Source organism: Extensimonas soli (assembly GCF_029211265.1).
Taxonomy (GTDB): Bacteria; Pseudomonadota; Gammaproteobacteria; order Burkholderiales; family Burkholderiaceae_C; genus Extensimonas; species Extensimonas soli.
Genome location: NZ_JARGEL010000008.1, coordinates 1 through 113,852, shown reverse-complemented (window position 1 = coordinate 113,852; position 113,852 = coordinate 1). Strand labels below are relative to the sequence as shown.

Annotated in this window: 99 protein-coding genes, 2 tRNA genes and 1 pseudogene (1 of these 102 running past the window's edge); 52 read left to right on the top strand and 50 right to left on the bottom strand. The window is 66.2% G+C overall.

Going from position 1 to position 113,852, the window contains the following annotated elements; translation table 11 throughout:
- The 9 genes from PYV55_RS02105 to PYV55_RS02065 form a co-directional block, all read right to left on the bottom strand.
- Positions 1 to 741, bottom strand: partial view of a pyridoxine 5'-phosphate synthase gene (locus PYV55_RS02105; protein WP_275848826.1) — the 5' portion only. It extends 36 nt beyond the left edge of the window; only the first 741 of its 777 coding nucleotides appear in the window; it begins with the start codon at positions 739 to 741; its stop codon lies off the left edge, out of view.
- 75 nt (positions 742 to 816) lie between these two features.
- On the bottom strand, positions 817 to 1,584 hold the full coding sequence (gene recO, locus PYV55_RS02100) for a DNA repair protein RecO (RefSeq protein ID WP_275848824.1): 768 nt from the start codon (positions 1,582 to 1,584) through the stop codon (positions 817 to 819).
- 61 nt (positions 1,585 to 1,645) lie between these two features.
- On the bottom strand, positions 1,646 to 2,788 hold the full coding sequence (era, locus tag PYV55_RS02095; RefSeq protein ID WP_407066750.1) for a GTPase Era: 1,143 nt from the start codon (positions 2,786 to 2,788) through the stop codon (positions 1,646 to 1,648).
- On the bottom strand, positions 2,785 to 3,468 hold the full coding sequence (gene rnc, locus PYV55_RS02090) for a ribonuclease III (RefSeq protein WP_275848822.1): 684 nt from the start codon (positions 3,466 to 3,468) through the stop codon (positions 2,785 to 2,787). The genes era and rnc overlap by 4 nt, the downstream gene beginning before the upstream one ends.
- A gap of 9 nt (positions 3,469 to 3,477) precedes the next feature.
- Complete coding sequence (locus PYV55_RS02085; protein ID WP_275848819.1) at positions 3,478 to 3,855, bottom strand: DUF4845 domain-containing protein; 378 nt, start codon at positions 3,853 to 3,855, stop codon at positions 3,478 to 3,480.
- A 34-nt stretch (positions 3,856 to 3,889) separates the two neighbouring features.
- Positions 3,890 to 4,864: a signal peptidase I gene (lepB, locus tag PYV55_RS02080; protein WP_275848817.1), complete on the bottom strand. Its 975-nt coding sequence runs from the start codon at positions 4,862 to 4,864 to the stop codon at positions 3,890 to 3,892.
- The gene (gene lepA, locus PYV55_RS02075; RefSeq protein WP_275848815.1) at positions 4,864 to 6,672 is read right to left on the bottom strand and encodes a translation elongation factor 4; all 1,809 of its coding nucleotides are present in this window, start codon (positions 6,670 to 6,672) and stop codon (positions 4,864 to 4,866) included. The genes lepB and lepA overlap by 1 nt, the downstream gene beginning before the upstream one ends.
- A gap of 152 nt (positions 6,673 to 6,824) precedes the next feature.
- Positions 6,825 to 8,294: a DegQ family serine endoprotease gene (locus PYV55_RS02070; RefSeq protein ID WP_275848813.1), complete on the bottom strand. Its 1,470-nt coding sequence runs from the start codon at positions 8,292 to 8,294 to the stop codon at positions 6,825 to 6,827.
- 159 nt (positions 8,295 to 8,453) lie between these two features.
- On the bottom strand, positions 8,454 to 9,380 hold the full coding sequence (locus PYV55_RS02065) for a DHH family phosphoesterase (RefSeq protein WP_275848811.1): 927 nt from the start codon (positions 9,378 to 9,380) through the stop codon (positions 8,454 to 8,456).
- A 110-nt stretch (positions 9,381 to 9,490) separates the two neighbouring features.
- On the opposite strand from PYV55_RS02065, the gene PYV55_RS02060 reads away from it, so the two are divergent.
- From PYV55_RS02060 to ureC, 5 genes are all read left to right on the top strand, one after another.
- Positions 9,491 to 9,578: transfer RNA gene (locus tag PYV55_RS02060), tRNA-Ser, on the top strand.
- 378 nt (positions 9,579 to 9,956) lie between these two features.
- A complete protein-coding gene (gene ureA / locus PYV55_RS02055; protein WP_275848809.1) occupies positions 9,957 to 10,259 on the top strand; it encodes an urease subunit gamma in 303 nt (100 codons plus the stop codon).
- A gap of 30 nt (positions 10,260 to 10,289) precedes the next feature.
- Positions 10,290 to 10,475: a hypothetical protein gene (locus PYV55_RS02050; protein ID WP_275848807.1), complete on the top strand. Its 186-nt coding sequence runs from the start codon at positions 10,290 to 10,292 to the stop codon at positions 10,473 to 10,475.
- A 32-nt stretch (positions 10,476 to 10,507) separates the two neighbouring features.
- Positions 10,508 to 10,813: an urease subunit beta gene (locus PYV55_RS02045; RefSeq protein ID WP_114482710.1), complete on the top strand. Its 306-nt coding sequence runs from the start codon at positions 10,508 to 10,510 to the stop codon at positions 10,811 to 10,813.
- Positions 10,814 to 10,905: 92 nt separating this feature from the next.
- A complete protein-coding gene (gene ureC / locus PYV55_RS02040) occupies positions 10,906 to 12,675 on the top strand; it encodes an urease subunit alpha (RefSeq protein WP_275848802.1) in 1,770 nt (589 codons plus the stop codon).
- Between the two features lie 34 nt (positions 12,676 to 12,709).
- Here ureC and PYV55_RS02035 read toward each other — a convergent pair whose 3' ends face one another.
- Entirely contained in the window at positions 12,710 to 12,988 is a 279-nt protein-coding gene (locus PYV55_RS02035) for a Txe/YoeB family addiction module toxin (RefSeq protein WP_275848800.1), read from the bottom strand.
- Positions 12,972 to 13,256 carry a type II toxin-antitoxin system Phd/YefM family antitoxin gene (locus tag PYV55_RS02030; protein WP_275848798.1) on the bottom strand — a complete coding sequence of 95 codons (285 nt, stop codon included), beginning with the start codon at positions 13,254 to 13,256 and terminating at the stop codon, positions 12,972 to 12,974. The genes PYV55_RS02035 and PYV55_RS02030 overlap by 17 nt, the downstream gene beginning before the upstream one ends.
- 120 nt (positions 13,257 to 13,376) lie before the next feature.
- Between PYV55_RS02030 and ureE the strand changes: the two genes are divergently transcribed.
- The 4 genes from ureE (at position 13,377) to PYV55_RS02010 (ending at position 17,254) form a co-directional block, all read left to right on the top strand.
- Positions 13,377 to 13,955 carry an urease accessory protein UreE gene (ureE, locus tag PYV55_RS02025; protein ID WP_275848796.1) on the top strand — a complete coding sequence of 193 codons (579 nt, stop codon included), beginning with the start codon at positions 13,377 to 13,379 and terminating at the stop codon, positions 13,953 to 13,955.
- A complete protein-coding gene (locus PYV55_RS02020; RefSeq protein WP_275848904.1) occupies positions 13,945 to 14,724 on the top strand; it encodes an urease accessory protein UreF in 780 nt (259 codons plus the stop codon). Before ureE ends, PYV55_RS02020 begins: the two co-directional genes overlap by 11 nt.
- Positions 14,721 to 15,398, top strand: coding sequence for an urease accessory protein UreG (gene ureG, locus PYV55_RS02015; RefSeq protein WP_275848794.1), 678 nt, complete (start codon positions 14,721 to 14,723; stop codon positions 15,396 to 15,398). Before PYV55_RS02020 ends, ureG begins: the two co-directional genes overlap by 4 nt.
- Positions 15,399 to 15,547: 149 nt before the next feature.
- Positions 15,548 to 17,254 carry an electron transfer flavoprotein-ubiquinone oxidoreductase gene (locus PYV55_RS02010; protein ID WP_275848792.1) on the top strand — a complete coding sequence of 569 codons (1,707 nt, stop codon included), beginning with the start codon at positions 15,548 to 15,550 and terminating at the stop codon, positions 17,252 to 17,254.
- Between the two features lie 65 nt (positions 17,255 to 17,319).
- Here the strand turns inward: PYV55_RS02010 and ppc are convergent, their stop codons facing one another.
- Positions 17,320 to 20,118 (bottom strand): phosphoenolpyruvate carboxylase, encoded by a 2,799-nt coding sequence (gene ppc / locus PYV55_RS02005; protein WP_275848790.1) that lies wholly within the window; start codon positions 20,116 to 20,118, stop codon positions 17,320 to 17,322.
- A gap of 131 nt (positions 20,119 to 20,249) precedes the next feature.
- Between ppc and hemC the strand changes: the two genes are divergently transcribed.
- From hemC to PYV55_RS01985, 4 genes are read left to right on the top strand one after another with little or no spacing between them, the layout of a single operon-like run.
- A complete protein-coding gene (gene hemC, locus PYV55_RS02000) occupies positions 20,250 to 21,221 on the top strand; it encodes a hydroxymethylbilane synthase (RefSeq protein ID WP_275848788.1) in 972 nt (323 codons plus the stop codon).
- Positions 21,218 to 22,297 (top strand): uroporphyrinogen-III synthase, encoded by a 1,080-nt coding sequence (locus PYV55_RS01995; protein ID WP_345803582.1) that lies wholly within the window; start codon positions 21,218 to 21,220, stop codon positions 22,295 to 22,297. The genes hemC and PYV55_RS01995 overlap by 4 nt, the downstream gene beginning before the upstream one ends.
- 10 nt (positions 22,298 to 22,307) lie before the next feature.
- A complete protein-coding gene (locus PYV55_RS01990) occupies positions 22,308 to 23,567 on the top strand; it encodes a uroporphyrinogen-III C-methyltransferase (protein ID WP_275848786.1) in 1,260 nt (419 codons plus the stop codon).
- Between the two features lie 28 nt (positions 23,568 to 23,595).
- Positions 23,596 to 24,882, top strand: coding sequence for a heme biosynthesis protein HemY (locus PYV55_RS01985; RefSeq protein WP_275848784.1), 1,287 nt, complete (start codon positions 23,596 to 23,598; stop codon positions 24,880 to 24,882).
- A gap of 52 nt (positions 24,883 to 24,934) precedes the next feature.
- Here PYV55_RS01985 and PYV55_RS01980 read toward each other — a convergent pair whose 3' ends face one another.
- The 5 genes and pseudogenes from PYV55_RS01980 to PYV55_RS01960 form a co-directional block, all read right to left on the bottom strand.
- Positions 24,935 to 25,768 (bottom strand): M90 family metallopeptidase, encoded by an 834-nt coding sequence (locus PYV55_RS01980; RefSeq protein ID WP_275848782.1) that lies wholly within the window; start codon positions 25,766 to 25,768, stop codon positions 24,935 to 24,937.
- A 23-nt stretch (positions 25,769 to 25,791) separates the two neighbouring features.
- Complete coding sequence (locus PYV55_RS01975) at positions 25,792 to 26,613, bottom strand: UDP-2,3-diacylglucosamine diphosphatase (protein ID WP_275848781.1); 822 nt, start codon at positions 26,611 to 26,613, stop codon at positions 25,792 to 25,794.
- A gap of 12 nt (positions 26,614 to 26,625) precedes the next feature.
- Positions 26,626 to 27,132: a peptidylprolyl isomerase gene (locus PYV55_RS01970; protein WP_275848779.1), complete on the bottom strand. Its 507-nt coding sequence runs from the start codon at positions 27,130 to 27,132 to the stop codon at positions 26,626 to 26,628.
- A 35-nt stretch (positions 27,133 to 27,167) separates the two neighbouring features.
- Positions 27,168 to 27,752: a peptidylprolyl isomerase gene (locus tag PYV55_RS01965; protein ID WP_275848777.1), complete on the bottom strand. Its 585-nt coding sequence runs from the start codon at positions 27,750 to 27,752 to the stop codon at positions 27,168 to 27,170.
- A 278-nt stretch (positions 27,753 to 28,030) separates the two neighbouring features.
- Positions 28,031 to 28,591 (bottom strand): annotated as a pseudogene (locus tag PYV55_RS01960) (tetratricopeptide repeat protein); the annotation flags it as partial.
- Between the two features lie 211 nt (positions 28,592 to 28,802).
- Between PYV55_RS01960 and cysS the strand changes: the two are divergent.
- The 8 genes from cysS (at position 28,803) to rsxB (ending at position 37,175) form a co-directional block, all read left to right on the top strand.
- Complete coding sequence (gene cysS / locus PYV55_RS01955) at positions 28,803 to 30,200, top strand: cysteine--tRNA ligase (RefSeq protein ID WP_275848775.1); 1,398 nt, start codon at positions 28,803 to 28,805, stop codon at positions 30,198 to 30,200.
- A gap of 131 nt (positions 30,201 to 30,331) precedes the next feature.
- Positions 30,332 to 30,970 (top strand): DNA-3-methyladenine glycosylase family protein, encoded by a 639-nt coding sequence (locus PYV55_RS01950; RefSeq protein ID WP_275848900.1) that lies wholly within the window; start codon positions 30,332 to 30,334, stop codon positions 30,968 to 30,970.
- Positions 30,971 to 31,043: 73 nt separating this feature from the next.
- Positions 31,044 to 32,021, top strand: coding sequence for an acetyl-CoA carboxylase carboxyltransferase subunit alpha (locus PYV55_RS01945; protein WP_275848773.1), 978 nt, complete (start codon positions 31,044 to 31,046; stop codon positions 32,019 to 32,021).
- Between the two features lie 171 nt (positions 32,022 to 32,192).
- Positions 32,193 to 33,173 (top strand): tRNA lysidine(34) synthetase TilS, encoded by a 981-nt coding sequence (gene tilS, locus PYV55_RS01940; protein ID WP_275848771.1) that lies wholly within the window; start codon positions 32,193 to 32,195, stop codon positions 33,171 to 33,173.
- Positions 33,174 to 33,228: 55 nt separating this feature from the next.
- The gene (locus tag PYV55_RS01935) at positions 33,229 to 34,503 is read left to right on the top strand and encodes an aspartate kinase (RefSeq protein WP_275848770.1); all 1,275 of its coding nucleotides are present in this window, start codon (positions 33,229 to 33,231) and stop codon (positions 34,501 to 34,503) included.
- A gap of 67 nt (positions 34,504 to 34,570) precedes the next feature.
- Positions 34,571 to 34,663 (top strand) — tRNA-Ser (locus PYV55_RS01930).
- A gap of 128 nt (positions 34,664 to 34,791) precedes the next feature.
- Positions 34,792 to 36,483 carry a polyhydroxyalkanoate depolymerase gene (locus PYV55_RS01925; RefSeq protein ID WP_275848768.1) on the top strand — a complete coding sequence of 564 codons (1,692 nt, stop codon included), beginning with the start codon at positions 34,792 to 34,794 and terminating at the stop codon, positions 36,481 to 36,483.
- 5 nt (positions 36,484 to 36,488) lie between these two features.
- Positions 36,489 to 37,175: an electron transport complex subunit RsxB gene (rsxB, locus tag PYV55_RS01920; protein ID WP_275848767.1), complete on the top strand. Its 687-nt coding sequence runs from the start codon at positions 36,489 to 36,491 to the stop codon at positions 37,173 to 37,175.
- A 2-nt stretch (positions 37,176 to 37,177) separates the two neighbouring features.
- Here rsxB and PYV55_RS01915 read toward each other — a convergent pair whose 3' ends face one another.
- The 8 genes from PYV55_RS01915 to hrpA form a co-directional block, all read right to left on the bottom strand.
- The gene (locus PYV55_RS01915) at positions 37,178 to 38,803 is read right to left on the bottom strand and encodes a 3-deoxy-D-manno-octulosonic acid transferase (protein WP_275848765.1); all 1,626 of its coding nucleotides are present in this window, start codon (positions 38,801 to 38,803) and stop codon (positions 37,178 to 37,180) included.
- A gap of 60 nt (positions 38,804 to 38,863) precedes the next feature.
- Positions 38,864 to 40,252 (bottom strand): phosphomannomutase/phosphoglucomutase, encoded by a 1,389-nt coding sequence (locus tag PYV55_RS01910; RefSeq protein WP_275848763.1) that lies wholly within the window; start codon positions 40,250 to 40,252, stop codon positions 38,864 to 38,866.
- A gap of 139 nt (positions 40,253 to 40,391) precedes the next feature.
- A complete protein-coding gene (locus PYV55_RS01905; protein ID WP_275848761.1) occupies positions 40,392 to 40,856 on the bottom strand; it encodes a SixA phosphatase family protein in 465 nt (154 codons plus the stop codon).
- A complete protein-coding gene (gene ppk1, locus PYV55_RS01900) occupies positions 40,853 to 43,012 on the bottom strand; it encodes a polyphosphate kinase 1 (RefSeq protein ID WP_275848759.1) in 2,160 nt (719 codons plus the stop codon). The genes PYV55_RS01905 and ppk1 overlap by 4 nt, the downstream gene beginning before the upstream one ends.
- A gap of 172 nt (positions 43,013 to 43,184) precedes the next feature.
- A complete protein-coding gene (locus PYV55_RS01895; RefSeq protein ID WP_275848757.1) occupies positions 43,185 to 44,078 on the bottom strand; it encodes a UDP-2,3-diacylglucosamine diphosphatase in 894 nt (297 codons plus the stop codon).
- Positions 44,078 to 44,914: a GNAT family N-acetyltransferase gene (locus PYV55_RS01890; protein WP_275848756.1), complete on the bottom strand. Its 837-nt coding sequence runs from the start codon at positions 44,912 to 44,914 to the stop codon at positions 44,078 to 44,080. The genes PYV55_RS01895 and PYV55_RS01890 overlap by 1 nt, the downstream gene beginning before the upstream one ends.
- Positions 44,915 to 45,081: 167 nt before the next feature.
- Entirely contained in the window at positions 45,082 to 46,077 is a 996-nt protein-coding gene (gene corA, locus PYV55_RS01885; protein ID WP_275848754.1) for a magnesium/cobalt transporter CorA, read from the bottom strand.
- 635 nt (positions 46,078 to 46,712) lie between these two features.
- Positions 46,713 to 50,753 carry an ATP-dependent RNA helicase HrpA gene (hrpA, locus tag PYV55_RS01880; protein WP_407066751.1) on the bottom strand — a complete coding sequence of 1,347 codons (4,041 nt, stop codon included), beginning with the start codon at positions 50,751 to 50,753 and terminating at the stop codon, positions 46,713 to 46,715.
- A gap of 175 nt (positions 50,754 to 50,928) precedes the next feature.
- Here hrpA and PYV55_RS01875 point away from each other — a divergent pair, with 175 nt between their 5' ends.
- The 3 genes from PYV55_RS01875 to argA are packed head-to-tail and all read left to right on the top strand — an operon-like array spanning position 50,929 to position 53,036.
- Entirely contained in the window at positions 50,929 to 51,255 is a 327-nt protein-coding gene (locus PYV55_RS01875) for a DUF6364 family protein (protein ID WP_275848751.1), read from the top strand.
- Entirely contained in the window at positions 51,252 to 51,665 is a 414-nt protein-coding gene (locus PYV55_RS01870; protein WP_275848749.1) for a PIN domain-containing protein, read from the top strand. Before PYV55_RS01875 ends, PYV55_RS01870 begins: the two co-directional genes overlap by 4 nt.
- Before the next feature lie 24 nt (positions 51,666 to 51,689).
- On the top strand, positions 51,690 to 53,036 hold the full coding sequence (gene argA, locus PYV55_RS01865) for an amino-acid N-acetyltransferase (RefSeq protein ID WP_275848747.1): 1,347 nt from the start codon (positions 51,690 to 51,692) through the stop codon (positions 53,034 to 53,036).
- A 23-nt stretch (positions 53,037 to 53,059) separates the two neighbouring features.
- Here the strand turns inward: argA and PYV55_RS01860 are convergent, their stop codons facing one another.
- From PYV55_RS01860 to moaE, 8 genes are all read right to left on the bottom strand, one after another.
- On the bottom strand, positions 53,060 to 53,578 hold the full coding sequence (locus PYV55_RS01860; protein ID WP_275848745.1) for a disulfide bond formation protein B: 519 nt from the start codon (positions 53,576 to 53,578) through the stop codon (positions 53,060 to 53,062).
- Between the two features lie 44 nt (positions 53,579 to 53,622).
- Positions 53,623 to 54,768, bottom strand: a complete 1,146-nt coding sequence (locus PYV55_RS01855; protein WP_275848743.1) for a sulfate/molybdate ABC transporter ATP-binding protein — start codon at positions 54,766 to 54,768, stop codon at positions 53,623 to 53,625.
- Between the two features lie 7 nt (positions 54,769 to 54,775).
- Positions 54,776 to 55,675, bottom strand: a complete 900-nt coding sequence (gene cysW / locus PYV55_RS01850) for a sulfate ABC transporter permease subunit CysW (RefSeq protein WP_275848741.1) — start codon at positions 55,673 to 55,675, stop codon at positions 54,776 to 54,778.
- A 2-nt stretch (positions 55,676 to 55,677) separates the two neighbouring features.
- A complete protein-coding gene (cysT, locus tag PYV55_RS01845; RefSeq protein WP_275848739.1) occupies positions 55,678 to 56,592 on the bottom strand; it encodes a sulfate ABC transporter permease subunit CysT in 915 nt (304 codons plus the stop codon).
- A 27-nt stretch (positions 56,593 to 56,619) separates the two neighbouring features.
- Complete coding sequence (locus PYV55_RS01840) at positions 56,620 to 57,633, bottom strand: sulfate ABC transporter substrate-binding protein (RefSeq protein WP_275848737.1); 1,014 nt, start codon at positions 57,631 to 57,633, stop codon at positions 56,620 to 56,622.
- A gap of 185 nt (positions 57,634 to 57,818) precedes the next feature.
- Positions 57,819 to 58,337: a GNAT family N-acetyltransferase gene (locus PYV55_RS01835; protein WP_275848735.1), complete on the bottom strand. Its 519-nt coding sequence runs from the start codon at positions 58,335 to 58,337 to the stop codon at positions 57,819 to 57,821.
- Between the two features lie 146 nt (positions 58,338 to 58,483).
- Positions 58,484 to 61,090 carry an ATP-dependent chaperone ClpB gene (gene clpB, locus PYV55_RS01830; RefSeq protein WP_275848733.1) on the bottom strand — a complete coding sequence of 869 codons (2,607 nt, stop codon included), beginning with the start codon at positions 61,088 to 61,090 and terminating at the stop codon, positions 58,484 to 58,486.
- Between the two features lie 102 nt (positions 61,091 to 61,192).
- Positions 61,193 to 61,684: a molybdopterin synthase catalytic subunit MoaE gene (gene moaE, locus PYV55_RS01825; protein WP_275848731.1), complete on the bottom strand. Its 492-nt coding sequence runs from the start codon at positions 61,682 to 61,684 to the stop codon at positions 61,193 to 61,195.
- A 354-nt stretch (positions 61,685 to 62,038) separates the two neighbouring features.
- Here moaE and PYV55_RS01820 point away from each other — a divergent pair, with 354 nt between their 5' ends.
- A complete protein-coding gene (locus tag PYV55_RS01820; protein ID WP_275848729.1) occupies positions 62,039 to 62,293 on the top strand; it encodes a hypothetical protein in 255 nt (84 codons plus the stop codon).
- 34 nt (positions 62,294 to 62,327) lie between these two features.
- On the opposite strand, the gene PYV55_RS01815 is transcribed toward PYV55_RS01820, so the two are convergent.
- Both PYV55_RS01815 and ompR read right to left on the bottom strand, forming a co-directional pair.
- Positions 62,328 to 63,773 (bottom strand): ATP-binding protein, encoded by a 1,446-nt coding sequence (locus PYV55_RS01815; protein WP_275848898.1) that lies wholly within the window; start codon positions 63,771 to 63,773, stop codon positions 62,328 to 62,330.
- An 80-nt stretch (positions 63,774 to 63,853) separates the two neighbouring features.
- A complete protein-coding gene (ompR, locus tag PYV55_RS01810; protein ID WP_275848727.1) occupies positions 63,854 to 64,585 on the bottom strand; it encodes an osmolarity response regulator transcription factor OmpR in 732 nt (243 codons plus the stop codon).
- A gap of 194 nt (positions 64,586 to 64,779) precedes the next feature.
- Between ompR and PYV55_RS01805 the strand changes: the two genes are divergently transcribed.
- The 6 genes from PYV55_RS01805 (at position 64,780) to rpmG (ending at position 71,054) form a co-directional block, all read left to right on the top strand.
- Positions 64,780 to 65,502: an SIMPL domain-containing protein gene (locus PYV55_RS01805; RefSeq protein WP_275848725.1), complete on the top strand. Its 723-nt coding sequence runs from the start codon at positions 64,780 to 64,782 to the stop codon at positions 65,500 to 65,502.
- 130 nt (positions 65,503 to 65,632) lie between these two features.
- On the top strand, positions 65,633 to 66,973 hold the full coding sequence (locus PYV55_RS01800; protein ID WP_275848723.1) for a chloride channel protein: 1,341 nt from the start codon (positions 65,633 to 65,635) through the stop codon (positions 66,971 to 66,973).
- A gap of 143 nt (positions 66,974 to 67,116) precedes the next feature.
- Positions 67,117 to 68,142, top strand: coding sequence for an alpha/beta fold hydrolase (locus tag PYV55_RS01795; protein ID WP_275848721.1), 1,026 nt, complete (start codon positions 67,117 to 67,119; stop codon positions 68,140 to 68,142).
- The gene (locus PYV55_RS01790; RefSeq protein WP_275848719.1) at positions 68,139 to 70,358 is read left to right on the top strand and encodes a RelA/SpoT family protein; all 2,220 of its coding nucleotides are present in this window, start codon (positions 68,139 to 68,141) and stop codon (positions 70,356 to 70,358) included. Before PYV55_RS01795 ends, PYV55_RS01790 begins: the two co-directional genes overlap by 4 nt.
- Before the next feature lie 276 nt (positions 70,359 to 70,634).
- Positions 70,635 to 70,868: a 50S ribosomal protein L28 gene (gene rpmB / locus PYV55_RS01785; RefSeq protein ID WP_114483713.1), complete on the top strand. Its 234-nt coding sequence runs from the start codon at positions 70,635 to 70,637 to the stop codon at positions 70,866 to 70,868.
- A 15-nt stretch (positions 70,869 to 70,883) separates the two neighbouring features.
- Positions 70,884 to 71,054, top strand: coding sequence for a 50S ribosomal protein L33 (gene rpmG / locus PYV55_RS01780; RefSeq protein ID WP_114483712.1), 171 nt, complete (start codon positions 70,884 to 70,886; stop codon positions 71,052 to 71,054).
- Between the two features lie 97 nt (positions 71,055 to 71,151).
- Here rpmG and PYV55_RS01775 read toward each other — a convergent pair whose 3' ends face one another.
- The 4 genes from PYV55_RS01775 to PYV55_RS01760 form a co-directional block, all read right to left on the bottom strand.
- Positions 71,152 to 72,342 carry a DesA family fatty acid desaturase gene (locus PYV55_RS01775; RefSeq protein ID WP_275848716.1) on the bottom strand — a complete coding sequence of 397 codons (1,191 nt, stop codon included), beginning with the start codon at positions 72,340 to 72,342 and terminating at the stop codon, positions 71,152 to 71,154.
- 188 nt (positions 72,343 to 72,530) lie between these two features.
- Complete coding sequence (locus PYV55_RS01770) at positions 72,531 to 73,802, bottom strand: RsmB/NOP family class I SAM-dependent RNA methyltransferase (RefSeq protein WP_275848713.1); 1,272 nt, start codon at positions 73,800 to 73,802, stop codon at positions 72,531 to 72,533.
- An 82-nt stretch (positions 73,803 to 73,884) separates the two neighbouring features.
- A complete protein-coding gene (purN, locus tag PYV55_RS01765; RefSeq protein WP_275848711.1) occupies positions 73,885 to 74,466 on the bottom strand; it encodes a phosphoribosylglycinamide formyltransferase in 582 nt (193 codons plus the stop codon).
- Positions 74,467 to 74,602: 136 nt separating this feature from the next.
- A complete protein-coding gene (locus PYV55_RS01760; protein WP_275848709.1) occupies positions 74,603 to 75,160 on the bottom strand; it encodes an HNH endonuclease in 558 nt (185 codons plus the stop codon).
- Between the two features lie 110 nt (positions 75,161 to 75,270).
- On the opposite strand from PYV55_RS01760, the gene PYV55_RS01755 reads away from it, so the two are divergent.
- The 6 genes from PYV55_RS01755 (at position 75,271) to PYV55_RS01730 (ending at position 82,289) form a co-directional block, all read left to right on the top strand.
- Complete coding sequence (locus PYV55_RS01755) at positions 75,271 to 76,389, top strand: bifunctional riboflavin kinase/FMN adenylyltransferase (protein WP_275848707.1); 1,119 nt, start codon at positions 75,271 to 75,273, stop codon at positions 76,387 to 76,389.
- Between the two features lie 143 nt (positions 76,390 to 76,532).
- A complete protein-coding gene (gene ileS, locus PYV55_RS01750) occupies positions 76,533 to 79,412 on the top strand; it encodes an isoleucine--tRNA ligase (RefSeq protein ID WP_275848705.1) in 2,880 nt (959 codons plus the stop codon).
- Positions 79,412 to 79,939 carry a signal peptidase II gene (gene lspA, locus PYV55_RS01745; RefSeq protein WP_275848703.1) on the top strand — a complete coding sequence of 176 codons (528 nt, stop codon included), beginning with the start codon at positions 79,412 to 79,414 and terminating at the stop codon, positions 79,937 to 79,939. The genes ileS and lspA overlap by 1 nt, the downstream gene beginning before the upstream one ends.
- A gap of 48 nt (positions 79,940 to 79,987) precedes the next feature.
- A complete protein-coding gene (locus PYV55_RS01740; protein ID WP_275848701.1) occupies positions 79,988 to 80,656 on the top strand; it encodes a site-2 protease family protein in 669 nt (222 codons plus the stop codon).
- A 28-nt stretch (positions 80,657 to 80,684) separates the two neighbouring features.
- A complete protein-coding gene (locus PYV55_RS01735; protein WP_275848699.1) occupies positions 80,685 to 81,995 on the top strand; it encodes a tryptophan--tRNA ligase in 1,311 nt (436 codons plus the stop codon).
- Positions 81,996 to 82,097: 102 nt separating this feature from the next.
- Positions 82,098 to 82,289, top strand: a complete 192-nt coding sequence (locus tag PYV55_RS01730) for a hypothetical protein (protein WP_275848697.1) — start codon at positions 82,098 to 82,100, stop codon at positions 82,287 to 82,289.
- On the opposite strand, the gene acnB is transcribed toward PYV55_RS01730, so the two are convergent.
- The 4 genes from acnB to PYV55_RS01710 form a co-directional block, all read right to left on the bottom strand.
- Positions 82,258 to 84,852, bottom strand: coding sequence for a bifunctional aconitate hydratase 2/2-methylisocitrate dehydratase (acnB, locus tag PYV55_RS01725; RefSeq protein WP_275848695.1), 2,595 nt, complete (start codon positions 84,850 to 84,852; stop codon positions 82,258 to 82,260). The two genes, PYV55_RS01730 and acnB, sit on opposite strands and share 32 nt — an antisense overlap.
- Before the next feature lie 78 nt (positions 84,853 to 84,930).
- Positions 84,931 to 85,485, bottom strand: a complete 555-nt coding sequence (locus tag PYV55_RS01720; RefSeq protein ID WP_275848693.1) for a hypothetical protein — start codon at positions 85,483 to 85,485, stop codon at positions 84,931 to 84,933.
- A gap of 32 nt (positions 85,486 to 85,517) precedes the next feature.
- On the bottom strand, positions 85,518 to 86,573 hold the full coding sequence (locus PYV55_RS01715; protein WP_275848895.1) for an HpcH/HpaI aldolase/citrate lyase family protein: 1,056 nt from the start codon (positions 86,571 to 86,573) through the stop codon (positions 85,518 to 85,520).
- A gap of 20 nt (positions 86,574 to 86,593) precedes the next feature.
- Positions 86,594 to 87,580, bottom strand: a complete 987-nt coding sequence (locus PYV55_RS01710) for a malate dehydrogenase (protein WP_275848691.1) — start codon at positions 87,578 to 87,580, stop codon at positions 86,594 to 86,596.
- Between the two features lie 314 nt (positions 87,581 to 87,894).
- Here PYV55_RS01710 and PYV55_RS01705 point away from each other — a divergent pair, with 314 nt between their 5' ends.
- The 7 genes from PYV55_RS01705 to gltA all read left to right on the top strand — a co-directional run bounded on the left by PYV55_RS01705 (position 87,895) and on the right by gltA (position 93,944).
- Positions 87,895 to 88,677 carry a GntR family transcriptional regulator gene (locus PYV55_RS01705; protein ID WP_275848689.1) on the top strand — a complete coding sequence of 261 codons (783 nt, stop codon included), beginning with the start codon at positions 87,895 to 87,897 and terminating at the stop codon, positions 88,675 to 88,677.
- A 148-nt stretch (positions 88,678 to 88,825) separates the two neighbouring features.
- The gene (sdhC, locus tag PYV55_RS01700; RefSeq protein ID WP_275848687.1) at positions 88,826 to 89,260 is read left to right on the top strand and encodes a succinate dehydrogenase, cytochrome b556 subunit; all 435 of its coding nucleotides are present in this window, start codon (positions 88,826 to 88,828) and stop codon (positions 89,258 to 89,260) included.
- 43 nt (positions 89,261 to 89,303) lie between these two features.
- Entirely contained in the window at positions 89,304 to 89,669 is a 366-nt protein-coding gene (gene sdhD, locus PYV55_RS01695; RefSeq protein ID WP_275848685.1) for a succinate dehydrogenase, hydrophobic membrane anchor protein, read from the top strand.
- 22 nt (positions 89,670 to 89,691) lie between these two features.
- Positions 89,692 to 91,500, top strand: coding sequence for a succinate dehydrogenase flavoprotein subunit (gene sdhA, locus PYV55_RS01690; protein WP_275848682.1), 1,809 nt, complete (start codon positions 89,692 to 89,694; stop codon positions 91,498 to 91,500).
- A gap of 27 nt (positions 91,501 to 91,527) precedes the next feature.
- The gene (locus PYV55_RS01685) at positions 91,528 to 92,232 is read left to right on the top strand and encodes a succinate dehydrogenase iron-sulfur subunit (protein WP_275848680.1); all 705 of its coding nucleotides are present in this window, start codon (positions 91,528 to 91,530) and stop codon (positions 92,230 to 92,232) included.
- A gap of 14 nt (positions 92,233 to 92,246) precedes the next feature.
- Complete coding sequence (locus tag PYV55_RS01680) at positions 92,247 to 92,570, top strand: FAD assembly factor SdhE (protein ID WP_275848678.1); 324 nt, start codon at positions 92,247 to 92,249, stop codon at positions 92,568 to 92,570.
- Positions 92,571 to 92,639: 69 nt separating this feature from the next.
- Positions 92,640 to 93,944, top strand: a complete 1,305-nt coding sequence (gltA, locus tag PYV55_RS01675) for a citrate synthase (RefSeq protein ID WP_275848676.1) — start codon at positions 92,640 to 92,642, stop codon at positions 93,942 to 93,944.
- Between the two features lie 77 nt (positions 93,945 to 94,021).
- Here gltA and PYV55_RS01670 read toward each other — a convergent pair whose 3' ends face one another.
- Together PYV55_RS01670 and ettA are read right to left on the bottom strand one after the other, a co-directional pair.
- Positions 94,022 to 96,250, bottom strand: coding sequence for a DUF1631 family protein (locus tag PYV55_RS01670; protein ID WP_275848674.1), 2,229 nt, complete (start codon positions 96,248 to 96,250; stop codon positions 94,022 to 94,024).
- Positions 96,251 to 96,325: 75 nt separating this feature from the next.
- On the bottom strand, positions 96,326 to 97,987 hold the full coding sequence (gene ettA, locus PYV55_RS01665) for an energy-dependent translational throttle protein EttA (protein WP_275848673.1): 1,662 nt from the start codon (positions 97,985 to 97,987) through the stop codon (positions 96,326 to 96,328).
- A 223-nt stretch (positions 97,988 to 98,210) separates the two neighbouring features.
- Between ettA and PYV55_RS01660 the strand changes: the two genes are divergently transcribed.
- Positions 98,211 to 99,914 (top strand): DEAD/DEAH box helicase, encoded by a 1,704-nt coding sequence (locus PYV55_RS01660; RefSeq protein ID WP_275848671.1) that lies wholly within the window; start codon positions 98,211 to 98,213, stop codon positions 99,912 to 99,914.
- Positions 99,915 to 100,161: 247 nt separating this feature from the next.
- Here the strand turns inward: PYV55_RS01660 and PYV55_RS01655 are convergent, their stop codons facing one another.
- A complete protein-coding gene (locus tag PYV55_RS01655) occupies positions 100,162 to 101,103 on the bottom strand; it encodes an alpha/beta fold hydrolase (RefSeq protein ID WP_275848668.1) in 942 nt (313 codons plus the stop codon).
- Positions 101,104 to 101,199: 96 nt separating this feature from the next.
- Between PYV55_RS01655 and PYV55_RS01650 the strand changes: the two genes are divergently transcribed.
- Both PYV55_RS01650 and PYV55_RS01645 read left to right on the top strand, forming a co-directional pair.
- Complete coding sequence (locus PYV55_RS01650) at positions 101,200 to 103,101, top strand: M14 family metallopeptidase (RefSeq protein ID WP_275848667.1); 1,902 nt, start codon at positions 101,200 to 101,202, stop codon at positions 103,099 to 103,101.
- Positions 103,102 to 103,130: 29 nt separating this feature from the next.
- Positions 103,131 to 103,820, top strand: coding sequence for a CBS domain-containing protein (locus tag PYV55_RS01645; RefSeq protein ID WP_275848665.1), 690 nt, complete (start codon positions 103,131 to 103,133; stop codon positions 103,818 to 103,820).
- A 378-nt stretch (positions 103,821 to 104,198) separates the two neighbouring features.
- On the opposite strand, the gene ispH is transcribed toward PYV55_RS01645, so the two are convergent.
- Both ispH and PYV55_RS01635 read right to left on the bottom strand, forming a co-directional pair.
- Positions 104,199 to 105,146, bottom strand: coding sequence for a 4-hydroxy-3-methylbut-2-enyl diphosphate reductase (ispH, locus tag PYV55_RS01640; RefSeq protein WP_275848663.1), 948 nt, complete (start codon positions 105,144 to 105,146; stop codon positions 104,199 to 104,201).
- On the bottom strand, positions 105,146 to 105,619 hold the full coding sequence (locus PYV55_RS01635) for an FKBP-type peptidyl-prolyl cis-trans isomerase (protein WP_114483683.1): 474 nt from the start codon (positions 105,617 to 105,619) through the stop codon (positions 105,146 to 105,148). The genes ispH and PYV55_RS01635 overlap by 1 nt, the downstream gene beginning before the upstream one ends.
- Before the next feature lie 60 nt (positions 105,620 to 105,679).
- On the opposite strand from PYV55_RS01635, the gene radC reads away from it, so the two are divergent.
- Together radC and PYV55_RS01625 are read left to right on the top strand one after the other, a co-directional pair.
- Positions 105,680 to 106,393 (top strand): RadC family protein, encoded by a 714-nt coding sequence (gene radC, locus PYV55_RS01630; RefSeq protein ID WP_275848658.1) that lies wholly within the window; start codon positions 105,680 to 105,682, stop codon positions 106,391 to 106,393.
- A 10-nt stretch (positions 106,394 to 106,403) separates the two neighbouring features.
- Entirely contained in the window at positions 106,404 to 107,090 is a 687-nt protein-coding gene (locus PYV55_RS01625; protein ID WP_275848656.1) for a Smr/MutS family protein, read from the top strand.
- A gap of 218 nt (positions 107,091 to 107,308) precedes the next feature.
- On the opposite strand, the gene PYV55_RS01620 is transcribed toward PYV55_RS01625, so the two are convergent.
- The gene (locus tag PYV55_RS01620; RefSeq protein ID WP_275848653.1) at positions 107,309 to 108,208 is read right to left on the bottom strand and encodes a LysR family transcriptional regulator; all 900 of its coding nucleotides are present in this window, start codon (positions 108,206 to 108,208) and stop codon (positions 107,309 to 107,311) included.
- A gap of 78 nt (positions 108,209 to 108,286) precedes the next feature.
- Here PYV55_RS01620 and PYV55_RS01615 point away from each other — a divergent pair, with 78 nt between their 5' ends.
- Positions 108,287 to 109,465, top strand: coding sequence for a YeiH family protein (locus PYV55_RS01615; protein ID WP_345803581.1), 1,179 nt, complete (start codon positions 108,287 to 108,289; stop codon positions 109,463 to 109,465).
- 235 nt (positions 109,466 to 109,700) lie between these two features.
- Here the strand turns inward: PYV55_RS01615 and PYV55_RS01610 are convergent, their stop codons facing one another.
- Positions 109,701 to 111,779: a bifunctional 2',3'-cyclic-nucleotide 2'-phosphodiesterase/3'-nucleotidase gene (locus PYV55_RS01610; protein WP_275848651.1), complete on the bottom strand. Its 2,079-nt coding sequence runs from the start codon at positions 111,777 to 111,779 to the stop codon at positions 109,701 to 109,703.
- A gap of 410 nt (positions 111,780 to 112,189) precedes the next feature.
- Between PYV55_RS01610 and lysA the strand changes: the two genes are divergently transcribed.
- Together lysA and PYV55_RS01600 are read left to right on the top strand one after the other, a co-directional pair.
- A complete protein-coding gene (gene lysA / locus PYV55_RS01605) occupies positions 112,190 to 113,509 on the top strand; it encodes a diaminopimelate decarboxylase (RefSeq protein ID WP_275848649.1) in 1,320 nt (439 codons plus the stop codon).
- Positions 113,510 to 113,624: 115 nt separating this feature from the next.
- The coding region (locus PYV55_RS01600) for a helix-turn-helix domain-containing protein (RefSeq protein WP_275848647.1) at positions 113,625 to 113,852 on the top strand (228 nt) is incomplete at its 3' end.

The window sequence follows — 113,852 nt, the reverse complement described above, 5'->3', positions numbered from 1 at the left end:
CAGATAGGCCTGCACCGTGGCGCCGTAGCCGAGTTCGAGCGCGTCGGCGATCAGCGCATGCCCTATGGAGACTTCGGCCACGCCGGGCACTGCGCGCAGAAAGTCGCCGAGGTTGTCGCGGTTCAGGTCGTGGCCTGCGTTCACCTGCAGCCCGGCGGCGTGCGCGGCCTCGGCGGCGGCGCGGTAGCGCGCGAGTTGCTGCGCGCGCGCGGCGGGGTCGTTCCAGGCGGCGGCGTAGGGCTCGGTGTAGAGCTCGACGCGGTCGGCGCCCACGGCACGCGCCGCGGCCATGGCCTGCGGCACCGGGTCCATGAACAGGCTCACGCGCACGCCCAGGTCGCGGCACTCGGCCACGAGCGGCGCGAGCCGCGCGGCGTCCTGCGGCAAGCTCCAGCCGTGGTCGCTCGTGAACTGGTCTTCGCTGTCGGGCACGAAGGTGGCCTGGCTGGGGCGCACGCTGCGGATGAAGTCCATCAGGTTCTGCGTGGGGTTGCCCTCGATGTTGAACTCGCGCCCGGGCCAGTCGCGCAGCAGCGCCGCAAGCTCGTACACGTCGTGCGCGCGGATGTGGCGCCCGTCGGGGCGCGGGTGCACGGTGATGCCGTGCGCGCCGGCCTGCAGGCACAGCTGGGCCGCGCGCGTGACGCTCGGGATGCCCAGATGGCGCGTGTTGCGCAGCAGGGCGACTTTGTTGACGTTGACCGACAAGGCGGTGTGCGGCAGTGCGGCGGCAGAAGGCATGGAAGGCAAGTCGAGGGAGCGAAAACGGGTGGACGGAACAGCGAAGGACGGAAAGGGTGACTACGCTCGAAGCGCTCACAGCGCCTGCAAGTCGCGCAGCAGCTGGCGCGTGCGCAGGGGCGGCTGGCCGCAATGGTATTGCAGCAGCGTGCGCAGCTGGACTTTGAGCTCGCCCGCCATGTCGGCGCAGGCGCGCAAGGTGGCGGCAAAGCGCGCGCGCGGCGTAGGTTCGTCGAGCGCGCGCTGCAGCACCAGCCACTGCGCGCCCGCAAGGCTCGCGCGCTCCTGCGCGCCGGCCATACGCAGGCCGCCTTCGGGCACCAGAGCGTAGCGCTCTTGCAGCTGCAGCGGCTGCAGCGTGAGTGTCTGCACGTCCAGGCTGGGCAGCAGGCCGATTTCACGCAGCAGCAGCAGCTCGAAGCTGCGCAGCACCGGTTCGAGCGCCTCGCCTTGCGCCGTGGCAAGCACGGCCACGGTGCCCGCGTAGGCGTCGAACAGCACCGGGTGCGGGTCGGCGCGCGCGAGCAGGCGCAGCAGCAGCTCGTTGAGGTACAGGCCCGCGAGCAGCGCGTCGCCCGTGGGCATCACGTGCCCGCCCTGCCATTCGGCGCCCTTGAGCGTGTGCAAGTCGGCGTCGGCGTTTGCCGCGGGGGTGTAGCTGAGCTGCAGCGGCTGCAGCGGCAGCAGCACGGGGCGAAAGTTGGAGCTGGGCTTTTTGGCGCCCTTGGCCACCAGCGCCACGCGGCCCTGGTGGCGGCAAAAGGCTTCGACGATCAGGCTCGATTCGCTCCAGGCGTAGCTGTGCAGCACGAAGGCCGGTTCATGGCTGATGCGCGTGACCACAACGACTTCAGCGCAGGGAAACGACGAAAAGGCCGTGAAAAAACAAAGCGCCCGGGAGCATTCATTCGTAGCCGAACGAGCGCACGCGCGCCTCGTCGTCGGCCCAGCCCGAACGCACCTTGACCCAGAGTTCGAGGAACACCTTGGCGCCGAGAAGCTTTTCGAGCTCCTGGCGCGCCTCGGTGCCTATGCGCTTGAGGCGCTCGCCCTTTTCGCCAATGACCATGGCCTTGTGGCTCTCGCGCTCGACGACGATGGTCGCGGCGATGCGCAGCATGCGCGCGTGCTGGCGGCTTTGCTCCTCGTCGAACTTGTCGATGAGCACCGTGGAGGTGTAGGGCAGCTCGTCGCCCGTGAAGCGAAACAGCTTTTCGCGCACGATCTCGCCCGCGAGGAACTTTTCGCTGCGGTCGGTGAGTTCGTCTTCGGCGTACCACCAGGACTGCTCTGGCAGGTAGCGCGCGCAGATGCCGAGCAGGCGTTCGATTTCACCCTTGTTCTTGGCCGACATGGGCACGAATTCAGCGAACGGGTGGCGCTCCTGCATGCTGCGCAGCCAGGGCGCGATCTCGGCGCGGCGCTGCACCAAATCGAGCTTGTTGGCCACGAGCAGCACGGGAATGCCGGGCTGCAGCAGCGACAACACCTTGGCGTCGGCCAGCGTGAAGTTGCCCGCCTCGACCACGAACAAAATCAGGTCCACGTCGCCGATCGCGCCGAGCACGGTTTTGTTGAGCGACTTGTTGAGTGCCGTGGCGTGGCGCGTCTGAAAGCCCGGCGTATCCACGAACACGAACTGCGTGCCGCCGCCCTGCCCGTCGGCCAGCGTGCGTATGCCCGTGATGCGGTGGCGCGTGGTCTGCGCCTTGCGGCTGGTGATGCTGACCTTCTGGCCCACGAGCGCGTTGAGCAGCGTGGACTTACCCACGTTGGGCTTGCCGACGATGGCGATCAGGCCGCAGCGCTGGCGGCCTGGGGCGGCATCCGCGGCGCTTTCCAAATGCAACGGCGCGCCCGGCGCTGCGTCCGGCGGCTCCTGCGTGGCGGGCGGGGGCTCGGCGGCATCCTGCGCCTTGCCGTGCAGCGCAGCGGCGAGCATGGCGTCGAGCTCAGCCTGCGTTTGCGCCGGTTTTTCAGGGTCTTTTTGGCTTCTAGCGCCCGCACCATCAGCGTGAGCAGCTATCTTTGATGAAGCATCTTTCATGGTTTTTTCGCTTTCAGCGTCTGCAGCATGGCCGCCGCCGCGGCCTGCTCTGCGGCGCGGCGCGAAGCGCCGCTGCCGCGCGCGCGCAGGTCCAGCGCCGCAATGCGGCATTCCACCTCGAAACTCTGGCGGTGCGCGGCGCCCGCCGTGCCCACCACTTCGTAGAGCGGCACGTTCATTTTGCGGCCCTGCAGCCACTCCTGCAAGGCAGTCTTGGCGTCCTTGGCGGCCGCCTGCATCTGCGGCGTGATCTCCACGCCCTCGTACAGGCGCCGCACCAGCACCTGCGCACGCTCGTAGCCGGCGTCGAGGTACACGGCGCCAATCAGCGCCTCGAGCGCATCGGCCAGGATCGAAGGGCGCCGCAGCCCGCCGGACTTGAGCTCGCCCTCGCCCAGGCGCAGCACCTCGGGCAGGCGCAGGCGCAGCGCGATCTGGTGCAGCGTCTCCTGGCGCACGAGGTTGGCGCGCACGCGCGAGAGGTCGCCCTCGGGCAGGCGCGCCAGGCGCTCGTACAGCAGGCTGGAGACGGCCAGATTGAGCACCGAATCGCCCAGGAACTCGAGGCGCTCGTTGTGGTCGGACGAAAAACTGCGGTGCGTGACCGCGCGCTGCAGCAGGCGCGGGTCGGCAAACACATGCTGCAGGCGCTGCTGCAACTCGGCGAGAGAAGCTTGCACTGCGCTCTGTCACTCCCCTGCCGAGGGTCGGGTTTGCGCTTCGAAGCGGTACACCAGGTACGCCGGCCCAGCTATGTGGATTTCACGCGAATACTTGAACGACACCTTCACCTTGTCATCGACCTTGGTGATTTCGAGGTCCGAGCCCTTGATGGCGTTGATGTCGTCGATCGCAGCGGCCCGGTCGAAGGCCGCGCGCACGCCCGCCACCGTGCCTTCGTTCCTGGCTTTTTCGATCGCCTTCTTGGCCGCCACGTATTCGAGGAAGATGGGCACCGACTGGCTGCCGATGGCAAACGCCACGACGATGAACAGCACCAGCACGATCAAACCAAAAAAAGTGATTCCACGCTGGCGGTACGGGCGCTGGGCGCTATGCAATTTCATACACCTTCCCTTCATGTCAATGTGTGCAAGTCGGTCAATCAAATGCGCCTATGCGCTTGGGGCTGCTGAAGTTCATCCAGATGAGCACGGCCTTGCCCACGATGTTCGCCTCGGGCACGAAGCCCCAGTAGCGCGAATCGAGCGAATTATCGCGGTTGTCACCCATCATGAAGTAATGCCCGGCGGGCACCTTGCAGACCACGCCCTCGATGCTGTAGCGGCAGTTGTCACGGTAGGCAAACTGGCTCGCGCCCTGCACGAAGGCCGGCACCTCGGGGTTGTTGAGCAGGCGGTGCGGGCGCGCGCCCAACTGTTCCTCGAACTGCGGAAAGTAGCGCATCGCATCCGCGTCGAAAAAATCGGGCAGCGGCGCGGTCTTGATGGGCTGACCGTTGATGGTCAGGCGCTTGTTCAGGTACGCCACCTCGTCACCCGGCACACCGACCACGCGCTTGATGTACGCCAGGCTGGGCTTGGGCGGGTAGCGGAACACCATCACGTCGCCGCGCTGCGGCGCCGTGCCCCGCGTGAGGCGCGTGTGCGCCACGGGCAGGCGCACGCCGTAGGTGTATTTGTTGACCAGAATCAGATCGCCCACGAGCAGCGTCGGGATCATCGAGCCCGAGGGAATCTTGAAGGGCTCGAACAAAAACGAGCGCAGCAAAAACACCACCGCGATGACCGGAAACAGCCCCGCCGTCCAGTCGAGCCACCAAGGCTGGCGCAGCAGCTTGCGCTGGGTTTCCTCGACCTCGATATCCACCTTTTCGATGCCCAGGCGGTCGAGCTCGGCACGGCGCTGCGCGGCAGCAGCGGCGACGGCCTGCGCGGCGCGGCGGCGGCGCGGCAGAAAGTAAAAGCGCTCGGCCAGCCAGTACGCCGCCGTGAGCACCGTGGCCAGGAAGAGCAGCAGCTCGAAGTCGCCCTCCAGGGCGCCGAAGTACCAGGCGCCGATGTAGCCGGCAAAGGCCGCGAGCACGAGGGCGGTGAGTGTTTGCATGAACGGCATCAGTCTTCCACCTGCAAAATGGCCAGGAAAGCCTCTTGGGGCACTTCTACCGATCCGATCTGTTTCATGCGTTTCTTGCCTGCTTTTTGTTTCTCGAGAAGCTTGCGCTTGCGCGTGATGTCGCCGCCGTAGCATTTTGCCAGCACGTTCTTGCGCAGCGCCTTGACGGTTTCGCGCGCGATGATGTTCGTGCCAATGGCCGCCTGGATGGCCACGTCGAACTGCTGGCGGCTGATGATCTCGCGCATCTTCGCCACCACGGCGCGCCCGCGGAACTGCGCCTGCGAGCGGTGCACGATGATGGAGAGCGCATCGACGCGCTCGCCGTTGAGCAGGATGTCGACCTTGACCACGTCCGAGGGCCGGTATTCCTTGAACTCGTAGTCCATGCTCGCGTAGCCGCGGCTCACGGATTTGAGCTTGTCGAAGAAGTCGAGCACGATCTCGCCCAGCGGCATCTCGTAGGTCAGCATCACCTGGCGGCCGTGGTAAGCCATGTTGATCTGCACGCCGCGCTTTTGGTTCGCGAGCGTCATCACGGGCCCCACGTAGTCCTGCGGCATGTACAGGTGCACGGTGACGATGGGCTCGCGGATTTCGCGGATCTGGCCCTGCTCGGGCATTTTCGAGGGGTTCTCGACCATGAGGACTTCACCGTCGCCCCGCACCACCTGATAGACCACGCTGGGCGCGGTGGTGATGAGGTCCTGGTCGAACTCGCGCTCGAGGCGCTCCTGCACGATCTCCATGTGCAGCAGGCCCAGAAAACCGCAGCGAAAGCCAAAACCCAGCGCCTGCGACACCTCGGGCTCGTACTGCAGCGCGGCGTCGTTGAGCTGCAGCTTTTCGAGCGCATCGCGCAGCGCGTCGTATTCGGACGCCTCGGTCGGGTACAGGCCCGCGAACACCTGCGGCTTGACCTCTTTGAAGCCCGGCAGCGGCTGCTCGGCCGGGCCGGCGTTGTTGGGCAGCTTTTTTTCGAGCGTGATGGTGTCGCCCACGCGCGCGGCCTTGAGCTCCTTGATGCCCGCGATCACGTAGCCCACCTCACCGGCCTTGAGCGCCTCGCGCGGCTGGTTCGCGGGCGTGAACACGCCCAGGCTGTTCGCCTCGTACACCGCGCCCGTGGCCATGAGCTTGATGCGCTCGCCCTTTTTGAGCTCGCCATCGACCACGCGCACGAGCATCACCACGCCCACGTAGCTGTCGAACCAGCTGTCGATGATCATCGCGCGCAGCGGGCCATCGGGTTTGCCGCGCGGCGGCGGCACCTTGGCGATGATGGCTTCGAGAATCTCGTCTATGCCCATGCCGGTCTTGGCCGAGCACGGAATGGCCTCGGAGGCGTCTATGCCGATCACATCCTCGATCTCTTCCTTGGCGCGCTCGGGGTCGGCCTGCGGCAGGTCCATCTTGTTGAGCACGGGCAGCACTTCCACGCCCAAGTCGAGCGCGGTGTAGCAGTTGGCCACGGTCTGCGCCTCCACACCCTGCGAGGCATCGACGACCAGCAGCGCGCCCTCGCAGGCCGAGAGCGAGCGGCTCACCTCATAGGAAAAGTCCACATGGCCGGGCGTGTCGATCAGGTTCAGCTGATAGAGCTGCCCGTCGCGCGCCTGGTATTGCAGCGCCGCGGTCTGCGCCTTGATGGTGATGCCGCGCTCTTTTTCGATGTCCATCGAATCGAGCACCTGCTCGCTCATCTCGCGCTCGGACAGGCCGCCGCAGCGCGAAATCAGCCGGTCGGCCAGCGTCGATTTGCCGTGGTCTATGTGCGCGATGATGGAAAAATTGCGAATGTGGTTCATCGAGAAATGCAAGAAAAAAGGCGCGTCCGGTGCGGCGCGCCCTGAACTGCCCCTTTTTATGAGAGGCGCCGCATTTTAGGCCAGCAGCGCCCCAGCCCGACACCCCAGCCCGGCAATCTACGGCCCAAAGGCGCCGGCCCGGTGCTCCTGACTCACTTCGCCGGGCGGATCAAGGTGTATTGCACCCACTCGCCGCGGCGGAACAGCACGTTCAGCGGCTTGCCTTTGTCGGCACGCGCGAGCGCAGCCTCGAAGTCCTTCACGCTCGCAATCTCGACGTTGGCGAGCGCCAGGATGATGTCGCCCTCGCGCAAGCCCGCGCGCGCCGCCGGGCCCACGGCCTGGGTCACGAGCACGCCGCCACGCAGCTTGAGTTCCTTTTTCTGCGCCTCGGTCAGCGGTCGTACCGCAAGGCCCAGTTGCTGCGCCGCGGACGAAGGCTTGTCTTCGCGCTCGCCCGCCTTGGCCACGGGCTCGTCGGGCTCGACCTCGGCCACGAGCACGGACAAGTCCCTGGTCTTGCCGCGGCGGAACACTGTGATCGTGCTGCGCGTGCCCGGCTTGGTGCTGCCCACGAGGCGCGGCAGGTCGCTGACTTTATCGATCACCTTGCCATCGAAGCGCGTGATGATGTCGCCCGGCTCCATACCGGCCTTGTCCGCGGGCGAGCCTGCTTCCACACCCGTGACCAGCGCACCCATGGGCTTGCCCAAACCTATCGACTCGGCCACGTCCTTGGACACCGGCCCGATCTGCACGCCAATGCGTCCGCGGATCACGCGCCCCGTGGCGCGCAGCTGCTCGCTCACGCGCATGGCCTCGTCGATCGGGATGGCAAACGAAATGCCCATGTAGCCGCCCGAGCGCGAATAAATCTGGCTGTTGATGCCCACGACCTCGCCGCGCATGTTGATGAGCGGCCCGCCCGAATTGCCGGGATTGATGGCCACGTCGGTCTGGATGAAGGGCACATAGTCGCCCGTGTCGCGCTGCTTGGCGCTCACGATGCCGGCGGTGACCGAGTTTTCGAGCCCGAAGGGCGAGCCGATCGCGATCACCCACTCGCCGACCTTGATACGGCCCACGTCACCGATCTTCACCGCCGGCAGGCCCGTGGCGTTGATCTTGACCAGGGCGACGTCGGTGCGCTTGTCGCTGCCGATGATCCTGGCCTTGAACTCGCGCTTGTCGGTCAGCGTGACGATGACCTCGTCCGCGCCCTCGACCACGTGCGCGTTCGTCATCACGTAGCCGTCCGAAGTCAGGATGAAGCCCGAGCCCAGGCCCACGGGCTGTTCTTCCTGCGGCTGCGGGCGCTGCGGCTTTTGCTGGCGCGGCGCGTTCGGGACCGGAAAGCCGAAGCGGCGCAAAAATTCGAGCATGTCCTCGTCCATGCCCTCCATGGCCACGTTCGACCCCGGCGACACCCGCTCCAAGGTGCGGATGTTGACCACCGACGGGCCTACCTGCTCGACCAGATCGGTGAAGTCCGGCAAGGCGCGCACTGCCGCCCCCGGCTGCGCCTGCGCCGCGTTCACCGGCACGAACAAACCGGCGCCAGCGCCAGCGAACACGGCCACCAGGGCCAGGGCGGAAAACTTTTTCCAAAGTGTCGGGAACATCGTGAACCTTCTTTCTTGTGTCCTCGGTAGGCGATTGGACGAACGAAAAACCATTGAGGCTAATGAGAGCGGTATCCAGCGCAGAGGTTCCGCCCTGGCGCGTGACGAGGCAACCCACCAAGCGCTGCGCCAACCCATTTCGGTGACGCAGCGCTGATTTCAACCCGTAATGGACTTGGCCTCGAAACGCCCGCTGAGCAACTCCGGCAGCCGCTCCACGCCCATGCGAAAGCCGCAAGCCTGCGCGTGGCCGCCGCCGCCCATGCTCTCGGCCAGCGGGATGCAGTCGAAGTTGCGCTGCGAACGCAAGCCCACCTTCACGCCCTTGTCGCCCGCGCTCCACAGCAGCGCAAAAGTCTGCGAGCGCGCCGACAGCATGTCGCCCACGAGGCTGTGGAACATGCCGGGCGCGTTCACCATCAGCCCCGCGATGCCGTTGAACACCAGCGGCTGCGCGCCCTCGGCCAGGTCGGCTGCGAGCTTGCGGAATTTTTCGTCCATGGCAGCACCGCGCGCCGTGAAGGCCGCGATCTGCTCGGGCGTAAACGCGGCAATCTCCTGCCAGCGTGCAAAGTCCTGCGGCTCGAGGTCGAGCGCCGCAAGAAAGGCCGCGCTCTCGGGAAACTCCCACTTCCAGATGTCGCGATCCTCGATGTAGCGCACCAGCGCCGGCACGGGCACCTGTGGCTGGAAAAACTCCCACGCCAGGCGTGCGCCGGACTTGTGCAGATCAAAATGCAGCACGCCGCAGCGGCACACATAGCCGCGCAGCTGCTCGGCGGCGCTCTTGTGGTGGTCGAGCAAGACAAGCCGCGCCGCGCGCTCCTCGATCGCCGCGATCAGCTCAGGCGCAAACGCAAAATCGAGCACATAGACGGCGCGCCCCTCGAGAGGCGGCAAGTCCTGCACCGAGCGCACATCCCCATGATCGAGCCCCAGAAACTCGGCCCGCGCGCCATAAAACCGCCAGGCCGCAAGCGCCGCCGCAAAGCCATCGGGGCAGCGCCGCCCGTGGTAGATGATCAAGGGCCGCGGATCGTTCACATCCGGGGAGACGGGCAATTGCAAAACGGCAGTGTTGTTCATGGCACCGATTGTCGGGCAGATCGGCTGTCCCTGCGGCCTGCCCACCCACCCGGGCACAGTAGAATCGCCGCCTCACTCACTCCATGGGCGAGTGGCCGATGGAACAGCAAGGAAGCGTGGCAGAGTGGTCGATTGCACCGGTCTTGAAAACCGGCAACGGGCAACCGTTCGTGAGTTCGAATCTCACCGCTTCCGCCAGAAAAGCACTCCGCTATCTGGCCCCGTGCGTTCAAGGGACGGCGGATGAACGACGCCGCACACTTGATCGTGTTTCTCCATCCCGCAAACACCCTGGACTCTGCACCAAATTTGGGCATATCCAAGCACTTGCCCACCAAAAATCACCGCCGCAGTGCATCCACCGGGCAATGCCTGCGTATCCCGCATCGGCATGAAGCGCAACCGCATCGTCGCGTCTGCGGCTCCGAGCAACGCAAAAGGCCGCGGCATCAAAACCATGCTCGCCCCACACTCCGGCGACCCTTCGCAACTGTGCCGGGCACGCCGCTTGCTGGAATTGCAACAGAACGACACCTGCCCCACCGGTATTGGCCTCGCAGGCCGCGAACCTCGACCATGGAACTCACCCCGCGCGAAAAAGACAAGCTGCTGCTCTTCACCGCCGCCTTGCTGGCCGAGCGGCGCAAGGCGCGTGGCCTCAAACTCAACTACCCCGAGGCCGTGGCCTACATCAGCGCCGCCGTGATGGAAGGTGCGCGCGACGGCAAGACCGTGGCCCAGCTCATGAGCGAGGGCCGCGGCCTGCTGACGCGCGCGGACGTCATGGACGGCATCGCCGAGATGATCCCCGACATCCAGGTCGAAGCCACCTTCCCTGACGGCACCAAGCTCGTCACGGTGCACCAGCCCATCCTCTGAAGCCTCGCCAGCCCACCTCGAAAGACCGCCATGTCTTTGCACAAAACTCCCAAATCGATAGCTGCTTGCGCTGCTCTGGCAAGCGCTGGGGCCGCTTTTGCCCATGAAGGCCACGGCCTGTTCGGCCCCCATTGGCACGCCACCGACGTGTGGGGCTTCGTGGCGCTGGCACTCGTGGTCGGTGCGGCGCTGTGGTGGCACCGTGGGGGCAAGTGAGCCCGCAAGTGAACCCGGACGCAGGAGCGCACATGATCCCCGGCGAAATCCTCCCCGCCCCTGGCGAACACGTGCTCAACCCCGGCCGGCGCACATGCACCGTGGTGGTGCGCAACGCGGGCGACCGGCCCATCCAGGTGGGCTCGCACTACCACTTTGCCGAAACCAACGCCGCGCTGCAGTTCGACCGCGCCGCCGCGCGCGGCATGCGGCTGAACATCGCGAGCGGCACGGCGGTGCGCTTCGAGCCGGGCCAGCAGCGCACCGTGGAGCTCGTCGAATACGCGGGCGCGCGTCAGGTGTATGGCTTTCGCGGCCTGGTGCAAGGGGCGCTGTGAGCGCCCACAATTTCAAGCCAAATCAGCACTTTGCCAAGAATAGACAAGCACAAGCAGCTATCAAAACATAAGCACATTACGGAGCAAACCCCATGGCCACCCTGGAGCGACGCGCGTATGCCGAGATGTTCGGCCCCACCGTGGGCGACCGCCTGCGCCTGGCCGACACCGACCTGATCGTCGAAGTCGAGGCCGACTACACGCTGCGCGCGGGCGGCTACGGCGAAGAGGTCAAGTTCGGCGGCGGCAAGACCATCCGCGACGGCATGGCGCAAAGCCAGCGCACACGCGCCGGCGCGGGCCGCGGCCCCGAGGCCGGCGGCGCCGTGGACACGGTGCTGACCAACGCGCTCATCCTCGACCACTGGGGCATCGTCAAGGCCGACATCGGCCTGCGCGGCGGGCGCATCGCGGCCATAGGCAAGGCCGGCAACCCCGACGTGCAGCCGGGCGTGGACATCGTCATCGGCCCGGGCACCGAAATCATCGCCTGCGAGGGCTGCATCGTCACCGCGGGCGGCATGGACAGCCACATCCACTTCATCTGCCCGCAGCAGGTCGAAGAGGCGCTCGCCAGCGGCATCACCACCATGGTGGGCGGCGGCACGGGCCCGGCCACGGGCACTTTTGCCACCACCTGCACGCCCGGCCCCTGGCACATCGAGCGCATGCTGCAGGCAGCCGACGCCCTGCCGATGAACCTGGGCTTTCTGGGCAAAGGCAACGCGAGCCTGCCCGGCGCGCTGCGCGAGCAGATCGATGCAGGCGCGATCGGCTTGAAGCTGCACGAAGACTGGGGCACCACGCCCGCGGCCATAGACTGCTGCCTGGGCGTGGCCGAGGAAACCGACACGCAAGTCGCGATCCACACCGACACGCTCAACGAAAGCGGCTTTGTCGAAGACACCGTGGCCGCGTTCAAGGGCCGCACCATCCACACCTTTCACACCGAAGGCGCGGGCGGCGGCCACGCGCCCGACATCCTGAAAGTGGTGGGCGAGGCCAACGTGCTGCCCTCCTCGACCAACCCCACGCGCCCCTACACCGTGAACACGCTCGACGAGCACGTGGACATGCTCATGGTCTGCCACCACCTCGACCCGGCCATCGCCGAAGACCTGGCCTTTGCCGAGAGCCGCATTCGCAAGGAAACCATCGCCGCCGAGGACATCCTGCACGACCTGGGCGCCATCAGCATGATGAGCAGCGACAGCCAGGCCATGGGCCGCGTGGGCGAAGTCATCCTGCGCACCTGGCAGACCGCGCACAAGATGAAGCAGCAGCGCGGCTGGCTCGCGCCGCCGCCCGAGCGCGCCGAGCCCGTCGAACGCGATGCACGCAACGACAACTTCCGCGTCAAGCGCTATCTCGCCAAATACACCATCAACCCGGCGCTCGCGCACGGCATGGCGCACGAAGTCGGCTCCGTCGAAGCCGGCAAATGGGCCGACCTGGTGGTCTGGAAGCCCATCTTCTTCGGCGTCAAGCCCGCGCTCGTGCTCAAGGGCGGCAGCATCGCCATGGCCGCCATGGGCGACCCCAACGCCTCCATCCCCACGCCGCAGCCCGTGCACTACCGCCCCATGTTCGGCGCCTTGGGCGGCGCGCTCGCGCGCAGCTCGCTCACCTTCGTCTCGCAGGCCGCGCTCGCCGCCGGCATAGGCGCACGCTACGGCCTTGCCAAGCCGCTCGTGGCCGTGCGCGGCATCCGCGGGCTGCGCAAGGCGCACATGGTGCACAACGCCTGCACCCCACGCATGGAGGTCGATGCCCAAACCTACGCCGTGCGCGCCGACGGCCAGCTACTCACCTGCGAGCCCGCGCACAGCCTGCCGCTGGCGCAGCGGTATTTTTTGTTTTGAGCTGCCGCGCCTCCAGGCACGCGCACGCCAAGCATCAATAGTGGTAGCGCCCTTGCAGAAATTCGATCCTGTCGGCCTTCACCAGATACACGCAGCGGTGCTCCTGCGTGATGCGGCGCGACCAGACGTCCGAACCCAGGTACTTCAAAGGTTCTGGCTTGCCTATGCCCGCGAAAGGATCGCGCAGCGTGGCTTTGACGAGCTCCAGCAAGCGCTTGGCGGTGCGGCGCTCCGTGGTGACCCAATAGCTGAGGTCTTCGAGGAACTCGGGCTGAAATACCGCGACACGCTCCGGCTCAGTTTTGGAGGCCAAACTGCTGCTCCAAGGCTTGCACGCTCGTCGGCGCCACGTCACCCGCGCGTGCCCGCGCGAGGGCATCGAGCAGGCGTTGCGCGTTTTTGGGCGAACGCAGCAGATGCGCCGTCTCCATCAGGCTTTGCAACTCGTCTGCGGCAATCATCGCCACGGCATCGCCCGAACGGCGGCGCACCAGCACGATTTCGCGGTCTTGCAGCGCGCGATCCATCAGCGCCTTGAACTGCCCACGGGCCTGGCTGTAAGTGGTTTCTATGGTCATCATGCCCCCTTTTTTACGTACAGCTTCATTGTACGCAATTGGCATGGTATGCGGACTATGATCCAAGCTGCACAGCCGCATCGACGGGCCGTCGTCCCAACTCACTGCACTGCTCCACCCACCATGCTCACCGTCTCCCGCCTGCTCCCCCAAGGCCAAGGCCTGGCCCCCGTGCTGCTGCGCCGCGCTGCGAGCGTCGCGCTCGACTGGGGCGTGCGCCAGAAAAGCCGCTTTGCCGCGACCGACTCTGCGGGCCGCGCGCTCGCGGTGTTTTTGCCACGCGGCAGCGTGGTGCGCGGCGGCGACGTGCTGGTGGCCGAAGATGGCTCGCTCGTGCGCGTGCTGGCCGCGCCGCAGCCGGTGTTGCGCATCACGCCCTGCCCTGCGCACGGCACACCTTTCGACCTGCTGCGCGCCGCCTACCACCTGGGCAACCGCCACGTGCCCATCGAACTGCGGCCCGACTACCTGCAGATCGAGCCCGACCCGGTGCTGGCCGACATGCTGCGCGCCATGCACCTGATCGTGCAAGAGCGCAGCGAAGCCTTCGAGCCTGAAGCCGGCGCTTATGGCCACGGCGCCGCGCACGCTGCGGGGCACGCCCATTCCCACGACCACGCGCATGGCCATGACCACGCCCATTCCCACGGCCACGGCCAGAATCACGGCGCAGCCCACGCCAACGACGGCCATGCACACTGAGCCTGTCCCGTCGCCCACCCCGCCGCACCTCCAGCCACATACCCCGCGCCGGCTGCGCCAGCGCCCCGCCCCTTTGCCGGCCGCGAGCCTGCTGCAGCTGATCTGGCTGGCCTCGCCCGGGCTGCCCGTAGGCGGCTTTTCGTATTCGGAGGGCCTCGAGAGCGCCGTCGAGCACGGCCTGCTGCCTGACGAGGCCGCCGTGGGCGACTGGCTGCTCGACCAGCTGCACCTGGGCCAGGCGCGCGGCGACCTGGCCGTGCTCGCGCGCGCCGTGGGCGCGTGGCGGCGCGGCGACCTGGCGCAGGTGCGCGCCCTCAACGACTGGGTGCTGCACACGCGGGAAAGCAGCGAGCTGCGCCTGCAAACCGAGCAGATGGGCCGCTCGCTCAGCGAATGGCTGCGCAACCAGCACCCGACCGAGACCACGCCGCCGCACATTACAGAACAAATAGCCGCACTGGCCCAGCTGCCGCCCAGCTACCCCGTGGCCTTTGCGCTGGCCGCGGCGCGCACGCAGGCGCCGGTGCGCGAGATTCTGTGCGCCTACGCCTTCGGCTGGGCCGAGAACATGGTGCAGGCCGCGCTCAAGTCCATGCCGCTGGGGCAAAGCGCGGGCCAGCGCGTCCTGGCGCGCCTGGCCGCCGCGATCCCCGACGCCGCAGCCCACGCCGCCGCGCTGCCCGACGGCGCACGCCAGGCCTTCACACCCATGCTCGCCATCCTCTCGGCGCAGCATGAAACCCAGTATTCACGCCTTTTCCGCTCATGACCGCACTGCACCACATCCCCGGCCGCACCAAAAAACTCCCGCCGCTGCGCATCGGCATAGGCGGCCCCGTGGGCTCGGGCAAGACCACGCTGCTCGAAATGCTGTGCAAAGCCATGCGCACGCGCTACGAGCTCGTGGCCATCACCAACGACATCTACACCAAGGAAGACCAGCGCCTGCTCACCGCGAGCGGCGCGCTGCCGCCCGAGCGCATCCTGGGCGTGGAAACCGGCGGCTGCCCGCACACCGCGATCCGCGAAGACGCCTCGATCAACCTCGAAGCCATAGACCGCATGCTCGGCACCTTTCCCGATGCCGACGTGGTCTTCGTCGAAAGCGGCGGCGACAACCTCGCGGCCACCTTCAGCCCCGAGCTCTCCGACCTCACGATCTACGTGATCGACGTCGCCGCGGGCGAGAAAATCCCGCGCAAAGGCGGCCCCGGCATCACCAAGAGCGACCTGCTCGTGATCAACAAAACCGACCTGGCCCCGCATGTGGGCGCGAGCCTGGCCGTGATGCAGGCCGACACCGAGCGCATGCGCCGCAGCGCGCAGGGGCTCAAGCCCTACGTCTTCACCAACCTCAAAACCCTCGCGGGGCTGGCCGAGGTGGTGGCCTTCATCGAAACCCAGGGGCTGCTGCTGCCCAAGGCTGCGGGCCTTGCGACGTAAAAGATGGCACACACACGCAGCAAACTAACCAAACGTTTGTTCAGCACATGGCCGCTGGGCATACAATGGCGGCCTTTTCTGCCTCCCCCCTTTCCCTTGGCGCACCTGCGCGCCTGGTTTTGCAACCCTTTCAACGCCCCGCAAAACAAATGACGAACGAAGAAATCCTCGCCCAGTATGGCCCGCGCGAAGCCATGGAATACGACGTGGTGATCGTGGGCGGTGGCCCGGCGGGCCTGTCCACAGCGATCCGCCTCAAGCAGCTGGCCGCCGAAAAAGGCACCGACGTCTCGGTGGTCGTGCTTGAAAAGGGCTCCGAGCCCGGCGCACACATCCTCTCGGGCGCGATCATGGACCCGCGGGCCCTGACCGAGCTGTTCCCCAACTGGAAAGAACTGGGCGCACCGCTGAACCAGCCCGTGACCGACGACGCCTACGTCTTTCTGGGCGAAAAGTCCTCGTTTCGCGTGCCCAACATGTTCCTGCCGCCGTTTGCGCACAACCACGGCAACTACATCATCAGCCTGGGCAACGTCACGCGCTGGCTCGCGCAGCAGGCCGAAGGGCTGGGCGTGGAGATCTTCCCGGGTTTTGCGGCAGCTGAAGTGCTCTATACCGAAGACGGCAAAGTCAAAGGCGTGGCCACGGGCAACATGGGCATAGGCAAGGACGGCGAGCCCACGCCCGACTTCCAGCTCGGCATGGAACTGCACGCCAAATACACCATCTTCGCCGAAGGCGCGCGCGGCCACCTGGGCAAACAGCTGATCGCACGCTATGCGCTCGACGCGGGCTGCGACCCGCAGAGCTTCGGCATAGGCATCAAGGAGCTGTGGGAAATCGACCCCGCCCGCCACAAGCCGGGCTTCGTCATGCACACCGCGGGCTGGCCCATGGACAGCAAAACATACGGCGGCGCTTTCCTCTACCACATGGAGGACAACAAGGTCGCGCTGGGCTTCGTCACGGGCCTGGGCTACACCAACCCTTACCTGAGCCCGTTCGAGGAATTCCAGCGCTGGAAGACGCACCCCAACATCCGCTGGTACCTCGAAGGCGACGAATCCAAAGGCATCCAGCCCGGCAAGCGCCTGAGCTACGGCGCGCGCGCCATCAACGCAAGCGGCATCAATTCGCTGCCCAAGACGGTCTTCCCGGGTGGCGCGCTGGTGGGTTGCGACGCGGGCTACCTCAACGTCAGCCGCATCAAGGGCAGCCACGCCGCAATCAAGACCGGCATGCTCGCGGCCGAAGCAGCCTACGACGCCCTCGTGGCCGGCCGCCAGCACGACGAACTCACGGCCTACCCCAAGGCCTTCGACGAAAGCTGGCTGCACACCGAGCTCAACAAAGACCGCAACTTCAAGAACTGGTTCAAGCACGGCCTGACCACGGCCACGCTGATGAACGGCTTCGAGCAGTTCGTGCTGCGCGGCCACATTCCCTGGACGCTGCACCGTGAAAAGCCCGACCACGCCTACCTCAAGCCCGCGGCCGAGTGCACTCCCATCGAGTACCCCAAGCCGGACGGCAAGCTCACCTTCGACCGACTCTCCAGCGTGTTCCTGAGCAACACCAACCACGCGGAGAACCAGCCCTCGCACCTCACGCTCAAAGACCCGAGCGTGCCCGTGGACATCAACCTGACCAAATATGCCGGCCCCGAGAGCCGCTACTGCCCGGCCGGCGTGTACGAATTTGTGCCCGACGAGTCCAAGGGCGCCAACGCCCAGCGCCTGCAGATCAACGCGCAAAACTGCGTGCACTGCAAGACCTGCGACATCAAGGACCCGACGCAGAACATCGTCTGGGTCACGCCCGAAGGCGGCGGCGGGCCGAACTACACAGACATGTAAAAAGGATAGCTGCTTACGCTTGCTGGGCCTGCACTGCAGGCCCTTTTTATTGGAAAAAGCTGGGCTCAACCCGTATTGCGCAAGCCCGCCGCAATGCCGTTGATGGACAAATGAATGCCGGTGTGCACGCGCTCGTCGCCGGGCTCGGCGCGCCAGCGGCGCAGCAGCTCGGCCTGCAGGTGGTTCAACGGGTCGATGTAGGGGAAGCGGTAGCGGATCGAACGCGCGAGCGCGCTGTTGTGCGCGAGGCGCTGCCTGTCGCCCGTGATGCGGTACAGCGCGTCGGTGGTGCGCTGCCATTCGGCCTCGATGGCGCTGAACACGCGCGCGCGCAGTGCCGGGTCGGCGACGAGCTCGCTGTAGAGCGCGCCCAGCGCGAGGTCGCTCTTGGCCAGCACCATGTCCATGTTCGACAGCAGGGTGCGGAAAAAGGGCCAGTGGCGGACCATTTTGCGCAGCAGCGCAAGCTGCGTTTTCGGGTCTTTGCCTTCTTGCTCGATGAAGGCCTGCACGCCCGAACCAAAGCCGTACCAGCCCGGCAGCGTGATGCGGCACTGGCCCCAGCTGAAGGTCCAGGGGATCGCGCGCAGGTCTTCGATGCGCTGCGAGGGCTTGCGCGAGGCCGGGCGCGAGCCGATGTTGAGCTCGGCAATCTCGCGGATCGGCGTGGCGTGGAAAAAATACTCGGCAAAGCCCGGCGTCTCATAGACCAGCGCGCGGTACGCGGCAAAACTGGCCGCCGAGAGCTGCTCTGCCGCGGCATGGAAGGCGGGCGTCGCGGGCTTGGTGGGTTGCAGCAGCGTGGCTTCGAGCGTGGCGGCGACCAGGGTTTCGAGGTTGCGGCGCCCGATTTCGGGGTTGGAATATTTGGAGGCGATCACCTCGCCCTGCTCGGTCAGGCGGATCTGCCCGCGCACCGTGCCCGGCGGCTGCGCAAGGATGGCCTCGTAGCTCGGCCCGCCGCCGCGCCCCACGGTACCACCGCGCCCGTGGAACATGCGCAGGCGGATGCGGTAGGACTGCGCAAGCTGGTCGAACAGCTCCACGAGCGCGGTTTCGGCGCGGTACAGCTCCCAATTGCTCGTGAAGATGCCACCGTCCTTGTTGCTGTCGGAGTAGCCGAGCATGACGTCCTGCTCGCCCTGCGCGCCGCCGCTGCGCTGCACCATGGCGGCGATGCCGGGCAGGGCGTAAAACTCGCGCATGATGGGCACGGCGTTGCGCAGGTCGGCAATGGTCTCGAACAAGGGCACGACGATGAGCTCATTGCGCGCCGCGTCGTCCAGGGTGCCGTGCAGCAGGCCGACCTCTTTTTCGAGCAGCAGCACTTCGAGCAGGTCGCTCACCGCTTCGGTGTGGCTGATGATGTAGTGGCGTATGGCCTCGGGGCCGTGGCGGGCGCGCAGCTGGCGCGCGGTCTCGAAGATCGCGAGTTCGCTGCGCGTGCTGGCCGAATACGCAGCATCGGGCACGCGCAGCGGGCGCGCGTCGTTCAGCAGGCGCATCAGCAGCGCACGTTTGGCGTCCTCGGCCAGCGCGGCGTAGGCCGGCTCCAGGCGCGCCACGGCAAGCAGCTCGGCCACCACGGCCTCGTGCTGGTCGGAGCTTTGGCGCAAATCGACCGTGGCTAGGTGAAAGCCGAACACCTGCACGGCGCGCATCAGAGGGTGCAGACGCTCGCGCGCGAGGTCGGCGCCATGGTGCGCGCGCAGCGAGGCTTCCAGCACACGCAGGTCAGCCAGCAGTTCCTCGGCGCTCGCGTAGGGGTTTTGCGGCGCGACGGCGTGGCGCGCGGCCTCGCCGCCGGTCAGCTCCTTGAGCGTGGCGGCAAGGCGCGCATAGATGCCGGTGAGCGCGCGCCGGTAGGGCTCGTCCTGGCGGTGCTCGCTGGTGTCGGGCGAGCGCGCGGCCAGCGCGGCCATTTCGGGCGTGATGTGCACCAGGCGCGCCGACATGGACAGCTCGGCGCCCAGAAAGTGCACTTCGCGCAGATAGTGGCGCAGCGCCATGTCGGCCTGGCGGCGCAGCGCATGCTGCAGGGTGTCGGCGTTGACGTTGGGGTTGCCGTCGCGGTCGCCGCCTATCCACTGACCCATGCGCAAAAAGCTGTGCACCGGCAGCTCGCCCAGCGCGTCCTCGAGCATGGCGTAGATCTTGGGGATTTCGCGCAGAAAGGTCGATTCATAGTACGAAAGCGCGTTTTCGATCTCGTCGGCCACGGTAAGGTGGCTGAAGCGCAGCAGGCGCGTCTGCCACAGCTGCGCCACGCGCGCGCGCAGCTGGGCCTCGTTGGCTGCGAGTTCGCGCGGCGTGAGCGCGTCCTTGGCGCTGTTGTAGAGCTGGGCGCGCGCGAGGATGTCGTCGCGCTGGTTCAGCAGCTGGGCAATGCTGCGCTCGGCGTCGAGGATGCTCTTGCGCTGCACCTCGGTCGGGTGCGCCGTGAGCACCGGTGAGACATAGCTGTGCGCCAGCGTTTCAACGATGGTCTGCGGCGCGATGCCGGCCCAGCGCAGGCGCGCGAGCGCCACTTCGACGCTGCCCTCCTGCGTCTCGCCCGCGCGCTCGTGCACGGCGCGGCGGCGGATATGGTGGCGGTCTTCGGCGAGGTTCGCCAAATGGCTGAAGTAAGTGAAGGCGCGGATCACGCTCACGGTCTGGTCGCCGGTGAGCGATTTGAGCAGGGTTTTGAGCGCCTGGTCGGCCGCCTGGTCGGCATCGCGCCGAAAGGCCACGGAGAGCTTGCGCACCTGCTCGACGAGCTCGAACGCGGCCACGCCCTCTTGCTCGCGGATTACGTCGCCCAAAATGCGCCCGAGCAGGCGGATGTCCTGGATCAGTGGAAAGTCTTTGTCGGTTTTTTTCACGGAAAATGCCTTTGCAGCGGTAGCCAAAATGGCGCTTTGCGCACCCTGTTGCCACGGTGGCGCATGCTAGCATCCGCCGCTCTTTTTTTGCTTGCGGCAAGACCGTCTTCACTTTTGCCTTCGCGCGCACGATGACCCCGACCGAATCCCCCTCCTCCTCTCTTGTGATCGCCACGCGCGAAAGCCGCCTCGCGCTGTGGCAGGCCGAGCACGTGCAGGCGCTCTTGCAGGCGCGCGGGCACCGCGTGCACCTGCTGGGCATGACCACGCAGGGCGACCAGATCCTCGACCGCAGCCTGAGCAAGGTCGGCGGCAAGGGGCTGTTTGTCAAAGAGCTCGAGGTGGCGCTCGAACAGGGCCGCGCGCAGATCGCCGTGCATTCGCTCAAGGACGTGCCCATGGACTTGCCCGAGGGCTTTGCGCTGGCCTGCGTGCTCGAGCGCGAAGACCCACGCGACGCCTTCGTCTCGCCGCGCTACGCGAACCTGGACGAACTGCCCGCGGGCGCGGTGCTCGGCACCTCGAGCCTGCGCCGCCAGGTGCTGCTGCAGGCGCTGCGACCCGACCTGCGCATCACGCCGCTGCGCGGCAACCTCGACACGCGGCTGCGCAAGCTCGACGAAGGGCAGTACGACGCCATCGTGCTCGCGGCCGCGGGCCTCAAGCGCCTGGGCCTGGGCGCGCGCCTACGCAGCACCTTTGCGCCCGAGGCGATGCTGCCCGCCGCGGGACAGGGCGCGCTGGGCATCGAAGTGCGCAGCGATCGCGCCGACCTGATCGCCGCGCTCGCACCGCTCGCGCACACGCCCACCTGGCTCGCCGTGAGCGCCGAGCGCGCAGTGAGCCGTGCGCTCGGCGGCAGCTGCTCCATGCCGCTGGCCGCGCATGCGCGCTGGACGGAAGGCCGCCTGCAGCTCGACGCCGCCTGGGGTGACCCCGAAGGCCGCACGCCGCTGGTGCGCGCGAGCGCCTGCGCCGCGGTGCAGAGCCATGCCGAAGCCGAGGTGCTGGGCACGCAGGTCGCCGCGAGCCTGCGCGCTCGCGGGGCGGTGGGGGGCGTGGCAGGGTTCGATGTGGCCGGCCTGCCGGGCAACGCGGCATGACGGCACAAGCGCAGGGCCTGGCAGCCTGTCGGACTTTGGGCGTCGAAAGCGAGAATGCGCCCCAGCGTGACCAGTTTTTGCCGGATTCGCCGCCCCATAGCGGGACTATGGGGCAAGAAGACGGTAAAAAATGGGCCGCTGCGGCGCATTCGCAGCCGACGATTCCAAAGTCCGACAGGCTGCTAGGCGTGCAAGTCATCGTCACCCGCCCTGCTCTCGAGGCCGCACGCTGGGTGCAGCAGCTTGGCGCGCGGGGCATCAGCGCCGCCGCCCTGCCCCTGATCGACATTGCCCCCTGCGCGGATGCCGCGAGCCAGGCCGCATTGCAGCAGGCGCGCGCGCAACTCGCGCACTACCAGGCGGTGATGTTCGTGAGCGTGCCCGCCGTGCGCCATTTTTTGATGCAAAAAGAGGCTTTAGCGCCCTATCTGCCTGCGCTGATAGCTATATCTACAAGAGCATGGGCGCCCGGCCCGGGTACGGCGCGCGCGCTGCAGCAGGCGGGCTGGCCCGCGGCGCGGCTGGACGCCCCACCCGCCGAGGCCGCGCAGTTCGACTCCGAGGCGCTATGGCAGCGCGTGGCGCCCCAGGTGCAGCCGGGCGCGCGCGTGCTCGTCGTGCGCGGACGCGCTATGGATACGGATGCAGGCAGTGCCGACGCAGCCGCGGGGCGCAAAGGCCAGGGCCGGGACTGGCTCGCGCAGCAAGTCGAAGCGGAGGGTGGCATGGTCGAAACCGTGGTCGCCTACGAGCGCGCCGCGCCCCTTTGGGGCCCCGAACAGCGGCGCCTCGCCCACGCGGCCGTAGCGGCGCGCAGCTGGTGGCTGCTCAGCAGTTCCTTGGCCGTGCGCCATCTGCGGCAGGCCCTCCCCGACCTGCCGCTCGCGCAGGCGCGCGCACTCGCCACGCACCCGCGCATCGCCGCCGCCGCGCGCGCCGCAGGCTTCGGGCTGGTGTGCGACTGCCGCCCTACGGTGGAAGACGTGGCGGCCGCGCTCGGAGCCTGTCGGACTTTGGGCAGCGATGGCGAAAACGTGTCACAGCCGACGACTCCCAAGCCCGACGGGCCTCGATAGAATCGGCTTCATGAGCTCCGTGCCCAACTCCGGTCAATCCAGCGGCAACCCTGCCGTGGCCGCCGCGCCTGCCGATCTCGGCGCCGCCACGCCACCCGCCGCCGCACCCGCCGCCGCAGCGCCTGCGCAGCAACCCTTCCAGTCCCCGCCCTCCCCTCTTCCTCCACCCACACCGCCCGTGCCGCCCTCCCCTGCGCCCGCGCCGCAATCTCCGTGGACGGCCCAGCCCGTGCACGCGCCGGCCCCGGCCGCCCCGCGCTCTGGGCTACAGGTCTATCTGCTGGTTGCGGCTGCGGCCCTGGCGGTCGCCGCCCTGGTCAGCAGTGTGCTGCTGTGGCAAAAGCTCGGCGGCATCCAGGAGCAGCTGGCGCGCCAGTCGGCCGATTCGAGCACCCAGGCGGTCGAAGCCCGTACCCTTGCGCGCCAGGCCGAAGAACTGGCGCGCGATGCCAGCACGCGCCTGAGCGTGGTCGAAGCCCGCGTGAACGAATCGGCGCTGCAGCGCAGCCAGCTCGAAGAACTCATGCAAAGCCTGTCGCGTTCGCGCGACGAAAACCTGGTGGTCGATATAGACGCCGCCCTCCGCCTCGCGCAGCAGCAAGCGCAGCTCACCGGCAGTCTGGAGCCGCTTGTGGCCGCGCTCAAAAGCGCCCAGCAGCGCATAGAGCGCGCCGCCCAACCGCGGCTGGCGCCGATCCAGCGCGCCATCACACGCGATCTGGACCGGCTCGCGCGCGCGAACGTCACCGACACCGCCGGCCTGTTCGCCCGCCTTGACGAACTCGTGCGTCTGGTGGACGACCTGCCCGTGCACAACGAAGTCGCGCTGGCTGAGAACACGCGCCGCCTGGCCCACACGGGGCAAACCGCAAAGCCCGCGGATGCGGACGCGCCATCCTGGTGGCACGCGGGCGTGCAAAACCTGTGGCAAACCGTGCGCGACGAAACCCGCCAGCTCGTGCGTGTGCGCCGCATAGACCAGCCCGAGGCCATGCTGCTCGCGCCCGACCAGGCGTTTTTCCTGCGCGAAAACCTCAAGCTCAAGCTGCTCAATGCGCGCCTGGGCCTGTTCGCGCGCCAGTACGACGCCGCGCGCGCCGACCTCGCGGCAGCAAGCGCGGCACTCAACAAATACTTCAACCCCACGTCACGCCGCACGCAAAACGCCGCCACGCTGCTGCAGCAGGCACAGGCGAGCATCAAGGCTGCCGAGCTGCCGCGCGTGGATGACACGCTGGCCGCGCTGGCCACGGCCGCAGCCGGGCGCTGAGAGGCTGAGAACGATGAAGGGCTAGCCCATGCGCGCTGCACTGTGGTTTCTGATTCTTTTCGGCATGGCCGCGGCTGCGGCCCTTTTTGCGGGCAACAACCAGGGCAGCGTCACGCTGTTCTGGCCACCGTACCGCATCGACCTGTCGCTGAACCTCGTGCTGCTGCTGCTCGTGCTCGGCTTCGTTCTGCTCTATGCGGCACTGCGCGCACTCGCGGCCCTGCTGGAACTGCCGCGCGAGGCGCGCCGCTGGCGCTTGCGCCAAAAAGAGCGCGCCATGCACGGCGCCTTGCTCGACGGGCTGGCCCATTTGCTGGCCGGGCGCTTCGTGCGCGCGCGCCGCGCTGCCGAGGCAGCGTTGCAGCAAGAGCAGGCGCTGCAAGCCGGCGGTGAAGCCGTGGCCCATGCCGTCGCGCTGCGCACGCTCGCGCACGTGGTCGCAGCCGAGGGTTCGCACGCCCTGCAAGACCGCGCCACGCGCGAAACGCATCTGCATGCCGCCCTCGCCAGCGCCCCCGCGCAAGGCCCCGTGCGCGTGCAGGAGCTGCGCGAAGGCGTGCAACTGCGCGCCACGCGCTGGACGCTGGACGACCGCGACCCCGCCGGTGCGCTGGAACAGCTCGCGGCGCTGCCGCACGGCGCGGCGCGGCGCACACTGGCGCTGCGCATCAAACTCAAGGCGGCACGCCTCGCGGGCCGTGCCGCCGATGCGCTTGAGACGGCGCGCCTGCTGGCCAAACACCGCGCGTTCTCGGCCACCGCGGCGCAAGGCATTCTGCGCAGTCTGGCCACCAATCTGCTCGACGGTGCCCACGACGCCGCCCAGCTGCAGCAGCTCTGGGCTTCGCTCGAGCCCGCCGAGCGCAGCATGCCCGAGCTTGCCATCCACGCCGCGCAGCGCCTGGCCGCCCTGGGCGGGGAGCCCGCGCAGGTTCGTGCCTGGCTGCTACCGGCATGGGAGCGTTTGGTGGAGCTGCCGCACGCCTTGCCCGACGCCCAAGCCCTCAAGCTCGTGCGCACGCTCGAAGCCAGCCTGGACAGCCTGGACGCTGCCTGGCTCGCGCGCATCGAGGCCGCGCAGCAGGCCAACCCGCGCGACAGCCGCCTGCAGTACCTCGCCGGCGTCGCCTGCCTGCGCCGCGGCCTCTGGGGCAAGGCCCAGCAACTGCTCACCCAGGCCGTGACGCAGCTGCACGACGCCAGCCTGCGCGCCAGCGCCTGGTGCCATCTGGCCACGCTGGCCGAGCAGCGCGGCGACGCCGAGGCCGCGGCGCAGGCCTGGAAGAGCGCGGCCTTGCAAGCTGACACCGCATAGCCCGCGCAGGCCTGCTGCGCATCCTGTTTTGGGTGCTTTCATCTCCCGTCGTTCAAAGACGACCGGGTTCAAAAAACGCCGCCAGCAAAGGCACGAGCGTCGCAAACTCCTGCGCGAAGCGCGTGCGGTTCACGAAATACGCCTCGCAGGCCACGGCAAAGAATTCCGCAGGGCCGATGGCTGCGTAGGCGTCCAGCCACGGCCGGTCGGCGCCGAAGCGTTCGGCCAGGATCACGCGCTCACGAAAATGCTCGTAGGCTGGCGCCCACGCTGAGTGCCAGCACGCGCGTGCGGCCTTCGTGCTGGGCGCGCCCATGAAGCCCTTGGGCAGCGGCGGGCAGCCGTCGGCCGCGCCGTCGCGCATGTCGAGCTTGTGTGCGAATTCGTGGATCACCACGTTCGTGCCCTGCGCCGCGCTGTGCGCGCCGGCGGCCACGTCGGGCCAGCTCAGCATCACGGGGCCGCGCTCCATGGCCTCGCCGGTCAGCACTTCGCGGTAGCGGTGCACCACGCCCGCCTCATCCATCGCTTCGCGCCGCGCCACGGCCGGGCCGGGGTGCAGCACGATGCCCACGAAGTCATTCCACCAGCGCAGCGCCTGCGCGGGCGGCCCCCAATGCAGCAAAAGCACACAGGCTTGCGCGGCCACGTGCAGTGCCATGGCGTCGGTCACCTGCAAGCCGTGCGCGCCGTGGAACTCTTTTTGCTGCAAAAACAGCGAGCTCAGGGTGCGCAGCTTGTCCTGATCCTCGGGCGCCAAGGCGGCCAGGAAAGGATAGGTGCGCAGCGTCTGCTGCCACAGCGCCGGATCGATTTCCGGCACACCACGCCAGCGTGCAAGCAGCGCCTGCGCGCCGCGCCGCCAAGCCTGCCAGAACGTCGCCATGGCTGCGGATCGGGGCTTTTTGTTCAGCCTTGCGACGATGCTTCGCGTGTCAGATCGTGCCGCACGAAGCCTTGGGCGTCGAGGCGCAGCACCTCGGCGCGCGGCGGCGATGCGGCCATGTCCCAGTCGCTGAGCACCACGCGCCGGCCCTCAGGCGCGAGCGCATGTTCGCCCGGGCGGTGCGTGTGGCCGTGCAGCAGCCACTGCGCCTGCGCGGCGTGCAGCCAGGCGCGCGCGGCGGCGTCATCGACGTCGGCATACGCGGCGCCTGATTGTTTGCGCGCGCTGCTTTGTGCGCGCATGCCGCGCGCCTGCGCCCGGCGCGCAGGCAAAGGCTGGGCCAGAAAGCGCTGCTGCCATTCGGGCGCACGCGCCAGGGCGCGAAAGCGCTGGTAGTCCACGTCGTCCATGCAGAGCTGGTCGCCGTGGCTCAGCAAGATGCGCTGCCCGGCGAACACCAGCACCGTGGGGTCGGCCAGCAGCGCGAGGCCGCAGGCGCGCGCAAACCCGGCGCCCGCCAGAAAGTCGCGGTTGCCCACCATGAAGTACACGGGCAGGCGCTGCGCCGTTGCGCGCAAGATGGCGCAGCACTCGGCCTCGAAACTGCTGGCGCCGGGCGCCGGGGCCGGATCAGCGGCGTCCTCGATCGCATCGTCGCCGACCCAGACTTCGAACAAGTCACCCAGGATAAACAGCGCGCTCGCCTGCGTGCGCTGCATGTAGTCGCGCCAGACGGCAAACGTGGCGCGATCCTGCGCCTGCAGGTGCAGGTCGGAGATGAAGTCGAGCGTGCGCCAGCCCGCAGGAGCGACGAGTTCCTCGAAACGCGGCAAGGCAGGCTGCATGGCAGCAAAGAATCAGAGCGCGACCGCCTTTTCGATCACCACGTCGGTCTTGGGCACGTCGTCGTGGAAGCCCTTGCGGCCCGTGGACACGGCCTTGATCTTGTCCACCACCTCGCTACCGCCGACCACCTTGCCAAACACGGCATAGCCCCAGCCCTGCGCGGTCGGCGCGGTGAAGTTCAGGAAACCGTTGTCGGCCACGTTGATGAAAAACTGCGCCGTGGCCGAGTGCGGGTCGCTGGTGCGCGCCATGGCGATGGTGTAGGTGTCGTTCTTCAGGCCGTTGTTGGCCTCGTTGTCGATCGGCGCATCGGTGCCCTTTTGCTGCATGCCGGGCTCGAAGCCGCCGCCCTGGATCATGAAGCCCGGGATCACGCGGTGGAAGATGGTGTTGTCGTAGTGGCCTTTTTGCACGTAGGACAAAAAGTTGGCCACGGACTTGGGCGCCTTGTCGGCGTCGAGTTCGAGCGTGATGGTGCCGTAGCCGGCGATGTGCAGTTCGACGCGGGGATTGCTCATGGTGGGTGCTTTCTCTGAAAAAACAGGAGGGGAAGTTACTTGACTTCGGTGGCGGAAAGAATGGTCACGGGCGTGAGCGGCACGTTCTGGTGCATACCGCGGTTGCCCGTGGGCACGGCCTTGATTTTGTCCACCACGTCCATGCCGCGCACCACCTTGCCGAACACGGCGTAGCCGTAACCATCGGGTTGCGGGGCGTCGAGCATGGGGTTGTTCTTGACGTTGATAAAGAACTGCGCGGTCGCCGAATGAGGATCACTGGTGCGCGCCATGGCCACGGTGTAAGCCTCATTTTTCAGGCCGTTGCCGGCCTCCAGCACGATGGGCGCGCGCGTGGGTTTTTGCTGCATGTCGGGCGTAAAGCCGCCACCTTGGATCATGAAGCCGTCGATCACGCGGTGGAAGATCGTGCCGTCGTAGTGCCGCTCACGCACGTATTGCAAAAAATTCTCCACCGTGCGCGGCGCTTTGGCGGGGTTCAATTCGAGCACGATCTCGCCCATGCTGGTGGTGAGCTGGACGCGCGGCGCGGTTTGCGCCAGCGCCGCAGGAACTCCTGAAACAAGAGCTGCTAGCGCAATGCCAGCAAGGGTAGAAAGGGTTTTTCTTTTGGAAAACATGGAAAACTCGTGAAGGAGATGCCGCAGCTTGCCAGTGTAGTGTTTGATGCTTGATGCGACAAATAAAACCGATGGTTTTTTGGTCTGGGCAAGGCGCAAACCGCAGCGATACCGGGTGGTATCGCGAGGATTTGCAACGCGGCCCGGGCCGAAAAGACGCGGTTTTATGTCGCATATAGCGTCGAACACTACACTAGTTTGCGCACAGGCGCCTCAGTAGAGACCGCGTTGGGTATCGCACACCGATGCAACATGCACAAAAAGGCTTACTTGCGCGGTGCCGAGGCTGGGGTGCGGGTGGTGGTTGCCGGCCGCTGAAACAGCTCGCGCAGCAAGGCCAGCTTGGGCTTGACCGTGGCGTTGTTCGGGTCGAGCTGCAAAGCCTTGGCGTAGGACTGCTGGGCCAGGCGTGCATAGATGTCACCCAGGTTCTCGTGCGCCGTGGCGTAGGAGGGGTTGTTGCGCACCGCCATCTCGAGCGCGACGCGCGCCTTGTCGAACTGGTTTTGCTGCGCATAGAGCACGGCCAGGTTGTTGTAGGGCTCGGGCAGCTCGGGGTAGTCCTGCGTGAGTTGGGTGAAGGTGGTGATCGCCTCTTCGGTTTTGCCCGCATCAGACTGGGCCACGCCGCGCAAAAAGCGCAGCTGCGGATCGCGAGGGTTGGCGGCAAGGCGTTGCTCGATCTGCGTGAGCGCCTCAGTCGGTTTGCCCGCCTTGAGCAATTGGGTGATGGCGGCGTAGTCCCCGACGACCTGCGCCTGCGCCATTGCGCCAGCCAGTAATGCCGTCAGGGCCAGCAGGCGCAACAGCCATGAGAAAGTGTGATGGGCAGGCTTCATGAGCGAAGAAGATAGGGCCTTATACTGCCGCGGATTGTAGCGAAAGGGGTTGTCATGGCCATGCTGCGCTATCGTCGCGCCGGGCAGCTCTTTGGCCCTGGCCGTGGCCTGCTTCTCGGTGGTTTTTTGCCCGCAGCGAAGCGCAGTGGCCGAGCGCCCGACGGCCAGCCCTCATAGATAGCCCCCTGTGCGGCTTTTTTCCTGAATTTTCATGACCTTGCGTATCTACAACACGCTTTCGCGTGCCTTGGAGGAGTTTTCCCCGCTCGAGCCCGGCCATGTGCGCATGTACGTGTGCGGCATGACGATTTACGACCTCTGCCACATCGGCCACGCGCGCATGATGATGGCTTTCGACGTGGTGCAGCGCTGGCTCAAGGCGAGCGGCTGGCGCGTGAGCTACGTGCGCAACATCACCGACATCGACGACAAAATCATCCGCCGCGCGCTCGAGCGCGGCATCAGCATCCGCGCGCTGACCGACGAGATGACCTCCGCCATGCACGCCGACACGGCCGCGCTGGGCATGGAGCCGCCCACCCTGGAGCCGCGCGCCACCGACTACATTCCGCAGATGCTCTCCCTGATAGGCACGCTCGAGCACAAGGGGCTGGCCTACCGCGCGCGCAGCGGCGACGTGAACTATGCCGTGCGCAAATTCCCCGGCTACGGCAAGCTCTCGGGCAAGTCGCTCGACGAATTGCGCGCCGGCGAGCGCGTGGCCGTGAGCGACGACAAGCAAGACCCGCTGGACTTCGTGCTTTGGAAGTCCGCCAAGCCCGAGGAACCGCCCGAAGCCCGGTGGGACAGCCCCTTCGGGCCTGGACGCCCAGGCTGGCACATCGAGTGCTCGGCCATGAGTTGCGCGACGCTGGGCGAGACCTTCGACATCCACGGCGGCGGCGCCGACCTGCAGTTTCCGCACCACGAAAACGAAATCGCCCAGAGCGAAGGCGCCACGGGCAAGCCGCCCGCGCGCTTTTGGGTGCACAACGGCTTCGTGCGCGTGGACAACGAAAAAATGAGCAAATCGCTCGGCAACTTCTTCACCATCCGCGAGGTGCTGCAGCGCTACGACGCCGAAACCGTGCGCTTTTTCCTTGTGCGCACACACTACCGCAGCGCGCTCAACTACAGCGACGCGCACCTGGACGACGCGCGCCAGGCGCTCAAGCGGCTTTATACGGCGCTGAGTTTGGTGGCGCCCAACGCGCTTGCCCAGCCCACCGCGCCCGCGCAGATCGACTGGGCCGACCCCTGGGCGGCGCGCTTCAAGGCCGCAATGAACGAGGACTTCGGCACGCCCGAGGCCGTGGCCGTGCTGTTCGAGCTCGCGAGCGAAGTGAACCGGACGCGCTCGGCCGCGCTCGCGGGGCTGCTGCGGGCGCTGGGCGGCTGCCTGGGGCTTCTGCAGGGCGACCCCGAGGCCTTCTTGCGCGCTGGCGCGGGCCTCGACGAGGCCGCCATCGCGGCGCAGATCGCCGCGCGCGCCGCCGCGAAACAAGCCAAAAACTTCGCCGAAGCCGACCGCATCCGCGCCGAGCTGCTGGCCCAGGGCATCGCGCTCAAAGACTCGCCCACGGGCACGACCTGGGAGGCCGTGCGCTGAGAGGCTGCAAGCATTTCGGCCGCGGCCGAATAACTTTCAGCCTCAAATGCCTTTTTATATGAAATATGCCCTCAGCGCCCGTGGAATGTGCCATGACAGCTTCTGAAAACGCAGCAAACGAGCCTGCCGCCATGCCATTCACGCCCGCATCCACCACGCCCCATTACTGGGCGGATGCGTGCAAGCACCTCATGCGCAAAGACCGGGTCATGAAGCGCCTGATCCCGCCATTCGGCGACGCGCGGCTCGCCTCGCGCGGCGACGCCTTTTGCACGCTCGCGCGCAGCATCGTCGGCCAGCAGATCTCGGTCAAGGCCGCGCAGTCGGTGTGGGAACGCTTTGCCGCGCTGCCCGAGCGCATGGCGCCGGCGCAGGTGCTCCGCCTCAAGGTGGACGACATGCGCGCGGCGGGCCTGTCGGCGCGCAAGGTCGATTACCTGGTCGATCTGGCGCTGCACTTCGAGCAAGGGCAGCTGCGCGTCAAGGACTGGGCGGCCATGGAGGACGACGCCATCATTGCCGAACTCATGGCAATCCGCGGCATAGGCCGCTGGACGGCCGAGATGTTCCTGATCTTTCACCTCATGCGCCCCAACGTGCTGCCGCTCGACGACGTGGGCCTGCTCAAGGGCATCAGCCGCAGCTACTTTTCCGGCGAGCCCGTGAGCCGCAGCGACGCGCGCGAGGTGGCCGAGGCCTGGAAACCCTGGTGCAGCGTGGCGACTTGGTATATTTGGCGCTCGCTCGACCCGCTGCCCGTGGTGTATTGACCTGTCCATCCCGCAGCCTGGCGGCGCGGGACATTCGCATGCCAAGACGGCACGCGCCCCTAGGAGAACGACGTTGGCCAAAAAAACCTTTCTCGACTTCGAGCAACCCATTGCCGAACTCGAAACCAAAATCGAAGAGCTGCGCTACGTGCAAAACGAGAGCGCCGTCGATATCTCGGAAGAAATCGAACAGCTCAGCAAAAAAAGCCAGCAGCTCACCAAAGACATCTACAGCCACCTCTCGCCCTGGCAGATCACCAAGATCGCGCGCCACCCCGAGCGCCCCTACACGCTGGACTACGTGCGCGACATCTTCACCGACTTCGTCGAACTGCACGGCGATCGCCACTACGCTGACGACCAGTCCATCGTCGGCGGCCTGGCACGCTTCAACGGCCATGCCTGCGTGGTGCTGGGCCACCAGAAAGGGCGCGACACCAAGGAACGCACGCTGCGCAACTTTGGCATGAGCAAGCCCGAGGGCTACCGCAAGGCGCTGCGCCTCATGAAAACGGCGGAAAAATTCCACCTGCCCGTGTTCACCTTCGTGGACACGCCCGGCGCCTACCCCGGCATAGACGCCGAAGAGCGCGGCCAGTCCGAAGCCATAGGGCGCAACATCTTCGAGATGGCGCAACTCGAAGTGCCCATCATCAGCACCATCATCGGTGAAGGCGGCTCGGGCGGCGCGCTCGCGATCGGCGTGGGCGACCAGGTGCTGATGCTGCAATACGCGATCTACTCGGTCATCAGCCCCGAGGGCTGCGCCTCCATCCTCTGGAAAACCAACGAAAAAGCCCAGGAAGCCGCCGAAGCCCTGGGCATCACGGCGCACCGCCTCAAGGCGCTCGGGCTCATCGACAAGATCGTCAGCGAACCCGTGGGCGGCGCGCACCGCGACCCCAAGCAAATGTCGGCCTTTCTCAAGCGCGCGCTCGGCGACGCCTACCGCCAATTGGCCGACCTCAAGCCCAGGGAACTGGTCGAGCGCCGCTACGAGCGCCTCAAGAGCTACGGCCGCTTCAACGACACCAAGGCCGAAAGCGCATGACCCGCGGGGGTGTTGCGCCGTGCAATGCCCATGCCGACGATGGGCGCACAGCACGCGCAGGCGCAGACCGCCGGGCGCTGCGCGGGCCAGTGGCGCCCTCACTCGTTCACTGATGTACCTGCCACGCGGCGACTTTGCGCGTGCTCCGGGTTTCGCGGCCTGTTTTTCACCATGACGCAATCCTTCGACGCCGCCATGCGGGCTTTTGCCCCGCCGCTGCCGCTGGCCGTGGGCCTGAGCGGCGGTGCCGATTCGAGCGCGCTGCTGCTGGCCTGCGCGCGCCGCTGGCCGGGGCAGGTGCAGGCGATCCACGTGCACCACGGCCTGCAAGCGGCGGCGGACGACTTCGAGCACCACTGCATCGCGCTGTGCGCGCGCCTCGCCGTGCCGCTGCACCTGCAGCGCATCGACGCGCGGCCCGCGCCCGGCGCCAGCCCCGAAGACGCCGCCCGCCGCGCAAGATACCAGGCTTTTGAGGCTGTAGCCAAGGAAACTCAACGGCATGCAGCTATTCAATCAATAGCATTGGCGCAGCATGCCGACGACCAGGTCGAAACCCTGCTGCTCGCGCTCTCGCGCGGCGCGGGCGTCGCCGGGCTCGCGGCCATGCCCGCGCACTGGCAGCGCGGCGGCCTTCAGTGGTACCGACCGCTGCTGCGCGTGGCCGGCGCCGACCTGCGCGCCTGGCTGCGCGCGCAGGGCGAGGGCTGGATCGAAGACCCGAGCAACGCCGACGAGCGCTACACGCGCAACCGCATCCGCGCGCGCGTGCTGCCCGCGCTCGAGGCGGCCTTCCCGGCGTTTCGCGACATCTTCGCGCGTTCGGCCGCGCACGCCGCGCAGGCCAGCGCCTTGCTGCATGAGCTGGCCCGGCAAGACCTTGCGCTCGTGGGCACGCCGCCGCAGATCGCCGCACTGCAAACGCTGGGGCCCGAACGCCAGGCCAACGTGCTGCGCCACTGGCTGCGCAGCGCACACCACACCACGCCCAGCGCCGCCCAGCTGCAAGAGCTGCAGCGCCAGATCGCCGCGTGCCAAACGCGCGGCCAGCGCATCCACATCAAGGTCGGGCGCGGCTTCGTGGTGCGCGCGGATGCCAGGCTCGATTGGTACAATCCTGCGCTTTTTCCGCCACCCGCCGGCGCAAGCTGAGCCTCGTGCGGTAGTAGTTTTTGCGGCGGTTTTTCGGGCTTTTTTTCTTATCCCCATGGCATTGATCGTTCACAAATACGGCGGCACCTCGATGGGCTCGACCGAGCGCATCCGCAACGTCGCCAAGCGCGTGGCCAAATGGGCGCGCGCGGGCTACCAGATGGTGGTCGTCCCGAGCGCCATGAGCGGCGAAACCAACCGCCTGCTCGGCCTGGCCAAAGAACTCGCGCCTGCGCGCGTCATGCCGGCTTACCAGCGCGAGCTCGACATGCTCGCCGCCACCGGCGAACAGGCCTCGTCCGCACTGCTTGCAATCGCGCTGCAGGCCGAGGGCATGGACGCCGTCAGCTACGCGGGCTGGCAGGTGCCCATCCGCACCGACAGCGCCTTCACCAAGGCACGCATCGAATCGATCGACGACCAGCGCGTGCGCGCCGACCTGGCCGCGGGCAAGGTGGTCATCATCACGGGCTTTCAGGGCATGGACAACGATGGCAACATCACCACGCTGGGCCGCGGCGGCTCCGACACCTCGGCCGTGGCCGTGGCCGCGGCGCTCAAAGCCGACGAATGCCTGATCTACACCGACGTCGATGGCGTCTACACCACCGACCCGCGCGTGGTGCCCGAGGCGCGGCGCCTGCGCAGCATCAGCTTCGAGGAAATGCTCGAAATGGCAAGCCTGGGCTCCAAGGTGCTGCAAATCCGTTCGGTCGAGTTCGCAGGCAAATACAAGGTGCCCATCCGCGTGCTCTCAAGCTTCACGCCCTGGGACATCCCCATCGAAGAAGAAGCCCGCTCGGGCACGCTGATCACTTTTGAGGAAGACGAAAACATGGAACAAGCCCTGGTATCCGGCATCGCTTTCAACCGCGACGAGGCCAAGATCTCCGTGATCGGCGTGCCCGACAAGCCCGGCATCGCCTACCAGATCCTCGGCGCCGTGGCGGACGCAAACATCGAAGTGGACATGATCATCCAGAACGTGAGCAAGGACGGCAAAACCGACTTCAGCTTCACCGTGCACCGCAACGACTATGCGCGCACCGTCGATCTGCTCAAGGAAAAGGTGCTGCCCAAGCTGGGCGCAGAGGCCGTCACAGGCGACACCAAAATCTGCAAGGTGAGCATCGTCGGCATAGGCATGCGCAGCCACGTGGGCGTGGCGAGCAAGATGTTCCGCACACTGAGCGAAGAAGGCATCAACATCCAGATGATCTCCACCTCCGAGATCAAGACCTCGGTCGTGATCGACGAGAAATACATGGAACTCGCCGTGCGCGCCCTGCACCGCGCCTTCGACCTCGACCAGGAACCGGCCGCGGCATGAAACTGCTGAAAATCATCGAAAATATGCCGCCACCGCGCCTGATCTAAGGCATAATCACCGACTCATTGGAAACGTGACCGAGTGGCCGAAGGTGCTCCCCTGCTAAGGGAGTATGGGGTGTAGAGCCCCATCGAGGGTTCGAATCCCTCCGTTTCCGCCAAAACCAAAATACCCCAAAAACGCGCCTTCGGGCGCGTTTTTTGCTTCTGGCTTGCAAAAATTTCCCTGCACAACAAGCCGCGTGCTGGTATATTTTGCTGCACTGCAACATAACTGGATGGCCCAGACATGCTCTACCACCTGTACGAAACCCAACGCTCTCTCATGGAGCCCTTTGCCGACTTTTCGCTGGCAGCCTCCAAGCTGCTCAGCAACCCCATGTGGCCCCTGAGCGAGAACCCCCTCGCGCAGCGCATGGCCGCGGGCTTTGATCTGTTTTACCGTCTCGGCAAGGACTATGAAAAGCCCGAGTTCGGCATCCCCATGGTCGATGTCGATGGCGTGAACGTGGCGATCGCCGAGCGCGTGGAGATCGACAAGCCTTTTTGCGAGCTGCGTCGCTTCAAGCGCTTTTCCGATGACCCGGCCACGCTTGCCAAGCTCAAGAACCAGCCCGCAGTGCTGATCGTCGCGCCCTTGTCGGGCCACTACGCGACGCTGCTGCGCGACACCGTGCGCACCATGCTCAAAGACCACAAGGTCTATATCACCGACTGGAAGAACGCGCGCCTCGTGCCCTTGTCGCAGGGCGAATTCCACCTCGACGATTACGTCAATTACGTGCAGGAGTTCATCCGCCACCTGCAGAGCATCTACGGCAACTGCCACGTGATGAGCGTGTGCCAGCCCACCGTGCCGGTGCTCGCGGCCGTGTCGCTGATGGCGAGCCGCGGCGAAAAAACGCCGCTGAGCATGACCATGATGGGCGGCCCCATCGATGCGCGGCGCTCGCCCACGGCAGTCAACAGCCTGGCCACCACGCGCAGCTTTGATTGGTTCGAGAACAACGTGATCTACCGTGTGCCCGAGACCTTTCCGGGCGCGGGGCGGCGCGTGTATCCGGGCTTTTTGCAGCACGCGGGCTTTGTGGCCATGAACCCCGACAGGCACGCAAGCAGCCATTACGACTACTTTCTCGACCTCATCAAGGGTGACGATGCGAGCGCCGAGTCGCACCGCCAGTTCTACGACGAATACAACGCCGTGCTTGACATGGATGCGGACTTTTACCTCGACACCATCCACACGGTGTTCCAGGAGTTCAAACTGGTGCGCGGCACCTGGAAGGTGCGTTCGCCCTCGGACGAACTCGAGCCCGTGCGCCCGCAAGACATCAAGAGCACGGCCCTGTTCACCGTAGAAGGCGAACTCGACGACATTTCCGGCTCGGGCCAGACGCGCGCCGCGCACGACTTGTGCACCGGCATCGTGCAGAAAGAACAATTCCACTACGACGTGCCGGGCGCCGGACATTACGGCATTTTCAGCGGCCGGCGCTGGCGCGAAATGGTGTACCCCCGGGTGCGTGACTTCATCCGCGCACACCAGCCAGCGCCCCAGACGGCGACGGCGATACCACTGCCCAGTGCGCAGCCTGTCGCGGTAGCAGAAAAAAATACCGTGAAAACGGAAGAAAAGACCGTCTCTGCTGCAGCAAAAGCTGCGCAAAAAGTAGCGACAAAAGCTGCGGCAACCGCCACGCAACCTGCTTCCGCACCCACCACGGCTGCCGACACCAAGGCCACGGCAGCGCCACGGGCCTCCGCCAGCAGCAAAAAGGTGGCGGCGAAGTCCACTGTTCGCAGCGCAGCGCCTTCTTTGGCCACGGCACAAGCGCCTACACCCGCCGTCGCCACGCACTGGGTGGATGCCACCCCCACGCCGGCGCAGGCCGAAGGCGCAGCGGATGCCGGAGGGACTACAACGCCCTCGCCCTCCTCCGCTCCTGCCACCGCCCCATCGTCCGTTTCCTCCTCTTGATTGGAATGGATACCGCGGCCGCCGAAGCTGCGCAACGCATCGCCGCGCTGCTGCCGCAAACGCAATGCACACGCTGCGGCTACCCGGATTGCGCAGCCTACGCGCAGGCCATTGCCGTTGGCGAGGCGGCCATCAACCGCTGCCCGCCCGGCGGTGCCGAGGGCGTGGTGCGGCTTGCGGCGGCAACGGGGCAGCCGGTGCTGCCGCTCGATCCGGAGTGTGGCCAGGAAACGGCGCGCAGCGTGGTTTTCATCGACGAGAGCGCCTGCATAGGCTGCACCCTGTGCCTCAAGGTCTGCCCCACCGACGCCATCGTGGGCACGAACAAGCGCATGCACACCGTGATCGAGGCGCATTGCACGGGCTGCGAACTCTGCCTGCCTGCATGCCCCGTCGATTGCATGCACCTCGAAAATGCCAGCGGCACGGCCACCGGATGGGCTGCATGGTCGCCGGCGCAGGCAGACGCTGCACGCGCGCGTTATGCCCGGCGCCAGCGCAGGCTGGTGCAGGAAACGGCGTCCTCGGCGCCGCCTACACGGCCCACCAGCCCTGCGGCCAGCACGCCAGGCCACCCAACGGCGGATTCTGCGCAAGCAGATGCGTCCTCCGCGCCCTCCCCTACCCAATTACGCCAGGCGGCCATTGCCGCGGCCCTGGAGCGCGCTCGGCAAAGGCGCGTGGGCAGCTGACGTCACGCCACCTTGCTGCCCACGCTCCGTTGTGCTGGTGTGCTGCACGCCAACAAAGCGGTCACAGCCTGCGCCGTGGCCTCGGCCGCGCCGCGGTGGGTTTGCGCGAATGCCTGCGCCTGCGCACGCGCCTGCGCCAGCCGCACGCCGTCGAGCGCGAGTACGCAGGCCGCCCGCACGCCCTGGCGCAGGTCCGCCACGCGCAGCGCGGCACCGGTTTCGCAGGCGCGTTGCGCGGCTTCGGCAAAGTTGAAGGTATGGGGCCCGAGCACCACGGGGCAGCCGCAGGCTGCGGCCTCGATCAGATTCTGGCCGCCGAGCGGTGCAAAGCTGCCGCCGAGCAGCGCCACGTCCGCCAGCGCGTAGTAAGCCTGCATCTCGCCCAGCGAATCGCCGAGCCACACGTCTGCGGGCGCGGGCGCCTCCGCCCAGGAACTGCGCCGCGCGACGCGCAAGCCCGCACCCTCGAGCAGCGCAGCCACCTCGTCGAAGCGCTGCGGGTGGCGCGGCACGATCAGCCATTGCACCTGCGCAGCGGGGTCTGAGGGCATCGCAGTTACTTCTGAAGTGATAGCTGCTTGCGCTTGATGCGCCTTGGCTAGCAACCTGTCGGACTTTGGAATCGTCGGCTGCGAATGCGCCCCAGCGGCCCATTTTTTACCGTCTTCTTGCCCCATAGTCCCGCTATGGGGCGGCGAATCCGGCAAAAACTGGTCACGCTGGGGCGCATTCTCGCTATCGACGCCTAAAGTCCGACAGGCTGCTAGAGGCGTTTTTCGTTCTAAAACCTGAGCGATGGCCTGCAGCCACATCGCCTCCTCCCCCTCGCGGCTGCTCGCAAGCATGACAACCGGGCGCGGACTGTGCGCGCGCCAGGATTGGCCGAGCGCGCGCTGCGCGGCGTCGGGGCGCACGTCGAACTTGAGGTTGCCGAACACCGCCTGCACGGGCGCGCCCAGGCTGCGCAGGCGCTGCGCGTCGTCCTCGGTCTGCGCCCACACGGCCGTGAGGCTGCGGTAGGCGGGCACGGCCAGGGCCGTGACGCGCCGCGCACTGCGCCAAGATTTGGCGTTGAGCCGCGCGTTCGCGAGCACGAGCGGGACGCCCTGCGCCTTGCAGCCTGCGACCAGATTCGGCCAGACCTCGGTTTCCATGAGGATGCCGAGCGCGGGGCGAAAGGTGCGCAAAAAGCGCTCCACGGCAGCGCGTGTGTCCCAAGGCTGCCAGACCTGCACGTCGCCGGGCTGCAGCAGCTTGGTGCCTTCGGCGCGGCCCGTCGCGGTGCTGTGCGTGAGCAGCAGTCGCATGCCCGGCAGGCGCGCACGCAGGGCCGCGATCAGGATGGCCGCAGCGCGCGTTTCGCCCAGCGACACGGCATGCACCCAAATCCAGGGTGCGTCGGCCTGCGCGTGATCAGCGTGATGGGCATGTGGCAGCTGACGCACGATCTCTGGCGCATAGCGCCCGAAACGCTCGCCCACGGCCTGCGCGTAGCCGGGCTCGGCGCGTGCGCGCAGGCGCAGCTTGCGCCGCAGCAGCGGCTGGGCAAGCCAGGTCAGCACTCCATAAAGGCGCAGCGCGAGCCAGGCAATCACGGGGGGTGGCATGTGTGCGAGAACGATTTCCATCGCCTGCGCGCTTGCGCGCTTGCGCTGCTGCAACGATTCAACCCAAGGCGTGCGCTGCGCTCAATGCGCCGCGGCGCCGATCTGCGCATCAGGCTTGACGCGGCGCAGCAGCGCGAGCATCTCGGCCTCGATGCGCGCGAGCGCCTCGGGCGTGTGGCCTTCAAAGCGCAGCACCAGCACCGGCGTGGTGTTGCTCGCGCGGATCAGGCCGAAGCCGTCGGGCCAGTCCACACGCAGGCCGTCTATGGTGTTGATCTGCGCGGGCGGGCCGAAATACTGCGGCGCCAGCGCCTGCAGCTCGGCCGTGACGTGGTGCGGCTCGCCCTCGGCGCAGGCGACGTTGAGCTCGGGGGTGGAGTGGCTTGTGGGCAGCGCGTCGAGCACGGCACTGGGGTCGGCACTGCGGCTCAAAATTTCGAGCAGGCGGCAGCCCGCGTAGGTGCCATCGTCGAAGCCGTACCAGCGCTCTTTGAAGAAAATGTGGCCGCTCATCTCGCCGCCCAGGGGTGAGCCGATCTCGCGCATCTTGGCCTTGATGAGCGAATGGCCGGTCTTGAACATCACGGGCACGCCGCCTGCGGCCGCGATCGCGGGGGCGAGGCGCTGCGTGCACTTGACGTCGAACACGATGGCGCCGCCCGGCACACGCTGCAGCACGTCCTTGGCAAACAGCATGATCTGGCGGTCGGGGAAGATATTGTTGCCGTCCTTGGTGACGATGCCCAGCCGGTCGCCGTCGCCGTCGAAAGCCAGCCCCAGTTCGGCGTCGCTCGTTTTGAGCGCGGCGATGAGGTCGCGCAGGTTTTCGGGCTTGCTCGGGTCGGGGTGGTGGTTCGGGAAGCTGCCATCGACTTCGGAAAAGAGCTCCACCACGTCGCAGCCCAGCGCGCGGAAAATCCCCGGCGCCGAGGCGCCCGCCACGCCATTGCCGCAATCGACGACGATCTTCATGCGCCGTGCAAGGCGCACGTCGCCGACGATGCGCGCGGTGTAGGCCGGCAGCACGTCAACCTGCCGCACCGCGCCGCCGGGCACGAGTTGCCAGGTCTCGGACTCCATGGCACGGCGCAGCGCCTGGATGTCCTCGCCGTAGATCGCGCGGCCGCCGAGCACCATCTTGAAGCCGTTGTGGTCGCGCGGGTTGTGGCTGCCCGTGACCTGGATGCCACTCGTGCACAGCGTGGCCGCGGCAAAGTACAGCATGGGCGTGGTCACCATGCCCACGTCTATCACTTCCAGCCCCACGTCGACCAGGCCCGCAATCAGCGCCGCCGCGAGCGCCGGCCCCGACAGGCGCCCGTCGCGCCCCACGGCCACCGTGCCCTCTCCTTGTGCGCGCACCGCCATGCCGAAGGCGCGCCCGAGGCCGCGCGCGGTGTTTTCGTCGAGGGTGGTGGGCACGATGCCGCGGATGTCGTAGGCTTTGAAGATCGCGGGATTCACTTGCACGGGCGGGCCTTTCGTTCCGATGAAGTCAGGAAAACCAGAGGGAGCAGGATTGAGCGGCATTGTAGGCGGCGCCCCTCTACCGCCGTACCCAGGCGCAGCGCGGCACCAGCGCCACCTTCCTACGCCGCATGGGGCAAGATCAAAGGAATTCGGGCGACTGCACCGTGAGCAATACGGTCTCGCCACGCTCTTGCCGCTGCCGATGGCGCAGCCACCACACGGCCCCCTTGCGCACCGAACATTCACCCGCGCGCAGGCCCATGACCTCAGCAATGACCTCGCCCAATGTGGGTTGGTGGCCGACGATCAGCACCGCGCCGCGCGCCTCGGGCCAGCGCGCGAGCTCGAGCACGTCTTGCGCGCTCGCACCGGGCAGCAGCTCGGCGCGCAGCTTGAACTTGCGCCCCAGCGCCTGCGCGGTCTGCTCGGTGCGCCGCGCGGGGCTTGCAAACACGCGCAAGCCCTGCGGCAGCTGCCGGTCGAGCCAGGCGCCCATGCGCTCGGCCTGCTTCTCGCCGCGCGGCGTGAGGGCGCGTGCCACGTCTTCCATGCCGTCGGCGGCATCTTCGGCCTCGGCGTGCCGCCAGAGAATCAAGTCCATCATGCTTCTTCCGATTTTGTAGCGCCGTAACGCGCCATGAGGGCATTTTGCGCACCTTTGCCGGTGCGCGGAAGCAGCGGACGCGCGTAGTGGCCGTCGGCCTGCAGCGTCCAGGCGTCGCGGTCGTCGTACAGGTACGCAACCAGGCATTCGTCGATGATCTGCTGGCGCAGCGCCGGGTCGGTTACGGGCCAGGCAAGCTCCACGCGGCGCAGCATGTTGCGGTTCATCCAGTCGGCGCTCGAGAGGTACAAGTCCTCCTGCGCGCCGGCGCGGAAATAGAACACGCGGCTGTGCTCCAAAAAACGTCCGATGATGGAGCGCACGCGGATGTTGTCGCTCACGCCCGGCACCTGCGCGGGCAGCATGCAGGCACCGCGCACGATCAGGTCTATGCGTGCGCCCTGCTGGCCGGCGCGCAGCAGCGCATGGATCAAGGCCTCGTCGGTGAGCGCGTTGGTCTTGACGACGATGCGCGCGTCCTCGCCCCGGCTCGCCGCCTGGCCTACACGCTCGATGAAAGCCAACAGGCGCCGGTGCAGCTGGAAAGGCGCCAGGATGAGCTTGCGCAGACGCGGCGGCCGGTTTTGGCTGGCCAGGTGGCTGAACACGCCGTCCATCTCTGCGGTCAGCTGCGTGTCGGCCGTGAAGTAGCCCAGGTCGGTATAAAGCCGCGCGGTGCGGGCGTTGTAATTGCCCGAGGACAGGTGGCCATAGCGGCGCAGCTGGCGGCCCTCGCGGCGCGTGACGAGCAGCATCTTGGCGTGCGTCTTGAGCCCGACCACGCCATACACCACCTGCGCACCTATGGATTCGAGCGCCTCGGCCCAGTTGATGTTGGCCTCTTCGTCGAAACGCGCTTTGAGCTCCACCACCGCCATGACCTCCTTGCCGCGGCGCACGGCCTCGCCGAGCAGGCGCATGAGTTCGGAGTCGCGCCCGCCGGTACGGTAAATGGTCTGCTTGATCGCGAGCACCTGCGGGTCTTCGACCGCCTCGCGCAGGAAGGCGAGTACGCCGTCAAAGCTCTCGAAAGGCTGGTGGATCAGCACGTCGCGCGCGCGCAATTGCTCGAAGATCGATGCGCCTGCGACAAGCTGGCGCGGCCACACGGGGTTCCATGGCGCAAACAGCAGCGCCGGGTCGTTGACCAGATCGACAAGCTGCGTGAGCCGCACCAGGTTCACGGGCCCGTGCACGCGGTACAGCGCGGGCTCTGGCAGGTCGAACTGGCGCAGCAAAAAGTCCGAAAGAAACTTCGAGCAGCCCGCCGACACCTCGAGCCGCACCGCCTCACCGTAATGCCGCTGCTGCAGCCCCTGGCGCAGGGCCGTGCGCAGGTTGCGCACGTCTTCTTCGTCGAGCGCAAGGTCGGAGTGGCGCGTGACGCGAAACTGCGAAAACTCCGTCACTTCGCGCCCCGGGAAAAGATCCGCCAAGTGCGCGCGCACGATGCTCGAGATGCTCGCGAACAGCAGCTGCTTGGGGTTGTCACCAGGGATGCGCACGATGCGCGGCAGCGCGCGCGGAACCTTGACGATGGCGACTTCGTTTTCACGCCCGAAAGCGTCGCGCCCCTTGAGGCGCACGATGAAGTTCAACGATTTGTTGGCCACCTGCGGAAACGGGTGCGCCGGATCGAGCCCCACGGGCACCAGCAGCGGGCGCACCTCGCGCCGGAAATACGCACTCACCCAGCGTTTGTGCGCCACGCTGCGCTCGCTGTGCGCAAGGAGGCGGATGCCATGCGCCGCGAACGCCGGCACCAGCACCTGGTTGTAGAGCGCATACTGGCGCGCCACTAGGTCATGCACCTTGGCCGCGAGCGCCTCGAACGAGGCCACGGTGTAGAGCCCCTCGGTTTCACCGTGCTTGACGGCGTTGACATGCGGCTCCGCGCGCACCTCGAAAAATTCGTCGAGGTTGGATGAGACGATGCACAGATAACGCAAACGCTCGAGCAGAGGCACGTCGTCGCGCACGGCCCAATCGAGCACGCGCTCGTTGAAGGCGAGGATGCTGTGGTCGCGGTCGAGCAAGGTGAGGGGCTGCACCGCCATGGTCGCGGTAGCGCGGGGCGCATGCGCTTTCGCGGTCTTTGCAGTGGGCGCGGGCGAATCCTCCAGCTCTGCAGAACGACCGCCCTGTGCGTCGTCCATGGGTTGCGCGAGAGCGGGATTTGCCTTCGGGTGCGTCATAGCGAGGATGAAAAGCCCAAACCGGTCATTATCGAACATCATCATGACGTTCATATGACTATTTCATAGGATTTATTAATCTGTCACTTGGGCTGCTTTTTTATCCCACCGCTGTGCGACGGTGCACTGCGCATCACGCCTGCACAGGCGCCGCAACGGCCTTGCCTGCGCCGGTGACGAGGCGCCGCACCGGCCATTGCAGCAATTCGAGCCGCCCGTCCACATGCTCGACCAAGGCCATGTGGCTCTCCACCCAGTCGCCATCATTGCAATACAGAATGCCGTCGATCTCGCGCATTTCGGCGCGGTGGATGTGGCCGCAGACCACGCCCTGATGCCCACGCCGGCGCGCCTCGGTGGCCACTGCGACCTCGAAGTCGGTCACGTAATTCAGGGCTTTTTTGACTTTGCCTTTGAGGTAGGCCGACAGTGACCAGTATGGCAGCCCCAGACGCGCGCGCAGCGTGTTCAGGTGGCGGTTGAGTTTGAGGGTGAATTCATAGAGGTTGTCGCCCAAGTAGGCGAGCCACTTGGCGCACTGGATGACGCCGTCGAAATAATCGCCATGCGTGATCCAGAGCCGGCGGCCGTCGGCCGTCAGGTGCACGGCGTCTTCCACCACCTCGATGCCGCCAAATGAGTGCTCGACGAAGGCGCGCGCAAATTCGTCATGGTTGCCAGGCACGAAGACCACGCGGCAGCCCTTGCGCGCGCGGCGCAACAGCTTTTGCACCACATCGTTGTGCGCCTGCGGCCAAAACCATCTGCGCCGCAATTGCCAGCCATCGACGATGTCGCCTATGAGGTAGAGGTAATCGCTCGAATGGTGGCGCAGAAAATCGAGCAAGGCATGCGCCTGGCAGCCCGGCGTCCCCAGGTGCAGGTCGGAGATGAACACGGCGCGGTAGTGCTGCGGCGGCGCAGACTCTGCGGGCGCATCGTCCTCACTTCGCGCGCCAGCGGCTTCGTTCGTCGAGTAGGCCATGCCGGCGCTCCAGGCATCGAGGGCGTCGAACGCAGCGCGCATCAGGCGCCCAGGAAGTGCTTGCGGTAGCGCTGGGGCAAGTCAGCCAGGCGCATCATCAGCGGCAGGTCGGCGGTGTTGAAGTCCGGGTCCCATGCAGGCGCGCCGAGCACGCGCGTGCCCATGCGCAGGTAGCCTTTGATGAGTGCGGGCGGATCGACCTGCAGGCTGGAGTCGAGCTGCTCCACGGGCAGCGGCAGCCGCGGGCGGACCTGGTATTCGATGGGCGCAAGATGCGTTTGGCGCAATTGCGCCCAGATGCTCGCGGCCACGTCGCCGCCGGCCACGCCGTTGTGCATCATGGGGATGCTGCCGCAACCGATCATGGTGTCGAGCCGGTTGCGCACCATGAAGTCGCCGAGCGCGCCCCACAGTGCCATGATCACACCGCCCTGGCGAAAATCGGGGTGTACGCAGCTGCGGCCCAGTTCCACCATGCGCTCGCGCAGGCTGCGCAGGCGCGTCAGGTCGAACTCGGTGTCGCTGTAGGTGCTGCCCACGCGACGCGCCTGCGCCGGGGTCAAAACGCGGTAGGTGCCTATGACTTCCTGCGAGTCCTGCGCGCGCACCAGCAGGTGTTCGCAATAGTCGTCGAACAGGTCGATGTCGTGCTCGGGCACGGGCGTGGTCAGGCGTGCACCCATTTCACGCACGAACACCTCGTACCTCAGCCGCTGCGCCGCGCGGACTTCATCGAGGTGCCGCGCCCACGCCACTTCAATCCCTTTGCCCGCAGACGCAGGCTGCGCCGCACCATCCCCATGGCCCGGGCGGTGAAGTGACCCCCTGGGCAAGGAAATCGGTGACAGGGGCAGCGTGGGGCTGGGCAACTCGTTCATGGACAACTCTCCTTGGGATGGCGGTGATCGGACCGAAAACCAACTTCGAAACAGGGATGTTGTTTTCGTGATCATTCTAGTGTGGTTGCCGCGAATGACGCAACGGTGTCAGCGTGATGGCAGTTGCATGACATATGCCACGCGCACACCCCCCGGAACTGACATTTTCATAACCAGCCCGCGCGCTTGAAGCGCCAGTAGAGGACACCCGCAGCGGTGGCGATCAGGCCCAGTGCGAAGGGATAGCCCCAGGCCCACTTGAGCTCGGGCATGTGCTCGAAATTCATGCCCCAGATGCCGGCCAGCGCCGTCGAGACGGCGAAAATCGCCGCCCACGCGGCCAGGCGCTTGGTCACCTCGGATTCGTCGATCGTGACCAGCGAAAGGTTGACCTGCATCGCCATGCCTATGGTGTCGCGGATCGTGTCGATCGCGCCGTTCATGCGCGCCAGGTGGTCGTGGATGTCGCGGAAATACGCCTGGGTGCTCAGGCACACCTCGGGCACGCGCCCGCCGTGCAGTTTGCCCGCGGCTTCGAGCAGCGGCGCCACGGCATGGCGCAGCACACTCGCGCGGCGCTTGAGCGCATACAGCCGCTGGACGTTCGAGCGCGCCGCGCCGCCTTCGAAAATTTGCGACTCGATTTCCTCGAGATCGGTTTCGATTTGCTCCAGGATGGGAAAGTACCTGTCCACCACCGCGTCCATCAGCGCGTACAGCACAAAGCCAGCGCCATGCCGCAGCAGCTGCGGCTCGTGCTCGCAGCGTGCGCGCACCCCGAGAAAGTTCTGGCTGCTGCGGTTGCGCACCGAGAGCACGAAGTTCGCACCGACGAAGATCGCCACCTCGCCGATCGCTATGTCTTCCGTAGCTTTATCGACAGCCATGGTGCCGCCAGGCTGTATTTCAAGCAAATGCATGATGACGAACACCATGGCGTCGTATTCTTCTATTTTGGGTCGCTGGTGGCCGTGCAGCGCATCCTCCACGGCAAGCTCGTGCAGGCCGAACTCGTGCTGCATCTGGCGCAATTCCTGCTCGGTGGCGTCGCGCAAGGCGACCCACACGAAGCAGCCGGGGCGATCGAGATGGTGCCGGATTTCCTGCACCGGGATGTCGGCGAGCTTCTTTCCTTCCTGATAGACGACGCAGTTGATCAGCACGGGCATTCCTTGTTCGTATGCAACCCAGCAGCCTGTCGGACTTTGGGCGTCGAAAGCGAGAAGGTGCCCCAGCGAGGCCAGTTTTTGCCGGATTCGCCGCCCCATAGCGGGACTATGGGGCAAGAAGACGGTAAAAAATGGACCGCTGCGGCACATTCGCAGCCGACGATTCCAAAGTCCGACAGGCTGCCAGGGGATCGAGTATGCATGGCCCCGCTGCAGCGCCCAGCCGGGACGGGACGAGCGCCGGATACTGCGCGAGTAACTTTTCCATTGCTAGTGCAGTGTTCGACGCTATCTGCGACATAAAACCGCGTCTTTTCGGCCTGGGCCGCGTTGCAAATCCTCGCGATACCGCCCGGTATCGCTGCGGTTTGCGCCTTGCCCAGACCCAAAATCCATCGGTTTTATTTGTCGCATCAAGCATCAAACACTACACTAGTGCAGTGTTCGACGCTATCTGCGACATAAAACCGCGTCTTTTCGGCCTGGGCCGCGTTGCAAATCCTCGCGATACCGCCCGGTATCGCTGCGGTTTGCGCCTTACCCAGACCAAAAATCCATCGGTTTTATTTGTTGCATCAAGCATCAAACACTGCACTAGTGCGCACCGGAATCGGCACGCAAAGCACCGACTACACCGCCCCGCTCACCTGCGCCCAGAGCTTTTCGAGCCGCTTGAGGCTCACGGGCTGGGGGGTGCGCAGCTCTTGCGCGAAAAAGCTCACGCGCAGCTCCTCGAGCATCCAGCGCAGCTCCTGCATGCGCACGTCGGCGCGGCCCTTGCGCTCGGCGAGCAGGCGCCAGTAGCGCTGCTCGTGCGGGCGCAGCTCGGCGAGCTTGGCGGTGTCGCGCGCGGGGTCGGTGCGCACCTTGTCCAGGCGCAGCACGATGGCCTTGAGGTAGCGCGGAAAGTGCGCAAGCTGCGCCCAGGGCGTGGCGGCGAGGAAGTTTTTGGGCAGCAGGCGCTGCAATTGCTGCTGCGCGTCCTGCACCGCCTCGGGGGCGTTTTTCGTGTCCTTGAGCTTGCGCAGCGCGTGCGCGTAGTCGAGCAGGATCGCGCCCGCGAGCCGCGCGACTTCGTTGGCGATCAGCGTGAGGCGCGCGCGGCCTTCTTCGAGGCGGCGCGCGAAGGCCGCGGCATCGGTGGGCAGCGGTTCGAGCAGGAAGGCGCGCTCGAGCGCCAACTCGATGATCTGCGCGCGCAACTCTTCCTGCGTGCCCAGCGGCATGTAGGCGACGGCCATTTTTTGCAGCTCGGGGATGTTCTTCTCGAGGTACTTGAGCGCGTCGCGCAGCTGCAGCGCAAACAGGCGCCGCAGGCCCGCGCGGTGTTTGGTTGCGGCGAGTTCGGGCTCGTCGAAGACCTCTATGGTCACGGCATCGCCCGCGTCGATCAGCGCCGGAAAGCCGATCAGGGTCTGCGCGCCCTGGCGGATTTCCATGAGCTCGGGCAGCGCGCCGAAAGTCCACGCGGTGTAGCGCTCGCCGGCGCGCGGGCTTGCGCCGGAGCTTGGCGCAGCGGTGGAAGCCGCGGCATCGTCTGGGGCACCGGCGGATGGATGCGCAGCGGCCGGCGCGGCGGATACTCCTTTTTTGCTAGCTGCTTGTGCTTGATGTACCTTGGCTAGAGGCCGATTTTTCTCTGAATTTCCAGGCTCGGGCGCAGACTCGGGCTCTGGCGTCGCACGCCGCAGCGCCGCGAGCGCCTGGAACGCGCCGCGCGCCTGCGCGCCCCACTCGGCCTTGAGCGCGCCGAGGTTGCGCCCCTGGCCGAGCTGGCGCCCGTGCTCGTCGATCACGCGAAAGTTCATGAACAGGTGCGGCGCGAGCATGTCGAGCTTGAAGTCGGCACGCTGCACGTCGAGCGAAGTCTGGGCGCGCACCTCGCGCAGCAGCGCTTCGATCAGGCTGCCCTGGCCGAAGCGCTCAGGCGTGCCGAGCAAGGCCGCCAGGCGCGCGGCCGATTCGGGCAGCGGCACGAAGCGCGAGCGCGGACGCTGCGGCAGGCTTTTAAGCAGGGCCTGGATCTTGTCCTTGAGCATGCCGGGCACGAGCCACTCGCAGCGCTCCTCGCTCACCTGGTTGAGCACGAACAGCGGCACGGTGACGGTGACGCCGTCGCGCGGATCGCCGGGCGCGTGCAGGTAGCTGGCCGTGCAATCGACGCCGCCCAGGCGCACGCTGCGCGGAAAGGCATTGCCCGTGATGCCCGCGGCCTCGTGGCGCATGAGCTCCTCGCGCGTGAGCTGGAGCAAATCGGGCTGCGTGCGGCTCGCCGCGCGCCACCAGGCTTCGAAGTCGGCGCCGCTGCAGATGTCGGGCGGGATGTGCTGGTCGTAAAAGGCGTAGATCAGCTCCTCATCGACGAGCACGTCCTGGCGGCGCGCCTTGTGTTCGAGCTCCTGCACCTGGGCGATCAGCTTGCGGTTCGCGGCCAGAAAAGGCAGGCGCGCATCCCACTCGCCCGCGACCAGCGCTTCGCGGATGAAAATCTCGCGCGCGGCGTGCGGATCGGCCTTGCCGAAGTTCACGCGCCGGCCGCTGTAGACGACGATGCCGTAGAGCGTGGCGCGCTCGAAGGCGACGACCTCGGCGCGCTTTTTCTCCCAGTGCGGGTCGAGCAGCTGCTTCTTGAGCAAGTGGCTGCCGAGCTGTTCGAGCCACTGCGGCTCGATCGCCGCGATGCCGCGGCCATACAGGCGCGTGGTTTCGACCAGCTCGGCCGCAACGATCCAGCGCCCCGGTTTTTTCGACAGGTGCGCGCCCGGGTGGCGGTAGAACTTGATGCCGCGCGCGCCCAGGTACCAGTCGTCCTCGTCGCTCTTGACGCCCACGTTGCCCAGCAAGCCGCTGAGCAACGCGCAGTGGATTTGCTCGTAGCTCGCGGGCTGGGTGTTGAGGTGCCAGCCGTGCTCGGTGACCACGGTGAGCAGCTGGCTGTGGATGTCGCGCCACTCGCGCAGGCGGCGCACGCTGATGAAGTTCTGGCGCAGCAGCGCCTCGTACTGGCGGTGGCTGAGTTTGTGCGTGGGGTGCGGGGCGGCTTCTGCCGGCGCGGGCGCAGTGGAAGCAGCAGCGGTCAGCGAACGCTGCGCCACGGGTAGCGCGGCGTGCGCACCCCTGCCCTGGCGCGCTGCGGCGGCCTTTTGGCTTGCTTGCGCGCGCGCCGAGGGCAGCGTGGGCACGCTGCCGCCGCGCGCCTCGTGGATCCAGCGCCAGAGCTTGAGGTAGCTGCTGAACTCGCTCTTGTCGTCGTCGAACTTGGCGTGTGCCTGATCGGCCTGCTGCTGCGCGGCCAGCGGGCGGTCGCGCACGTCCTGCACGGACAGCGCCGCGGCGATCACGAGCACCTCGTCGAGCGCCAGGCGCGCGCGCGCCTCCACGATCATGCGGCCCACACGCGGATCGAGCGGCAGGCGCGCAAGCTGCTCCCCCATGGGCGTGAGCACGCCCGAGTCATCGACCGCGCCGAGCTCGGCGAGCAACTGATAGCCGTCGGCGATCGCGCGGCCCGAGGGTGCGTCGATGAAGGGGAACTGCGCCACCTCGCCCAGGTGCAGCGCGGCCATGCGCAAGATCACGCCCGCGAGCGAGCTGCGCAGGATTTCAGGGTCGGTAAAGCGCGGGCGGCTCTGAAAATCGGCCTCGTCATAGAGCCGCAGACAAATGCCGTTGGCCACGCGGCCGCAGCGCCCGGCGCGCTGGTTGGCCGCGGCCTGGCTGATGGGCTCGATCAGCAGTTGCTCCACCTTGCTTCTGAAGCTGTAGCGCTTCACGCGCGCCGTACCTGCGTCAATCACGTATCGGATGCCTGGAACGGTGAGCGAGGTCTCGGCCACGTTGGTCGCGAGCACGATGCGCCGCTGGCTGTGGCTGGCAAAAATCATTTGCTGCTCGGCCTGCGACAGGCGCGCGAACAGCGGCAGCACCTCGGCGTTGCGCAGCAGCGGCTGGTGCGCGAGGTGCTTGCGCAGGTGGTCTGCGGCCTCGCGGATTTCGCGCTCGCCCGGCAAAAAGACAAGGATGTCGCCGGGCGCGTTGCCGGCCCAGAGCTCATCGACACCGTCGGCAATCGCGTCGTTGAAGCCATAGTCGCGGCTGTCCTCGAACGGGCGCCAGCGCTGTTCCACCGGATAGGTGCGCCCCGACACTTCGATCACCGGCGCGGGCCCTTGGGCCGAGGCAAAGTGCCGTGCAAAGCGCTCGGCGTCTATGGTGGCCGAGGTCACCACCACCTTGAGGTCGGGCCGGCGCGGCAAAATTTGGCGCAGGTAGCCAAGCAAAAAGTCGATGTTCAGGCTGCGCTCGTGCGCCTCGTCGATGATGATGGTGTCATAGGCCTGCAAGAGCGGGTCGGACTGCGTCTCGGCCAGCAAAATGCCGTCGGTCATCAGCTTGACCGAAGCGTCCCTGGAGAGCCGGTCGTGAAAGCGCACCTTGTAGCCCACGACCTCGCCCAGCGGCGTGTGCAGCTCTTCGGCGATGCGCTGCGCCACGCTGCTCGCGGCGATGCGGCGCGGCTGCGTGTGCCCTATGAGCCGCCCGCGCTGCCCCGGCGCGGCGTTGCACTTGCCGCGCCCCAGTGCCAGCGCCATCTTGGGCAGTTGCGTGGTTTTGCCCGAACCCGTCTCGCCGCACACGATGATGACCTGGTGCGCCTGCATGGCGGCCATGATCTCGTCGCGGCGCGCCGATACGGGGAGGGACTCGGGGAATTCGATCTGCAGCGCCGGCCGGCTGGCGCTGGGGGAGGATGGAGAGTGCACGGGCGCGATTATACGAAAAGCATACGAATTCACGTGCTACACTGCTTCACGTGTTCGTGTGTTTTGTGCGGGGTTGACTACCATGGCCAATCTGACCATCTCTTTGGAAGAATCCATCATCAAAATGGCCCGCGTGCGTGCCATCCAAGAGGGCACCTCGGTGAGCGCCAAGGTGCGCGAATTCCTCGCCGAGTACGCGCTGGGCAACGACCGGCAAAGCGCTGCGGCGACGGCCTTCATCGAAGCGGCACGACGCAGCCAAGCCAACAGCGAAGGGGTGCGCTGGACGCGCGCAGACGCGCACGAGCGGCCTTATCCCGATTCCGCCACATCCGCCAACACAGCTTCGGCCACATCTTTGGTCACATCCGACACCGCCAGCGCATCCGGCGACGCGGTGACACCGTGATCTGCTTCATAGACACCAACGTACTCGTCTATGCCGTGGACGCGAGCGACCGCGTGCGCCAGGAGGCTGCGCTTGCGCGCATCGCGCAGGCCTGCGCACGCGACACGGTCGTGCTCAGCACGCAGGTGCTGCAGGAGTTCTACCAGATCACCACGCGCAAGCTGCGCCCGCCCCTGCCCGCCGCCGAAGCCTTGCAACAGCTCGAGCGCCTGAGCGCTTTTTACGTCATGGGCAGCACGGCGCAAAGCGTGCTCGCGGCCGCGCAGCTCGCCGAGCGCTACCAGCTGCAATGGTGGGACGCGCTGATCCTCGAATCCGCGCTGCGCGCCAACGCCGACCTGCTGCTGACCGAGGACGGCCAGCACGGGCAACGCTTTGGCAAGCTCGTGGTGGAAAATCCCTTTCTCTGATCCACCCCTCTTTTTCCACCGCGCATGTCCGCCGTCTTCAACTTCACCTTCGTGCCCTGGTTTCGCTCGGTCGCGCCCTACATCCACAAGTTCCGCCACCAGACCTTCGTGATCGGGCTCACGGGCGAGGCCATTGCCGCGGGCAAGCTGCAAAGCATCGTGCAGGACTTGGCGCTGATCCAGGCCATGGGCGTGAAGATCGTGCTCGTGCACGGCTTTCGCCCGCAGGTCAACGAGCAGCTGCACGCCAAGGGGCACGCAGCCAAATATTCGCACGGCATACGCATCACCGACTCCATCGCGCTCGACTGCGCGCAAGAAGCTGCGGGCCAGCTGCGCTACGAGATCGAGGCCGCGTTCAGCCAGGGTCTGCCCAACACCCCCATGGCGGGCGCAACGGTGCGCGTGCTCTCGGGCAACTTCATCACCGCGCGGCCCGTGGGCATCGTCGATGGCGTGGACTTCCAACACTCGGGCGTGGTGCGCAAGGTCGATGTGGCGGGCATCACGCGCACGCTGGACATGGGCGCGCTCGTGCTGCTGTCGCCGTTTGGCTTTTCACCCACGGGCGAAGCCTTCAATCTGGCGATGGAAGAGGTGGCCACCAGCGTGGCCGTCGCGCTGCAGGCCGACAAGCTGATTTTCCTCAGCGAAATCCCCGGCATCCGCATGCACCCCGAAGCACCCGCGAGCGAGGACAACCCCATAGACACCGAGCTCTCGCTGGCCGACGCCCAAGCGCTGCTCGCGCGCCTGCCGCGGGCGCTGCTGCCCACCGACACCGGCTTTTATCTGCAGCACTGCGCCAAGGCCTGCAAGGGCGGTGTGGCGCGCAGCCACATCATCCCGTTTGCCGTCGATGGCTCGCTGCTGCTCGAGATTTACGTGCACGACGGCATTGGCACCATGGTGGTCGATGAAAAGCTCGAAGAGTTGCGCGAGGCCACGCCCGACGACGTGGGCGGCATCCTGCAGCTGATCGAGCCCTTCGAAAAAGACGGCACCCTGGTCAAGCGCAGCCGCACCACCATCGAGCGCGACATAGACCACTACACCATCATCGAGCACGACGGCGTGATCTTCGGCTGCGCCGCGCTCCACCCCTACCCCGAGGCCAAAACGGGCGAGATGGCCGCGCTCACCGTCTCGCCGCAAAGCCAGAGCCAGGGCGACGGCGAAAAGCTGCTCAAGCGCATAGAGCAGCGCGCCCGCGCCATGGGGCTGGAAAGCATCTTCGTGCTCACCACGCGCACCATGCACTGGTTCCTCAAGCGCGGCTTTCAGCCCGTGGACCCGGACTGGCTGCCCGAGGCGCGCAAGCGCAAATACAACTGGGACCGGCGCAGCCAGGTGCTCGTGAAAAAACTCTGAATCCGCAAAAGACCCGTTGCCGATCAGCGGCGTCCCACGCGCCAACGACCCACGCGCACGAGCACGGCGAGCAAAGCCACGCCCAGCCCGACAAAGCCCACGAAGGCCCAGTTCGCGAGCGAGCCGCCGAGCAAGGTCCAGTCAACCGCCGTGCAGTCGCCCGAGCCGCGGAAGATCATCGGCAAAGCGCGGCTCAGCGGGTAGTTTTCGATCATGCCGTAGAAGTCGCGCCCGCAGCTCACGACTTCGGGCGGGTACCACTGCAGCCAGCTCTGGCGCGCCGCCACGAAAGCCCCGAAGCCCGCCGCGAGCAGGCCCAGCGCGGCCCATACAAATATCCAGCCTTTTTGGCCTCTAGCGCTTGCTACACCTGCGCAAACAGCTACCAATATCAAAGCATAGCGCTGCACGATGCACATCGGGCAGGGCGTGAGCCCCACGCCGTATTGCAGGTACAGCCCAAAGCCCAGCATGGCCACGCACACCGCCGCCAGCAGCGCGAGCATGCGGCGCGGCGCGGCGTCTATCAAGTTCCAAAACATATGCGTCCTTGTTGCGCGGGCCGCTGCTGACACCACGAAAGGAATCAAATACCCGCGGCCTCGTCGAGAAACACCCGGGCGCGGCGCGGCGTGAGCACCAGCGTTTCGCCCGCGCGCAAGCCCATGTCGTGGAACTGCTGCGCGGGGATGTGCGCCTCGATCACACGCTGCGGCTGCGCCCCGGGGGGCGTATTGTGCCCCTCCGGCGCTGGTTGGATGCCATCGCTGGGCACGAGTTCCAGCCGCGCAATCGGGCCGACGACGATGGCGCGTTCGAGCTGCGCCACGATGCCGCTCGTGCGGCCCGCGTCCGCTGGCCCGGCACCGGGCGCGTAGCGCTGCACGTCGAACTCGTGCGGGCGCACGTAGGCGTAGGCCCTGGCGTTGTCGGCCTGCGCGTGCTCGGGCACTTCGATCTGCATGCCCTGCAGGTGCGCCAGGCCCTCGTGCGCGCGGCCGTGGAACAGGTTCACGTCGCCCAAAAAGCCGTACACGAAGGGGCTGGCCGGGTGCTCCCACACCTGCTGCGGCGAGCCGCTTTGCTCGATGCGGCCGCGGTGGATGACGACCACGCGGTCGGCCACTTCGAGCGCCTCTTCCTGGTCGTGCGTGACGAAGATGCTGGTCACGTGCAGCTCGTCGTGCAATCGGCGCAGCCAGCGGCGCAGTTCCTTGCGCACCTTGGCGTCGAGCGCGCCGAAGGGCTCGTCGAGCAGCAGCACCTGCGGCTCCACGGCCAGCGCACGCGCCAGGGCGATGCGCTGGCGCTGCCCGCCCGAGAGCTGCGCGGGATGCCGGTCGGCCAGCCAGTCGAGCTGCACGAGCTGCAGCAAGTCCATCACCTTGGCGCGGATCTGCGCCTCGCTCGGGCGCTCGCGGCGCGGCTTCATGCGCAGGCCGAAGGCCACGTTCTCGAACACCGTCATGTGGCGAAACAGCGCGTAGTGCTGGAACACGAAGCCCACCTTGCGCTCGCGCACGTGCACGTCGGTGCTGTCCTGCCCGGCAAACGCGATGCTGCCCGCGTCGGGCGTCTCCAGCCCCGCGATGATGCGCAGCAGCGTGGTCTTGCCGCAGCCCGAGGGGCCGAGCAGTGCAATGAGTTCGCCCGAGGCGATGTCCAGGCTCACGTCGCGCAGCGCCTGAAAGTCGCCGAAACGTTTGCTGATGTTGCGGATTTCGATGCTCATGGGAAATCTAAGTGTTGGGCCGCTCGGGCGGCAGGGCCGCCGCCTCGCGCAGCGCGCGTTCATTGCGGTGCTCGGCCCAGGTCTTGATGACCAAGGTCACCAGGGCCAGCAGCGCGAGCAGCGAGGCCGCGGCAAACGCCGCCACCGACTGGTATTCGTTGTAGAGAATCTCCACATGCAGCGGAATCGTGTTGGTCTGCCCGCGGATATGCCCCGAGACCACCGACACCGCGCCAAACTCGCCCATGGCGCGCGCGTTGCACAGAATCACGCCGTACAGCAGCCCCCAGCGGATGTTGGGCAGCGTCACATGCCAGAAGGTCTGCCAGCCCGAGGCGCCGAGCACGATCGCGGCCTGCTCCTCGTCGCTGCCCTGCGCCTGCATCAGCGGGATCAGCTCGCGCGCAATGAACGGAAAGGTCACGAACACCGTGGCCAGCACGATGCCCGGCACGGCAAAAACGACCTTGATGTCGTGCGCTGCGAGCCACGGCCCGAACCAGCCCTGCGCGCCGTAGAGCAGCACATAGGTCAGCCCCGCCACCACGGGCGAGACGGAAAACGGCAAGTCCACCAGCGTGGTCAAAAACGCCTTGCCGCGGAATTCGTACTTGGCAATACACCAGGCCGCGGCCACACCAAACACCAGATTCAGCGGCACGGCGATGGCCGCGGTGAGCAGCGTCAGGCGTATCGCCGCCCAGGCGTCGGGCTCGCGCAGGCTCGCCAGGTAGGCGTTCAGGCCCTGGCGCAGCGCCTCGGTGAACACGGCGGCCAGCGGCAGCAGCAAAAACAGCAGCATGAAGCCGAGCGCGAGCGCCGTCAGCGCCCAGCGTACCCAGGGCACCTCGGTGGTGCCGCTTTGGGCGCGCGCCACAGTGCGCGCGGAAACCACAGACGGATTCATCCCTACACCCCCGCCCGGCGGCGCTGCCATGCCTGCAGCGCGTTGATGAACAGCAGCAGCACGAACGAGATCAGCAGCATCACCACGGCCACCGCGGTCGCGCCGGCGTAGTCGTATTGCTCGAGCTTGCCGATGATGACGAGCGGCGTGATCTCGGACACCATGGGCATGTTGCCCGCAATGAAGATCACCGAGCCATACTCGCCCACGGCGCGCGCAAACGCCATGGCAAAGCCCGTGAGCAGCGCCGGCGCGATGGTGGGCAAGATCACCTTGCAGAACGTCTGCCAGCGCGACGCGCCCAGGCAGGCGGCGGCCTCTTCGAGCTCCTTTTCCATGTCCTGCAGCACCGGCTGCACCGTGCGCACCACGAAAGGCAGGCCGATGAAGATCAGCGCCACCACGATGCCCGCCGGCCGAAACGCGAGCACGATGCCCAGAGGCTCCAGGTACTGCCCCACCCAGCCATTGCCCGCAAGCAGCGCCGTGAGCGCGATACCAGCGACGGCCGTGGGCAGCGCAAATGGCAGATCGACGAGCGCATCGACGATCTTCTTGCCCGGAAAAGCGTAGCGCACCAGCACCCAGGCGATCAGCAGGCCGAACACCAGGTTCACGAGCGCGGCGATCAGCGCGGCGCCAAAGGTCAGCCGGTACGAGGCGAGCACGCGCGGCGCGCTCACGGCGAGCCAGAACTGCTCCCAGCTCAGCGTGAAAGACTTGGTCACCAGCGCCGCGAGCGGCAGCAGCACGATCGCGCTCAAATAAAACAGCGTGTAGCCCAGCGTCAGGCCAAAGCCCGGCAGCACACGCCGGGGCCGACGGCGCGCGGCGCGGGCTGGGGGCGTGGCGGGCAGCACCCCGGAGCGAGCTTCAGACCCAGCCTCGGGCGCCAGCGTGGAATGCGCAGCAAGCATGTGCAAACGGCGATGCGTGCAGGCGGCTCAGCGCGCGCCCGGCGTGTAGAGCTTGTCGAACTGGCCACCGTCGTTGAAGTGCACTTTCTGCGCCTCCGTGAGGCTGCCGAAATACTTGGCGACGGTGAACTGGCGGATGGGCTTGAAGGTGGCCGCGTATTTTTTGAGCACGGCTTCCGAGCGCGGGCGGATCGCGTGCCTGGCCGCGATCTCTTGCGCCTCGTCCGAATACAGATAGTCCAGATACGCCTTGGCCAGCGCCGCCGTACCCTTCTTGGCCACGGTGCGCTCGACCACCGCAACCGGGTTCTCGGCCACGATGCTGACCGACGGATACACCGCATCGACCTTGCCCGCGCCGAATTCGCGGTCTATGGACACCACCTCGGACTCGAACGTGATCAGCACGTCACCGATGTTGCGCTGCAAAAAGATCGCCGTGGCGTCGCGCCCGCCCTTGGCGAGCACGGGCACGTTCTTGAACAGCTTGCCCACGAACTCGGCCGCCTGCGCCTCGCTGCCGCCCTTTTCGCGCACCGCGCCCCAGGCCGCGAGGTAGGCGTAGCGGCCATTACCGCCCGTCTTGGGGTTGACCACGATCACCTGCACGCCGGGCTTGACGAGGTCTTCCCAGTCCTTGATGCCCTTGGGGTTGCCGTTGCGCACCAGAAACAGCATGGTCGAAGCCGTGGGCGCGGCGTTGTGCGGAAACCTTTGCGCCCAGTCCTTGGCGACGACGCCCTGGCTGGCCAGAAACTCCACGTCGGTGGTCGTGTTCATGGTCACCACGTCGGCCGCCAGCCCGTCGGCCACGGCACGCGCCTGCGCACTCGAGCCGCCGTGCGACTGGTCGATCTTCACGTCCTGGCCCGTGGTCTTTTTGTAATGCGCGACGAACGCAGCGTTGTAGTCCTTGTAAAACTCGCGCGCCACGTCGTAAGACACGTTGAGCAGGCTTTGCTGCGCGGCCGCGAGCGTGCTGGCGGCCAGCGCAGCGCTGGCCAGAATGATTCTGAGGGTTCTGAAACGAAGCGAAATCATGTCTGCGGTACCTGATGGAATGGGCAATCAGGCGCATTGTCCGCAGCACTCGTTCAAACACAAACGAATATATTTTTGTTAATAAATCGCCAGAAAGGCATAAAGAAGGGGCGGCAGCAATAGGTAGCCGCTTTTTGGACGTCAGCCGTCCGCCATCATCCCGCGTCCCAATGAACAATCCGGGTTCAATGCAGCGCGCGCTTGAGGCGGATTTCCTCGATGCGCACGCCGCCCACGAGCGAGGTCTTGGCCGTCGCCAGTTCGCGCTTGAAGCCCGCGGTTTCATGAAAGCGCAGGGCACGCTCGTTGCACAGGGGAATCCACACCGTGGCAGTGGTGCAGCCCTCTTCGAGCAGACCGTCGCGCGCCGCGTCCCACAAGGCCAGGCCTACGCCCTGTTGCCAATGGCTGGGCGCGGCGTAAATGGCCCAGATCTCGCCCGTGGTCGGGCGCGACTTGGGGTCGCGCGAGCGGTCGTAGCCGACGAAGCCGACGACTTTGTCGCCCTCGAGCGCCACCATGACCTGCGGCTCGCAGTATTCGATGGCTTCGCGCCAATAGGCCTGGCGCTCTTCGGGCTTCAGGGCACGCAGATAGTCCTCCGGCAGCAGGCCCCGGTAGGCCTCCTGCACGGCAAAGGTGTGGACTTGGGCGATGGCTTTGGCGTCGCGCAGCGTGGCAGGACGGACCTCGATGTTGGGCATGCAAAAAACGGCAAAGTGACAAAAGGCCGGCATTGTGCGCGCAATCGGGCCAGCCTGGCAAAAAAAGCGTAAAAAAAGCTGCCAGCGCTTGTATGTCAAGCGCTGGCAGCTATCATTTTAATTAGCTTGCGGACTTGGCTCTGCACTTACTCCTGCGCGCTGGCAGCGAACTGGAACACGCCCGGCTCGCGCACCGGATCGACCGTGACGCGGATGTTGCTCTTGGGCGCAAAGCGCCCTTCGAGCAGCAGCTTGGACAAGGGGTTTTCGATGCGCTGCTGGATCGCGCGCTTGAGCGGCCGCGCACCGAACACCGGGTCGAAGCCCACCTTGGCAAGCTCTGCCAGCGCGGCGTCGGTGACCTCGAGTTCGAGCTCCATCCTGGCCAGGCGCTCGGTAAGCACCTTGAGCTGGATCTTCGCAATGGCACCGATCTGGCTCGCATCCAGGCCGTGAAACACCACGATTTCGTCGATGCGGTTCAGGAACTCGGGGCGGAAGTGGTTCTTCAGCTCGTCGAACACCGCATCCTTGACTTCATCGTAAGGCCGGCCCGCCATGCTTTGGATCATGGGGCTGCCGATGTTGCTGGTCATGATGATCACGGTGTTCTTGAAGTCCACCGTGCGCCCCTGGCCATCGGTCAGGCGCCCGTCGTCGAGCACCTGCAGCAGCACATTGAACACGTCGGGGTGGGCCTTTTCCACCTCGTCGAGCAAGACCACGCTGTAGGGCTTGCGGCGCACGGCCTCGGTCAGGTAGCCGCCCTCCTCGTAGCCCACGTAGCCCGGCGGCGCGCCGATCAGGCGTGCGACCGAGTGCTTTTCCATGAACTCGCTCATGTCGATGCGGATCAGGTGCTCTTCGCTGTCGAACAAAAAGCCCGCGAGCGCCTTGCACAGCTCGGTCTTGCCCACGCCCGTGGGGCCGAGGAACAGGAAGCTGCCCGTGGGCCGGTTCGGGTCAGAAAGGCCCGAGCGCGAGCGCCGGATGGCGTTGGCCACGGCGGAAATCGCCTCGTCCTGGCCGACCACGCGCTCGTGCAGGTGCTCTTCCATGTGCAGCAGCTTTTCGCGCTCGCCCTGCATCATCTTGGACACCGGGATGCCCGTCATGCGGCTCACCACCTCGGCGATTTCTTCGGCGCCGACCTGGGTGCGCAGCAGGCGATGGGGTGCAGGCGCGCCGTCCTTGCCCGCCTCCTTGGCCTGGGCTTCCTTGAGCTGCTTTTCCAGCTCGGGCAGCTTGCCGTATTGCAGCTCGGCCACCTTGTTGAAGTCGCCCTTGCGCTTGAATTCCTCGATCTGCAACTTGGCCTGCTCGATCTGCTCGCGCACCTGCTGGCTGCCCTGGGCCTGCGCCTTTTCGGCCATCCAGATGGCTTCGAGGTCGGCAATCTCTTTTTTCAGCTTGGCGATTTCTTCTTCGATCAGGGCCAGGCGTTTTTGCGAGGCCTCGTCCTTTTCTTTCTTGACGGCTTCGCGCTCGATCTGCAGCTGGATCAGGCGGCGGTCGAGCTTGTCGATCTCTTCGGGCTTGGAGTCGATCTCCATCTTGATCTTGGCCGCGGCCTCGTCGATCAGGTCTATGGCCTTGTCGGGCAGGAATCGGTCGGTGATGTAGCGGTGCGAGAGCTCGGCCGCAGCCACGATGGCCGGATCGGTGATGTCCACGCCATGGTGCAGCTCGTACTTTTCCTGCAGACCGCGCAGGATGGCAATGGTGGCCTCCACGCTGGGCTCGCCCACCAGGATCTTTTGAAAACGGCGCTCGAGTGCGGCGTCTTTTTCGATGTATTTGCGGTACTCGTCGAGCGTGGTCGCGCCTATGCAGTGCAGTTCGCCGCGCGCCAGCGCGGGCTTGAGCATGTTGCCCGCGTCCATTGCGCCTTCGGCCTTGCCGGCGCCGACCATGGTGTGCAGCTCGTCGATGAAGACGATGGTCTTGCCCTCGTCCTTGGCCAGTTCATTGAGCACGTTTTTCAGACGCTCTTCGAACTCGCCGCGGTACTTGGCGCCGGCCAGCAGCGCCGCCATGTCGAGCGAAAGCACGCGCTTGTCGCGCAGCGACTCGGGCACCTCGCCCGCGACGATGCGCTGCGCCAGCCCTTCGACGATGGCCGTCTTGCCCACGCCGGGCTCGCCGATCAGCACCGGGTTGTTCTTGGTGCGCCGCTGCAGCACCTGGATGGCACGGCGGATTTCGTCGTCGCGGCCTATCACCGGGTCGAGCTTGCCCTGGCGCGCGCGCTCGGTCAGGTCTATGCAGTATTTCTTGAGCGCCTCGCGCTGGCCTTCGGCCTCGGGGCTGTCCACCTTCTGACCGCCGCGCACGGCTGTTATCGCGGCCTCGAGGCTCTTGCGCGTGAGGCCGTTTTCCTGAGCGATGCGCCCGGCCTCGCCCTTGCTGTCGGCAACGGCGAGCAAAAACAGCTCGCTCGCAATGTATTCGTCACCGCGCTTGATGGCTTCTTTTTCCGTGGCCTGCAGCACGCGCGCAAGTTCCTGCCCTACCTGCACTTGCTCCTGGCCCTGCACCTGGGGCAGACGCTTGACGGCGGCTTCGGCCGCAGTGAGCAGGCCCTGCACGTTGACGCCCGCGCGCTGCAGCAGCGCGCGCGGCCCGTCTTCCTGGCGCAGCATGGCCACGAGCACGTGCGCCGGCTCGATATAGGCGTGGTCGTTGCCGAGCGCCAGCGACTGGGCGTCGCTCAGGGCCTCCTGGAATTTGGTCGTAAGTTTGTCGCTCCGCATGGGTTATTACCTCCGTTGGGATCGCAACTGAGGGGCGTGCGCACCATTTCAAGGCAGGCCCACGCAAATGCGGTTAACCTGCATCAAAACCCAAGGGGCGGCTCATTCAGCCGCGTTGCGCGCCGCGATGCCCCAGCGCGCGAGCGCTGCGTCGTCGCTCACACGCGCATCCACCCAGCGCGCGCCCTGCGGCGTCTGCTCTTTTTTCCAGAACGGCGCCTGCGTCTTGAGGTAGTCCATGAGAAATTCGCAGGCTTGAAAGCTGGCCCCGCGGTGCGCCGCCGTCACGGCCACGAGCACGATCTGCGCGCAAGGCTGCAGCAGACCCACGCGGTGGATCACACGCACGGCGTAGATCGGAAAGCGCGCAAAAGCCTCATCCACCATGGTCTGGATGGCCTTTTCCGTCATGCCCGGGTAGTGCTCTAGCTCCAGGCTGGCCACGGCGTCGCCGTCGTTGTGGTCACGCACCAGACCAACAAAGCTGCACAGCGCACCCACGCGACGGTCTTGCGCGCGCAGGGCGGCCAGTTCGGCGCCCAGGTCGAAGTCGGCCGTCTGGATGGAAATGGAGGAGGCGGAGGAGGCGTTCATGGCATGCGTACCGGTGCTGCAGATTGAAGCCTATTTCAGTAGGGAACATGCCCCGCGCCATGGCCTTGCGCGATGCCTGGCTAGGCGCAGGGGGCGACGTGGAGCGGTGCTCCATGAGCCACCTGCAACACCGCCAGGGGCGCGCAAGGCCATGGCCCTGCGGGTTGCGGTCAGGGGCGGCGTCTGCAGCGTTGCCGCGCTTGTCCAGGCATGTAGCATGGACAGCGCGCTGCGCCTTGCATCCATCCGCCCCTGACCGCAACGCGGGGCATGTTACCTACTGAAATAGGCTCTTAGTAGCATTGCCCTGCACTGTATCGCTGTCTCTCTGCCCGCCACCCACCGGATACCCTCATGGCCAGCCGCACCATCACCACCGCCCACTACAAGCTCTACCCCTCGCCGCGCAACGAAAGCCACACGGTGTTCGCGCACGAATCGTTCGTGCCCTACCCGTATGCGCTGATCGACCTGCCGAGCTTCGACCTCGCGGGCAAAAGCAGCCTGTTTGCCGCCTGCCGCCTGGCCGATATGAAGATGGGGCAACTGGTGACTTTCGAACTCGAACAGGACTTGCACAGGTTCGAAAGCCGCTTTGTGCCGGACTGAATCGCAAGGTCTCGCTGAACGCAGCCGAAACTGCCTACGCCGCCGTGCGTTGGCGTTTGACCGAGGGGCGCTGCAGGCGCGGCTGCGGGTCTTCGCCCGGCGGCAGGCTGGCCACGCGCCGCAGGGTGATCTGCGCCTCCAAACCGCCCGAACGCGCATTGACCAGGCTCAGCGTGCCGCCCATGCGGCGCACGGTCTTGTCCACGATCGAAAGGCCCAGCCCCGCCCCCGCGGCAGCCGTGCGCGCCGCGTCGCCGCGGAAAAACGGCTTGGTCAGACTCGCGAGCTGCTCGGGCGGAACGCCCGGGCCGTGGTCGCGCAGCTTGAGCAGCACCCACTCGTCGCGCGCCCTGGCGGCGATGTCCACCCGCGTGATTTCAGTGCCCTGCGTTTTGCCGTAGCGGCGCGCGTTCTCGAGCAGGTTGGAGATCACGCGCGCGAGCTCGACCTCGTCGGCCTGCACGTTCAGGTCTTCGGGCACGGACATGCGGATCTGCAAGGCCTGGTGGTTTTGCAGCGCATACACGCACGAGGACACCACGCCGTGCAGATTCACCGGCGTGAGCGTGGCGTGGTCGGGGCGCGCATAGTCGAGGAACTTGTCTATGGTCGCATCGAGCTGCACGATGTCGGCCACCATGTGTGCGCGCGCCACCTCGTCGGCCACGCTCATCTCGGTTTCGAGCCGCAGGCGCGCGAGCGGCGTGCGCAGGTCGTGCGAAATGCCCGCGAGCATCACGGCGCGGTCCTGCTCGAGCTTGGCCAGGCGCTCGGCCATGCGGTTGAAGCCGATGTTGACCTCGCGCACCTCACTGGTGGTGACGTCTTCGTCGAGGTGGCTGGCCGCGAAATCGCCCTCGCGCACGCGGCTGGTCGCGTGGGACAGCTGCTTGAGCGGGCGGTTGATGAGCCGCGCGATCACCGCGGCGCCGGCAAGCGAGAGCATGCCCACCATCGCAAGCCACATCAGCCAGGTGCGCCCACCTGCGGGACTGAAGCGTGCCTGGTCCATGCGCAGCCAGTTCGGATCGCCATTGATGTTGAAGCCCACCCACAGGCCCGGCTCGCCGTTCACGTCCTGGGCCACGACGGTGTCGGGGCCCAGGCGGCGCGCGAGCTCCTGCGTCAGCCGTCGCGCGAGCGCGGAGCCGGCCAGCGGCTCGTAGCGGTCGCTGGGCTCGCGCGGCATGATGCGCACGCCCTCCTGCTCGGCCATGGTCTTGATCAGCGACACGCGCGCAATCGGGTCGGCGTGTACCAGCGCCGCGCGGCTCAGGTTGACCAGCGAGGCCGCCTGCTGCGCCATCTGCAGCGTGCGCGGCTCGAATTCGAGCACGCGCAGGATCTGCAGCCACGCGAGGATGCTGCCCGCTAGCAGCAAGGCGAGCAGAATGAACGTGCGCCAGAAAAGGTTCAGCCCCAGGTTTGCGCGCGTCTTGCCCTTGGCGCTGGCCTCTGGCGATTCCAGCGGCGCCGGCATCGTAAGCTCCGCAGCCACTTCCTCGACGTTGACCTGCGACTCCCGGAAGGCCGAATGCGCGCCCGTTTGCGGCATGGGCATCAGCTCGCCCCATCCGGCACGAACACGTAGCCCACACCCCACACGGTCTGGATGTAGCGCGGCGACGCGGCGTCAGCCTCGATCAGCTTGCGCAGGCGCGAAATCTGCACGTCCAGACTGCGGTCGAAAGGCTCGAACTCACGCCCGCGCGCGAGCAGCGCCAGCTTTTCGCGCGACAGCGGCTGGCGCGGATGCCGCACCAACGCCTTGAGCATGGCGAATTCGCCTGTGGTCAGGGGCAGTTCCTCGTCGTTGCGAAGCAGCACGCGCGTGCCCAGATCGAAGGTGAAGGGACCGAAATTCACGACCTCGTTCTCGCCCGAGGGCGCGCCGGGCGCCTCGGGTACGGGACGGCGGCGCAGCACGGCATGGATGCGTGCGAGCAGCTCGCGCGGGTTGAAGGGTTTGCCGAGGTAATCGTCCGCCCCCACCTCGAGGCCGACGATGCGATCCACGTCCTCGCCCTTGGCCGTGAGCATGATGATGGGCGTGCGGTCGTTCGCGGCGCGCAGGCGGCGGCAGATCGACAGGCCGTCCTCACCCGGCATCATGAGGTCGAGCACGATGAGATCGACCGCTTCGCGCAGCAAAATGCGGTTCAGCGCCTTGCCGTCCTCGGCCAGCATGACTTCAAAGCCTTCCTGCGTAAGGTAGCGGCGCAGCAGATCGCGGATGCGCGCATCGTCGTCCACCACCAGAATCTTGTCGGTGCGGTTGCTCGTGGTATTCATCATGACTCCCGGTCGAATTTGTAACAACGGCGATTCTGACCAGCTTGCAGCGCAAAATTTCCGTTTTTGCGCCGGACCTGACGCACTGTTACAAGTCTTGCCGCGCCGTACCGTGCGTTTTCTGCGCCTTCACGCGCCGTCTGCATGCAGGTGCCTATCCTCTGCCAATCCCCTACTGCTCAGGAGTTCCTGCCATGCCAAGGATGATAAAAATCATAGCTGCCTACGCTTTATATACGGCCTCTGCAGCCATTTTTGCCCAAAATCTTCCCGCCCCCCAACCGGCGCCCGCCGCGAACCTGCTGCAGCTCTCGACCAGCGCCACGGTGGAGGTGGCGCAGGACTGGCTGACGCTGACCCTGTCCACCACCAAAGAGGCCGCAGATGCGCCCAGCGTGCAGGCGCAGCTCACGCAGGCGCTGGATGCCGCGCTCGCACAGGCGCGCCGCCAGGCCCAGCCCGGCCAGATGGAAGTGCGCACAGGGCCCTTCGGCCTGTCCCCGCGCTACGGCAAGGACGGCAAGATCAACGGCTGGCAGGGCCGCGCCGAACTGGTGCTCGCGGGGCGCGACTTTGCGCGCATCACGGGCACGGCCGGCCAGATCCAGACCTTGAGCGTCAGCGCCGTGGGTTTCTCGCTCGCGCCCGAATCGCGCACCAAGGCCGAAAACGCAGCGCAGGCCCAGGCCGTCACCCGCTTCCAGGAGCGCGCCGCCACGCTCGCGCAAGCCTTCGGCTTTGGCGGCTACACGCTGCGCAGCGTGGCCGTGCACACCAGCGGGCAATACCCCGCCCCGCAGCCACGCATGCTCGCCATGGCGACCAAGACGGCCCCGCTCGAAGACGCCGCCGTACCCGTGGAAGCCGGCAAAGCCCAGGTGAGCGCGCAGGTGTCGGGAGAAGTGCAGATGCGCTGAAGGCGAAAATGTGCCCTGGCATGCGCCGGCCGGCATTGCGAAAATCCCGCGGTTTACAAGAAGCCATCACGCCTTCGCTCCACGGCTATCCTCTCTGGCGATGGCGCCCAACACCCCTCGCTCCAACCCCATGCAACAAGACCCCCTGATCGCCAAGGCCCTGAAGTCCGAATTGCAAGACCAAAATCTCTGGAAAACCCGCATCGTCGTACTTGTTTTTGGAGCTTTTTCAGGCCTCACCGTGGTGGCGCTCACCTGGCTGGGCGAGCGCGCCTCGAACCTGTTCGAGCACGCACGCGCAATGGCGTTCTGGCTCCCCTTGCTCTGGACGCCGGCCTGGACGGCGCTGATTGTCTGGATGACACGCCGCTGGGCTCCGGGTGCTGCGGGCTCCGGCATTCCCCAGGTCATGGCAGCACTCCATCCAGGCGTGACCGGCACACCGTGGAAGTCCCTTTACGTGTCGTTTCGACTCAGCGTGGCCAAGATCGCGTTGACCGCTTTGGGGCTACTGGGTGGTCTTTCACAAGGGCGGGAAGGTCCTTCGGTGCAGATCGGAGCCGGGATCATGCATTCAGCCCGCCATTGGTTACCGCCCAAAGCCGCCGTTTCGCCGCACGGCTTGTTGATCGCGGGAGGGGCGGCAGGCATCGCCGCGGCATTCAACACGCCGCTGGGTGGCATCATGTTTGCCATCGAAGAGCTGTCCCGCCGCCCGGAACAACGCAATAACGGCCTCCTCATGGCGGCCATCATTCTTGCCGGCATCATGGGCATATCGGCATATGGCAATGCCACCTACTTCGGCATCATTCGCGTCGCAGCGGTGGGCTGGTCCTTATGGTGGCCGGCGGTACTGGTGGCCGTGGTCTGCGGACTGGCGGGAGGGCTGTTTTCGCGCCTGCTCATCCGCTCGCTTTCCGAGCGCTCGCCCGACCGACTGACCCAATTGCGCCAGCAATACCCCATCCGGTTCGCAGCCGCATGTGGATTGGCCGTAGCCGTCATGGGACTCATCTCCGACGGCGCTGTCTTTGGCTCAGGCTATGCATACAACCGTGCTTTGCTGGAAGGAGGAACGGACACCAATCCTTTGTATGCCCTGTTGAAATTTCTCGCCACCTGGCTCACGGCCTGGTCTGGAGCGCCAGGCGGTATTTTTGCCCCTGCGCTGTCGATCGGCGGTGCGCTGGGGCACGACATAGCCCTGCTGACAGGCCATGTGGACACGCCCACACTCATCGCGTTGGGAATGGCCGCCTTTCTCTCTGCCGTGACGCAGGCACCCATGACGTCCTTCATCATCGTGATGGAGATGGTGGACGGCCACAGCCTCGTGCTGAGCCTCATGGCCTGTAGCCTGCTCGCTTCCGGCATATCGCGCCTGATCAGCCGACCTCTTTATCCGGGTCTGGCCGAACTCCAACTGCGACGTCTACCCACGCCGGTGGAGCCAACGGCGTTGCATTGATTCACCCAGGAGACGAACCAGCAGGGGCAAACCTCATGGATTCACCGACATCAAGATCGAAAATACACCTTGGCGTCCCTGACGGCCGACAGGCTGATGGCATGATTTCCGTTCATCACTTCACAACGCAAACTTCCTCTGCCATGACCGAACCCCGCTTGAACTACGTCCTTTGCCCAGGTGCGGCTTCGCCTCGCAGCCCCCTGGTCGCCCCCGATGCGCCGGCGGCCGGGCCCGGGCAGCACCGCATGGCCTATTGGGAATGGAACGGACAACAGAGCGACAGCGGCAACCCTGCGCCCCCGCACGTGGTGCTGTGCGTGCACGGCCTCTCGCGCCAGGGGCGCGACTTCGACGCGCTGGCGCGCGCCTTGGGCCGGCACGCGCGTGTGGTCTGCCCCGACATGCCCGGACGCGGACGCAGCGACTGGCTTGCCGACCCCATGGCCTATGCCGTGCCGCAATACGCGGCCGACATCCTCGCCCTGCTCGCGCAGCTGCAGCGCGAGGCCCCCATCCAGACGCTCGACTGGGTCGGCACCAGCATGGGCGGCTTGATCGGCATGGCCGTGTGCGGCCAGCCCGGACTTTGCATCCCCGACGACCCGAACGCCACTGGCCAGGCCGTGGGCAGCCACTGGCCACTCGCCGTGCCCGTGCGCCGGCTCGTGCTCAACGACATCGGCCCCCGCATCGACACGCTCGGGCTGCAACGCATCGGCGAATATGTGGGCCAGCCCGTGCGCTACGACACCCTGGAGCAAGCCGCCGAAGCGCTGCGCTCGACCTTGAGCGGCCCGCACCGCCACGAAGACTGGCTCGCGCTGACGCGCCACATGCTGCGCCCCGCGCCCGAGGGCGGGCTGATGCTGCACTACGACCCCGACATCGCCCAAGCCTTTCGCGCCACGCCGCCGGGTGCCGCAGAGCAGGGCGAGGCGCTGATGTGGCAGCTCTACGACCGCATCCGCGCACACACGCTGCTGCTGCGCGGGCTTGAATCCGACATCCTCTCGGCCGAAACGGCGCAGGCCATGGCGCAGCGCGGGCCGCGCGCACACGTCGTCGAATTTCCGGGCGTGGGCCACGCGCCCACGCTGATGACACCCGAGCAGATCGGGCCCGTGGTCGATTTTTTGCTTGCACCCAAGCAACACTCTGCCGGATGAAGTCACAAGCCTCGGGCGCAGTCGCGCCCACTTTCCCGCAAGCTTCTGCGCAACTGCCGCACTTGCTTGCAGCCACGCGGCACACGCTGGCCGAACAGGTCGGCGCGCTCGAACGTGCGCGCTTGTTTGCCGAGCCGCTGCTGGCCGGCGAGACGCTGGACTCGGGCGAGAACACGCTCGCGCACGCCGACGCGATGGCCGAAATCCTCAAAGCCATGGGCGGCTCCGAGGCCATGCAGGCCGCGAGCTACCTGGTCTATGCCTGCGACCACCTCACCAAACCCGAAGAGATCATCGCCAAAGCCTTCGGCGCCGACTTCGCCAGGCTCGCCGTCGAGACCACCAAGCTCATGCGCGTGCAGCGCCAGGCGCGCGGCGCGCAACAGCTCGACGACCCCGCCCTGCAGGCCGAAAACGTGCGCAAGATGCTGCTCGCCTTCTCGCGTGATCTGCGCGTGGTGATGCTGCGCCTGGCTTCGCGCCTGCAAACGCTGCGCTTTCACGCGGCCAGCAAGCGTCCGGTCTCGCCGAACCTGGCGCGCGAATCATTGCAGGTGTTTGCACCGCTCGCGAACCGCCTGGGCATCTGGCAGATCAAGTGGGAGCTCGAAGACCTGTCGTTTCGCTTCCTCGAGCCCGACACCTACAAACAGGTGGCGCGCCTGCTCGACGAAAAGCGCGCCGAGCGCGAACTCGCCATGGAGCAGCTGCGCGCGCAGCTCGAAGCCGACCTGCGCGCGCACAGCATCAGCGCCACGGTGCAGGGGCGCCCCAAACACATCTACAGCATCGTCAAAAAAATGCGCGGCAAGTCGCTCGACTTCGACCAGGTGTTCGACATCCGCGCGCTGCGCGTGATCGTTCCCAGCGTGAAGGACTGCTACGCCGCGCTCTCGCGGGTGCACGAGCGCTTCGCGCCCATCGTCGAGCAGTTCGACGACTACATCGCGCGCCCCAAGCCCAACGGCTACCAGTCGCTGCACACCGTGGTGCGCGATGCCAGCGGCAAGCCCATCGAAATCCAGCTCCGCACCCAGGCCATGCACGAACACGCCGAACACGGCGTGGCCGCGCACTGGGCCTACAAAGAGGCTGGCAGCAAGGGCTACGCAGGCGTGTCCGCCGACAGCGAATACGATGCCAAGATCGCCGTGCTGCGCCAGCTGCTGGCCTGGCAGAGCGACCTCGTCGGCGAAGCGCGGCACAGCAGCCTGTTCGAAGACCGCATCTACGTGCTCACGCCCGACGCCGCCGTGATCGAGCTGCCGCAGGGCGCCACGCCCGTCGATTTCGCCTACGCGGTGCACACCAGCCTGGGCCACCGCTGCCGCGGCGCGCGCGCGGACGGCGTCATGGTGCCGCTCAACACGCCGCTGCACAACGGCCAGACGGTCGAAATCATCGCCGCCAAGGACGAGGAGCGCCCCTCGCGCGACTGGCTCAACGCCGAGCTTGGCTACCTCACGAGCCCGCGCGCACGCGCCAAGGTACGCGCCTGGTTCAACGCCCAGGCCATGCACGAAACCATCGCGCGCGGGCGCGAAGCCGTCGAAAAGCTGCTGCAGCGCGAAGGCAAGACGGCCCTCAAGCTCGACGAGCTCGCCACCCAATTGGGCTTCAAATCGGCCGATGCGCTCTTCGAGGTCGTGGGCAAGGACGAATACTCGCTGCGCAACATCGAAAACCTGCTGCGCCCGCCGCCAGCGCCCGAAGCCGCGCCGCAAGACCTGCCGGTCTTCAAAAAGGCGCGTGCCAGCGCCTCGGCGCACCGCAGCGGCGTGCTCGTGGTCGGCGTCGATTCGCTCATGACGCAGCTCGCCAAATGCTGCAAACCCGCGCCGCCCGACGCCATTGGCGGCTTCGTCACGCGCGGCAAGGGCGTGAGCGTGCACCGCGCCGACTGCAGCAATTTCCGCGAACTGGCCGCGCGCAACCCCGAGCGCGTGATCGAGGTCGAATGGGGCACACCCAAGGCGGCTGCTCCCGTCTATCCGGTCGATGTCGCGATCGAAGCCGCCGACCGCCAGGGCCTGCTGCGCGACATCTCGGACGTGTTCGCACGCGAAAAGACCAACGTCATCGGCGTGCAAACCCAATCCGTCAAGGGCACGGCCTGGATGACCTTCACGGTCGAAGTCAGCGACGCCGGCCGCCTCAGCAAGGTGCTGGGCATCGTCGCGAGCGTGGCCGGCGTGCGCTGGGCACGGCGGCGCTGACACTGCCAGCGTGCGGCGTTTCGGCGCACAGCACAACAGCACAGACACCCCCCGAAAAAATTCCCAGAAAAAGACCGCCCAAAAAGCCCGATCTGGCTATAATCGCGGGCTTTGCCGCACTTGGCAGCAGTTGCAATGCTGCTTTACTGTGCAAGGCAAAAACGGGTTACCGCCACCCTTTCTGGCGAGGTGAGGCCGCAGGCACAGCAAGAAAGCGCGATGGCGCCTTTATTCTTGGCAGCTGCAGGCGGCCGTGATCAATATCGGAGTGTCCTCATGGCACGCGTTTGCGACGTAACGGGCAAGAAGCCCATGGTGGGAAACAACGTTTCCCACGCCAACAACAAAACCAAGCGCCGGTTCCTGCCGAACCTGCAATACCGCCGTTTCTGGGTCGAGAGCGAAAACCGCTGGGTGCGCCTGCGCATCACCAACGCGGCCTTGCGCCTGATCGACAAGAAGGGCATCGATGCCGTGCTTGCAGACCTGCGTGCACGCGGCCAGGCTTAAGAAGGAGAACGCACCATGGCAAGCAAAGGCGGACGCGACAAAATCAAGCTGGAATCCACTGCGGGTACCGGCCACTTCTACACCACGACCAAAAACAAAAAGACCACGCCCGACAAAATGGTGATCATGAAATTTGATCCCAAGGCGCGCAAGCACGTCGAATACAAGGAAACCAAGCTGAAGTAAGCCGCTGCAAAGCCGCTTTTTCAGTCGCTCGAAAATCCGCCCGGCGCCAAGGTGCCGGGCGGATTTTTTTATGCGACAGATATGGATATGCGGCGCCTCAGGCACGCACGGCACGCAGGCGCAGCGCAAAGTCGCGCAACGCGGCGATGCCGCTGTCTTCGGCGCGGCGGCACCAGGCTTGCAACTCGGCCGTGAGCTGCGCGCGCGTGTGCGTGGTGCTGAGCCACAGCTGGCGCAGCTCCTCGCGCATGGTGAGCATTTGGTCGAGCGCCGGGTGCGCGGCGCGCGCCTTGGCAAGCTGCGGCAGTGCCGCGGCGGGCAGCTTCTCGATGTCGCGGTGCAGCCAGCGGCGCACCGTGCGCAGCGAAGCGTCGGGCTGCAGGCGCTCGAACTCGCGGCGCATGCTGCGGGCGTAGCGCGCCATGACCTCGTAGCGGTGCGCAATCAGCGCCTCCAGCGTCTGTTCGTCGGCCACGGGGCGCACGGCGCCAAAACGCAGCCGCGGCGGTACCTTTTTCACCGTGGCCCAGCCGAGTCTTTGCAGCAGCCGGATGTAAAACCAGCCCAGATCGAACTCGTACGGCTTGACCGCGAACTTGGCCGCCGTCGGGTAGGTGTGGTGGTTGTTGTGCAGCTCCTCGCCGCCGATCACCAGGCCCCAGGGCACCAGATTGGTGCTTGCGTCGGACGACTCGAAGTTGCGATAGCCCCAAAAGTGGCCCACGCCGTTGACCACGCCCGCCGCCCAGAACGGAATCCACACCATCTGCACGGCCCACACTGCCGCACCGATGGCGCCAAAGAGCGCCAGATCGAGCAGCAGCATCAGCCCCACGCCCTGCCAGGTGTAGCGGCTGTAGAGGTGGCGCTCGATCCAGTCGTCGGGCGTGCCGTGGCCGAACTTGCGCAGGGTTTCCTCATTTTTGGCCTCGGCGCGGTAGAGCTCGGCGCCGCGCCAGAGCACGGCATCGAGCCCGCGCGTTTGCGGGCTGTGCGGATCGTCGGGCGTTTCGCACTTGGCGTGGTGCTTGCGGTGGATCGCCACCCACTGCCGGGTGACCATGCCCGTGCCCAGCCAAAGCCAAAAACGGAAGAAATGCGCGGGAATCGGGTGCAGATCCAGCGCGCGGTGCGCCTGCGCGCGGTGCAAAAACACGGTGACGGCGACGATGGTCACATGCGTGGTCGCCAGCGTGTAAAAAACGATTTGCCACCAGGAAAGATGCCACAGGCCGTGGCCCAGCCAGTCAATGGCTGCGCTGAACGCAGCCCCATCCACAAAAGACATAACACTCCAAAACAAACATGGCCCCGCGGCATCCTCCGCTCACGCAGAGGCAAACCGCGCCCGCGCCGCATCTACGCGGCGCGAGGGCTTGGATTGTAGAGAGGTGCTGGCTATGCGCCATGCGTGAAAACCATGGCGACAGCGCTGGCCCCGCGCGCGCTCACGCACGGCCGTCTCTCTTTGCGCGCTCACTGGCGCGTCCACACCGCAGCAAAAAAACCATCGGTCTGGTGCTTGTGCGGCCACAGGCGCAGGTAGGCCGAATCCGTGGCGCCGCCGCTGCACAGCGCCCTGCCCTGCGCCAGCTTGAGCTGCTCGAGCAACTCGCCCGTTTCGAGCGGCACAAATTCGGGCTGCGCGGCGCCGAAAGCCTCGGCGATGGCCTCGTTTTCCTCGCGCAGCAGGCTGCAGGTCGCATAGACCAGGCGTCCGCCGGGCTTGAGCAGCCGCGCCGCGCTCGCGAGGATCGCGGCCTGCTTGTGCGTGAGCTCCTGCACGCTCTGCGGCGACTGGCGCCACTTCAAATCCGGATTGCGCCGCAGCGTGCCCAGGCCCGAGCATGGCGCATCGACAAGCACGCGGTCGATCTTGCCCGCCAGGCGTTTGACGCGCTCGTCGCGCTCGTGCGCGATCGCCACCGGGTGCACGTTGGACAGCCCGCTGCGCGCGAGCCGCGGCTTGAGTGCTTCGAGTCGGTGCGCTGACACGTCGAAGGCATAGAGCCGCCCGGTGTTGCGCATGGCCGCGCCCAGCGCGAGCGTCTTGCCGCCCGCGCCCGCACAAAAATCGACCACCATCTCGCCGCGGCGCGCGTCCAGCAGCAGCGCGAGCAATTGCGATCCTTCGTCCTGCACCTCGAAGGCGCCACGCTCGAACGCCGGCAGCCGCGCGAGCACGGGCTTGCCCTGCACGCGCAAGCCCCAGGGAGAATACGGCGTAACTACCGATTCAATAGCTGCTCGTGCAAGCTCCGCCTGCACTTGTTCGCGTTTTTCCTTCAAAACGTTGACGCGCAAGTCGAGTGGCGCGGTCTGCAGCAGGCTCTGCGCCAACGGCCAAAACTCGGCGCCGAGCTGCGCCTTGAGCGGCTGCGCAATCCATTCGGGCAGGTTGTGGCGGTGCGGTTCGAGCAAATCTGCGGGATCGACCCCATTGCAGGCTTCGAGCCAGCTTTTTTCCTGCATGCCCAAGGCGCTGTAGAGAAAGTCGCGCGGGCCATGGAAGCCCAAAATCGCCAGGCGCCGCTCCTTGGGGCCCGAGCCCGAGCGCGCCAGGTATTCGAACAGCAGCTTTTTGCGCAGCACGGCATAGACGGTCTCGGCCAGCGTCGCGCGCTCGCGCGGGCCCAGGTTGCGGTGCTCGCGAAAAAAGCGCGACACCACGGCATCGGCCGGGTGCTCGAACGTCAGGGTGCGGCGCACGAGCTCGGCGCAGGTGTCCAGCAAGGCTTTGGGGTGCATAAGGCAGTTGGGCTCACCCTTTTGGGCAGCAAAAAATAGGAGTCAAATCGGGCTTGAGCGCTCATTTAACAAGCGCAAGCAGCTACTTTTTCGAAAGCAACTGCGCAATCGCGCGCGGGTAGATCAGGTGCTCTTGCGAGAGCACGCGCGCGCGCAGCGCCGCAGCGTCGTCACCCGGCAAAATGGGCACCACGGCCTGCTCAAGGATAGGGCCGGTGTCGAGTTCGGCCGTGACCAGGTGCACGGTGGCGCCGGCAAACTTGCAGCCCGCGGCAATGGCGCGCTCGTGCGTGTGCAGGCCGCTGAAGGCCGGCAGCAGCGAGGGGTGGATGTTCACGAGCCGCCCGGCGTAGTGCGCGACGAAGCCCGGCGTCAGAATGCGCATGAAGCCCGCGAGCAGCACGAGCACGGGCTCGTAGCGGTCGATGCGCTCCATGAGCGCGGCATCGAAGTCCTCACGGCGCGCAAAGCCCTGGTGCGCCAGCGCATCGGTGGCCAGCCCTTGCGCGCGCGCCCAGGCCAGGCCTGGCGCCTCGGGCTGGTTGCTGAGCACCGCTGCCACGCGCGCACCCAGGCGCTGCTCCCAGCGCTCTTGCTGCGCCGCGCGCACGATGGCCTGCATGTTCGAGCCCGCGCCCGAGATCAGGATCACGATATTTTTCATGGGGGCGGGATTATCTCAGGCTCGGCACGACAGGCGCCGAGTGCCATGGACGCCGAAACTGAGGCCCAAATGACCGTCAGCCGTCCGCCAACGCCCACGTAGGCGCGCAGCGCCGCCTCGTGGACAATCTGGGGGTTCAAGCCAGCAGCCGCGACGACCTGGGCACGTGGGCGAGCAAGAACTCCATCTGGTCGGCCAGGATACGCCGGTTGCGCAGGATGAAGTCCTCCCACAGACTGGGCACGTAGGGGGCGTACAGCAGCGGCATGTGTGCCTGCTCGGGCGTGCGTGCGCCTTTGCGGTGATTGCAGGCGCGGCAGGCCGTGACCACGTTCATCCAGTGGTCGCGCCCGCGCTGCGCAAGCGGCACGATGTGCTCGCGCGTGAGGTCTTCTTCGTCGCAGTGACCGCCGCAGTAGGCGCAGACGTTGCGGTCGCGCGCGAACAGTTTGGTGTTGGTCAGGCTGGACTTGAGGTTGAAGGGGTTGATGCCGGGCACGCCCTTGGTGCCTATGATGCTGTTGACGGCGATGACCGACTGCGCTCCCGTGACCGCGTTGTGCCCGCCGCGAAACAGCGCCACCTGCGCGCCGGACTCCCAGCGCACTTCGTCTGCGGCATAGTGCAGCACCGCCTGTTCGAGCGAAATCCACGCCTGGGGTAAACCCTGGGCCGAGAGCTTCAGTACCTTCACGAGACGCCTCCTGGATACGGCTTGGGCACAATATACTCCGATTTGATGACAAATTGCCCCTTTGCGCTTTGTCCGCGAGCGCAGGCAGCTACCAAAACCATAACAAACTAATGAAAATCTTTCGTGGTTTCCACCACCCCGACATCGCGCCGGCCTGTGCACTGACCATTGGCAACTTCGACGGCGTGCACCGCGGCCACCAGGCCATGCTGGCGCTGCTCCACAGCGAAGCCGCGCACCGCGGCATCCCGAGCTGTGTGCTCACGTTCGAGCCGCACCCGCGCGACTACTTTGCGGCGGCGCAACGCAAGCCCGACGTCGCCCCCGCGCGCATTGGCACGCTGCGCGACAAGCTCACCGAGCTCGCGCGCTGCGGCGTGCAGCAAACCGTGGTGCTGCCCTTCGACGCGCGCCTGGCCGCGCAGTCGCCGCAAGACTTCATCGACCAGGTGCTGCTGCGCGGCCTGGGGGCGCGCTACGTGCTCGTGGGCGACGACTTTCGCTTCGGCGCGCGGCGCGCGGGCGACTACGCCATGCTCGAAGCCGCGGGCCAGGCGCAGGGCTTCGAGGTCGCGCGCATGAACAGCTACGAGGTGCCCATGCCCGCCGACCTGCTCGCGCCACAAAGCCCTAACGCCGCCGTGCCCGCGCGGCACAGCCTGCGCGTGTCGAGCTCCGCCGTGCGCGCCGCGCTCGTGCAGGGCCGCATGGCAGACGCGGCACGCCTGCTCGGGCGCCCCTACAGCATCAGCGGGCACGTGGTGCACGGGCGCAAGCTCGGCCGCGCGCTCGGCGCGAGCGCAGACGGAGCGGGCGACGGCTTTCGTACGCTCAACCTGCGCTTTACGCACTGGAAGCCCGCCGCGAGCGGCATCTTCGCCGTGCGCGTGCGCGGCCTTGCCGATACGCCGCTGCCCGGCGTGGCCAACCTTGGCGTGCGCCCCTCGCTCGACCCGGCCGACGTGAACGGCGGGCGCGTGCTGCTCGAAACCCATTGCCTCAGCTGGCCGCCCCACCTGGGGCCCGAAGATGCCTACGGTAAAATCATCTGCGTGGAACTGCTACACAAATTGCACGACGAACGCAAGTACGACAGCCTGGCCGCGCTTACCGCAGGCATTGCGCAAGACTGCGCCGACGCACGCGCCTTCTTCGCCGCGGCCCGGGCTGATCTTGCCGGCACCTCCCACGCCGAAACCCGCCGCCAGACTACGCGCGACCGAATTTGAGGGCGCACGTCGCACACTGCGCGCTGCGCCGCCCTGCCGCTGGCCTCCATGTGCGCGCCGCGCTCGTAGCGTTTTTTCTGCTCCCCTTTCCCCCATCCCGATCGCCGGCCCTCCACGGCCTGCCCCGCTTCCCAAGGCCCCTCATGTCCAAGCCTGCCAAGCCCTCCACGCCCACCGACCCCACGAGCGCCAAGCCAGATTACCGCAGCACGCTGAATCTGCCCGACACCCCCTTCCCGATGCGCGGCGACCTGCCCAAGCGCGAGCCGGCCTGGGCCAAGGAGTGGGAAGAAAAGCGCCTGTACCGCAAGCTGCGCAACGCGCGCCTGGGCGCGCCCAAGTTCGTGTTGCACGACGGCCCGCCCTATGCCAACGGCCAGATCCACATCGGCCACGCGGTCAACAAAATCCTCAAGGACATGATCGTCAAGGCGCGCCAGCTCAAGGGCTTGGACGCGCAATACATCCCCGGCTGGGACTGCCATGGCCTGCCGATCGAAAACGCGATCGAAAAGCTCCACGGCCGCAATCTGCCACGCGACGCCATGCAGGCCAAGAGCCGCGCTTTTGCCACCGAGCAGATCGCGCTGCAAATGGCCGACTTCAAGCGCCTGGGCGTGCTCGGCCAGTGGGACCATCCCTACAAAACCATGGACTTCGTCAACGAGGCAGCCGAAATCCGCGCGTTCAAGCGCGTGATGGAGCGCGGCTTCGTCTATCGCGGCTTGAAGCCCGTCTATTGGTGCTTCGACTGCGGCTCGTCGCTGGCCGAGTTCGAAATCGAATACCAGGACAAAAAGAGCACCACGCTGGACGTGGGCTTTGAATGCGCCGAGCCCGACAAGCTCGCCGCGGCGTTCGGCGTCCCTGCGCTCACGCAACCCGCCTATGCCGTGATCTGGACCACCACGGCCTGGACCATCCCCGCGAACCAGGCGCTCAACCTCAACCCCGAACTCGAGTACGCCCTGGTGCAGACCGAGCGCGGCCTGCTCGTGCTCGCGGCGAGCCTGGTCGAACAGTGCCTTGCGCGCTACCAACTCAGCGGCCAGGTGCTGGCCACGGTGCGCGGCGAAAAGCTCGGCCTGATCCAGTTCAAGCACCCGCTGTACGACGTCGATGCCGGCTACCAGCGCCTCTCGCCGGTCTACCTGGCCGACTACGCCACCGCCGAAGACGGCACCGGCATCGTGCACTCGGCGCCGGCCTACGGTGTGGAAGACTTCAACAGCTGCATCGCGCACGGCATGAAGTACGAGGACATCCTCAACCCCGTGCAGGGCAACGGCAGCTACGCGGCCGACTTCGCGCTCTTTGGCGGCCTCAACATCTGGAAGGCCGTGCCCGTCATCATCGACACGCTGCGCAGCGCCGGGCGCCTGTTTGCCACGCACGAAATCACGCACAGCTACCCGCATTGCTGGCGCCACAAGACGCCCGTGATCTACCGCGCCGCCGCGCAGTGGTTCGTGCGCATGGACGAAGGCCAAGGCATCTTCACCAAGGACAAGGCGCCGCAAACGCTGCGCCAGATGGCGCTCGCGGCGATCGAGCAAACGGGCTTTTACCCCGAAAACGGCAAGGCGCGCCTGCGCGACATGATCGCCAACCGGCCTGACTGGTGCATTTCGCGCCAGCGCAGCTGGGGCGTGCCGCTGCCTTTCCTGCTCGACGTCGACAGCGCCGAGCCGCACCCGCGCACGCCCCAGATCATCGACCTCGCAGCAGATGTGGTCGAAGACGGCGGCATCGAAGCCTGGAGCAAGCTCAGCGTCGCCGACATCCTGCAGCGCATAGGCGACAAGAGCGACCCCGCGCGCTGGAGCAAGAGCAACGACATTCTCGAAGTCTGGTTCGACTCGGGCACCACGCACACCACGGTGCTCAAAGTCTCGCACCCCGGCGCGGGCCACGAAAACGGCCCCGAGGCCGACCTTTATCTCGAAGGGCACGACCAGCACCGCGGCTGGTTCCACTCGTCGCTGCTCACGGCCTGCGCGATGTATGGGCGCGCGCCCTACCTCGGCCTGCTCACGCACGGTTTCACCGTCGATGGCCAGGGCCGCAAGATGAGCAAGAGCCTGGGCAACATCGTCGCGCCGCAGACCATCAGCGAAAAGCTCGGCGCCGAAATCATCCGCCTGTGGTGCGCGGCCACAGACTACTCGGGCGACCTGGGCATAGACGACAAAATCCTCGCGCGCGTGGTCGACGCCTACCGCCGCATCCGCAACACGCTGCGCTTTTTGCTAGCGAACGTGAGCGATTTCGATCCCGCCACCGACGCCGTTCCCGATGAAGAGCTGCTCGAGATCGACCGCTATGCACTTGCGCGCGCCGCCGAGCTGCAGGCCGACTTCCTTGCGCACTACGAAAAATACGAATTCCACCCCGTCGTCGCCAAGCTGCAGGTGTATTGCAGCGAAGACCTGGGCGCGTTCTACCTCGACGTGCTCAAAGACCGCCTCTACACCACCGCGCCCAAGAGCCACGCGCGGCGCAGCGCGCAGACGGCGCTGCACCAGATCACGCACGCCATGCTGCGCTGGATGGCACCGTTTTTGAGCTTCACGGCCGAAGAGGCCTGGAAGGTGTTTGGCGCTTCGGAGTCGATCTTCCTCGAAACTTATAGCAGCTTGTGCACGCCAGATGGCGCTTTGCTCGCAAAATGGGCACGCATCCGCGCGATCCGCGACCTCGTGAACAAAGAGATCGAGGCCCTGCGCACTGCGGGCCAGGTCGGTTCCTCGCTGCAGGCTACGCTGCGCCTCACAGCCGCAGCGGACGACCACGCGCTGCTCGCGAGCCTGGGCGACGACTTGAAGTTCGTCTTCATCACCTCGGCCGCCGAACTGGTACGCGGCGAGGCTTTGCACATCGAAGTGCGCCCGAGCACGGACGCCAAATGCGAACGCTGCTGGCACTACCGCGCCGACGTGGGACATGATCCAGACCATCCCACGCTGTGCGGCCGCTGCACGAACAACCTCTTCGGCGCGGGCGAGCCGCGCAAGGTGGCCTGATGGCGCGGGGCAAAACCGCCGTGCCGCGCCGCCCAGCCGGCGCTGGAACTGCCGGTGCCAGCCTGTGGGTCTGGCTGGGCTGGGCGCTGGTCGTGCTGCTTGCCGACCAGTTCACCAAGACGCTGATCCTCGGCTACTACCACCTGGGTCACGCCACGCCAGTCACAGGCTTTTTCAACATCGTGCGGGCACACAACACGGGCGCGGCCTTTTCGTTTCTGGCCGCAGCGGGTGGCTGGCAGCGTTGGTTCTTCACCGCGCTGGGCGTGGCCGCCGCGGTGTTCATCGTCTGGCAGCTGCGCGCGCATGCGGGGCAGAAGCTGTTTTGCTTCGCGCTCGCAAGCATCCTGGGTGGCGCCGTGGGCAATGTGCTCGACCGCCTCGTGCACGGCTACGTGGTCGATTTTCTCGACTTCCACTGGCACGGCTGGCACTTTCCGGCGTTCAACGTCGCAGACTCCGCGATCACCGTGGGCGCGGCCTGCCTGATCCTCGACGAGCTGCTGCGCGTGCGCCGCGCACGCTGAAGTGGCAGCGCTGCGCCTTCTGAGAACCTGTTCTGAGACAATCCGCGCGTGAACGACGCCAACCTCATCCAAACCATCCTGATCTACGTCCTGCCGGTGCTGTTTGCCATCACCGTGCACGAGGCGGCGCACGGCTATGCCGCACGCCACTTCGGTGACAACACCGCCGCCATGATGGGGCGGCTCACGCTCAACCCGCTCAAGCACATCGACCCGGTCGGCACCGTGCTGATGCCGCTGCTGCTGTATTTCGCGACCTCGGGCGCTTTTCTGTTCGGCTACGCCAAACCCGTGCCCGTGCAGTTCGACCGCCTGCGCAACCCCAAGCGCGACATGGTGTGGGTAGCGCTCGCCGGGCCGGCGTCCAACTTTTTGCAGGCGCTGCTGTGGGCGCTGCTTCTGATCGTGCTCGCGCTGCTGGGCATTGACGAGCGCTTTTTCGTCCAGATGGCGCGCGCCGGCGTGCTGGTCAACCTCGTGATGTGGGCCTTCAACCTGTTTCCGCTGCCGCCGCTCGACGGCGGACGCATTCTCGTGGGGCTGCTGCCCTGGAAGCAGGCGCAGGCCGTCTCGCGTATCGAGCCCTATGGCTTTTTCATCGTCATGGCGCTCGTGATCGCAGGCGTGGTGAGCAGCTTCTGGCTGCGCCCGCTCATGGCCCTGGGCTACTGGATCATCAACCTGCTGCTCAGCCCGCTGGCCTTGCTGATGCGCTGACGCGCTGGTTTTTCGCTACATCGATCGCATGACGACACGTTTTCTCACCGGCATCACCACCACGGGCACGCCCCATCTAGGCAACTACGTCGGCTCCATCCGCCCTGCCGTCGCGGCGAGCCGCGAGCCTGGCGTGCAGAGTTTTTACTTTTTGGCCGACTACCACGCGCTCATCAAGTGCGAAGACCCGACGCGCATCCAGCGCTCCACGCTCGAAATCGCCGCGAGCTGGCTCGCCGCGGGGCTGGACCCGGCGCAGGTCTTTTTCTACCGCCAGTCCGACATCCCCGAAATTCCTGAACTCACCTGGCTGCTCACCTGCGTGACCGGCAAGGGACTGCTGAACCGCGCCCACGCCTACAAGGCCGCGCAGGACAAAAACGCCGCCGCAGGCCGCGACGCGGACGATGGCGTGAGCGCGGGCCTGTTCATGTACCCCGTGCTCATGGCTGCCGACATCCTGATGTTCAAGGCGCACAAGGTGCCCGTGGGGCGCGACCAAGTGCAGCACATCGAGATGGCGCGCGACATGGCGGCGAGCTTCAACCACTTGTATGGCGAGCATTTCGTGTTGCCCGAAGCCCAGATCGAGGAGCACGTGGCCACGCTGCCTGGCCTCGACGGGCGCAAGATGAGCAAGAGCTACGACAACACCATCCCGCTGTTTGCGCCGCGCGAGCAGCTGCGCAAGCTCGTCGCCAGCATCCTGACCGACTCGCGCACACCTGGCGAACCCAAGGAGGTCGAAGGCTCGGCGCTGTTCCAGATTTACCAGGCATTTGCGAGCCCAGCGGAAACCGAGGCCCTGCGCCAAGCCTACGCCCAGGGCGTCGCCTGGGGTGAAGTCAAGCAACTGGTGTTCGAGCACATAGACCAGACCCTCACGCCGCTGCGCGCGCGCTACGAGGCGCTGATCCAGGACCCAGCGCACATCGAAAACACGCTGCGCGCCGGCGCCGAACGCGCGCGCACGATCGCCACGCCCTTTTTGCGCGAACTGCGCCACGCCGTGGGGCTGCGCAGTCTCGCGCAAGGCCCGGCCAAACAGACCGAAAAGCCCGCCAAACCCGGCAAAAGCGCCCTGCCCTCTTTCAAACAATACCGCGAAGCCGACGGCCAGTTCTACTTCAAGCTCGTCTCGCCCCAAGGCCGGCTGTTGCTGCAAAGCACAGCCTTCGAGAGTCCACGCGCCGCCGGCCAGGCGATCGCCCAGCTGCAGCAGCAAGGCGCGCAGACGCTGCACGCACTCGCCGCGCAGCTCGCGCCCGTGGAAGGCGTAACCGAGGCCGAAGTGGCTGCGGCGCTGCAGGCACTGCAGGAAGCGGCACCGCAGACGTGAGACCGCCGGGCCTGCCAAGCGGCAGGCCTGAAAGTGAAAGCACCGCCCAAACAAAAAGCCCGCCGAAGCGGGCTTTTTGTTGGGCTGGGAGCCTGTCGGACTTTGGGCGTCGAAAGCGAGAAGGTGCCCCAGCGAGGCCAGTTTTTGCCGGATTCGCCGCCCCATAGTGGTGCTATGGGGCAAGAAGCCGGTAAAAAATGGGCCGCTGCGGCGCATTCGCAGCCGACGCTTCCTAAGTCCGACAGGCTCCTAAGCAAGCGCGTCAGACGCTCACCGTCTCGGCGGCTTGCTTGAACTCCTCGATCTGGTCGAAGTTCATGTAGCGATAGACCTCGCCGGCCTTCTGGTTGATCACGCCCATTTCGGCGTGGTATTCCTCCACGGTGGGCAAGCGGCCCAGACGCGAGGCGATGGCCGCCAGTTCCGCCGAGGCGAGGAACACGTTGGTGTTCTTGCCCAGACGGTTCGGGAAGTTGCGCGTGCTCGTGGACACCACCGTCGCGCCCTCGTGCACCTGGGCCTGGTTGCCCATGCACAGGCTGCAGCCGGGCATTTCGGTGCGCGCACCGGCCGTGCCGAAGGTCGCGTAATAGCCTTCCTTGATGAGCTCGTTCTGGTCCATCTTGGTCGGCGGCGCGACCCACAGCTTGACCGGAATATCGCGCTGACCGCCCAGCAGCTTGGCTGCCGCGCGGAAGTGGCCGATGTTGGTCATGCACGAGCCGATGAAGGCCTCGTCGATCTTGGTGCCCGCCACTTCGGACAGCACCTTGGCGTCGTCCGGGTCGTTCGGGCAGCAGAGGATAGGCTCTTTGATGTCGGCAAGGTCGATCTCGATCACGGCAGCGTACTCGGCATCGGCGTCGGCCTCGAGCAGCTGCGGCTTGGCCAGCCACTCTTCCATCTTCTTGATGCGGCGCGCGATCGTGCGTGCATCCTGGTAGCCGTCGGCGATCATGTTCTTGAGCAGCACGATGTTCGACTTCAGGTACTCGATGATGGGCTCTTGGTGAAGCTTGATCGTGCAGCCCGCGGCCGAGCGCTCGGCCGAGGCGTCGGAGAGCTCGAACGCCTGCTCGACCTTGAGGTCGGGCAGGCCCTCGATTTCGAGGATGCGGCCCGAGAAAAAGTTTTTCTTGCCCTTCTTCTCCACGGTCAGCAGCCCCTGCTTGATCGCATACAGCGGAATTGCATGCACCAGGTCGCGCAACGTGATGCCGGGCTGCATCTGGCCCTTGAAGCGCACGAGCACCGACTCGGGCATGTCGAGCGGCATCACGCCCGTGGCCGCGGCAAAGGCCACGAGCCCCGAGCCGGCCGGGAAACTGATGCCGATCGGAAAGCGCGTGTGCGAATCGCCGCCCGTGCCCACGGTATCGGGCAGCAGCATGCGGTTGAGCCAGGAGTGGATCACGCCGTCACCGGGGCGCAGCGCCACGCCGCCGCGGCTGCTGATGAAGGTGGGCAGTTCGCGGTGCATTTTCACATCGACGGGCTTGGGGTAGGCCGCGGTGTGGCAGAACGACTGCATGACCAGGTCGGCGCTGAAGCCCAGGCAGGCCAGGTCTTTGAGTTCGTCGCGCGTCATCGGGCCCGTGGTGTCCTGGCTGCCGACGGTGGTCATTTTGGGCTCGCAGTAGGTGCCGGGGCGGATGCCCTGGCCTTCGGGCAGGCCGCAGGCGCGGCCCACCATTTTCTGCGCCAGCGTGAAGCCCTTGCCCGTATCCTTGGGCGCTTTGGGCAGGCGGAACACCGTGGAGGCCGGCAGGCCCAAAAATTCGCGCGCCTTGCCCGTGAGGCCGCGGCCAATGATCAGGTTGATGCGGCCGCCCGCACGGACTTCGTCGAGCAGCACTTCGCTCTTGAGCTCGAAGGTGGCGATGACTTCGCCGTTTTTCTCGATCTTGCCCGCGTAGGGGTAGATGTCGATGACGTCGCCGAACTCGATCTTGCCGACGTCCACCTCGATCGGCAGCGAGCCCGAGTCTTCCTGCGTGTTGAAGAAGATCGGCGCGATCTTGCCGCCCAGCGTCACGCCGCCGAAGCGCTTGTTGGGCACGTAAGGAATGTCGTGCCCCGTGTGCCAGATCACGCTGTTGGTGGCCGACTTGCGGCTCGAGCCCGTGCCGACCACGTCGCCCACGTAGGCCACGAGGTGGCCTTTTTGCTTGAGCTGCTCGATCACGCCGATCGGGCCGCGCTTGCCGTCTTCCTCGGGCTCAAACGGCGCATCGGGGCGCTTGTTCTTGAGCATGGCGAGCGCGTGCAGCGGAATGTCGGGGCGGCTCCAGGCGTCGGGCGCGGGCGAGAGGTCGTCGGTGTTGGTCTCGCCGGGCACCTTGAACGCGGTCACGGTGATCTTTTGCGGCACTTCGGGGCGCGCGAGGAACCATTCGGCATCGGCCCAGCTTTGCACCACGGCCTTGGCGTGTGCGTTGCCGGCTTGCACCTTTTCGGCCATGTCATGGAAGGCGTCGAACATCAGCAGCGTGTGCTTGAGGGCCGCGGCCGCGATCGGCGCGACCTCGGCGTCGTCGAGCAGATCGATCAAGGGCTTGACGTTGTAGCCGCCCACCATGGTGCCGAGCAGCTCGGTCGCCTTGGCCTTGCTGAGCAAGCCCACCTGAATATCGCCATGCGCCACGGCGGCGAGGAACGAGGCCTTGACCTTGGCGGCATCGTCCACCCCCGGCGGTATACGGTGCGTGAGCAGATCGAGCAAAAATTGCGGGTCTTCGCCTGCGGGCGGGTTTTTGATGAGCTCGATCAGCTCCGCAGTCTGCTGCGCGGTCAGCGGCAGCGGCGGGATGCCCTGAGCGGCACGTTCGGCCACATGGTCACGGTAGGCTTTCAACATTTTTTTCTCTTGTGGTTGCAATTTGAAATGGCACAGCCGCGAGGGCCTCACCCCCACGGACCACGCCCGCTGGAACAATCAATTGCGCGAATCCAGCAGACTCGGCGGCGGGTTTTTCTTCAGGGCTTCGGCCACGGCCACTTGCTGGGAGCTCATGCATTCGTCAGCCATGCGCTGGCCGATTTTCTGGTTCATGAGCATGGACTTGTTGGGGATCTGCAACCAGACGGCGCCGGCCTTGTGGTCTTCGAGGCGAATGGCACCGGTGGCCGAAACGACGGGCGCCATGTGGTATTTGAAGCCCCTGCCCTCGACGTGGAAGTAACCGGGCGCCGCGCCGTCGGCGGACACCGTCACATACGCGCCGAGTTCGCAAGGCATACGCCCGACGTACACCTTGTCGGCAATGGCCAACTCTTCGGGCGTGAGCGCTTTTTCTGCCGCATCAAAGCCGCTGGCCACCTGTTTGGCCGCGCTGTGCAGCTGCTCGCGGCTGGTCATGGGTTTGGCCTTGGCGGTCGAGGCCTTGGCCACGGTTTTGTGTGCGGGTTTGGCCGGCGCCGCATCAGAATTTGCAGCAACTGCAAAGGCGGGAACCATGGCGACCAGCACGGAAGCGAACAAGGATTTCATGAAAACTCCTGCAGGAGAAGGGAAAAGCAAAGTCAGGGGGCATCCGCTGAAGCGGAAAGGGTAAACCAAGCGCGCACGGCCTCGGGTAAGAAAAACCCTGTGCGGTGTGCACGTTCTAGCACCTGCCAATAGTACCGATAGCTGGCACGATCGTGCAGCACCCCATCCATGTTGATGGGAGCCCAATCAGCGCCAGCAGCTGCTGCAATGATTTTTGCAGCATGATCGACATCGTCCTGCGTGGGCGCGAACGCTTCGAGGATGGGGCGGATCTGCGCCGGGTGGATGCTCCACATGCGCGTGTAGCCCAGCTCGCGCGCGGCGCGCGTGGCGGCGGCTTTCATGGCTGCCATGTCGCTGAACTCGGTGACTACGCAATGCGCGGGCACCTTGCCGTAAGCGTGGCAGGCCGCAGCTATTTCGAGCTTGGCACGCAACACCAGCGGGTGCGAAAACTGCCCTGCGGAGGTCATGGCCTCGGCCGGAATCGCCCCGCCGTGCGCCGAGACGAAGTCCATCAGGCCAAAGCTCAGGCTCTGCACGCGCGGGTGCGCCGCGATCTCGAACGCCTGGTACACGGCCCGCGGCGATTCGATCAGCACGTGCAGGGGCAAATGCCCCGCCGACGCCCGCTGCAGCGCCTTTTCTGCCACAAGCACGTCGTCGATCGACTCCACCTTGGGAATCATGAGGTGGCACAGCCTGTGCCCGGCCTCGCCGGCGATCGTGGCCACGTCGTTTGCAAACGCGGGGTGATCGACAGGATGCACGCGCGCCACGACGCGGGCTTGCGGCGCAGCGTCGCGCGCGAGCGCCGCCACGAGCCTGGCGTGGGCCGCCTCGGCCCCTACGGGGGCGCCATCCTCGCAGTCGAGCGTGACGTCGAAAACGCAGGTGCCGAATTCCTGCGTCATCTCGGCCTGCAGCTGCAGGCTTTTGCGCATGCGCGCCTCGACGCCGCTGTAGTGGTCGCAAGCCGGCAAGAAACCGGTCTGCGCCTGCGCACCCAGGAGCACGTCACGCGGGTGGCCTCCCGCATTGCCGCGCATTGCCACGGAAGTCGGTGCGGATTCCTGGGCCGGGTGCATCGCCATACTGCCTTTTTGCTTTACAGCAGATGCTTCACGCCGTCTTGTTCGGACAGCAGCTCTGCCAGGGTGATGTTGATGCGCTCTTGCGAGAAGGCGTCGATCGCGAGCCCCTCGACCACCTTGTATTCCCCATTGGCACAGGTCACGGGGAAGCCGAACATCACGTCTTTGGGAATGCCGTACAGCCCATTCGAAGGAATGCCCATGGTCACCCACTTGCCGTTCGTACCCAGCGCCCAGTCGCGCATGTGGTCTATGGCGGCATTGGCTGCCGAAGCCGCCGAAGACAGGCCCCGGGCCTCGATGATGGCAGCGCCGCGCTTGCCCACCGTGGGCAGGAACACATTGGCGTTCCAATCCTGGTCATTGATCATCTGGGCCACGCTCTGCCCCTGGATGGTGGCGAAGCGGTAGTCCGCGTACATGGTGGGCGAATGGTTGCCCCAGACGATCATTTTTTCGATCTCTGCGACCGGCTTGCCCGTCTTGGCGGCGATCTGGCTCAGGGCGCGGTTATGGTCCAGGCGCAGCATGGCCGTGAAATTCTGGCGCGGCAGGTCGGGCGCGCTTTTCATGGCGATGTAGGCATTGGTGTTTGCGGGGTTGCCCACCACCAGCACCTTGACGTTGCGGCTCGCCACGGCATTGAGCGCCTTGCCCTGCTCGATGAAGATGGCGCCGTTCACGGCCAGCAACTCGGCCCGCTCCATGCCAGGGCCGCGCGGCCGCGAACCCACCAGCAGCGCATAGTCGGCATCCTTGAAAGCCGTCATGGGGTTGCTGTGCGCCTCCATGCCTGCGAGCAGCGGGAAGGCGCAGTCTTCGAGTTCCATCATCACGCCCTTGAGCGCTTTTTGCGGCCCGTCGGCAGGCACCTCGAGCAGCTGCAGGATGACGGGCTGGTCTTTGCCCAGCATTTCGCCGGAGGCGATACGAAACAGCAGGGCATAGCCAATCTGGCCGGCCGCACCGGTGACAGCTACACGTACGGGCTTCTTGCTCATGGTGAAAACTCCAGGAAGTGAGGAAATAGGTCAGCGATTGCACGAGGCCAGGCAGATCGCACAGCGCCGCGGGGTTTGCTGCCCCACACGCTTTGCGCAGCTCTTTCGGAGATGGTGCAGTCGAAGCAAGCACCGACGCCCGCAATGCACGACCCCGCGGCCCGCGCCATGCAAACAGGGCGAAAGTTTACCGCCGAACGCGACGCATGGTCAATTTGTCTTATGTCTTATATAAGATATGATTGCACCAAGGCGTAATCTTCAGGGGGCGCGGATGTTCTCGCGCACCTTGCCGCCTTGCTCCACCTCCAGCCATGTCCTCGTTGCCCCATTCTGCCGATACCTCCGCGACGGCTGCAACTGCAGCCGCTACGCCGGCGTTCAGCCCGCTGTACCAGCAGATCAAGGGGCTGATATTGCAGGGTCTGCAGCAGGGCGAGTGGAAGCCGGGCGAAGCGATCCCGAGCGAGGTCGAGCTTGCCGCGCGCTTTCGCGTGAGCCAGGGCACGGTGCGCAAGGCCATCGATGAACTCGCGGCCGAAAACCTCCTCGTGCGCCGCCAGGGCAAAGGCACCTTCGTTGCCACGCATGCGGAGCAGCAGGTGCAATACCGCTTTTTGAAGCTGCGCCCCGACATGGGCGACGCCCGCACCGAAGGCCCGGCGCAGCGCACGATTCTGGACTGCCGCCGCACGCGCGCCAGCGCCGAGGTGGCACGCGCCTTGGCACTGCGCAGCGGCGACGCCGTCGTGCAGGCGCGGCGGATTCTGTCTTTCGCAGGCACGCCCACCATCCTCGAAGACATCTGGCTGCCGGGCCAGGCCTTCAAAGGCCTCACCGCCGAACAGCTGGCCAGCTATCAAGGGCCGACCTACGCCATGCTGGAACTGGAATTCGGTGTGCGCATGGTGCGCGCAGAAGAAAAAATCCGCGCCGTGCTGCCAGATGCCGAGCAGGCCGAGCTACTGCAGGTGAGCACCGGCACGCCGCTGCTCAGCGTGGAGCGCATTTCCTACACCTACAACGACCTCCCCATGGAATTGCGCCGCGGCCTATATCGCACCGACACACACCACTATCACAATACCTTGAGCTGAAGCAGGCACCCCATGTTGACGATACATCCGAGTGCGGACATCAAATTTTGGCGCATGCAGCGGGGCCAGGCAGCGGCCTTGCAATAGAATTTTGCGTTGTCTGCACCATTCCTCCCACAAAGCAACATCCTCGAAGAAAGCACCAGACATGACACAAATCGCCAAGAAGCGGCCCGAATTCCGCAACATCAACGCACTTTCGGACCTGCCCTCTTACCGCCTTCCCGCCGCGGGCTGGGTCTCCATCCTGCACCGTGTCAGCGGCCTCCTCATGCTGTTGCTGCTGCCCTTCATTCTCTGGATGTTCGATACCTCCGTGTCGTCCGAAATCTCCTTCGAAAGATTCAAGGCCGCCTTCCACGGCGGTCTGGGATTTTTCCCGGGCTGGTTCATCAAACTCGTGGCGCTGGCATTGATCTGGGCCTATCTGCACCACTTTACCGCGGGCCTGCGCCATCTCTGGATGGACATCAGCCACGATGCCGTGAGCAAAGAATTCGGCAAGACTTCCGCCATGGCCACCCTGGTGATCAGCATCGCCTTGACACTGGTGCTCGGTGCCAAGCTGTTTGGCATGTATTAACGCAGTGGCTGCACCGTTCGTTCTAGGAAGAAAGGAAAACCCCATGTCCACCAATTACGGCTCCAAACGCACCGTCGTCGGCGCCCACTACGGCCTGCGCGACTGGCTCAGCCAGCGCGCGACGGCGGCGCTGATGGCCTTGTTCACCATCGTCGTGCTGGCCCAGCTGCTTTTTGCCCAAGGCCCGATCGGCTACGACCTGTGGGCTGGCATCTTTGCCCATCAGTGGATGAGGGTGTTGACTTTTGCTGTCATCGTCGGCCTGGCCTGGCACGCCTGGGTTGGCGTGCGCGACATTTTCATGGATTACATCAAGCCCGTTGGCGTGCGCTTGGTGTTGCAGGTTCTTGCCATCGTCTGGCTGGTCGGTTGTGCCGGCTGGGGCATGCAGATTCTGTGGCGTCTTTGATTCCCGCGACTGAAGGCTAACAATGAGCTATACCAACGCTACCATCTCCAAGCGCAAATTTGACGTCGTCATCATCGGTGCCGGCGGCTCCGGCATGCGCGCCGCCCTCGAACTCTCCCGCGCGGGGCTCAACGTGGCCTCGCTCTCCAAAGTCTTCCCCACGCGCAGCCACACCGTGGCCGCCCAGGGCGGCGTTTCGGCCTCGCTCGGCAATATGAGCGAAGACAACTGGCACTACCATTTCTACGACACCGTCAAAGGCTCCGACTGGCTCGGCGACCAGGACGCGATCGAATTCATGTGCCGCGAAGCGCCCAACGTGGTGATCGAGCTGGAACACTTTGGCATGCCGTTCGACCGCAACCCCGACGGCACCATCTACCAGCGCCCCTTTGGCGGCCACACGGCCAACTACGGCGAAAAACCGGTGCAGCGCGCCTGCGCCGCCGCCGACCGTACCGGCCACGCCATGCTGCACACGCTGTACCAGCAAAACGTCAAGGCCAAAACCAACTTCTTCGTCGAGTGGATGGCGCTCGACCTGATCCGCGACGCCGACGGTGACGTGGTGGGCGTGACCGCCCTCGAGATGGAAACGGGCGACCTGTACCTCCTCGAAGCCAAAACCGTATTGCTGGCCACTGGAGGGGCCGGGCGTATTTTTGCGGCCTCGACCAATGCCTTCATCAACACCGGCGACGGTTTGGGCATGGCGGCGCGCGCCGGCATCCCGCTGCAAGACATGGAATTCTGGCAATTCCACCCCACCGGCGTCGCCGGCGCGGGCGTGCTCCTGACCGAAGGCTGCCGCGGCGAAGGCGCCATCTTGCTCAACAGCAACGGCGAGCGTTTCATGGAACGTTACGCCCCCACGCTCAAAGACCTGGCCCCGCGCGATTTCGTCTCGCGCTGCATGGACCAGGAAATCAAGGAAGGCCGCGGCTGCGGCCCGAACAAGGACTACGTGCTGCTCAAACTCGACCACCTCGGGGCCGAAACCATCCACAAGCGCCTGCCCTCGGTGTACGAAATTGGCATCAACTTCGCCAATGTGGACATCACCAAGGAACCTATCCCCGTGGTGCCCACCATCCACTACCAAATGGGCGGCATCCCCACCAACATCCACGGCCAGGTCGTGACGCAAGCCAATGGCGTACACAACGCCGTCGTGAACGGTCTGTATGCGGTGGGCGAATGCTCGTGCGTGAGTGTGCATGGCGCCAACCGCCTGGGCACCAATTCGCTGCTAGACCTGCTGGTCTTCGGCAAGTCTGCGGGCAAACACATCGTCGAATTCGTCGCGCAACACAAGGAACACAAGCCCTTGCCCAAAGATGCGGCGGAGCGCACGCTCGCGCGTCTGAACCAGCTCGAAGCATCGACCGATGGCATTTATGCGCAAGACTTGGCCAACGACATCCGCGCCGCCATGCAGCAGCACGCCGGGGTATTTCGCACGCAGGCCAGCATGGACGAAGGCGTGAAAAAAATCGCCGCCATCCGCGCCAGGGTCGGCAGCGTTACGCTCAAGGACAAGTCCAAGGTCTTCAACACCGCACGAATTGAAGCGCTCGAGGTGGACAACCTGATCGAAGTCGCGCAAGCCACCATGGTGTCCGCCGCCGCGCGCAAGGAATGCCGCGGTGCCCACACCGTGGACGACTACGAACACCCCGCAGACCACGCCGAATTTCCGCTGGGCCGCAACGACAAGGAATGGCTCAAGCACACGCTGTGGTACAGCGAAGGCAACCGGCTCGACTACAAGCCCGTGAACCTCAAGCCGCTCACGGTGGAAAGCATCCCGCCCAAAGTCCGGACGTTCTGAAGCGACTGCACATCCAAGAGAACAACCATGCAAAAACGCACATTCAAAATCTACCGCTACGACCCGGACAAGGACGCCAAGCCCTACATGCAGACGGTCGAGATCGAGCTCGATGGCCACGAGCGCATGCTGCTCGACGCCTTGCTCAAGCTCAAGGCGCAAGACCCCAGCCTGTCGTTTCGCCGCTCCTGCCGCGAAGGCGTCTGCGGCTCGGACGCCATGAACATCAATGGCAAGAACGGCCTCGCATGCTTGACCAACATGAACTCGCTGCAGGGCACCATCGTGCTCAAGCCGCTGCCTGGCTTGCCCGTGATACGCGACCTGATCGTGGACATGACGCAGTTCTTCAAGCAGTACCACTCGATCAAGCCCTACCTGGTCAACGAATCCCTTGCACCTGAAAAGGAGCGCCTGCAATCGCCCGAGGAGCGCGAGGAACTCAACGGCCTGTACGAGTGCATCCTGTGCGCAAGCTGCTCCACGAGCTGCCCGAGCTTCTGGTGGAACCCCGACAAATTCGTCGGGCCGGCCGGCTTGCTGCAGGCCTACCGCTTCATTGCCGACAGCCGCGACGAAGCCACGGGCGAGCGCCTGGACAACCTCGAAGACCCTTACCGCCTGTTCCGCTGCCACACCATCATGAACTGCGTGGACGTGTGCCCCAAGCACCTGAACCCCACACGCGCCATCGGCAAGATCAAGGAATTGATGGTGCGCCGCGCCATCTGACGCTGCCGACTTCCATGGGCGAATCCCCTTCCGCAGCCGATGCGTTGCTGAACGAACGCGAATTGAGCAAGCTGCACTGGCGTTGCCGGCGCGGCCTGCTCGAAAACGATCTGTTCATCTCGCGCTTCTTTGCCCGCTTCGAATCCGAACTGACGCAATCCCACGCCAGGGGCCTGCTCGCCCTGATGGACCTGGCCGACAACGACCTGCTGGACTTGCTGCTGCGCCGCCGCGAGCCCGCTGAGACACTCGATACACCCGAGGTTCGCACGGTTCTTGCAATGCTGCGCCAGGGTACAGCTGCCGCAGCCCCAGACACAGCAAACCAGCCCCAGTGACGTGCATTGGCCACGCCACGCGCTTGCCTCCTTTTTCAGCACACTGCCCTACATCCCAAGGAAATGACCATGAAACTAGCCGACTACAAAGCAACCCTGTCGTTCAGTAATGGCAGCCCCAACGTAGATTTGCCGGTCTATCAGGGCAGCATTGGCCCCGATGTCATCGACATCCGCAAGCTGTACGCGCAAACGGGCATGTTCACCTACGACCCAGGCTTCCTGTCCACGGCGTCGTGCCAGTCTGCCATCACCTATATCGACGGCGACAAGGGCGAACTGCTGTATCGTGGCTACCCGATCGAGCAGTTGGCTACCCAGTGCGACTACCTCGACACCTGCTACCTTTTGCTCAACGGCGAATTGCCCAGCGAATCGCAGCGCGATCAGTTCCACAAGCTCGTGATCAGCCACACCATGATCAACGAGCAGATGCAGTTCTTTTTGCGCGGGTTTCGCCGTGACGCGCACCCCATGGCCGTACTCACCGGCCTGGTCGGCGCCATGTCGGCCTTCTACCACGACAGCACGGACATCAACAACCCCGAACACCGCGCCATTTCCGCGATCCGCCTGATCGCCAAAATGCCCACCCTGGTTGCCATGGCCTACAAGTACGGCAAGGGTGAACCCTATATGTACCCGCGCAACGACCTCAGCTACGCGGGCAACTTCCTGCGCATGATGTTCGGCACGCCGTGCGAGGACTACCACGTCAACCCGGTGATCGAACGTGCCATGGACCGGATTTTCATCCTGCACGCCGACCACGAGCAAAACGCATCCACCTCCACCGTGCGTCTGTGCGGCTCTTCGGGCACGAATCCGTTTGCCGCCATTGCCGCGGGCGTGGCCTGCCTCTGGGGTCCTTCGCACGGTGGCGCCAACGAAGCCTGCCTGAACATGCTCGAAGACATCCAGGCAATGGGCGGCGTGGCCAAGGTCGGCGAGTTCATGGAAAAGGTCAAAGACAAGAACTCCGGCGTCAAGCTCATGGGTTTCGGGCACCGCGTCTATAAAAACTACGACCCGCGCGCCAAGCTCATGCAGGAAACCTGCAACGAGGTCTTGTCTGAACTGGGGCTGGAAAACGACCCGCTGTTCAAGCTGGCCAAGCAGCTCGAGAAAATTGCCCTCGAAGACGACTATTTCGTGCAGCGCAAGCTCTATCCGAACGTGGACTTCTACTCCGGCATCGTGCAACGCGCCATCGGCATCCCAGTCAATCTGTTCACGGGGATTTTCGCGCTGGCCCGCACGGTGGGCTGGATTGCCCAGCTCAACGAGATGATCGGCGACCCCGAATACAAAATCGGCCGCCCGCGCCAGCTCTATACCGGCGCGCCGCGCCGCGACGTGCCGGCAGGCAAATAAAAAACGCTTCAGGGCGCACGGCCTGCCGGCGCGCCTCGCGAAAGCACCTGCGCCGGTGGGTTTTCGACCTGCCCGGTCTATACCAGGCGCAGGTTCCCTTGCGCCAGCAGCTTTTCGCGCATGCGCAGGGTCATCGATTGGGTGCTCCCATCGGCGCCCGTAAAGAGGAACAGCGTGGCATTCGGGCTGATCCAGGTCAGCTGGGTGCGCACCGTTCGGCCCTGGCTCGTCAGTTCCACCCAGGTACCGAGCACGAATTTTGGCTGCTGCTGGGTCTGCTCGGTGTTGGCTGTCGCCCCTTGCTCTGGCCCTGCCGGAGAATCCATCGACGGCTCCTGCGCCACCTCGACCGCGGCGGTCTCCTGCGTTGCAGCAGCAGAGGGGTGTGCGGCAGGAACTGCGGGTGGAGCCAGCCCGGCCTGATGCAATTCGGTGAGCCGCTGCAAAAAGCTTTGCGCTTTATCGCGTGGATACGCGATGCTCTCCAGACCAGATTGCACTTGCGCCAGGATCTCTGGAACCAGCTTGGCCAGCCGCTCGGGCTCGGCGCCTGCGCGCTCGGGCTGCGCACTCCATAACAGCAGCGGCACCATTGCACGCAAGGCCTGCGGGTCAGGACGCAGAGGCTGCGCAGCGCTGCCAGCGTCGTCCGCACTCCGATCTTCCATAGCAAGGGCCACCGCATAGGCCCATGGGCCGGTCACGAAGTCGGCAATGTCGGCCGGCGCCTGCGTCCATTGCGGCAACTGACGAAAATCGGCGGCGACTTTTTCCGCCTGCATCTCGCGCCACAAGGCCTGCTCTTCAGCCTTTTGTTCGCTCTTGCGCTGTCGCTCCTGCACCTCCCAGGCGGCCTCCAGTGCCTTGAGCACCGTTTCGAACGGTGTGGCATCCTCGATGTTCGCCTTGCGCAGCTGACCCACGGCCTCGTCGAGCAGCCGCATGAAGCGGCTGAATCCTGGCGCATCCTCGGTCTCGAATGCCAGGCTGCGGCGTGTGACTTCATCCAGCAGGCGCCGCGCAGGGTGCATGCCATCGACGAAAAACTGGCTGTCGTGCTGCACCAGCTGTTCGAGCGCCGGTGCAAGTTCCTGCACGGCGCGCAGCACGGGCTGCAGCAGACGCTGATCTTTGGCGAGCTTCTTCAGCATGCGTCCCACCAGATCCGTCGCAGTGGACTGCGATGAGGCGAGCCCAGTGGTCGATACCGCATAGGGAGCGGCATGCGCTGAAGGCATGGCCACTGAGGCATTCGAGCCCACGATCGTCGGCGCATGGGATGAAGACAGCTTTCCTACCAGACGTTCGAGTTGCGCCACGTCCTCCATGGCCTGCGCCGCAGCCTCTGGAGGTACGTGCAGGCCGACCGTTGGCGCCTGAAGGCCGCTTGCCCCTGTCACTCCGTAGGCATAAGGGTCCAGCCCACTGGCCAGCATCTGGCGCAGCATGCCGACCGTGAGCAGCGCCTCTTCCGCCGCCGCCCCGAATCCATCGCCACCCAGCCAGGACGACCTGGTGGGCTCGCCTTGCTCAGCTGGACCGCGATACCAAGATGGGGCATGGCCGCCACTTTGCTCCACCGCCGGAGTGGGAGCCACCCAGGTGCGCGGCCCTTGCGCTTGCACCGGCGCGGCTGCCAGAACCCCCACCGGCACGCCCAGCACCGCATAACCCACAGGCTCTACGCCATGATCGCGCAGGCTTTGGGCGGCATGCCGGTATTCGTTCACCAGCAACCCTCCCAGGGTCACGGACATGTGCTGCATCCACAGTTGCCGCACTTGCGCGGGAACGTCCGTTTCCGCCATCACACGCTGCAATGCACGGACGTAATTTTCCGGGCGCAAGGGGTTGCGCTCGGCTTGCACGCTGCGCAGGCCCTGCGCGGAACTCACCAGGGCATTGAGTTCGGCCAGCACGGCATCGGTGGCATGTGCAGCCAGTTGCTGGGCCCGCGCGAGCTCGACCTGGCTTTGCATTTCGGCTTCGTCCATGAGCGCAAGCTCGCCAAAGTCCAGGCCGGTATCCTCCACAGGCGGGGCAGCAACCTTGGCCGGGCCTTGCGCGAAGACATCCAGCAAGGCTATCGGATAGGCTTTGACCAGCGCTGCCTCGTGCTGGTTCAAAAGCCGCAATCCGTCGCCAAACAGCGTGCGCTGCTGGTAGTTGCGCTCCGAAGCTTCTGCGCGCGCCAATGCCTCCACGACAGCATCGACCAGTTGCCGCATGAGCGCCTCCCCCCTGCGCACTGCATCGACGACGCAGGCGCGGAAGACGACTCTCGCGGGTGCTGCAGTGAGGGTCATGGCGTGAAAGGTCAAGCTCGCGCGGGGGTTTCGATGCTACCGCGAAGCCAAGCTGCTGCACGCGCCCAGGCCTCGCTACTTGAGCGCCTTGAAGCGCATGCGCTTGGGCTTGGCGCCCTCTTCGCCCAGGCGTTTCTTCTTGTCGGCCTCATACTCCTGGTAGTTGCCGTCGAAGAACGTCCACTGGCTGTCGCCCTCGGCCGCGAGGATGTGCGTGGCGATGCGGTCGAGGAACCAGCGGTCGTGGCTGATGACCAGCACGGTGCCGGCAAACTCGAGCAGCGCCTCTTCGAGCGCGCGCAGCGTTTCCACGTCCAGATCGTTCGATGGCTCGTCGAGCAGCAGCACGTTGCCACCCGCAATCAGGGTCTTGGCCAGATGCAGGCGCCCGCGCTCACCGCCCGAGAGCGCGCCGACCTTTTTCTGCTGGTCGCCGCCGTTGAAGTTGAAGCGCCCGCAATAGGCGCGGCTCGCCATCTGGAACTTGCCCACGGTGATGATGTCCAGCCCGCCAGAGACATCTTCCCAGACGGTTTTTTCGTTGGCGAGCGCGTCGCGGTGCTGATCGACGAAGGCCATCTTCACGGTCGATCCGATCACGACCTCGCCGCTGTCGGGCTGTTCGCGGCCGGCGATCAGCTTGAACAGCGTGGACTTGCCCGCGCCGTTCGGGCCGATGATGCCGACGATCGCGCCAGCGGGGATGTTGAAACTCAGGTTGTCTATGAGCAGGCGGTCGCCGAACGACTTGCTCACGTTCTTGAACTCGATCACCTGACTGCCCAGGCGCTCGGCCACGGGGATGAAGATTTCCTGCGTCTCGTTGCGCTTTTGGTATTCGTAGTCGGAAAGTTCCTCGAAGCGTGCGATGCGCGCCTTGCTCTTGGCCTGGCGGCCCTTGGCGTTCTGGCGCACCCATTCGAGCTCTTTCTTCATGGCCTTGGTGCGCGCGTCTTCGGTGCGCTGCTCCTGCTCGAGCCGGGCCTCGCGCTGCTCCAGCCAGGACGAATAATTGCCCTTGTAAGGGATGCCATGGCCGCGGTCGAGCTCCAGAATCCACTCGGCCGCGTTGTCGAGGAAGTAGCGGTCGTGCGTGATCGCCACCACGGTGCCCGGAAAGCGCTTGAGGAACACTTCGAGCCACTCCACGCTCTCGGCGTCGAGGTGGTTGGTGGGCTCGTCGAGCAGCAGCATGTCGGGCTTGGACAGCAGCAGGCGGCACAGTGCGACGCGGCGTTTTTCGCCGCCCGAAAGCTGGCCAATCTGCGCCTCCCACGGCGGCAGGCGCAGGGCGTCGGCGGCGATTTCGAGCTGGTGCTCGGAATCGGTGCCCGCGGTGGCAATGATGGCCTCGAGGCGCGCCTGCTCGGCCGCGAGGGCGTCGAAATCAGCCTCAGGGTCGGCATACGCGGCATACACCTCCTCGAGCTTGGCGCGCGCGGCAAAGACCTCGCCCATCGCCTCTTCGACGCTCTCGCGCACGGTGTGCTCGGGGTTGAGCTGCGGCTCCTGCGGCAGGTAGCCGATCTTCAAGCCCGGCATGGGCAGGGCCTCGCCCTCGATCTCCTTGTCCATGCCGGCCATGATCTTGAGCAAGGTGGACTTGCCCGAGCCGTTCAAGCCCAGCACGCCGATCTTGGCGCCGGGGAAAAAGCTCAAGGAAATGTCTTTGAGAATCTGTCGCTTCGGCGGCACCGTCTTGCTGACATGATTCATCGAATATACGTATTGGGCCATGGGATGGGTCTGACTCGCTAAAAATAAACAGGCATGAAGGGTTGGAATTATCGGTGCATGCGACAATATGCCCCTTTGCAGGCTCCAGTACCCTGCAAATTTCTCCCCATCTGAGGGCGAATTTCTCTCCATAAACCCCGCCGGTCTGCAACTGGCGCGATCGCAAATCAAGGCTTTCGCGGCGCACCGGCACCCAGCGCCCAGGACGGGCGCAGATCAATCCATGCAATTTGAAGAACTCCAGCTGGCTCCGGCCATCCTGCAGGCCGTGCGCGAGCAAGGCTACGAAACCCCCACCCCCATCCAGGCGCAGGCCATTCCCGCCGTGCTCGCAGGCCATGATCTGCTCGCCGGCGCGCAAACGGGCACCGGCAAAACGGCCGCTTTCACGCTGCCCATGCTGCACCGCCTCGCGCAAGAGCCTGCTGCCAAAGGCAAATCCGGCGCCAAGGCCATACGCGCACTGGTGCTCACGCCCACGCGCGAGCTCGCCGCGCAGGTCGAGGAATCCGTGCGCACCTATGGCAAACACCTCGACCTCAAGTCCACCGTGATATTCGGCGGCGTGGGCATGAACCCGCAGATCGAGCGCCTGCAGCGCGGTGTCGATATTCTGGTCGCCACGCCCGGGCGCCTGCTCGATCTGCAGGAGCAGGGCTTTCTGGACCTCTCGCAGGTGCAGGTGCTGGTGCTCGACGAGGCCGATCGCATGCTCGACATGGGCTTCATCCATGACGTGAAAAAAGTGCTCGCGCTGCTGCCCAAGCACAAGCAGAGCCTGCTGTTTTCCGCCACCTTCAGCGACGAAATCCGCGAGCTTGCGAACGGCCTGCTGCGCGAGCCGCAGCACATCCAGGTCACGCCGCGCAACACCACGGTGCAGCGCATCACGCAGGTGATCCATCCCGTGGGCCGCGCGAAGAAAAAGCAGGCGCTGCTGCACATCATCGAACAGCACCAGTGGAGCCAGGTGCTGGTGTTCACGCGCACCAAGTTCGGCGCCAACCACGTGGCCGACTTTCTCAACCAGCACGGCGTCAAGGCCATGGCGCTGCACGGCAACAAGAGCCAGAGTGCGCGCACCCAGGCGCTTGCGGACTTCAAGAGCGGTGCACTGCGCGCGCTCGTGGCCACCGACATTGCCGCACGCGGCATTGACATCGACGAGCTGCCGCACGTCGTCAACTACGACATCCCCAACGTGCCCGAAGACTACGTGCACCGCATCGGTCGCACGGGCCGCGCAGGCGCGAGCGGCGAGGCCGTGAGCCTGGTGTGCCTCGACGAAGAAGGCTTCATGATGGAGATCGAGCGCTTCACGCGCCAGGAAATCCCCGTGCAGGTGCTCGAGGGCCTGGGGCCAGAGCCCGGCGAAAAGGCCGAACCGATCGCCATGGGCCGCCAGACCCTCTGGGGCGGCGCGGGCAAACCGCCGAGCCGCGAAGTGATGCAGGCAGCCGCCAAGGCTGCGCGCAGCGAGATGATGGATCGCATGCGCAGCAACAAGGGAACCAAGGGCACGCAGCGCGGCGGACAAACCGGCACAGCCCAGGACGACGGCGGCCAGGCACAGCCGCGCCCGAGGAACGCCAAGCCGCAAGGCAGCGGCCAGGGGCCCAACCAGCGCCCGCGCGCCGAGCAAAGGCCTGCGAACGGCAACCGCGGCCCGGCACGCCCGCGCCAGGACGGCGGCCCGCGCCAAGGTGGTGGTCCACGCAATGACGACTTCCAACCCCGCAGCGATGACGCGCACCTGGGCACGCAAATGGGGCACAGCCTGCGCCCCGCGGGCGCGGGCAAAGGCTCAGGCCAACCCGACCCCATGCGCACCAGCGTGGATACCATGGCGCGGCGCGAAGGCCGCGGCGGCGGTGCGCGCGGCGGCAAACCGCGCGGCCAAGGCATGCGCGGGTTTTCGGGGCGCTGAAAATTTCCTGATGAAATTGGCATCTAGTGTAGTGTTCGACGCTATATGCGACATAAAACCACGTCTTTTCGGCCCGGGCCGCGTTGCAAATCCTCGCGATACCACCCGGTATCGCTGCGGTTTGCGCCTTGCCCAGACCAAAAATCCATCGGTTTTATTTATCGCATCAAGCATCAAACACTACACTAGCCCTTTATTGACAAGCGCTAGTAGCTATCAAAAACAAAGCACCCCGCTTCTACTGCGTTCACAGACCGGCGACGAAGCGATCCACGGCCTGGGCGAGTGCGGCGGGATTGTCGGTATAGACCATGTGCTCGCAGTCGGGGATCACGGCCAGCTCGCCGCGCGGCAGCGTCTGGGCCAGGCGCTCGGCGGCGTCCTGCAGCAAAAACCAGCTCTGCGCCCCGCGCGCGACCAGCGTCGGCACCGCGACGCTGCGCAGCGTTTCAAGGTCTGGCATGCCGGGCATGAAACGCTCGTCCAAACCGCCCATGGGGTGGCGCGGGTCGAACTTGAGCTGGTACATGCCATCTTCGCGCTGCATGAGTTCATGCAGCGCGTTGCGCCGCATGTGCTCCTCGCTGCGCTTCATGCGCGGGGCCTGGCGGCGCACGTACTCGTCCACGCTTTCATAGAGCCGTACGGCCTCGTGGACTTCTTTTTTCGGCTCCCAGCCAGGGTAGACCACTTCGGGCCCCACATCGACGAGCACCGCGCCGCGCAGCAGCGCGGGCGTGTGCACCAACAGGCGCATCAGCAGCATGCCGCCCACCGAATGCCCGACCACCACGGGGCGCTCGAGCTGCAGTTGGGCAATGATCTGGCGCACGTCCTCGGCCATGGTGTTGTGCGCGGCATGCGCATCGCGTGGCCATTCGCTGTCGCCATGGCCGCGCATGTCCACCGCGATGAGCCGGTATTGGTGCGCGAGCAAGGCGCAAAAAGGCCCCCAGGTGCGCCCCGTGACCGCACCGCCGTGCAGCAGCACCAGCGCCGGACGATCCGGCGTGTCGGCACCCCAATCGGTCATGTGCAGGCGCAGCCCCTGCACCAGCAGGTTGCGCGAGACGCAGGCAAACGGCGGTTGCGGCGTGCCGCCGAGGTCGGACGCGGTGCGCAGCGCGTCGGTGAAATATGCGGTGCCGGTGATGTCCAGCGGCGCGCAAGTTTGGGCGAATTCGGTCAAATACATAATGCGGCCGAATATAACGACTGCGACATGCCACCGCCTACCGCCATGCACCCATGCCCTGCACCGCCCGCACGACAGCCCCGGCGCCCTATGCCCCGGCTTTCTGAGTTCTCTGCACGCCGCGCACGGGCTTGGCTCGCGCGCGGTGCCCTCCTCTTGCTGGCCGCATGCAGCAGCACGCCTTTGCCGCCGTGGCCAGAGCCGTCCTCTCAGAGTGGCAAAGCGCCCACAGCCGGCGCGCCGAAGTCTCCCGCAGCCAGCGCCAACGCACGCAGCAAGTCCGCGCCCGCGCCGCTGGGCCAAACCAGCGCGAGCCAGGTGCGCGTAACGCCCGTGCCGCCTTCCTCGCTCGAAGTGAACGCGCAGGCGCAAGCCGCCGCTTCTGAGACCCCCGCCCTGCCCTACGGCAACGCGGTCGCAGCCTGGTTCCCCGACCCGGGCACGCGCTACGACACGCCGGGACTCGCGCCCGCACGGCAGAGCTTTACCAGCAATGCCGAACTCGCCATTTGGCTGCAAAAGCTCGCCGCAGCGCCGCCGCATGGCCCTACGCGCAGCAAGCTGCTGGACCTGGGCCTGTCGCAACAGGGCGAGCCCCTGCTGGGCCTGCTGCTCACGCAAGCCAAGGACACGGACATTGCCAGCCTGGACGCGAGCGGCCGCCCCACGGTGCTCCTGCTCGCGCAGCAGCGCGGCGACGAGCCCGCGGGCGCCGAGGCTTTGCTGGTGGTGGCGCGCGAACTCGCGCAAGGTCTGCTCGAGCCGCTGCTCGCGCGCATCCACGTGATCGTCGTGCCGCGCGCCAACCCCGACGGGGCAGCGCTGGGCCAGCCAGGCACCGCGCAGGGCACGGACCTGGAGCGCGACCACCTGAGCCTGACCACCCCCGAGGCGCAGGCGCTCGCACGCCTGGTGCGCGACTACCGGCCACTGCTCGTGCTCGACGCGCGCGAGTACCCCGCTCTGGCATTGCAGCAAAAGCTGGACGGCATTGCACGTTACGACGCGCTGCTGAGCTACACCACCACGGCCAACTACCCGCCCTTTCTCACCAAAGCGGCGCAGCAGTGGTACTACGAGCCGATCACGAAGGCCCTGCAGGCGCAGGGCCTCACGAGCGCCTGGTATTACGAGCCTGCCGCGCAACCCCAAGACCGCGGCATCCGCACGGGCAGCACGCTGCCCGACGAAGGGCGCAACGTGCAAGGGCTGAAAAATGCCGTGAGCTTGCAGGTGGCCGCGCGCGGCAGCGACCTCGGGCGCGCACACCTGCAGCGGCGTGTGCACACGCTCGTGACGGCCGTCAACAGCGCCTTGCAAAGCACGGCCGAACGCAACGCCGAGCTCGAACAGGTGCGCTCGTTCGTGCTGCGCGAAACGCGCGCGCAAAGCTGCCGCGGTGAACTCGTGCTGATGGCGGCGCCCACGCCTGCGCAGCAGGCGCTGGTGCTGCTCGATCCACGCAGCGGCGCCGAAAAAAAACTCAGCGTCGATGCCCCCTCGGCGCTCGCGCTGCGCCCGCTGCAAAAGCGTGCGCGACCTTGCGGTTACTGGCTCGCGGCGAGCGCCGAGCGCGCCGTCGAACGCCTGCGCCTGCTCGGCGCCGAAGTGCTGCGCGTGGCCGAGCCGGGCACGCTGCTGGCCGAAACCTATGCGCCGGAACTGTCCGCCGGAAATGATGCAGCCCCCGCTGCACCCGACAAAAACGGCGCCACGGCCGCAGCGGCCGCAGCGGCCGCAACGACCGACCTGGCCGGCCAGCCTGGCACAGGCACCGTGCCGCCCCCCGCGGTGCGCCTGCGCCGCAGCGTGATCGACGCGCCCCTGGGCAGCTACTATGTCCCGCTCAACCAATCGCTCGCGCCGCTCATCAGCGCCGCGCTCGAACCCGACACACCCTTCAGCTACTTCAGCCAGCGGCTCGTGCCCGATCTTGCCGCAGTTGCGCGCGCCGCGGCTGCACCCGAGCTGGTGTTCGACGACAGCGATTGAGACCCGCGGCAGCAACACAGGAGAGGTCGATGGCCGACACCTTCTTCGTCTTCGGCCCCATGGGGCAAATCTACCGCGGCGGCGCAGAAAGGCTCAGCGAGGTGCTGCCCGTGCAGCCGGTGCAACGTCCGCAGGCCGTGCGCCGCGCCGATGGCGTGCCGCCACATGCCGCACCCGCGCCCAAGCCCATACCTGCAGCCACTGCGCCCCCGCGCTGGCAAGAGGCCGTGCGTGCCTACGTGCAGACCGAACAACCCGCCCCGGCAGAGCGCCGCCCGCTCACGCAGGTGCGCGACGTGATGACGCCGCACGCAATCAGCGTGCACCCCGACGAGCGCGCCAACGATGCCTGGCAGATGCTGGCCGAGCGCCAGGTGGCGCAGGCGCCCGTGGTCGATGCGCAGGGCCGCGTCGTGGGCCTGCTGCTGCGCGCCGACCTCGCGCCCGAAAAACTGCTGCCCGCTGCGGACGACGTGCAAAAGGCGATCGCACTCGCGCGCCGGCCCGTCAGCGAGGTGATGGTGAGCCCCGTGCCCACGGCGTCCGCCGACACCTCGCTGCGCCGCGTGGCCCAGGTGCTTTTGCAGACTGGCCTGCCGGGCCTGCCCGTGACCGACGCGCAGGGTACGCTGCAGGGCTTCATCTCGCGCACCGACATCCTGCGCGCCGTCGCCGCCGACCCGCCGCTGGACCTGTGGGTCGGGCCTACGCCGGCCTGAAGCCATCCCGGAAGCTGCAATATCAATAGCTGCTTGCGCTGATGAATTCTTGGCAAAACGCTGATTTGGCCAAAATTTTCTGCAGCAACTGGCCTGCCCTGTCTGGACTTACGCACACAAGGATGCAGCGAGGTGTTTTGCCATGGGGCGAACGCCTTGCCTCACCCCGATTTGCCTAAGTCGTGCCTGTATTTAACCCAGATTGTCCATTAGGCGGCGCTTCGCGCCTACGCGGGCGCTGGCGGACGTCTGACGGTCATTTTGACCGCAGCTTCGTCGTTCATGGCACCGGCCATGCACTCCTCAGCCGCGACCAAACTGCCTCGCCAGCCGCCTCGCTATCATCCCGCGTCCTAATGGACAATCTGGGTTTAAGCGCTATGCCGCCTCGCCCAGGCGCAAGCCCTTGGGCAGCGGAAATTTCACCGTCTCCTGCACGCCCTCCATGCGCCGCACCGCGGTCGCGCCCAGCGCCTTGATGCGCTCGAGCACCTGCTGCACCAGCACTTCGGGCGCCGAGGCGCCGGCCGTGAGGCCCACGCGCGCCGCACCCTCGAACCACGCGCTTTGCAGCTCGGCCGCGCTGTCCACCATGTACGCGGGCGTGCCCAGCTTGGCCGCGAGCTCGCGCAGGCGGTTGCTGTTCGAACTCGTGGGGCTGCCCACGACGATCAGCACATCGACCTGCGGGCTCAGCAGCTTGACGGCATCCTGGCGGTTTTGCGTGGCATAGCAAATGTCCTGCTGCTTGGGCTCGCGCACCTGCGGGAAACGCGCGCGCACCGCGGCGAGGATGTGCGCCGCGTCATCCACGCTCAAAGTGGTCTGCGTGACCACGGCAAGCTTGGCGGTCTGCGCGGGCTGCACGCGCGCGACGTCGTCCACGTCTTCGATCAGGTGAATGCCGTGGTCGAGCTGGCCCATGGTGCCCTCGACCTCGGGGTGGCCCTTGTGGCCGATCATGAGGAATTCGTAGCCTTCCTGCGCGAGCTTGGCCACCTCGACGTGCACCTTGCTCACGAGCGGGCAGGTGGCGTCGAAAACCTGAAAGCCGCGCGCCCGGGCCTCCTGCTGCACGGCGCGGCTCACGCCATGCGCGCTGAACACCAACGTGGCGCCCGGCGGCACTTCGGCCAGGTCTTCGATGAACACCGCGCCGCGCGCCTTGAGGTCATTGACCACGTAGGTGTTGTGCACGATTTCGTGGCGCACGTAGATCGGTGCGCCGAACTTGCGCAGCGCACGCTCGACGATCTCGATCGCGCGATCGACGCCCGCACAAAAGCCGCGCGGCTCGGCCAGCACCACTTCCTGCAGCGGCAGCATCACAGCACCCCGATCACGTGCACCTCGAAGGTCACGGGCTGGCCGGCCAGCGGGTGGTTGAAGTCGAACAGCACCGCGCCGTCGTCGCGCACCTGCAGCACCACGCCGGCGTAGCTGCCCTGCGCGTCGGGCGTGGGAAACTGCACCACCTCCCCCACGGCGTAGGACTCATCAGGGTCGCCGAGCGCGTCGAGCAGCTTGCGCGCCACCCATTGCTGCATCTCGGCCTTGCGCTCGCCGAAAGCCTCGCCCGCGGGCAGCTCGAACGTGGCGCGCGCGCCTTCGTGCAGGCCCAGCAGGCGCTGCTCCACGGCGGGCGAGAGCTCGCCCGCGCCGAGCGAGAGCGTGGCCGGCTGGCCGCCAAAGGTGTTGATCACATCGCCCGCCGGGCCGGCAAGGCGGTAGTGCAGCGTGAGGAAGGAGCCCGGCTGCACGGTCGGAAGGCTGGAATCAAGGCTGGCGCTGGAGGTCATGGAAGTCCCGGTAAACTGGCCTGCATTGTAAAAACACATTCTTCCAGCCCCACTCCCGCCATGGCGATCAAAGACCTGCCCTTCGACGCCCAACCGCGCGAAAAGCTGCTCGCGCGCGGCCCGGCTGCGCTCGCCGACGCCGAGCTGCTCGCGATCCTGCTGCGCACCGGCATCCAGGGCAAAAACGTGCTGCAGCTCGCGCAAGAGCTGCTCGACGCACCGCGCCGCGACGGCGCCTCGGGCAAGCTCACGGGCGGCTTTGGCGGCATTGCGGGGCTGTTGCACACCACCCCGCGCGAGCTCGAACGCATCAAGGGCTTGGGGCCGGCCAAGCGCGCCGAGCTCGTCGCCGTGCTCGAACTCGCGCGCCGTGCGCTCGCCCAAGAGCTGCGCGAGCGCCCCGTGTTCGACACGCCCGACGGCGTCAAACACTACCTGCAGCTGCACCTTGCGGCCAAGGGGCACGAAGTCTTTGCCATGCTGTTTCTCGACAGCCAGCAGCGCCTGCTCGCGCTCGAAGAGCTGTTTCGCGGCACGCTCTCCCAGACCAGCGTCTATCCGCGTGAAGTGGTGCTGCGCGCGCTGCACCACCAGGCCGCCGCCGTGGTGTTCGCGCACAACCACCCAAGCGGCAAGGTCCAGCCGAGCCGCGCCGACGAGGCCCTGACGCAGACGCTCAGGGCCGCGCTCGCGCTCATCGACGTGCGCGTGCTCGACCACGTGATCGTCGCGCCGGGGCAGAGCTTTTCGATGGCCCAGGAAGGGCTGCTGTGAGGGGGCTGCCGTGAGCCGCGCATGCTTCGTCGCGCACACGCTGCAAGACCTGGGGCCACTGCGCAAACGCCTCGCGCAAGAGCACGCCCGCGCCGAGGCCCAGGAACAAGCACGCCGCGCCGCTGCGGCCCAGGCGCGCGCCGCGCAGCAGGAATTCGCGCGCGCCGTGGGGCCGGTGACGCCGCTGCGCGCGCACGGCACCGTGCTGCTGCGCCCCGAGCCGCCCGCGCCGCTCGCGCTGCAGCACCAGCGCGACGAGCGCCGCGTACTGCACGAGGCGCTGAGCGACGACTTCGACGTGGCTTCGCTGCTCGACACCGACGAAACGCTGAGCTTTCGCCGCCCCGGCATAGGCCCCGAGGTCACGCGCCGCCTGCGCCAGGGCGTCTGGACGCTGCAGGCCGAGCTCGACCTGCACGGCCTGCGCACCGAAGAGGCGCGCGCCGCGCTCGGCCAGTTTCTGCGCACGGCCTTGCAGCGCGGCGTGCGCTGCGTGCGCATCGTGCACGGCAAGGGGCTGGGCTCGCCGGGCAAGAGCCCCGTGCTCAAGGGCCGCGTGCACAGCTGGCTGGTGCAAAAAAACGAGGTGCTGGCCTTCGTGCAGGCGCGCGCCGACGAGGGCGGCGCGGGCGCGCTCGTGGTGCTGCTGCGCGCACAACGCCAGCGCAGGCGGGATGGCGCCGAGAATTTTGAATAAAAAGTGCCTCTATCCTAGTGCAGTGTTCGACGCTATCTGCGACATAAAACCGCGTCTTTTCGGCCCGGGCCGCGTTGCAAATCCTCGCGATACCACCCGGTATCGCTGCGGTTTGCGCCTTGCCCAGACCAAAAATCCATCGGTTTTATTTGTCGCATCAAGTATCAAACACTGCACTAGATATAGCAAGTGCTAGCAGCTATATCTTTGGTAGCTTTTCAGTTCCCAGCGGGGGAAACGCCTGGCCCCAGCGCAGGCGCCAGCGCCAAAAACGCCTGCATGCCGCGCGTGACCGGGCGGTCGCGGTGGCGCACCAGGCACAGCTGGCGCACCAGCGGCGGCAGGCCGGTCAGCACCTCGACCACGGCGCCGCTCGCGAGAAAGTCCTGCACCGCGCTGCGCGAAAGGCAGCTCAAACCCAACCCCGCGGCCACGGCGCGCTTGATGGCTTCGGAGTTGCCCAGCTCCATGTCGGCGCGCACGCTGCCCAGGTGCGTGAGCAGCCAGCGCTCGACCTCCTCGCGCGTACCACTGCCGGGCTCGCGCAACAGCCAGGGCGCAGCGGCCAGTTGCGCGCGCGTGGGCTGCTGCGCCAGCGCATGGCCGGGCGCGGCGATCACCACCAGCTCGTCGGCGTGCCAGCGTTCGACGTGCAGATGCGAGTCGCTGCACACCCCTTCGATGAGGCCAAAATCCACCTCCATGGCCGCGACGGCCGCAACCACTTCGCGCGTGTTGCCCACGGTGAGCTGCACGGGTGCGCCGGGGTGAACCTGCCGGTAAGCGGCCAGTTGCGCCGGCAGCAGGTAGTTGGCGATGGTGGTGCTGGCACCCAGGTTCAGCACGGGGCCGCCTTCGTCCCACAGCGCCTGCACCTCCTGCGCCTGGTCGAGCAAGGCCCGCGCGCGCGGCAGCAACTGGCGCCCGTTGTCGTTGAGCACGAGCCGGCGCCCACGCCGGTCGAACAGCGGCCGGCCCAGCGCCGATTCCAGCCGCGCCAGCGCCTGACTTGCGGCCGACTGCGTCAGGGCGACGGCCTCGGCAGCGCGGTGCACGTGGTCGTGCTGCGCAATCGCGCAAAACACTTCCAGCTCGCGCAGGGAAAAGCGCAGGGGCATGGTTGATCGATTTTTCTCATCAAAGAAAAAAGAATTATCCGTTTTACTTCTTGAATTCGAGGGCGCAGCATCGCGCCCATGCCTGAACCTACTCGCCACGAGCATCTTCCTGCCTCGGCATCCTCCCCCTCCTCCACCCGGATGCACACGCTGCGTCAGCGCGCCCCTGGCCTGGCGCTCACGTTCGCGCTGGCCTTGGCTGCCGCCTGGCTGGCCCAACAACCCTGGGTGGCGCGCTGGGGCCTGTCGGCGCTGACACTGGCGATCGTCGGGGGCATCGTGCTGGGCAACACGGTTTACCCGACTTTGCAAGGGCCTTGCGGTACGGGCGTGGACTACGCCAAGCAGCGGCTGCTGCGCCTGGGCATCATCCTGTTCGGCCTGCGCATCACGCTGCAGCAGATCGTGCAGGTGGGCTGGGCGGGCGTGCTGATCGACGTGGTCATGCTCAGCAGCACCTTTGGCCTGGCAGTGTTTGCGGGCCGCTGGCTGCGCATCGACGGGCAGACGGCCATCCTGATCGGCGCCGGCAGTTCGATCTGTGGCGCCGCCGCCGTGCTGGCCACCGAACCGGTGCTTCAGGCGCGCGGCGACAAGGTGGCCGTGGCGGTGGCCACGGTGATGGTGTTCGGCACGCTGGGCATGTTCGGCTATCCGCTGCTGCACCCGTGGCTGGCTTCGCTGGGCGTGAGCGACACGGCCTACGGCGTGTACGTGGGCTCCACCGTGCACGAGGTGGCGCAGGTGGTGGGCGCAGGCCGCGCCGTGAGCGAATGGGCAGCCGGTCAGGCGGTGATCACAAAAATGATCCGCGTGATGCTGCTGGCGCCTTTTCTGCTGACGCTGTCGTTTGCCGTGGCACGCCGCGGCGTGCGTGCCGGCGCCCATGCGCCCACGGCCGCGCCGGCAGCCGCGGCGCCGACAGTTGCGCCGATGGCCGCCCCCATCACAGCAACGGGGCCGGCGGCCGATGCAAGCGCCCGCAGCCGCATCGTGATCCCGTGGTTTGCGCTGGGCTTTGTGCTGGTGGCGCTGCTCAACTCGCTGCCGCTGCTGCCGGCAGCACCCAAGTCGGCGCTGCTCGCGCTGGACAACTTGCTGCTGGCCATGGCCATGGGCGCGCTGGGCCTGAGCACGCACGCCAGCGCCATCCGCCGCGCCGGCAGCCGCCCACTGGCACTGGCCGCGCTGCTGTTCGTTTGGCTGGTGCTGGGCGGCGGACTGGTCAATGCGCTGCTGGGGCACTGGGGGCGCTGAGCAAAAGGCGCGTGCGCTCAAGCCAGGACCCCATGGGTGAGGCTGCGGCGGGCCAGCAGACGGGAACCGAATGATCCTGCGGAAACAGGTTCTTGACTTACGCAACCAAGGATGCAGCAAAGTTTTTTGTCAGGGGACAAACGCCTTGCCTGACCCCGTTTTGCGTAAGTCGTGAGGTTTTCTGCGCCTTCCTTTTTGCGCAAGTCCTGCAGAAGCCCCTGGCAGCTCTACCGCGTCACTTCGACAGGTCGATGGCGTACTTGGACGTGCCCTTGCCCGAGCCATCGTCGGCCGCGAGCAGGGACACGTTGGCAAGCCCCGCCGCCTGCGCCACCGACAGCGCGTTGGGGCCCGAGCTGAACACCACCGGCCCGGCGGTCGTGACCTTGGTGAAGCGCCAGCTCCTGGCCGCGCCGTTCGCCGCGCGCGTGATGCTCACATTTTTGCGGATGTAGTTGACCACCACGTCACGGTTCGCGTCGGGCGAGGCCCAGATCGTGGCCGAGCCGTCGAGCTTGGGGATGAAGCTCTTGCCGCTGGTCGCGCGGTAATTGTTGGTGGCGATCACGAATTCCTTGGCGGGGTCGATCGGCTGGCCAAGGTAGCGCAGGTTCTGGATGCGGCTGCCCACGGGCTGGGTGACGTCGATCTCGTACTGCACGTCGGCGCTCGTGAACATGTCGAAGTTGTAGCCGGGGAAGCTGCTGATGAGCGGCTGCTCCGCCGTCTTGGCAGGGTCGATCTGGTTGAAGCGCTTGGCCGCGGCCTCGAGCCAGTCCTTGATGTCGGCGCCGTTGACCTTCACGGCATAGACCGTGTTCGGGTACAGGTACAGGTCGGCGGCATTGAAGATGGCCAGCGGCCCTGCGGCAACGTCGGTGTAGTCGGTGGCGCCCTGAAAGCCCGACTTGAACGGCGCGCTCACCGAAAGCACGGGCAGGCTGGCGTATTGCGGCAGGTTAGCCTGGATGTAGCTGGCCACGTAGTCCTGCTGCGCCTGGTTCACGATCTGGATCGCGCCCGGATCGCCCACGTCGGCAAACAGGGTGCTCATGCGGAAGTCGGTGTTGCCTATGGGCGTCTTCACGTAGGTGATGGTCGCCTGGTGCTGCGCCTCGATCAAGGGTGCCACGCTGGGGTCCGGGTCCACATACAGGTTTTTGCCCGCGGCGTCCTTGCCCGTCAGGATGTTGCGCAACTGCGCCTTGCTCGCCGAATTGTTCACGCTCCACTTGCTGCCGTCCCACTGCAGCGCGAGCTGGATCACGCCCAACGCCTTGCCCCAGGAGCTGGCCATGACTGCGGGCACGCCGTTGACGGTGCCGGCCTTGTTGTCCACGCCCGGCTGGGCGTACATGGGCGTGGCCGCCGTGTCGGGGAACACGCCGTGCTGGTGCCCCATCACCATCGCGTCTATGCCCGCCACCTTGGACACGTACAGGCCCGGGTTTTCCATGGTGGGCGAATAGGCTGCGCCGTCGAGCCCGCCGTGCAGCAGCGCCAGCACCACATCGGCCCCCTTGGCGCGCATCTCGGGCACATACTGCGTAGCCGCCTCGACCGCGCCGGTGGTGGACAGCTTGCCGTCGAGGTAGCGCTTGTCCCAGTTCATGATGCCGGGCGGGGCAAAGCCGATCACGCCGATCTTGATGGGGAGCTTGAGCTCCTTGCCGTCGGCGCCGGTGGCCACGAGTGTGCGCTCGATGATGGTGTAGGGCTGCAGCAAGGGCTTTTGCGTCTTGCTGCTGAGCACGTTGGCCAACACTACCGGATAGCCCGGCCCCGCGCACTTCAGGCTGGCATCGACGCCCGCGACGTCGAGCCCGCCGCCCAGCACCTGGTTCAGGTAGGGCAGGCCGTAATTGAATTCGTGGTTCCCCACCGTGCCCGCGTCGTAGCCCAGCGCGCCCATGGCCTTGAACATGGACGACTGCTGGTTGCAGGGGATGGGGCTGACCAGCGCCTCGTAGTCGGCCAGTGCCGTGCCCTGCAGCGTGTCGCCGTTGTCCACCAAAAAGGTGTTGGCAAAGTCCTTGCGCGCCTGGCGCACCAGCGCCGCCGTGCGCTCAAAGCCGAAGGACTTGTCCTCAGCGAGCTTGAAGTAGTCGTAGCTGCGCACATTGAAGTGCAAGTCGGTCGTCTCGAGCACCGCGAGGGTGGCACTCGCGGGTGTGGAAAGCGGCGTCGCAGGCGTAGGCGCCACGACGTCCGAGCCGCCACCGCCACAGGCAGCGAGCACCCCCAGCAAGACCAGCAGCCCGGCACGGGCCGGCTGCAGCGCGAAAGACACGGATAAAGAAGGACGTTCCAGCATGGTGAATATCCAAAAGTGAAAGAAGTGCCCGAGTGTCTGGAGCCGGTTTGACAGGGCCGTGAAACGCGCACTGCCGTGCACCCTCGTCCCTTTGGGTGCACCGCAAGAGCGCACAGACTTGTCCCCGCACCGGCTGCACAAATCTGTGGATAAGCCTGAACAAGCCCTGTACGGCGTTTGCAAGCCCTTGATTTTTCAACAAAAACGACGCATTGCCCAAAGTTTCAGCAGGCGGGCACCCGCTTATCCCGAACCCCGCTGGACAAACATGTGGATAAGTTTTGGCTTGTGCTGTATGGCTGCGGCAAGCCCTTGATTTACCGGGCGGCACTGCAGATTGCCTCTTTTTCGTGCACGCGGCGGGGCCGAAAAAAGGCATGATTCAGGGTTTTGGATTTTCGGGAAGTTCCATGTCCACCCCTTTTTCTGCTGCGCAACTCACCGCGCTGGCCGCGCGCTTTGGCACGCCTTTGTGGGTGTATGACGCGGCCACCATCCGCGCACGCATTGCGGCGCTGGCCGCGTTCGAGACCGTGCGCTACGCGCAAAAGGCCTGCTCCAACCTGCACATCCTGCAGCTCATGCGCGCGCAGGGCGTGCGCGTGGATGCGGTCTCGCGCGGCGAGGTGCTGCGCGCGCTCGCAGTCGGCTATACCGCGGGCCATACGGCCGAAAAAGTGCGCGGCGACGCGGCGCGCGCGGCTACGTCCGAAATCGTCTTCACCGCCGACGTGCTCGACCACGCCACGCTCGCATGCGTGGTGGCGCAGGGCGTGCCGGTGAACGCGGGCTCGATCGACATGCTGCACCAGTTGGGCCGCGCCGCGCCCGGGCATCCGGTGTGGCTGCGCATCAACCCCGGCTTCGGCCACGGCCACAGCAACAAGACCAACACCGGCGGCGAGCACAGCAAGCACGGCATCTGGCACGCCGACCTGGGCGCGGCGCTCGCGGCCGTGCGCGCACACGGTCTCGCGCTCGTCGGCCTGCACATGCACATAGGCTCGGGCGTGGACTATGCGCACCTCGCGCAGGTGTGCGGCGCCATGGTCGAACTCGTGCGCGCCACGCACGCCGCGGGGCACGACGTGCACGCGATCTCGGCCGGCGGCGGCCTCTCGACGCCCTACCGCGAGGGCGACGCCGCGGTCGATACGCAGCACTACCACAGCCTGTGGGATGCCGCGCGCCGCGAGGCCGAGGCCATCGTGGGCCACGCGCTTGGGCTCGAGGTCGAGCCCGGCCGCTACCTGGTGGCCGAATCGGGCGTGTTGCTGTGCGAAGTGCGTGCCACCAAGCACGCGGGCAGCACGCATTTCACGCTCGTCGATGCGGGCTTCACCGAACTAGCGCGCCCCGCGATGTACGGCAGCTACCACGCGATGAGCGTGCTGCGCCCGGACGGCAGCACGCCGCCGGGAAGCCGCGCCACGGTGGTCGCGGGGCCGCTGTGCGAGTCGGGCGACGTGTTCACGCAAGGCGAAGGCGGCGTACTGCTGCCGCGCCCGCTGCCGCCCGCGCAGGTCGGCGACCTGCTCGTGATCCACGACACCGGCGCCTATGGCGCAAGCATGTCCTCGAACTACAACACGCGCCCGCTCGCGGCCGAAGTGCTCGTCGATGGCGACCAGGCACGCCTGATCCGCCGCCGCCAGACCGTGGAGGAATTGCTTGCGCTCGAGCAAAACCTGCACGAAAGCACGGCGCTGCCGCGTCTTTCGGCTGCGTGAACCGCACGCGGGGGGCGACGGCGGCCGGCACTAGTGTAGTGTTTTATTCTTAATGTAGCTTAAAATCTGGCTGGGATTCCATCGATCCACGATGATCCCCAAAAGGAGCCAGGCCATGCGGGTAGCCCCCAAAGTTGAATTGACCGAGGAACAACGAGCCCAACTTACAAAGCTCACGCGCTCGGGACGTACCAGCGTCAGACAGGCTCAGCGCGCGAACATCATTTTGCTGGCCTCACAAGGCTGGGACAACAAGGACATAGGGCGGCAAGTGGGTCTTGGGCGGGTGGCGGTGGCCCGCTGGCGTCAGCGGTTTATCGACTTGGGTCTGCCCGGCATCGAG

Excerpts from the sequence above, each read along its gene's own strand:
- PYV55_RS01795 (WP_275848721.1), top strand. The coding sequence starts at position 67,117 with ATGACCGAACCCCGCTTGAACTACGTCCTTTGCCCAGGTGCGGCTTCG.
- sdhC (WP_275848687.1), top strand. The coding sequence starts at position 88,826 with ATGACACAAATCGCCAAGAAGCGGCCCGAATTCCGCAACATCAACGCA.
- PYV55_RS01835 (WP_275848735.1), bottom strand. The coding sequence starts at position 58,337 with ATGCCCAACATCGAGGTCCGTCCTGCCACGCTGCGCGACGCCAAAGCC.
- ureC (WP_275848802.1), top strand. The coding sequence starts at position 10,906 with ATGGCCACCCTGGAGCGACGCGCGTATGCCGAGATGTTCGGCCCCACC.
- PYV55_RS02065 (WP_275848811.1), bottom strand. The coding sequence starts at position 9,380 with ATGAACAACACTGCCGTTTTGCAATTGCCCGTCTCCCCGGATGTGAAC.
- lepA (WP_275848815.1), bottom strand. The coding sequence starts at position 6,672 with ATGAACCACATTCGCAATTTTTCCATCATCGCGCACATAGACCACGGC.
- PYV55_RS01720 (WP_275848693.1), bottom strand. The coding sequence starts at position 85,485 with ATGAAATCCTTGTTCGCTTCCGTGCTGGTCGCCATGGTTCCCGCCTTT.
- PYV55_RS01685 (WP_275848680.1), top strand. The coding sequence starts at position 91,528 with ATGCAAAAACGCACATTCAAAATCTACCGCTACGACCCGGACAAGGAC.
- tilS (WP_275848771.1), top strand. The coding sequence starts at position 32,193 with ATGACGCAATCCTTCGACGCCGCCATGCGGGCTTTTGCCCCGCCGCTG.
- clpB (WP_275848733.1), bottom strand. The coding sequence starts at position 61,090 with ATGCGGAGCGACAAACTTACGACCAAATTCCAGGAGGCCCTGAGCGAC.
- PYV55_RS01965 (WP_275848777.1), bottom strand. The coding sequence starts at position 27,752 with ATGTTTTCCAAAAGAAAAACCCTTTCTACCCTTGCTGGCATTGCGCTA.
- rsxB (WP_275848767.1), top strand. The coding sequence starts at position 36,489 with ATGGATACCGCGGCCGCCGAAGCTGCGCAACGCATCGCCGCGCTGCTG.
- PYV55_RS02050 (WP_275848807.1), top strand. The coding sequence starts at position 10,290 with ATGTCTTTGCACAAAACTCCCAAATCGATAGCTGCTTGCGCTGCTCTG.
- PYV55_RS01840 (WP_275848737.1), bottom strand. The coding sequence starts at position 57,633 with ATGATTTCGCTTCGTTTCAGAACCCTCAGAATCATTCTGGCCAGCGCT.
- moaE (WP_275848731.1), bottom strand. The coding sequence starts at position 61,684 with ATGAACGCCTCCTCCGCCTCCTCCATTTCCATCCAGACGGCCGACTTC.
- PYV55_RS01800 (WP_275848723.1), top strand. The coding sequence starts at position 65,633 with ATGCAACAAGACCCCCTGATCGCCAAGGCCCTGAAGTCCGAATTGCAA.
- PYV55_RS01645 (WP_275848665.1), top strand. The coding sequence starts at position 103,131 with ATGGCCGACACCTTCTTCGTCTTCGGCCCCATGGGGCAAATCTACCGC.
- PYV55_RS01985 (WP_275848784.1), top strand. The coding sequence starts at position 23,596 with ATGCGCGCTGCACTGTGGTTTCTGATTCTTTTCGGCATGGCCGCGGCT.
- PYV55_RS01820 (WP_275848729.1), top strand. The coding sequence starts at position 62,039 with ATGGCCAGCCGCACCATCACCACCGCCCACTACAAGCTCTACCCCTCG.
- PYV55_RS01670 (WP_275848674.1), bottom strand. The coding sequence starts at position 96,250 with ATGACCCTCACTGCAGCACCCGCGAGAGTCGTCTTCCGCGCCTGCGTC.
- PYV55_RS01660 (WP_275848671.1), top strand. The coding sequence starts at position 98,211 with ATGCAATTTGAAGAACTCCAGCTGGCTCCGGCCATCCTGCAGGCCGTG.
- sdhD (WP_275848685.1), top strand. The coding sequence starts at position 89,304 with ATGTCCACCAATTACGGCTCCAAACGCACCGTCGTCGGCGCCCACTAC.
- lysA (WP_275848649.1), top strand. The coding sequence starts at position 112,190 with ATGTCCACCCCTTTTTCTGCTGCGCAACTCACCGCGCTGGCCGCGCGC.
- lspA (WP_275848703.1), top strand. The coding sequence starts at position 79,412 with ATGGCGCGGGGCAAAACCGCCGTGCCGCGCCGCCCAGCCGGCGCTGGA.
- cysS (WP_275848775.1), top strand. The coding sequence starts at position 28,803 with ATGACCTTGCGTATCTACAACACGCTTTCGCGTGCCTTGGAGGAGTTT.
- purN (WP_275848711.1), bottom strand. The coding sequence starts at position 74,466 with ATGAAAAATATCGTGATCCTGATCTCGGGCGCGGGCTCGAACATGCAG.
- cysT (WP_275848739.1), bottom strand. The coding sequence starts at position 56,592 with ATGCTTGCTGCGCATTCCACGCTGGCGCCCGAGGCTGGGTCTGAAGCT.
- lepB (WP_275848817.1), bottom strand. The coding sequence starts at position 4,864 with ATGCCGTTCATGCAAACACTCACCGCCCTCGTGCTCGCGGCCTTTGCC.
- PYV55_RS01715 (WP_275848895.1), bottom strand. The coding sequence starts at position 86,573 with ATGCACCCGGCCCAGGAATCCGCACCGACTTCCGTGGCAATGCGCGGC.
- PYV55_RS01775 (WP_275848716.1), bottom strand. The coding sequence starts at position 72,342 with ATGTCTTTTGTGGATGGGGCTGCGTTCAGCGCAGCCATTGACTGGCTG.
- ureA (WP_275848809.1), top strand. The coding sequence starts at position 9,957 with ATGGAACTCACCCCGCGCGAAAAAGACAAGCTGCTGCTCTTCACCGCC.
- PYV55_RS01635 (WP_114483683.1), bottom strand. The coding sequence starts at position 105,619 with ATGACCTCCAGCGCCAGCCTTGATTCCAGCCTTCCGACCGTGCAGCCG.
- PYV55_RS02085 (WP_275848819.1), bottom strand. The coding sequence starts at position 3,855 with ATGAAATTGCATAGCGCCCAGCGCCCGTACCGCCAGCGTGGAATCACT.
- PYV55_RS02010 (WP_275848792.1), top strand. The coding sequence starts at position 15,548 with ATGACGAACGAAGAAATCCTCGCCCAGTATGGCCCGCGCGAAGCCATG.
- PYV55_RS01855 (WP_275848743.1), bottom strand. The coding sequence starts at position 54,768 with ATGAGCATCGAAATCCGCAACATCAGCAAACGTTTCGGCGACTTTCAG.
- PYV55_RS02030 (WP_275848798.1), bottom strand. The coding sequence starts at position 13,256 with ATGATGACCATAGAAACCACTTACAGCCAGGCCCGTGGGCAGTTCAAG.
- PYV55_RS01770 (WP_275848713.1), bottom strand. The coding sequence starts at position 73,802 with ATGCACCCCAAAGCCTTGCTGGACACCTGCGCCGAGCTCGTGCGCCGC.
- PYV55_RS01860 (WP_275848745.1), bottom strand. The coding sequence starts at position 53,578 with ATGTTTTGGAACTTGATAGACGCCGCGCCGCGCCGCATGCTCGCGCTG.
- PYV55_RS01950 (WP_275848900.1), top strand. The coding sequence starts at position 30,332 with ATGCCATTCACGCCCGCATCCACCACGCCCCATTACTGGGCGGATGCG.
- PYV55_RS01650 (WP_275848667.1), top strand. The coding sequence starts at position 101,200 with ATGCCCCGGCTTTCTGAGTTCTCTGCACGCCGCGCACGGGCTTGGCTC.
- hrpA (WP_407066751.1), bottom strand. The coding sequence starts at position 50,753 with ATGGCCGCCATGCAGGCGCACCAGGTCATCATCGTGTGCGGCGAGACG.
- PYV55_RS01805 (WP_275848725.1), top strand. The coding sequence starts at position 64,780 with ATGCCAAGGATGATAAAAATCATAGCTGCCTACGCTTTATATACGGCC.
- ureG (WP_275848794.1), top strand. The coding sequence starts at position 14,721 with ATGACCGCACTGCACCACATCCCCGGCCGCACCAAAAAACTCCCGCCG.
- PYV55_RS01935 (WP_275848770.1), top strand. The coding sequence starts at position 33,229 with ATGGCATTGATCGTTCACAAATACGGCGGCACCTCGATGGGCTCGACC.
- ileS (WP_275848705.1), top strand. The coding sequence starts at position 76,533 with ATGTCCAAGCCTGCCAAGCCCTCCACGCCCACCGACCCCACGAGCGCC.
- PYV55_RS01925 (WP_275848768.1), top strand. The coding sequence starts at position 34,792 with ATGCTCTACCACCTGTACGAAACCCAACGCTCTCTCATGGAGCCCTTT.
- PYV55_RS01980 (WP_275848782.1), bottom strand. The coding sequence starts at position 25,768 with ATGGCGACGTTCTGGCAGGCTTGGCGGCGCGGCGCGCAGGCGCTGCTT.
- era (WP_407066750.1), bottom strand. The coding sequence starts at position 2,788 with ATGAAAGATGCTTCATCAAAGATAGCTGCTCACGCTGATGGTGCGGGC.
- cysW (WP_275848741.1), bottom strand. The coding sequence starts at position 55,675 with ATGAATCCGTCTGTGGTTTCCGCGCGCACTGTGGCGCGCGCCCAAAGC.
- sdhA (WP_275848682.1), top strand. The coding sequence starts at position 89,692 with ATGAGCTATACCAACGCTACCATCTCCAAGCGCAAATTTGACGTCGTC.
- gltA (WP_275848676.1), top strand. The coding sequence starts at position 92,640 with ATGAAACTAGCCGACTACAAAGCAACCCTGTCGTTCAGTAATGGCAGC.
- PYV55_RS01615 (WP_345803581.1), top strand. The coding sequence starts at position 108,287 with ATGCCTGAACCTACTCGCCACGAGCATCTTCCTGCCTCGGCATCCTCC.
- PYV55_RS01905 (WP_275848761.1), bottom strand. The coding sequence starts at position 40,856 with ATGATGGACTTGATTCTCTGGCGGCACGCCGAGGCCGAAGATGCCGCC.
- PYV55_RS01815 (WP_275848898.1), bottom strand. The coding sequence starts at position 63,773 with ATGCCGGCGCCGCTGGAATCGCCAGAGGCCAGCGCCAAGGGCAAGACG.
- PYV55_RS02045 (WP_114482710.1), top strand. The coding sequence starts at position 10,508 with ATGATCCCCGGCGAAATCCTCCCCGCCCCTGGCGAACACGTGCTCAAC.
- PYV55_RS01875 (WP_275848751.1), top strand. The coding sequence starts at position 50,929 with ATGGCCAATCTGACCATCTCTTTGGAAGAATCCATCATCAAAATGGCC.
- PYV55_RS01755 (WP_275848707.1), top strand. The coding sequence starts at position 75,271 with ATGAAAATCTTTCGTGGTTTCCACCACCCCGACATCGCGCCGGCCTGT.
- PYV55_RS01995 (WP_345803582.1), top strand. The coding sequence starts at position 21,218 with ATGACGGCACAAGCGCAGGGCCTGGCAGCCTGTCGGACTTTGGGCGTC.
- PYV55_RS01620 (WP_275848653.1), bottom strand. The coding sequence starts at position 108,208 with ATGCCCCTGCGCTTTTCCCTGCGCGAGCTGGAAGTGTTTTGCGCGATT.
- ppk1 (WP_275848759.1), bottom strand. The coding sequence starts at position 43,012 with ATGGACGACGCACAGGGCGGTCGTTCTGCAGAGCTGGAGGATTCGCCC.
- PYV55_RS01790 (WP_275848719.1), top strand. The coding sequence starts at position 68,139 with ATGAAGTCACAAGCCTCGGGCGCAGTCGCGCCCACTTTCCCGCAAGCT.
- rpmB (WP_114483713.1), top strand. The coding sequence starts at position 70,635 with ATGGCACGCGTTTGCGACGTAACGGGCAAGAAGCCCATGGTGGGAAAC.
- PYV55_RS01735 (WP_275848699.1), top strand. The coding sequence starts at position 80,685 with ATGACGACACGTTTTCTCACCGGCATCACCACCACGGGCACGCCCCAT.
- PYV55_RS01610 (WP_275848651.1), bottom strand. The coding sequence starts at position 111,779 with ATGCTGGAACGTCCTTCTTTATCCGTGTCTTTCGCGCTGCAGCCGGCC.
- radC (WP_275848658.1), top strand. The coding sequence starts at position 105,680 with ATGGCGATCAAAGACCTGCCCTTCGACGCCCAACCGCGCGAAAAGCTG.
- ureE (WP_275848796.1), top strand. The coding sequence starts at position 13,377 with ATGCTCACCGTCTCCCGCCTGCTCCCCCAAGGCCAAGGCCTGGCCCCC.
- ompR (WP_275848727.1), bottom strand. The coding sequence starts at position 64,585 with ATGAATACCACGAGCAACCGCACCGACAAGATTCTGGTGGTGGACGAC.
- PYV55_RS01680 (WP_275848678.1), top strand. The coding sequence starts at position 92,247 with ATGGGCGAATCCCCTTCCGCAGCCGATGCGTTGCTGAACGAACGCGAA.
- acnB (WP_275848695.1), bottom strand. The coding sequence starts at position 84,852 with ATGTTGAAAGCCTACCGTGACCATGTGGCCGAACGTGCCGCTCAGGGC.
- PYV55_RS01970 (WP_275848779.1), bottom strand. The coding sequence starts at position 27,132 with ATGAGCAATCCCCGCGTCGAACTGCACATCGCCGGCTACGGCACCATC.
- PYV55_RS01710 (WP_275848691.1), bottom strand. The coding sequence starts at position 87,580 with ATGAGCAAGAAGCCCGTACGTGTAGCTGTCACCGGTGCGGCCGGCCAG.
- PYV55_RS02070 (WP_275848813.1), bottom strand. The coding sequence starts at position 8,294 with ATGTTCCCGACACTTTGGAAAAAGTTTTCCGCCCTGGCCCTGGTGGCC.
- rpmG (WP_114483712.1), top strand. The coding sequence starts at position 70,884 with ATGGCAAGCAAAGGCGGACGCGACAAAATCAAGCTGGAATCCACTGCG.
- PYV55_RS01915 (WP_275848765.1), bottom strand. The coding sequence starts at position 38,803 with ATGGAAATCGTTCTCGCACACATGCCACCCCCCGTGATTGCCTGGCTC.
- PYV55_RS01895 (WP_275848757.1), bottom strand. The coding sequence starts at position 44,078 with ATGCGCGCTGCGTTCGACGCCCTCGATGCCTGGAGCGCCGGCATGGCC.
- ettA (WP_275848673.1), bottom strand. The coding sequence starts at position 97,987 with ATGGCCCAATACGTATATTCGATGAATCATGTCAGCAAGACGGTGCCG.
- PYV55_RS01705 (WP_275848689.1), top strand. The coding sequence starts at position 87,895 with ATGTCCTCGTTGCCCCATTCTGCCGATACCTCCGCGACGGCTGCAACT.
- argA (WP_275848747.1), top strand. The coding sequence starts at position 51,690 with ATGTCCGCCGTCTTCAACTTCACCTTCGTGCCCTGGTTTCGCTCGGTC.
- PYV55_RS01990 (WP_275848786.1), top strand. The coding sequence starts at position 22,308 with ATGAGCTCCGTGCCCAACTCCGGTCAATCCAGCGGCAACCCTGCCGTG.
- PYV55_RS01890 (WP_275848756.1), bottom strand. The coding sequence starts at position 44,914 with ATGAACGAGTTGCCCAGCCCCACGCTGCCCCTGTCACCGATTTCCTTG.
- ispH (WP_275848663.1), bottom strand. The coding sequence starts at position 105,146 with ATGCTGCCGCTGCAGGAAGTGGTGCTGGCCGAGCCGCGCGGCTTTTGT.
- hemC (WP_275848788.1), top strand. The coding sequence starts at position 20,250 with ATGACCCCGACCGAATCCCCCTCCTCCTCTCTTGTGATCGCCACGCGC.
- PYV55_RS02020 (WP_275848904.1), top strand. The coding sequence starts at position 13,945 with ATGCACACTGAGCCTGTCCCGTCGCCCACCCCGCCGCACCTCCAGCCA.
- PYV55_RS01975 (WP_275848781.1), bottom strand. The coding sequence starts at position 26,613 with ATGCAGCCTGCCTTGCCGCGTTTCGAGGAACTCGTCGCTCCTGCGGGC.